This is a genomic window from Desulfobacterales bacterium (assembly GCA_034003325.1).
In the GTDB taxonomy this organism is placed as follows: Bacteria; Desulfobacterota; Desulfobacteria; order Desulfobacterales; family JAFDDL01; genus JAVEYW01.
In genome coordinates this window covers 288357-380797 of the sequence record JAVEYW010000002.1, presented here as the reverse complement: position 1 = coordinate 380797, position 92441 = coordinate 288357, and the positions used below count along the sequence as shown (strand labels likewise).

69 protein-coding genes and 4 tRNA genes are annotated in these 92441 nt (G+C 51.6%); 34 read left to right on the top strand and 39 right to left on the bottom strand.

Going from position 1 to position 92441, the window contains the following annotated elements:
• Positions 1-612 precede the first annotated feature (612 nt).
• The gene (locus RBT11_03675) at positions 613-2331 is read left to right on the top strand and encodes a L,D-transpeptidase family protein (protein MDX9785850.1); all 1719 of its coding nucleotides are present in this window, start codon (positions 613-615) and stop codon (positions 2329-2331) included.
• Between the two features lie 15 nt (positions 2332-2346).
• Here the strand turns inward: RBT11_03675 and RBT11_03670 are convergent, their stop codons facing one another.
• The 3 genes from RBT11_03670 to RBT11_03660 all read right to left on the bottom strand — a co-directional run bounded on the left by RBT11_03670 (position 2347) and on the right by RBT11_03660 (position 4704).
• The gene (locus RBT11_03670) at positions 2347-2868 is read right to left on the bottom strand and encodes a DUF882 domain-containing protein (protein ID MDX9785849.1); all 522 of its coding nucleotides are present in this window, start codon (positions 2866-2868) and stop codon (positions 2347-2349) included.
• 555 nt (positions 2869-3423) lie between these two features.
• Entirely contained in the window at positions 3424-4521 is a 1098-nt protein-coding gene (locus RBT11_03665) for an MBL fold metallo-hydrolase (protein ID MDX9785848.1), read from the bottom strand.
• Between the two features lie 106 nt (positions 4522-4627).
• A tRNA-Pro gene (locus RBT11_03660) sits at positions 4628-4704 on the bottom strand.
• 536 nt (positions 4705-5240) lie between these two features.
• Here RBT11_03660 and RBT11_03655 point away from each other — a divergent pair.
• The 8 genes from RBT11_03655 to RBT11_03620 all read left to right on the top strand — a co-directional run bounded on the left by RBT11_03655 (position 5241) and on the right by RBT11_03620 (position 12058).
• A tRNA-Leu gene (locus RBT11_03655) sits at positions 5241-5327 on the top strand.
• Between the two features lie 79 nt (positions 5328-5406).
• Positions 5407-6729 (top strand): trigger factor, encoded by a 1323-nt coding sequence (gene tig, locus RBT11_03650; protein MDX9785847.1) that lies wholly within the window; start codon positions 5407-5409, stop codon positions 6727-6729.
• 106 nt (positions 6730-6835) lie between these two features.
• The gene (clpP, locus tag RBT11_03645; protein ID MDX9785846.1) at positions 6836-7438 is read left to right on the top strand and encodes an ATP-dependent Clp endopeptidase proteolytic subunit ClpP; all 603 of its coding nucleotides are present in this window, start codon (positions 6836-6838) and stop codon (positions 7436-7438) included.
• Between the two features lie 138 nt (positions 7439-7576).
• Positions 7577-8821 (top strand): ATP-dependent Clp protease ATP-binding subunit ClpX, encoded by a 1245-nt coding sequence (clpX, locus tag RBT11_03640; protein MDX9785845.1) that lies wholly within the window; start codon positions 7577-7579, stop codon positions 8819-8821.
• Positions 8822-8839: 18 nt separating this feature from the next.
• The gene (lon, locus tag RBT11_03635) at positions 8840-11275 is read left to right on the top strand and encodes an endopeptidase La (protein ID MDX9785844.1); all 2436 of its coding nucleotides are present in this window, start codon (positions 8840-8842) and stop codon (positions 11273-11275) included.
• Positions 11276-11362: 87 nt separating this feature from the next.
• Positions 11363-11438: transfer RNA gene (locus RBT11_03630), tRNA-Val, on the top strand.
• 44 nt (positions 11439-11482) lie between these two features.
• Positions 11483-11560: transfer RNA gene (locus tag RBT11_03625), tRNA-Asp, on the top strand.
• Between the two features lie 291 nt (positions 11561-11851).
• Complete coding sequence (locus tag RBT11_03620; GenBank protein ID MDX9785843.1) at positions 11852-12058, top strand: TnpV protein; 207 nt, start codon at positions 11852-11854, stop codon at positions 12056-12058.
• A gap of 759 nt (positions 12059-12817) precedes the next feature.
• Here RBT11_03620 and RBT11_03615 read toward each other — a convergent pair.
• From RBT11_03615 to RBT11_03545, 15 genes are all read right to left on the bottom strand, one after another.
• Entirely contained in the window at positions 12818-13987 is a 1170-nt protein-coding gene (locus RBT11_03615; GenBank protein ID MDX9785842.1) for an NADH:flavin oxidoreductase/NADH oxidase, read from the bottom strand.
• 388 nt (positions 13988-14375) lie between these two features.
• Complete coding sequence (locus tag RBT11_03610; GenBank protein ID MDX9785841.1) at positions 14376-15077, bottom strand: NERD domain-containing protein; 702 nt, start codon at positions 15075-15077, stop codon at positions 14376-14378.
• Positions 15078-15130: 53 nt separating this feature from the next.
• Positions 15131-16789 (bottom strand): ADP-ribosylglycohydrolase family protein, encoded by a 1659-nt coding sequence (locus tag RBT11_03605; GenBank protein ID MDX9785840.1) that lies wholly within the window; start codon positions 16787-16789, stop codon positions 15131-15133.
• Positions 16790-16852: 63 nt separating this feature from the next.
• Positions 16853-18940, bottom strand: coding sequence for a BREX system Lon protease-like protein BrxL (brxL, locus tag RBT11_03600; protein ID MDX9785839.1), 2088 nt, complete (start codon positions 18938-18940; stop codon positions 16853-16855).
• Positions 18941-18954: 14 nt separating this feature from the next.
• A complete protein-coding gene (gene pglZ / locus RBT11_03595; GenBank protein MDX9785838.1) occupies positions 18955-21459 on the bottom strand; it encodes a BREX-1 system phosphatase PglZ type A in 2505 nt (834 codons plus the stop codon).
• A gap of 103 nt (positions 21460-21562) precedes the next feature.
• Positions 21563-22723, bottom strand: a complete 1161-nt coding sequence (locus RBT11_03590) for a PDDEXK nuclease domain-containing protein (GenBank protein MDX9785837.1) — start codon at positions 22721-22723, stop codon at positions 21563-21565.
• Positions 22724-22730: 7 nt separating this feature from the next.
• A complete protein-coding gene (pglX, locus tag RBT11_03585) occupies positions 22731-26246 on the bottom strand; it encodes a BREX-1 system adenine-specific DNA-methyltransferase PglX (GenBank protein MDX9785836.1) in 3516 nt (1171 codons plus the stop codon).
• Positions 26247-26511: 265 nt separating this feature from the next.
• Entirely contained in the window at positions 26512-28185 is a 1674-nt protein-coding gene (locus tag RBT11_03580) for a crosslink repair DNA glycosylase YcaQ family protein (GenBank protein MDX9785835.1), read from the bottom strand.
• An 84-nt stretch (positions 28186-28269) separates the two neighbouring features.
• On the bottom strand, positions 28270-31860 hold the full coding sequence (gene brxC, locus RBT11_03575) for a BREX system P-loop protein BrxC (GenBank protein MDX9785834.1): 3591 nt from the start codon (positions 31858-31860) through the stop codon (positions 28270-28272).
• A gap of 14 nt (positions 31861-31874) precedes the next feature.
• Complete coding sequence (locus RBT11_03570) at positions 31875-32459, bottom strand: DUF1788 domain-containing protein (GenBank protein MDX9785833.1); 585 nt, start codon at positions 32457-32459, stop codon at positions 31875-31877.
• A gap of 23 nt (positions 32460-32482) precedes the next feature.
• Positions 32483-33076, bottom strand: a complete 594-nt coding sequence (locus RBT11_03565) for a DUF1819 family protein (GenBank protein ID MDX9785832.1) — start codon at positions 33074-33076, stop codon at positions 32483-32485.
• Between the two features lie 17 nt (positions 33077-33093).
• Positions 33094-33297 carry a helix-turn-helix domain-containing protein gene (locus RBT11_03560; protein ID MDX9785831.1) on the bottom strand — a complete coding sequence of 68 codons (204 nt, stop codon included), beginning with the start codon at positions 33295-33297 and terminating at the stop codon, positions 33094-33096.
• 640 nt (positions 33298-33937) lie between these two features.
• Entirely contained in the window at positions 33938-34285 is a 348-nt protein-coding gene (locus RBT11_03555; GenBank protein ID MDX9785830.1) for a hypothetical protein, read from the bottom strand.
• A 490-nt stretch (positions 34286-34775) separates the two neighbouring features.
• Entirely contained in the window at positions 34776-35588 is an 813-nt protein-coding gene (locus RBT11_03550) for a DUF4065 domain-containing protein (GenBank protein ID MDX9785829.1), read from the bottom strand.
• Between the two features lie 335 nt (positions 35589-35923).
• Positions 35924-37159: an MFS transporter gene (locus RBT11_03545; GenBank protein ID MDX9785828.1), complete on the bottom strand. Its 1236-nt coding sequence runs from the start codon at positions 37157-37159 to the stop codon at positions 35924-35926.
• 195 nt (positions 37160-37354) lie between these two features.
• Between RBT11_03545 and RBT11_03540 the strand changes: the two genes are divergently transcribed.
• The 7 genes from RBT11_03540 (at position 37355) to RBT11_03510 (ending at position 48453) form a co-directional block, all read left to right on the top strand.
• The gene (locus RBT11_03540; protein MDX9785827.1) at positions 37355-38557 is read left to right on the top strand and encodes an efflux RND transporter periplasmic adaptor subunit; all 1203 of its coding nucleotides are present in this window, start codon (positions 37355-37357) and stop codon (positions 38555-38557) included.
• A gap of 4 nt (positions 38558-38561) precedes the next feature.
• On the top strand, positions 38562-40532 hold the full coding sequence (locus tag RBT11_03535; protein ID MDX9785826.1) for an ATP-binding cassette domain-containing protein: 1971 nt from the start codon (positions 38562-38564) through the stop codon (positions 40530-40532).
• Complete coding sequence (locus RBT11_03530; protein ID MDX9785825.1) at positions 40529-41662, top strand: ABC transporter permease; 1134 nt, start codon at positions 40529-40531, stop codon at positions 41660-41662. The genes RBT11_03535 and RBT11_03530 overlap by 4 nt, the downstream gene beginning before the upstream one ends.
• Positions 41663-41666: 4 nt before the next feature.
• The gene (locus RBT11_03525) at positions 41667-42794 is read left to right on the top strand and encodes an ABC transporter permease (protein MDX9785824.1); all 1128 of its coding nucleotides are present in this window, start codon (positions 41667-41669) and stop codon (positions 42792-42794) included.
• Between the two features lie 199 nt (positions 42795-42993).
• The gene (locus RBT11_03520; GenBank protein MDX9785823.1) at positions 42994-44130 is read left to right on the top strand and encodes an efflux RND transporter periplasmic adaptor subunit; all 1137 of its coding nucleotides are present in this window, start codon (positions 42994-42996) and stop codon (positions 44128-44130) included.
• Position 44131: 1 nt separating this feature from the next.
• A complete protein-coding gene (locus RBT11_03515) occupies positions 44132-47251 on the top strand; it encodes an efflux RND transporter permease subunit (protein ID MDX9785822.1) in 3120 nt (1039 codons plus the stop codon).
• 17 nt (positions 47252-47268) lie between these two features.
• Positions 47269-48453 (top strand): pyridoxal phosphate-dependent aminotransferase, encoded by a 1185-nt coding sequence (locus tag RBT11_03510; GenBank protein ID MDX9785821.1) that lies wholly within the window; start codon positions 47269-47271, stop codon positions 48451-48453.
• Between the two features lie 49 nt (positions 48454-48502).
• Here the strand turns inward: RBT11_03510 and RBT11_03505 are convergent, their stop codons facing one another.
• Both RBT11_03505 and RBT11_03500 read right to left on the bottom strand, forming a co-directional pair.
• Complete coding sequence (locus tag RBT11_03505; protein MDX9785820.1) at positions 48503-48826, bottom strand: hypothetical protein; 324 nt, start codon at positions 48824-48826, stop codon at positions 48503-48505.
• 163 nt (positions 48827-48989) lie between these two features.
• Positions 48990-49616, bottom strand: coding sequence for a YdcF family protein (locus RBT11_03500; GenBank protein MDX9785819.1), 627 nt, complete (start codon positions 49614-49616; stop codon positions 48990-48992).
• Positions 49617-49832: 216 nt separating this feature from the next.
• Between RBT11_03500 and RBT11_03495 the strand changes: the two genes are divergently transcribed.
• Entirely contained in the window at positions 49833-50069 is a 237-nt protein-coding gene (locus tag RBT11_03495) for a hypothetical protein (protein ID MDX9785818.1), read from the top strand.
• Here the strand turns inward: RBT11_03495 and RBT11_03490 are convergent, their stop codons facing one another.
• From RBT11_03490 to RBT11_03470, 5 genes are all read right to left on the bottom strand, one after another.
• A complete protein-coding gene (locus tag RBT11_03490; protein MDX9785817.1) occupies positions 50070-51860 on the bottom strand; it encodes a menaquinone biosynthesis decarboxylase in 1791 nt (596 codons plus the stop codon). It lies immediately after the preceding gene.
• A 51-nt stretch (positions 51861-51911) separates the two neighbouring features.
• Complete coding sequence (locus RBT11_03485) at positions 51912-52814, bottom strand: UbiA-like polyprenyltransferase (GenBank protein ID MDX9785816.1); 903 nt, start codon at positions 52812-52814, stop codon at positions 51912-51914.
• Complete coding sequence (locus RBT11_03480; protein MDX9785815.1) at positions 52811-53038, bottom strand: hypothetical protein; 228 nt, start codon at positions 53036-53038, stop codon at positions 52811-52813. The genes RBT11_03485 and RBT11_03480 overlap by 4 nt, the downstream gene beginning before the upstream one ends.
• 179 nt (positions 53039-53217) lie before the next feature.
• Positions 53218-54000, bottom strand: a complete 783-nt coding sequence (locus tag RBT11_03475; GenBank protein MDX9785814.1) for a class I SAM-dependent methyltransferase — start codon at positions 53998-54000, stop codon at positions 53218-53220.
• 73 nt (positions 54001-54073) lie between these two features.
• Positions 54074-54877, bottom strand: coding sequence for a TatD family hydrolase (locus RBT11_03470; protein MDX9785813.1), 804 nt, complete (start codon positions 54875-54877; stop codon positions 54074-54076).
• A gap of 384 nt (positions 54878-55261) precedes the next feature.
• Between RBT11_03470 and RBT11_03465 the strand changes: the two genes are divergently transcribed.
• The 3 genes from RBT11_03465 to thiF all read left to right on the top strand — a co-directional run bounded on the left by RBT11_03465 (position 55262) and on the right by thiF (position 58630).
• Positions 55262-56095, top strand: a complete 834-nt coding sequence (locus RBT11_03465; protein MDX9785812.1) for a sulfide/dihydroorotate dehydrogenase-like FAD/NAD-binding protein — start codon at positions 55262-55264, stop codon at positions 56093-56095.
• A 202-nt stretch (positions 56096-56297) separates the two neighbouring features.
• Entirely contained in the window at positions 56298-57710 is a 1413-nt protein-coding gene (gltA, locus tag RBT11_03460; protein MDX9785811.1) for an NADPH-dependent glutamate synthase, read from the top strand.
• A 98-nt stretch (positions 57711-57808) separates the two neighbouring features.
• Entirely contained in the window at positions 57809-58630 is an 822-nt protein-coding gene (thiF, locus tag RBT11_03455) for a sulfur carrier protein ThiS adenylyltransferase ThiF (protein ID MDX9785810.1), read from the top strand.
• A 153-nt stretch (positions 58631-58783) separates the two neighbouring features.
• Here thiF and RBT11_03450 read toward each other — a convergent pair whose 3' ends face one another.
• Entirely contained in the window at positions 58784-59056 is a 273-nt protein-coding gene (locus RBT11_03450; protein ID MDX9785809.1) for an HU family DNA-binding protein, read from the bottom strand.
• A gap of 448 nt (positions 59057-59504) precedes the next feature.
• Here RBT11_03450 and RBT11_03445 point away from each other — a divergent pair, with 448 nt between their 5' ends.
• The 3 genes from RBT11_03445 (at position 59505) to minE (ending at position 61349) form a co-directional block, all read left to right on the top strand.
• A complete protein-coding gene (locus RBT11_03445) occupies positions 59505-60197 on the top strand; it encodes a septum site-determining protein MinC (GenBank protein MDX9785808.1) in 693 nt (230 codons plus the stop codon).
• Between the two features lie 63 nt (positions 60198-60260).
• Positions 60261-61061, top strand: coding sequence for a septum site-determining protein MinD (minD, locus tag RBT11_03440; protein MDX9785807.1), 801 nt, complete (start codon positions 60261-60263; stop codon positions 61059-61061).
• 12 nt (positions 61062-61073) lie between these two features.
• Entirely contained in the window at positions 61074-61349 is a 276-nt protein-coding gene (minE, locus tag RBT11_03435; GenBank protein MDX9785806.1) for a cell division topological specificity factor MinE, read from the top strand.
• A gap of 6 nt (positions 61350-61355) precedes the next feature.
• Here the strand turns inward: minE and thiL are convergent, their stop codons facing one another.
• The 5 genes from thiL to RBT11_03410 form a co-directional block, all read right to left on the bottom strand.
• Positions 61356-62963 (bottom strand): thiamine-phosphate kinase, encoded by a 1608-nt coding sequence (thiL, locus tag RBT11_03430; GenBank protein MDX9785805.1) that lies wholly within the window; start codon positions 62961-62963, stop codon positions 61356-61358.
• A gap of 2 nt (positions 62964-62965) precedes the next feature.
• Positions 62966-63514 (bottom strand): HDIG domain-containing protein, encoded by a 549-nt coding sequence (locus RBT11_03425; GenBank protein ID MDX9785804.1) that lies wholly within the window; start codon positions 63512-63514, stop codon positions 62966-62968.
• A 1-nt stretch (position 63515) separates the two neighbouring features.
• Positions 63516-64620, bottom strand: a protein-coding gene (prfB, locus tag RBT11_03420) for a peptide chain release factor 2 (protein ID MDX9785803.1) whose coding sequence is annotated in 2 segments (ribosomal slippage) — positions 63516-64556 and positions 64558-64620 — 1104 coding nt in all. Because the reading frame shifts where the segments join, the coding sequence is not laid out codon by codon here.
• A 68-nt stretch (positions 64621-64688) separates the two neighbouring features.
• Positions 64689-66260 (bottom strand): apolipoprotein N-acyltransferase, encoded by a 1572-nt coding sequence (gene lnt / locus RBT11_03415; GenBank protein ID MDX9785802.1) that lies wholly within the window; start codon positions 66258-66260, stop codon positions 64689-64691.
• A gap of 304 nt (positions 66261-66564) precedes the next feature.
• Positions 66565-66948, bottom strand: a complete 384-nt coding sequence (locus RBT11_03410; GenBank protein ID MDX9785801.1) for a RidA family protein — start codon at positions 66946-66948, stop codon at positions 66565-66567.
• A 177-nt stretch (positions 66949-67125) separates the two neighbouring features.
• Between RBT11_03410 and RBT11_03405 the strand changes: the two genes are divergently transcribed.
• Positions 67126-67677: a class I SAM-dependent methyltransferase gene (locus tag RBT11_03405; protein ID MDX9785800.1), complete on the top strand. Its 552-nt coding sequence runs from the start codon at positions 67126-67128 to the stop codon at positions 67675-67677.
• Positions 67678-67800: 123 nt separating this feature from the next.
• On the opposite strand, the gene RBT11_03400 is transcribed toward RBT11_03405, so the two are convergent.
• Complete coding sequence (locus RBT11_03400) at positions 67801-68013, bottom strand: dodecin family protein (GenBank protein MDX9785799.1); 213 nt, start codon at positions 68011-68013, stop codon at positions 67801-67803.
• Between the two features lie 503 nt (positions 68014-68516).
• On the opposite strand from RBT11_03400, the gene cooS reads away from it, so the two are divergent.
• Positions 68517-70487: an anaerobic carbon-monoxide dehydrogenase catalytic subunit gene (gene cooS, locus RBT11_03395; protein ID MDX9785798.1), complete on the top strand. Its 1971-nt coding sequence runs from the start codon at positions 68517-68519 to the stop codon at positions 70485-70487.
• A gap of 111 nt (positions 70488-70598) precedes the next feature.
• Here the strand turns inward: cooS and RBT11_03390 are convergent, their stop codons facing one another.
• Positions 70599-71342 carry a biotin--[acetyl-CoA-carboxylase] ligase gene (locus RBT11_03390; GenBank protein MDX9785797.1) on the bottom strand — a complete coding sequence of 248 codons (744 nt, stop codon included), beginning with the start codon at positions 71340-71342 and terminating at the stop codon, positions 70599-70601.
• A 395-nt stretch (positions 71343-71737) separates the two neighbouring features.
• On the opposite strand from RBT11_03390, the gene RBT11_03385 reads away from it, so the two are divergent.
• The 9 genes from RBT11_03385 (at position 71738) to RBT11_03345 (ending at position 85737) form a co-directional block, all read left to right on the top strand.
• Positions 71738-72151, top strand: coding sequence for a response regulator (locus RBT11_03385; GenBank protein MDX9785796.1), 414 nt, complete (start codon positions 71738-71740; stop codon positions 72149-72151).
• The gene (locus RBT11_03380) at positions 72127-75561 is read left to right on the top strand and encodes an FAD-dependent oxidoreductase (protein MDX9785795.1); all 3435 of its coding nucleotides are present in this window, start codon (positions 72127-72129) and stop codon (positions 75559-75561) included. Before RBT11_03385 ends, RBT11_03380 begins: the two co-directional genes overlap by 25 nt.
• Positions 75562-75578: 17 nt before the next feature.
• A complete protein-coding gene (locus RBT11_03375) occupies positions 75579-76001 on the top strand; it encodes a hydrogenase iron-sulfur subunit (GenBank protein ID MDX9785794.1) in 423 nt (140 codons plus the stop codon).
• A gap of 38 nt (positions 76002-76039) precedes the next feature.
• Positions 76040-77188, top strand: coding sequence for a 4Fe-4S dicluster domain-containing protein (locus RBT11_03370; GenBank protein MDX9785793.1), 1149 nt, complete (start codon positions 76040-76042; stop codon positions 77186-77188).
• A 75-nt stretch (positions 77189-77263) separates the two neighbouring features.
• Entirely contained in the window at positions 77264-80698 is a 3435-nt protein-coding gene (locus tag RBT11_03365; GenBank protein MDX9785792.1) for an FAD-dependent oxidoreductase, read from the top strand.
• 97 nt (positions 80699-80795) lie between these two features.
• Positions 80796-81374, top strand: coding sequence for a 4Fe-4S dicluster domain-containing protein (locus RBT11_03360; protein ID MDX9785791.1), 579 nt, complete (start codon positions 80796-80798; stop codon positions 81372-81374).
• Positions 81371-82237, top strand: coding sequence for a CoB--CoM heterodisulfide reductase iron-sulfur subunit B family protein (locus tag RBT11_03355; GenBank protein MDX9785790.1), 867 nt, complete (start codon positions 81371-81373; stop codon positions 82235-82237). The genes RBT11_03360 and RBT11_03355 overlap by 4 nt, the downstream gene beginning before the upstream one ends.
• A 12-nt stretch (positions 82238-82249) precedes the next feature.
• On the top strand, positions 82250-84553 hold the full coding sequence (locus tag RBT11_03350) for a PAS domain S-box protein (protein MDX9785789.1): 2304 nt from the start codon (positions 82250-82252) through the stop codon (positions 84551-84553).
• Complete coding sequence (locus RBT11_03345) at positions 84550-85737, top strand: hybrid sensor histidine kinase/response regulator (GenBank protein MDX9785788.1); 1188 nt, start codon at positions 84550-84552, stop codon at positions 85735-85737. Before RBT11_03350 ends, RBT11_03345 begins: the two co-directional genes overlap by 4 nt.
• Before the next feature lie 111 nt (positions 85738-85848).
• On the opposite strand, the gene RBT11_03340 is transcribed toward RBT11_03345, so the two are convergent.
• From RBT11_03340 to RBT11_03315, 6 genes are all read right to left on the bottom strand, one after another.
• Positions 85849-86316 carry a CBS domain-containing protein gene (locus tag RBT11_03340; GenBank protein ID MDX9785787.1) on the bottom strand — a complete coding sequence of 156 codons (468 nt, stop codon included), beginning with the start codon at positions 86314-86316 and terminating at the stop codon, positions 85849-85851.
• A gap of 391 nt (positions 86317-86707) precedes the next feature.
• Complete coding sequence (locus tag RBT11_03335; protein MDX9785786.1) at positions 86708-87442, bottom strand: hypothetical protein; 735 nt, start codon at positions 87440-87442, stop codon at positions 86708-86710.
• Positions 87408-88607, bottom strand: a complete 1200-nt coding sequence (locus RBT11_03330) for a hemolysin family protein (GenBank protein MDX9785785.1) — start codon at positions 88605-88607, stop codon at positions 87408-87410. Before RBT11_03330 ends, RBT11_03335 begins: the two co-directional genes overlap by 35 nt.
• Positions 88608-89389: 782 nt before the next feature.
• Positions 89390-89956, bottom strand: a complete 567-nt coding sequence (locus RBT11_03325; protein ID MDX9785784.1) for a CBS domain-containing protein — start codon at positions 89954-89956, stop codon at positions 89390-89392.
• A 236-nt stretch (positions 89957-90192) separates the two neighbouring features.
• A complete protein-coding gene (locus RBT11_03320; protein MDX9785783.1) occupies positions 90193-90927 on the bottom strand; it encodes a ZIP family metal transporter in 735 nt (244 codons plus the stop codon).
• 371 nt (positions 90928-91298) lie between these two features.
• Entirely contained in the window at positions 91299-92255 is a 957-nt protein-coding gene (locus RBT11_03315; protein ID MDX9785782.1) for a universal stress protein, read from the bottom strand.
• Positions 92256-92441: the final 186 nt, after the last annotated feature.

Sequence of the window (92441 nt, the reverse complement as noted above, 5' to 3'; positions counted from 1 at the left end):
AGGATCAAACTCTCCAGTTAAACTATTCAAAGCATCAAAAGTCGCCTCGCGGCTCCCCTCAACGCCTCTTTGACGTTTTACCCGACTTGTTTCTTGAGTCACTATTTAGTTTTCAAAGATCAAGAGTTTCATATTGAGAACAGGGCACTTGCTTTTTTATCCCCTCCTCAGCCCGCAAACTCTAAGCTTTTGCGAGCACACTGTCTTCCGAACTCTGAAGACGAGAGCGGTTCTACAGATAACTTTAATGACTGTCAACAGGTATTTTTGAAAAAAAAATCAATAAAATGACTTTTACTGATATTCCAAAAGGATATGTATTATTTTTTTTAAGCCAATCGCCCCCGCAACCCAAGAAAACAGCCTTAGACGGCTCTCAGCGCTTCAAGGGGAACCGATTGGGTGAATGCAACAGCCTATTCATTTTCGCACCACAGACCAAAATGATCAGCAAGTGCGGCATTTGTTTAATAGTCAAACGGTTGTAATATGAAAACCCAAATGAACCGCGGTGAGAATCGGGCGCCAAAGCCGGGGGACGTTAAGTTGTCCTTGCCGATATAGACCGCCTTTCGTTATTTTGCTACAGTGGAGCGAATTAAAGGGGGCGCCATGGAAAAAAGCCGTGCAAAGCATAGAAACGCGAAGTGGAAGATGTTGGTGGGAATCATCTTTTGTACCGCCGGTCTGTTTTCAGGCGGAACTAGCTTTGCCCAACAGTTGACGAATCCATTGACCTTACAGATTCGGGAAAGATTCGCCCCTTCCGCAGATTCCCAACCGGTTATCTGCTCGGGGGAAACTTTTTATGGGTCACTCGTTCTGCCCTGCTTTTACAGCCTCAGAGACTTTGCACCCGCTTGGATATCCGACCAAGGCATCGGAAAAGACGCGGATCATCTTGTAGGGGCAATTCAGAAGGCCGGCTCTGACGGGCTTTCGCCTCAGGACTATCATTTGGAAAAAATCAAGGCATTGCTGACAGAAATCCGTAATGCGAAAACGGATGAATCCGAGATTCCGGTCGCCTCCCTAAGCGAACTGGATTTGCTCCTCTCCGATGCCTTTTTCCAGTTGGCCTCCCACCTGTCAAGCGGCCGAGTAAGTCCTAAGACGGCCGACCCTGAATGGGCCATCGATCCCCGAAAGGTTGATCTCATTCAACTCGCCAACCACGCCCTGAAACACCATGCGATTAAAGAAGTGTTAAATGAATTATCGCCTCAAGATGAGCAGTATTCGCGACTGAAAAAGGCTCTTGCAGATTACCGCCAAATAACTGAAAAGGGCGGGTGGCCCACCATATCCCACGGCCCTAACATTCAGAAGGGGGATCAGGGTGAAAGGGTGTCTGCGTTGCGCATCCGGTTGATCCAGTCCGGTGATCTGAACCCGACCGAAGAATCTGATTCCGAAATCTTCGGCGCCGCTATGGAACAGGCGGTTTTAAAATTTCAAAAAAGATATGGGCTGACCGCGGACGGCGTTGTGGGACCGGCTACTTTGTCAGCCTTGAATGTGTCGGCGGCGGATCGCGTCAAGCAGATTCTGGTCAATATGGAGCGCCTGCGGTGGGGGCCCCGTAACCTTGGCAACCGCCATATTCTGATCAATATCGCTCAGTTTCAGCTAAGGGTGATGGACAATGACACACAGGTTCTCAAAATGCGCGTGGTTGTGGGAAAGGATTATCGGCCCACGCCGGTATTCACGGAACAGCTGTCTTACATGGTGCTGAACCCTTTCTGGCGGATTCCCCACAAACTTGCCGTAGAGGATTTCCTGCCACAAATCAGGGCGGACAAAGACCTTTTTAACAAAAAGCGAATTCGTGTTTTCGAAAGCTGGAAAGACAATGCGCCGGAAATCAACCCGAATTCAGTCAACTGGCACCAGGTGAACGAAAAGAACTTTTCTTACAAACTGGTGCAGGAACCGGGGCCTTTCAATGCGCTGGGACGATTTAAATTCATGTTTCCAAACAAATTCAGTGTCTATCTTCATGATACGCCTTCGAGGCACCTGTTCAAAAGGGAGAAACGAAATTTCAGTTCAGGGTGTATTCGCATTGAAAATCCGGTTGACCTGGCGGTCTATCTCGTAAAGGACAATTCGAATTGGTCCCGCGAAAAGATACTGGAAACCATCAAGCGCATGGAAACAAAGGTAATTCCGATTCAGCAGCCCATTCCGGTTTATATATTGTATTTCACCGCCTGGGTTGATTCGGATGGAACAGCACAATTCAGGGACGATGTATATGGACGTGATCGCCGGTTGTATGCGGCGCTAAAAGAGCCCATCGCCCAACAGCGCCCTAAGCGGCTTTGAACATGGATGTTTCCTCTACCAAGAACGAACAGGTCCAATATCCACATGCACAAAATTACTTTCAGGATAGTACCCCACGCCACCAGCTTTCAAACCAATGGCAATGCGGCGCAACCTGGAAAGCCCGCAGTCCGGCAAGCAAAAGTCGATAGCCTGACCTTTCAGGTGGTAACTTTTTTTAACGACACCCCCACTTTGTCTTCGAAGAAGGGCATTGGTTTCGGGTGATCGATACCCTGAAATAATATGGATTGGTTTTTTGGATAAACTTTTGTTGCAAACATAATACAGAATATCCAATAATTGCGGACTAATAGGCTTTATTTCACCGGAACGGTGGTCGCGAAAAATACAGTTGATTTGTTCCAGTGCATCGGGCTGATATTGCCTATTGGCCCAATAGACCGTTTTAAGGTATTCGTCGGTATGCGTATTGTAAAATGCAAGGGATCTTTCGGGGAGGGCTTTATGGGCTGCTCCGGCAAAAAGGCTGACTGGTCTGAACAAGGCGCACGACGCGAAAAATCCGATTTTCAAGAAATGCCGACGGCTGTATTTGAAGTTATCTCCGAATCGCATAGTTCCTTTTATCCTTGAGGACGGCGGTATATGGCCCATGACTATACCTGTTACAAGCTCGGTAAGTAAAGACCAAATTGTTTGTAAGAGATAATGCAATAAAAATGCCACAAGTTGTCGAAAAAAAAGCTGCCGGTCAATGTCCCTGTGACGTGCGGGGGAAACGAGCAAGTTGAAGCAGCGTCAAAATTCCACTGCCATTGGCGCCAACAACTCATCAAGCGAGAGGTGGCGCATGGAACGCTCTGAAATCAACGATGCTTTGGCAAATTGAATCTTTAGGGGGTTGAAAAAATTCAGATCGAGAAGATCGCGAGGCTTCGCCGATTAACCACCACTAAAGGCGGGGTTGTGTTTTTCAGCAAGGTGAGCTGTGAGAATCTGTATGCCATTGTTGACGGACAGGTATTCTTGAAACGGTCTATCGACCTAAGCACCGGTAAAGATAGTGTCTCCTCTGAATAAGCGCGCTTTGTCGCAATGACCACAAACACACGGTGGGGGGACAATCGCCTAATCGACAAAAAATGTTTCACCGTGTTTTATATCAATCAGACGGTCCAGCAAGCCCTCTTTTTGGAGAGCCATTTTTATATCACGTGGCGGAAAATGTACCGGCTCATCTCCCAACTGGAAGGTTCCCCAATGCACAATCATCAAGCGCTTGGCCTTTAATTCGGTAAAGGCCTGCACCGTCTCCATCGGGTTGGTGTGGCTCTGGGCCATAAACCAGCGAGGCTCATAGGCCCCCAGATTGAAGATGGCAAGATCAATATCGAATTGATCGCCGATCTGCTCGAAACCGTCAAAATAGGCCGTATCGCCTGACACATAAATAGTGAATCCGCTTTGGGTTTCAAGCAGGAACGAGCCCCACAGGGACCGATTGGGGCCTTCCAGCGGATTGCGCATCGTCCAGTGATTGGAAGGTAATAATGTCACTCGCCGTTTGTCGCTTTCGATTGTTTCGTACCAATCCAACCGGCTGCGGTTTTTCATTCCCAGGTGGCGGAACACACCGTCGTATCCCAGGGGGCTGATCACATGCGTACCCGATTCAAAATGTCTTAAAGAACCGGTATCCAGATGATCAAAATGACCATGGGTGATCAAAATGTGGTTGGCCTCGGGAATCTGCCTCAAGCCAAACTGACGCGGAGTGAAATCTTTTAAAAAGAACCCGATATCATCAAATACCGGATCAATATAATAGGTTTGTTCACGGTCTTTTATTATCAGCCCGGCGTGTTTCAGGAAAGTGATGGAGAGACCCGAGTGATTTATGACAGGCAGCCAATTGATGTCGATCGGTTGGATCGGTTGTTCGTCGATAAACTTTTCAAACGCATTGCCACTGAATTTCCATCGGATTAATTCCCAGAACCGTCCTTTCAGTGGGACTCCGAAGGGGTTTAAAAAGCGGCCGTTGCCGTGATGCAGTTTTTTTAGCGCCAACTCTTTTAAACTGCGCCCGCTCAGCGGCGTATAATGCGCGGGTATCTCTGCCGCATCACGGGACGCACCTATCGACGTTAAAGGCGCCAGCAGCCGCATCATCACCAGAGACTGCATTCCCCGTACCATATGGTTAATAAACTTCCGGCGTGTCATAATTTCTATCATCCGAAGCCCGTCAACCAGGGAAAAATTGACTATTTCCCCAATCAGAAAACCAATAAAAAAGGCTTACGAATTAACCGCAAGCCATTGATTTTACTGGTCGGGGCGAGAGGATTTGAACCTCCGACTTCCTGCTCCCAAAGCAGGCGCGCTGCCAGACTGCGCCACGCCCCGACATATACGGGCCGGGTTGTTACCATGCTTTTATTATTGGCGCAAGTCTATTGACGAGATAATCGACCGGATCAAGGGCGCAATTCACCGCCGCCTCGCTTGAAAATATCCGCTTTGCGGGCACCTCATAATAAACGGCAGCAAAACAGGCAGTATGGTATATCGGATACCCAACGGCTGGTTATCTTTTTTACAATATCTTGACATAACAAGCGCTTTCTAAATTTTCTTGACACCAACCGGGTTTGATATTATTTTCCGAATGGCACTTTGTTGACTATTTATTATATTTTCCAATAAAGTCAAGGTGCTGGCGCCATTCTCTGTTCATCTTCGCGGCTTTGCGGCAATCCTCTCCTCGCGGAAGGGTTCCCTTGGGTAAAAAATGAAAGGATCCTTTTTCTCCCATCGGTTCACTGCAAACTCGATGAAAATCGGTACCCACGCAGTTATAGATACCGCCGAATGCAGAATGCCGCCTGTTAAAATATTATAGACTGTTTTTTGAAATTGACACAATAGCAGAACAACTCTTTGCGAGAGTGGCGGAATTGGTAGACGCACTGGACTTAGGATCCAGCTCTGGCAACAGAATGGGAGTTCAAGTCTCCCCTCTCGCACCAAACCATTTTTTTTCCAGAATGCCTGAGGACGATGCGCTTCAGGCATTTGGCTGTTAAAGGCCGCCAAGAAAGGATGATCATGCAAGTATCACTTGAGGACGTAAGCTCTGTTAAAAAGATTTTACATATTGAGCTTTCCGCCGATAAAATCAAACAAGAGCTGGATAGTGCCTATAATGATTTAAAAAAAACAGCTAAAGTCAAAGGCTTTCGCCCCGGCAAGGCGCCCCGCGGTGTTTTGGAAAGGCTTTATGGCAAGGACGTCCATTCCGATGTTTCCGCTAAACTTATTCAAACCTCTTTCATGGATGCTTTAAAGCAGAGCGACTTGAATATCATCGGCACGCCGGAAATCGACCCCCCGGAACTCGACCCATCCGGCCCGTATAAATATGATGCCGTGGTAGATGTTCATCCTGAAATCGCCGATATTGATTTCAAGGGCTTGACGCTGAAAAAAACGAACTATACCGTGGATGACGAATCGGTGGAACGGCAACTGAAGATGCTGCAGAAAAATATGGCACAGCTTAAACCCATCGAAACGGCTCGTCCCGCTCAAACCGGTGATTTTTTGCTAATTGATTATGAGGGGTTTCAGGACGGCAAGCCATTCAGCGAAACCCAAAAAACTGAAAATTTCACGATGGAGCTGGGAAAAAACATTATCGCCAAGGAAATTGACGATCAGATTCCCGGTATGAATGCGGGAGAAAGCAAAGAAATTCGGGTAACATTTCCCGATGATCATGCCAATGAAAAGCTCGCCGGTCAAACCGTTGATTTTCAAGTGACCCTCAATGAAATCAGGGAAGAACTCCTGCCCGCCATAGATGATGAATTGGCTAAAAAACTGGGGCCTTTTGAATCCTTGGAAAACCTTAAACAAACCATTCGCGACAACCTCAATCAAGGGTATGAAAAGCGCACGGAACAGGAACTCAACGAACAAATCTTTACAAGCCTGATTGAAAAATCCTCGTTTGAAGTACCCGCCCCGCTCATTGAGTATGAATTGGATCATATCATTTCGGATACGGAACGATCCTTTGCCCAACGCAATCTCACATTGGAAGAAGTTGGACTCTCAAGGGATATGATGGCCAAAACATACCATGATGTTGCCGAAAAACAGGCGCGCAGGCATATGATTCTATCCAAAATCGTTTCCCAGGAAAAGCTGACCGTCGCTGAGGATGAGACCGACAACGGCATTCGCGAGATGGCGGATGCCTATCAGCAACCGTTCGAGGAACTGAAGAAATTTTTTGTCTCGCAGCCAGACCGTTTATCGTTTTTTAAAGAAACCCTGCTTGAAAAAAAGGCCATACAACTTATAATTGATAATAATGAGGTTGAAACAGTTGCGCCGGATGAAACGGCTGAAACGGACACCCCATAATCAGGGGTTGGCGCAACGTTTTGTTGCTCCAACCCAAATAAAGCGATATGCTGGTTAAAATGTTATTGGCCTTTTCCTGAAGGCGTACTGATAAAAGGAGGACTTTGTGCCGTTAATACCCATGGTCATCGAACAGAGCAGTCGGGGCGAGCGCGCCTACGACATTTATTCCAGACTTCTCAAAGACAGAATTATTTTCCTGGGCACGGCCATCAATGATGAAGTCGCCAATCTCCTGATCGCCCAGTTGCTTTTCCTGGAGTCGGAAGATCCCGATAAAGATATTAATTTTTATATTAATTCTCCAGGTGGCGTGGTAACCGCCGGCATGGCGATCTATGACACGATGCAATACATCAAACCCGACATCGCGACCGTCTGCATCGGTCAAGCCGCCAGCATGGGAGCTGTGCTGCTTGCCGCTGGCAAGGCTGGCAAACGTTATTCCCTGCCCAATTCCAGAATTCTTATTCATCAACCCATGGGCGGCTTTCAGGGGCAGGCATCCGATATTGCCATACAGGCCAAAGAAATTCTGCGAATGAAAGAAACACTGAACCAGATTCTGGCGTCTCATACGGGCAAAGATATCACAGCGATTCAAACGGATACAGATCGTGATTTTTTCATGTCGGGCCTGGAAGCCAAGGAATATGGCCTTATTGATCATGTTATCACCAATCGGGATGATCTGGACAAAATAGCGTGACCGCCCTTCCATGCGGGCGGGCAGCCCTTGGGGCCGAAAACCGCCAAGGGGAAAGAGACGAACTGTCTCTAATTAATTAAGATTACAACCGTTTGCTCAGCGCGCGGTTGGTTCCAAAACAACCAACGGAGGTATAACATGGCCAAAAAAGGAGACGCTGGTGACAACCTTTTTTGCTCTTTTTGCGGAAAAAATCAGAAAGAAGTAAAAAAGCTCATTGCCGGCCCCGCGGTCTATATCTGCGATGAATGTATTCAGCTTTGTGGCGAAATTATTGATGAAGAAAGCGAGAAAGACGCCCAAAAGCTGGTACACTCCCTGTTGCCAAAAGATATTAAAGCGAAACTCGATGAATATGTCATCGAACAGGATGCCGCTAAAAAAGTTCTGGCAGTCGCCGTTCACAACCATTACAAGCGGCTTGACACCATGGTCAACACGGGCGATGTTGAACTCCAAAAAAGCAACATCCTTTTGATCGGCCCCACCGGATGTGGAAAAACGCTTCTGGCCCAAACCCTGGCACGTTTTTTAAACGTTCCGTTTACCATTGCCGATGCCACCAGCCTCACGGAAGCCGGTTATGTCGGCGAGGATGTTGAAAACATCATTTTATCCCTGCTTCAGAAAGCCGACTATGATGTTGAAAAAGCCAAACGCGGCATTGTCTACATTGATGAAATCGACAAAATTGCCAGCAAATCGGACAACCCGTCCATAACAAGGGATGTATCAGGCGAGGGTGTGCAACAGGCGCTGCTTAAAATCATCGAAGGCACCACGGCCAGCGTTCCACCCAAAGGTGGCCGAAAGCATCCCCAGCAGGATTTTGTGAAGGTGGATACCACCAACATTTTGTTTATCTGCGGAGGCACCTTCAACGGGCTCGATAAGATTATCGAACGCCGCCTTGGGGCTAAATCTCTAGGCTTCGGCGCCAAAATCGTTAAAAAAAGCGACCGCACCCCCGGTGAGACCCTGCAGATGGTTCAGTCCGAAGACCTGATCAAATATGGCCTCATTCCGGAATTTTTAGGACGACTGCCCGTTGTCGCCACCTTGGGAGAGCTAAATGAGCCGGCCCTCGTGCGAATCCTCACCGAACCCAAAAATGCCCTGATCAAACAATTCAAAAAGTTGTTTGAACTGGAAGGGGTCAATTTAAGGTTCACGGACAGTGCGTTAACAGCGGTGGCCTCCGAGGCGATCAAGCGCAAATCCGGCGCACGCGGGCTTCGCGCCATTATAGAAGAAAGCATGCTCGAAATCATGTATGAAATTCCTTCCATCGAAAATGTGAAAGAATGCGTCATCGGAGAAGATGTCATTCTGCACAAGGAACAGCCGATACTGCTTTATGAGCAAACCCAAAAACAGGCTTGAAGATTGCCGTAGGGGACAATGGTAACTATACCCAAATTTTTCAAACAGGATGACACCGTGCCGGCCAGGGAAATCCTTCCCCTGCTGCCGCTGAGAGATATTGTTGTCTTCCCTCACATGGTCGCTCCGCTTTTTGTCGGCCGCGATAAATCCGTAAAAGCACTTACGGATGCCATGAACCGGGACAAACACGTCTTTTTATCCACGCAAAGAAAGGCGGGCATCGATCAGCCGAAAGAGAAAGACATTAATACGATCGGCACCATCGGCTCGGTACTGCAGTTGCTTCGGCTTCCGGATGGAACCGTCAAAGCACTCGTAGAGGGCAAGCAACGCGCAATGATTCATCAGTTTATCCCCGGAAGCGACTTTTTTCGGGTTGAAGTCGAGCCCTTGCTCTCTCCCGATGAATCCAAGGTTGAAATTGAGGTCTTATGCCGGGCGACGTTAGAAAGCTTTGAAAATTACGCCAAACTCGATAAAAGCATCTCCAAAGACCTTATACGGAACATCAATGCCATTACCGATCCTTCGCGGCTATCAGATACGGTGGCAGCTCATTTTTCATTTAAAATTCCGGATAAGCAACGCTTGCTCGAAACCGTCTCGCCTGCTAGACGGCTGGAAATTCTGGTGGAGCTGATTAAACTTGAAACCGAGATTTTTCAGGTGGATCAGCGTATTAAAGGGCGCGTCAAAAAGCAGATGGAGAAGACCCAGAAGAATTATTATTTGAATGAGCAGATGCGGGCGATCAAAAAGGAGATGGGCTCCGATGATGATATGGCCGACGAGCTCAACGAGCTGGAAAAACGCATCAAACGAAAGAAGCTTTCCAAAGAAGCGGCCATGAAAGTCCGCCAGGAGTTTAAAAAACTCAAACTCATGACACCCATGTCCGCTGAAGCCACCGTGGTGCGCAATTACATCGACTGGTTGATCAGCCTGCCCTGGTTCGAAAAAAGCAGGGTTCAAAAAGATATAGACAAGGCTGAGGAAATTTTAAACGAAGACCATTACGGCCTTGAAAAGCCCAAAGAGCGCATACTGGAATATCTGGCGGTACAATCCCTGGTAAAGAAAATTCGGGGACCGATTTTATGTCTTGTCGGCCCGCCGGGCGTTGGAAAAACCTCTCTGGCAAAGTCCGTGGCCCGAGCCACGGGAAGGCAATTTGTTCGCCTATCCCTGGGGGGTGTCCGCGATGAAGCCGAAATTCGGGGGCATCGACGTACCTACATTGGCGCGCTGCCCGGAAAAATTATTCAATCCCTTAAAAAGATCGGCGTCAACAACCCGGTCTTTTGCCTCGATGAAGTGGATAAAATGAGTATGGATTTCAGGGGGGATCCGTCCGCGGCGCTGCTGGAAGTTCTCGATCCGGAACAAAACTACAATTTCAACGACCACTATCTTGATGTCGACTATGATCTTTCCGATATTCTGTTTATCACCACGGCCAATACCCTTCCGGATATTCCGCTGCCGCTTCAGGATCGAATGGAAGTTATTCGGCTACCGGGTTACACGGAATTGGAAAAATACAGCATCGCCGAACATTTTCTGATTCCCAAACAGATCAGCGCCAACGGGCTTGAAAACATTCAGCTTCAGTTCTCTAAAAATGCGGTCATGACCATCATTCGCGCCTACACCCGGGAAGCGGGAGTCAGAAACCTGGAACGTGAAATCGCGGCCATCTGCCGAAAGATAGCCCGCGAGGCGCTGAAACGCGGTGAAAAGAGTGTTTTTTCCGTCAACACCAACTCCATACAAAAGTACTTGGGGCCCGCACGTTTCAAGCATGGCCAGGTAGAGGAAACCGACCAGATCGGTATGGTGACCGGATTGGCCTGGACACAGGTGGGCGGTGAGCTGCTCTGCGTGGAAGCGTTGATTATGCCGGGAAAAGGCGATCTGATCATCACCGGCAAGCTCGGTGATGTCATGAAAGAATCGGCCCAGGCTGCCGTAAGCTATGTGCGCTCCCGCGCCGAGAATTTGAAGCTCGATAAGGCGTTTAATAAAAAGGTCGATATTCATATTCACATTCCGGAAGGCGCCATTCCCAAAGACGGTCCTTCTGCCGGTATCTCCATGTGTACCGCCATCACTTCGGCACTGACCAGAAGTCCCGTGCGCCATGAAATTGCCATGACCGGCGAAATCACCCTTCGGGGCCGGGTGCTGCCGATTGGCGGCTTAAAAGAAAAAGTGCTTGCCGCACACAGGGGGGGAATTAAAAAAGTCATCATTCCCAAAGAAAACGAAAAAGACCTCAAAGACATTCCGGGTAGCATTTCCAAACAGATAGAAATTCTACCAGTGGAACATATGGATGAGGTTCTCTCATATGCACTGATCACAAAAGAGGGCCAAATTGCATTTCAACAAGTTGATATCCCTATGGATATAGCTGGAAAAGAAGCGCCCAAAGAAACACCGCTGATTTAACATCGTAGCGCTTTTTTGCTTTTTTTGCTTGACATGCTTACTTATTACTGGTAGTCAGACGTTTCCTTCCCGAAGGAGAAGATTTGTGGGCGGGTAGCTCAGTTGGGAGAGCATCGGCCTTACAAGCCGAGGGTCACAGGTTCAAGCCCTGTTCCGCCTACCATATGAACGCGACAGGGCAACTTTCTGTTATCCCATTTTAAATAAGGGGGCGTAGCTCAGTTTGGTTAGAGCGCTGGCCTGTCAAGCCAGAGGTCACGAGTTCAAGTCTCGCCGTCCCCGCCACAAAAAAATCAAGGGGTTAAGATGAAAATCTTAGCCCCTTTTTCTTTGGGTGAAAATCCTTTTCCAACCAAATTTCCAACCTGCTGCAAAGAAACATCCTTTTCGGGTGGATTAACCGTGCGACATCACCCACGCCTAAAAAAACGCTTCAACCCCACTTTCTTCCGATCACTCTCCGGACCATGACCTGAACCCGTACCCACAACCTTCCCCAAACAATCCAGCTTGACACCCCGTGCCCAGGCCGGATAGCCTGATCAAGACCCCTGATTAAAAAAAGGAGGATAGCCCATGGACAGATTCGCCGAATTGAGGAAGGAATATCTGAAGAATCGAGACAAGAAATTTTACAAGGAACTGAAGGTTGCAAAGGACCTGGAACGCCATTGTCTGGAAAGGAGCAGACAGGCGCAGGAGCGGAAAAACCAGTTGATGGAAAGCGGCCTGAGGGATTACGAGGCGGACGAAATAGTAAGAGCGGAGATCTGCCAGGGATAACCGATTACCGGATTACCGGGAAGGATGCGCTCAGGGCAGGCAAGCCGGAATCAATCAGCGAGGCAAGGCCGCAAATCAGATCATCCTTTTATGATATTCATGCCGGCCACCTTTCCTTTGAAATGGCATGGGGCGGCAAATAGGTTGTCGGAAGGAAAGGTCTGGCTGAGAATACACACAGAGCACTTCATCTCACTTTCATTTCCGACATAGAAATAACAAAGGCCGCAATCGCGCATAATCTTACCGGCCTTAGTTTACCGGGGATAGATGCGAATCGCAGCCTTCTTGATTCAAAATTAACCGAATGGTAGGTGAAAGTCAATTAAGAGCAACCATCGTTAAGAGCACCATCATCAATTTTTTCAGAATTAACCGTTCCGGCGTATTTGATAATTTTATTTATCGGGCTGCCACTGGTTACCATTGCTAAAAATATGACACCACGGTCAGGACGAAAATCCGTTCATACCCAAATGCCCCTGATGGAAAGCCGGCCTATGTTTAATTTGCCGCCGCAAATCATCCAATACCCTCGTCAAATGTTTCTGCCGATCCGCCGGCCAATCCGGGCAGAGAGCGGATAACACCATTACTCCGGATTTTAAATTGTAGGCTTTCTTTTTGAAATTATTATCATATCAAAGGGCTGGAATGTAGCTGTGACCCATCAACCCTATCTCCATCTCCGTTTTTGGACTGAAAAGCCGTGAACCGGGCTTGCGGCATTGGGATTGGGCGTTTGAATTCGCCCCTGCTCTATTTCCTCTTGACTGCGTACCCGTAAGGAGGCGGCCAAATCGGCTCCTCCCCCAGTTCGTGTTGAGCCTTTAGAGCCCAGTAGGGCTCTCGCAACAACTCACGGCCGATGAACACCATGTCAGCATCTCCGCCAGTCAAGATCTCATCGGCATGATAAGCTTCGGTGATCAACCCAACACCGCCCGTCCTGATATTCGCCCCGTCGCGAATTCGGCGGGATAGCGGAATCTGATAACCCCTTGCCACCGGGACTTGCGCATTCGGGACCAATGCCCCGGAAGAGACATCGATCAGGTCAACCCCGAGGTTTTTCGCGTGACGAGCGAACACGACTGACTGCTCAATATCCCAGCCGCCGTCCACCCAGTCGGTCGCCGAGATACGCATGAACAGCGGCAGAGCATCGGGCATCACGTTGCGAAGGCGCTCGGCGACCCGCAAGGGCAGTCGCATTCGATTCTCCAGACTCCCACCATATCGATCTGCCCGATGGTTGCTCAGAGGGGACAAGAATTCATGTAACAGGTAACCGTGGGCTGCGTGAATCTCGATCACCCGGAACCCTGCATTGAGTGCTCTGCGAGCGGCTGTCTCAAAGGCGGCAACAATGCCGTCGATCCCTACCTCATCGAGTTCCACCGGGACCGGATAGCCATCGGCAAACGGAAGCGGGCTGGGGCCGATAACGGTCCAGCCGCCGCTTTCAGGCGTTTTGAGGCTGGCACCGCCCAAGAACGGCCGCTCGCAACTTGCCTTTCGCCCGGCATGAGCCAATTGAATGCCGGCGACGGCACCCTGGGAGTGGATAAAACGGGCAATCCGGGCCAGCGGCTCAACATGTTTGTCGTCCCAAATGCCCAGGTCACCGGGAGAGATGCGGCCATCGCGAGTTACGGCGGTCGCTTCCACCATCACTAGTGCGGCCCCACCGACCGCTCGGCTGCCGAGATGAACAAGGTGCCAGTCGTTTGCCAACCCCTCTTCGGCACTGTACTGGCACATGGGCGACATGACGATGCGATTACGAAAGGTGACAGCGCGGATACTCAGCGATCTGAATAGATGCGTCCCGGTCATTTCCCGGTCATATTCCGTTTCGTCCATGTCGCTGTGCGACGGGCCGGGAAGGCCCCGCGGTCGGTTTGCGTTTTGGTTTCTTCTTGTCATGAGTTTCTCCTGGAGCAGGAATTTGCGGGTGATCGCAATCCGCCGAATGGCAAAAATCAGCTGCGATTTTACAATTTGGCAGCATTTGTATTGTTAGAATTTTCAATCTATTTTTTCTTCCGCTTGTCACGAACATAAAGGGCCTTTGAGTTGGTGGTGCATATTTGCCGTACATTGAGATTATAACAAGAAAATCGGATAGGTGAAAAACCGGTTTTACTTTGCAATTGCCTGGAATTAGGACTGCCCGCAGAGCATTTCAATATATTGTGATCAATCAAAATGGATTGGCAAATGGAGTTTACAACATTCCAATATCACACCATATTATTCTCTTATCGCAGAGTTGGGTCAGGCTGTGATCTTCATCAGATACCAAAACTCGACTTCATCCGTTTGCAATTTTGGCGGCTTTTGTGAAATGGCACTGAGGAAATCCTGAACATCCGTAAAACTGACTTCCAATTTCGGGGCCTTTTCTAACGGTTCTCAAAACGAGACCACGGCCGCATTTAGGGCAAACGCCATCGTCTTGGTGTCTCTCCTTCAGTGATTGAAGGTGAGCCTTTTTTGTGTTCCAGGTCGCTGGGAGACGGCCGGTCATGATAGCTTCACCGATTTGGACGACTTCATCATCTGTGAACATTATCTTCGACTTGGATTTAACATACTTGGTCCAGCCGCGCATCATGACATTTTCCGGCATAGGTGTCTTGAATTCACACTCTCCCCAAAACATCACCACGGAATAAATCTTGGAGTGGTCTATACCAAGAAACGCAGATAACGCTTTTGTGTGTCTGAAATTCTGCCGCAATGGATTCTGGAACTGATATTTTTTCCCATTAAGGGCTTGTGTCCATTTTGCAGCTTTTTCATCCCCAAAAATCCAACCTTTTAAATTTTTAACCTCAATGACAAAAATCCCGAATTTGGAAACGATTATCTGATCAATTTGCGTGGTGCCACTGTTTGTATTAATGGTGACGTTGTTAAAATCTTTATAAATTTCACTATCGAGAAACAGTTTTTTGGACAACCACCCAGTTAACTCGCCATCGAAACCTTTTATAGAAGAAAAAATTGACATCAAGGCACCTTGATCAAATATGGCCGCTGAAATACAGGAGCCATATTTCCCCTTTAGTATCCAGGATATTTTTCCCAGATGTACTTGTTTAATTCCTCGTTATTTGAGTACTCGCCAATATTCCAGTTGCGAAAAACATACAGATCTTGGGCCAACTCGGTTATCACCGCCCTTAACTCAAGAGGCTCTAGCCATTCATGCGGAATGGCATTTGCGCCATAAACAGTGCCAAGAAGATCGCCAGTAATCGAACCCGTCGAGTCTGAATCACCATCGTGATTCACCGCCAGAATGATACCATCCCGAAAATCGCGGGCAACGAGAGCACAATAAATCGAGATGGCAAGCGCTTCTTCGGCGATCCATCCCAAGCCGATTTTAGAAATAGCAACTTCATGGGGCATGTCAGCCTTCGAATATTCTTCGGCAAGCTGTATGGCCAACAGCGTTTCTTCATGCTGGCGTTCCTGACGTAATAAGGTTTTAGCCAATGAAAGAGCGTCCGGTAGTGTCGCACCATCTGCCAGCGCTAAGATCAGAATAGCCAGCACCCCACCAGTAAGCGCTCCGGTAGGGTGACCGTGAGTTAGCGCTGCCAGTTCCTTTCCGAGTTGGAAGGTTTCCTGCGGTGAATGGTAGTTTTTCAGGCGCCAGTGAAACAATCCGGCCGGCGCCATCCGCATCACCCCGCCACATCCCTTGCTGTTATTACGGGCTGGTTTATCGGTTTTCGACATCTCCTTAAGAGCTGAAATGCAGGTGTTCCCCGGTGCCCGGCGGTTGTGCAAAGCCTGTTGCTGGATCAGCCATCCCGCTCCTTCACCGCTAATATCGATATATTTAGCAGACCGCTCCCCTTGAGTGTAAAGCCAGCGCTGGTAAGCGTTTTCGGTCATGCCTGTGTACGTCGTAATGCCCTTGTGGCGGCCTCGGACATCACCTCGAATTAAACCTTCTGCGGTAAAAAGCGTCATCTGGGTATCGTCGGTAATGGTGCCCAAGCCTCCGTAAGCCGGTGCGTAGCTGGTAATTCCATCCGGCCCAAAACGACGCAGGATATCCTCTCGTTTCATAAACTCAACAGGGGCGCCCAATGCGTCTCCGACGGCGCCACCCAACATGCACCCAATGGTCCGCGAAAGGTTTGTTGGTTGCCCATTATCTCTATCGAGCCAAGATTTAACATATTTTCGCTGGGCATCCGTTTCGGGGGAGATTCGGTGTTTCTTCGGATCGTCTTTTCGCAAATCGGCTATGGTTTGCAATACATCGCCGGAAGTAGCGAGCCCGTTTTTCAATAAAAAACAGCCTACTACTGTGCCTGTACGACCGATGCCGCCCCAACAATGAACGTAGACGGGTTTCCGGTTTTCGATGCTGATTGTGATAGCATCAAGAATTACCTTCATTTCAGATTCCCCTGGCACATTCTGATCGGCTATGGGAAACCTGAAACAGGACACGGTCACTTTTTTCTTTTCTGCTAACCTTAAGACACTATCTTCATATTCGTTAAAGGGATTTCCACTATGATCGGTTTCATCCGGCTGCATCAAACAAATGATGTGCTGAATTCCGCAATCAATCAGTTTGATAAGCTTATGGTCTGCCTCAATCTGGCTTTGCGCACCTGGAAATTCTCCGGCCATGAATACGCCAGGGATAACCCAGTACGATCTTGGAAATGGAACGGGTAATGTCTCTTTTCTCATATTCTATCCTTATTATCGAAGTGGAATTTCCGATTCAGCATTGGTGTCATTCAAAATGAATAATCATGATTTTGCCGCAGCAGTGCTATGTGAACAGATTTCATTTTTAATAAATGTAGCCTCGAAGGCCTTACAAGACCGATATTGCTGAAGGCGGTTGGCAAAAGTGAAGGCATCGTTCATCTCATAGTGCTGGAAGATATCCAGGCCTCGATCCAGAAGGATCTTCCATCCATGATCGGTCACGATGTGGCGAGCGTGAATAGTCCCGGTTGCGTCAAATTCCCAGGTAAAGTCAATACCAACGGCGCCGCAGGATTCCTTTATCTTCTCGAAATTTTCTTTCTGTTGTGCCCCTTTGAACTCGTCTTCTGTTGTTACCAGGTGAACAGTGACCTCTTCGTCCTTGGGCTTGTTTTTTGCGACTGTTTCAAGGAATTCCATGAAGTTACGCATTTGATAAAACAGGCGGATATAGGGGTCTGTCATGGTAATCCGGCTTGCGCCGCGCAGATATGGGCCAAGCAAGGTGTCAAAAGAGATGCCCCTCTGGTTTTCCTGGAAAGTCAGATGTTGTTCCTTGACGGCAGGTTGGGCATCGGAAGAATCTCCGTGTGGGGAATCTGGAATTTCTTGGGAATCGATGTCGGTATCAGTTGCTCCGGCTTCCTCTTCAGCAACGGTCTTGTGGTAGCAATGGGGATACTCCTCTTCTTCGAGTGTTTTCACCAGCCGGGTTTTTCCCGTGGTATCCAAATAGGCAAATTTCACCCTTGGGTAAGTGGTATCTATTCGCAGCAATTGATCTTTGATGCGCTTTCGGCCTTCAATGGCGAACTTCAGCAGTTCCTCGATCTCCTCCTTGGATGCGCCTCCATCCGGGAAAAGGATCTTCATCAGGCCTGAAAACGTTTTATGGATACCGTCCCGGTCGCGGGTCGAGATATCGGTGGAAAGCGAAAAGTGCTCTTTGTAACGGTCCGAATAATCGTGGTTGCGCAGAGACCGGAGGATCTCCGCAAGGTAATCCACCACAAAACCATAGCCATTGGAAAACATCTCGCCACGGATGATATCCACTTCCCAGCCGGGAATGTAAAAATGAATACGGTCAAGGAATGCGGAGTCATAGAACTTTTCGGGCAGCTCGTCGAACAGATCTGAATGCTTGAGCATGTAAGGCACGGTGTGCCGGGTATTCCCGACAAAAACCATGGATGCCTCCGCGCCGAGGGTTTCAACGCCCCTTGAGAAGGACTTATTGGCCATGTAATTTTTCAGGATATCCACAAGCGCCTTATCCACCTTCTTTTGTTTCCCAGCGAACTCATCGAAGGCGACTGCATCCCAGTAGCCGACAAGGCCGATCTTACCGGAGGCGTTATTTACAAATAGCTTGGGAACGGTTACCTCACCGCCGGAGAGCAGAATGCCGTGGGGTGAAAACTCCGAATAGATATGGGATTTCCCCGTCCCCTTGGGGCCGAGTTCGATCAGGTTGTAGTTGCGCTCGCAGAAGGGGATGAGCCGGATCAGTTGCAAAAGCTTGCTCCGCCGGCCAAACATCTCCGGGTTGAAACCGATGCTCTGGATCAAAAGATCGATCCACTCGTCGGTGTTAAATTGTTTCCTGGCTTCAACATAGCCATCAAAATCAAAGTGAGACAGCTGGATCGGTTTTAGCGTTGATAAAATCCAGGGGGTGGCATTTTTTTCCTCGGTGAACTCGTATTCGATATCGGCGATGCACCAGACGCCGCTGACCAAGAGCTTGGGGTGCGCTTTCACTGTCCCGGAATCTACCAGCACCTTTTTGATACCAAGATTGGAAAACTCCGCCTCGTAAGCATCCGTCTTGTCATTCAACACGACGCTAATCTTGTCAATGACCTTATAGCGCCCCTTTTCCTTAATATTGGAACGGACCAGGCCCGCTTCGTTTCGATGCACATAGTGCTTGCGCAGGATCTCCTTGACGGTCTCGATACCTGTCGCAATTGAAGCCTCGTCGCTGGTCGCGCAATATTGCCCCAGCAGATATTCAAGCACGTAGGAGGGAACAATGGCGTTGCCCTTGACGGTCTTGACGAGATCTTTTCGAACAACAAGGCCTTGAAAGTGTTTGTTTATTTTCTGGTCAAGTTCGTTCATCGCTCGATCATCCTTTAAAAGTCAAAATCGCTGGTAAATGAGCGCCGCATCATATACCGGAGCGACTTATACTCTTTGTAATGAGAGGTCCCGACATGTTTTTCCTCCAGTTTCAGGATCACCTCCTGGCCATTGGCCTCATCCGCCTTGCGGGTCAGGAGAAAACGCACCTGTTGCTCCCTTTCCCTCGGGTTGTTGGATGCCAGGTCAAACGTCAGCTCGTGGCTATCGGAAATCAGATTGCCCGCCTGGGTGAAGATACCCGCCCGGAGGATTCTCGGCTGCACCTTGTCGGTTACCGGTTGCGCCTGGTAGAGCGCGACAGCGAGCTGACCGGAGGTGATCACAGAGCTTGATCCTCGTAAAATATCAACTTCAACTGACGAAATATCGCTCTGCCGCTTTTTGTTGATCTTAAGGACCGGAACCACCACCTCCTGAAGCGATGCGCCCCCGTGGACGAATCGGCTTCCCGAACCCTTCAGTCGCAGCCGGTTAATTGATTTCGGGATCTGCACTTCCACATCGCCGACCAGTCCAAGCTGGGCGGATTGAAACTTGCGAAGGCCCGAAACCTCCTTCAACCCCTTGCCCAACACAAAACGCCGGTCACGGAACAGAATCAGGTCCCCAACGGCATCGCAACCGGAAAAATCGCTCTCCTCGATGGCCCGGTTCTGATAGATGAAACCATGGTCCGAGGTTATGAGCAGGTTGTTGGCGTTGGCTCCGGTGAGTTTTTTAATCAATCGAATCAGATCCTGCAGGGTCTCTTCCACGGCCTCGAATACGCGTTCTTCCGTTTCGCGTTTGCCGCCGATTGCATCAATGTGGTTATGATATACGTAGACCACATCGTGATCCCGAATTAACCCTCTGCAATCCTCTTTATTTAACCCCATTAATTCATCAGCCTTCACCGCGGTGGCCCGTTGGGAAATGGCCTGCGCCAGGATCTTGATGCGATTGGCCGTGCCTTGAGAGCTTTGGCCGTCCGCGAGAACAACTCCAGTTTCGTTGTCGGCCAGAGCCAATTCCCTATGGGGCAATAGCGCCGCTATGCCCAGCTGGGTATAGCTCGGTAACAGGGTCAAGGCGGGTTCCAGATGCGCCTCGAATCGATCCTCCCGGCGAATGAGGCTCAATAACTCGTCGCCGATCTCATAGCGTAAGGCGTCCGAAATGATGACACAGACCTTGTTGTCCTTCTTCAGAAAAGGCTGTACCCAGCGACTGAAAAAGTCCTTTTGCAGCGGGACGGGAGGGGCCTCCCATTTGCCCGTTTCGTCGACGAAAGACTGCCAGTGGTCATTGACCTTCAGCAGATAATTATTTGAATAGAGGTTCTCAATTCGCTCGGATAATGCCCCCATTAGAGAGGCCTGCCCCGACATGCGGACATGGTAAGTGAACTTTCGGTAGAGTTGATCCAATGGGAACCAGAAACGGCTGTAACGCTGAACGCCATCCGCCAGACTGACCATGGTTAATACCGCCTCATCCATGGTCTGCATGAACTGTGCGGCAAAATCAACGGCTTCGTAGAGGTGGCGATACTCTCCGAACCAGTGGCCCTGCCGGCGCGGACGAACCCAAAGCGCTACATCGCCGCTTGATACGGTCCGGGATGCCACGGCCTTAACCAGCTCGCTGATAATTTTCTGATCAATCAGGGGGAAGTAATCCAGCTCGATCAATTCACGGTAATCCCGCTTGGCCAGATCCTGTTCGATGCCGATCACATCGGCACACTCAGCGGAGAGCGTTTCAAAACTCGCTTCAAACGAACGGCTGTCTTTCCAGTGTTTGAGGAACACGAGGGCATCCCCGGTCAGGCGGATCTCGCCATCGGTCCCCATGGCATAGCAGGATTTAAAGAGTTCGATAACAAAATCGCGTATGCCCGGCTCATCGGACTTGTAACCGTAGCAGCGGGTCATCTGCTCCCAGAGAAAACCCTCCAGATTGCAACGGCCGATCAGTTTCATCTTATCGTCCCGCTCATCGGCCAGTTCCGCGAGCAGGTTTTCCACCACGGCATCCATGCGCGGGTCCGTTTTACATCCCGCGCACACCGCCAGCATCTTCAGGCGGATCATGCCGGGGGTATCATCGGGTTTAAGGATCTGCTTAAGTGCATCCTTTCGCTTAGCCGCCTGATAGAACTCCGCATGAGCCTGCACTACATCGGTAAACTCAAGTCCCAGCTCCAACTCGGAGAGCCAGATCGCGGCCTGATCGGTCCGGAATTCACCATGGGCCAACTGAACATCCAGCAGCCAGTTGTCCAAGTCGTCGGGCTGTGGGCCTTCGCGGTAGAGGAGAAACTTCTGCTCCGGTTGCTCCCGCAGAATCCGGTGTTTCACCCCGAACTCATTGTTGGTGAGCTCCACCTTCTCAATCCCGTCCAACGCCAGCGCCTCGAAATCAGCACGCAGTTCCTTTTTGGCGTCATACCAGAAGACGATGCGGTAACGCTCAAATAGCTTGGTCAGTGCCTGGACAATGCGATCATTCATATTCTATTGCCGCCTTCGGTTTCTATTTTCGGGATCTTTCATGGATATCTGTAAATTCAGGGTTAACCTCAACCTGTTAATTTTCATTTATAAGTCCCCTTTTTCACTCATCCACGCCCCCTGCTTCATGGAGCTTTTCAGCAAGAAACCGCTCGATTTCCTCCCGCTTGGGCAGCTCCATCTGGTACTTGGATACAAATAGCCGGTTATCCATACCTGCCAGCGCGAACTCGACCAGAGAGTGCTTCTTGTGGGTGCAAAGCAGGATGCCAATGGGCGGGTTATCGTCCTCAAGCATCATGTTTTTTCTGTACCAGCTTACGTAGGTATTGAGCTGGCCAATGTTTTCATGGCTGAACTCGGCCAGTTTCAACTCCACCAGCACATGGCACTTCAGGATGCGGTGATAGAAAACCAGATCAATAAAATAATGCTCGTCCCCGATCAGGATTCGTTTTTGCCGGGCTTCAAAGCAGAATCCGTGGCCCAGCTCCAAAAGGAATTCTTCAATCTTACTGATAAGCTGGTCTTCGAGATGTGATTCGCTCATCACCTCTCGAGGCGTCAGGCCCAGGAACTCGAATATATACGGGTCGCGCACCGGCAAGGCGGGTGACACCTGCTCCGCGCCTTGCCGGGCAAGTTCCGAAAGCTTCTTTTTATCTATCGAAAGGCCGCAACGTTCATAGTAGAGGCTGTGGATTTGTCGTCTCAATTCACGAACCGACCAGTTGCCCTGGATGCACTCCACCTCATAGAACGTGCGCTTGGTGGCATCTTCCAGGTTGAGCAATTCCACGATATGCGAAAACGATAGGCGCGAAATCAGGGTCTTACCATCGATTCTGAACTGTGGAGACGTCTCCACAATCGTTGGGGCAGCGGCATCGGATGAAGAATCGGCACCAGCCAAACATACCTGCCCTATCAGAGGCTGCAATTGTGGAGTCACTATCTCCACAATCTGCGGGTAAGTCAGATACAACTGGCGATAGCGGTAAATTTCCCGCCGATCACAACGCGATACGCCAAGCTGGGTCAGACTATCGGCGAGCATGTCCATCAACTTGTCGCCGTATTCGGTACGATCAACGCCCCGGCGCTCATACTCCTCAACGTGGAACCCAATCATCCAGTTGCGAAGGGTGAGGCTGGTATTGACAGCCCGGCTTACCTGGGCTGCCAACTTGTCATGGACTTGACGGATGACACCGACCAGTTGTCCGAAGTCCAATGCAGGTTGCGTGGTGTTCTTGTCACTCATATCCGGTTCACTCCTCACCTTTCGCATCCAGACCCGGAATCTTCTTTAAGGCCGCGCCGAATTTCTGGTAATTCACCTTCACCCCGTCGTCAAGCTCAATTGCCACTTGCTGGGTAGCAAGCGGATAGAGCACCTCGCGTTCATAGGCGCTCAGCTCGTTTATCATCTTTTTTAAGGTTTCGATCTCTTTTAGCGCCTTGGTTTTTTCTCCCAAGGAGGCACCGGCGCTGATACTCACCGCCTCAAGATGATCCTTTCGGGCGATCAGTTTAGCGCGGAACTCGCGCAGATAATCATTGAGCACCACGCTCACCGTATCCGGGCGATAGCGGTGCATGTAGATGAGAGCATTGAAACTGCCCTTTGGGCTTGAAAACAGCCAGTAAATGGGCCGCTTTTTGTACCGGCGAACATGGTCGTTATAAAAATCTTTAAGAAAATACTTGCGGATGTCTTTACCCAGGGCCTTTTCGAGGAACTTGAGGTTCTCCTCATAGTGCTCCTCGCCAAAAGTGACGCGCAGGAATTTGCGGAAGCGCTCGGCGATGTCGTCGGTGAACCAGTCGCCGTCGAGCATGGGGATGACGTTGTTGGCATCCGCCGGGAAGATCGGTTCGGGGATTTGCTTCAGATAATCCTCAATGGTTTCGCCCTGGTTGGCAAGAATTAGCCCCAGTTTATCCAGCGAATAGCGGCCGAACATGCAGCCCACGGCGTAGGAGATAAACTCCTTCATGGTGTCGGCCAGGAGCAAGGTTTCCAGCTCGTCTTCGCTCTTGTTGTTACCGTAGCGGTAGTGGGGATTGCAGGTCAGGGTGATTTCACTTAGAGGGACGTCGGGTGTTAGCTCATCTTGCAGGCCATAGGCCTCAATAAAGATGCGGTTGTTCTCTTTTTCGAGACGTTGCATTTCAAGTGCCATTTCCTGCCAGTGGGCGCGGAGCTTCTGGTAAGTGGTGTTCAAAGTTGGTTGCCAATAATCGGGTCGAAGTAGCGGCAGGTCATTAAAATCCCAAGAGGTTTCGTAGGAATCCCAATCCACTTGCCCAGAACGAACCAAAGCTATGGTGTTTGCATTAATTTTTGACAGACTGGACGAGTTGATAGAGAGCAACGGCAATCTGCCGAGATTAGTAATTCTGAAGTCAAGGGTTGGACTTATCGCAGCCAAGAGATGAGCAACAATTTTCCCATTCAAAAAAGCGAGCGTTTGATTTTTTCGGTCGGAACTTGTGAATACTGATGGCGCAGTTGAGTCATATGTTGAGCCCGCTTTATGGTAACGCAATGAAAATTTTCCTGAGCTAATACGACTCCAAGACAATGCCTCTCTAAAAAAATATGCTTTGCCACGAACTGGTGCGCCATTATAGTCAAGTGGCAACGCATGAAACACATGAATGTCTGTACCGTTATCCTTCCAATTAAGAAAATACTCCATATTCCCAGCCCATTTTCTATAGCCCCCCCCTTTTCTATGCGGAAACCATTTATAAGAACTGTTGCCTTGATCATATTCAAGTTGCGTATGAGATTGACCAACCTCATACCACAGTCTCAAGAAACGGTCATTGTCTCCAGTTGTTATACCTTCACGTATAGTTCCAGAATCTGAAAGGTATTCCTTTGCTTTAGTGAAGCTATTCAACAACTTTTCGCTCAGCCAATAAGAGATAGGACTGCCGGGTATTTTCTTGAAGTTGGTGCCGGAAGATCGGTAAAACCAGCCACAATTTTGATTATTAATGGCTTCGAGCGTTTTTGGGCCTTGGTATTCTGACCCACGAAAATCGGAAAGGCGTACATACCCTCCCTTAAAATCGGGATGATGTGTGTTCTCCACAGTGAAAGTGCAAATTGGCACCGTTGCTCCATCAAAGCCGGAGTATTCGAGCTGGACAAGTGAAGTGATCGTTTTCTGATTAATGAGGAAATTGCGTAGCCTTTCGAAAGATGAAATAAACATCCATACAAATGGCGACATGAAACCCAATTGGCCTTTCGGCAAAGCAAGCTCAGTATTTCGAACCATAAAGGCCGAAAACAAATCAGACTTCACATCTGGATAGTTATCTTTAAGCCAAGCACCCAGACGCCCATTCATCCCCTTGCCCCCCATATACGGCGGATTAGCAATCACCACATGATACTGGGGGCTGAAATAGTCGGCCTGCCGCAAGACCTTCAATACCTTCAGATGGGTCTTGCTCAGAAAAATTTGTCCAGAGACATTCTTCTCTTTCAGCGTTTTTAATATCCACGCCACATCGCTTACCTTAGGGCGAATCAGAGACCCGAAGTTATCCGCCTCTTCAAACTGCCGCAGGGTGGTTTGCAAAGGCGCGGTAAAAAGATCCCGCCCGACAAAATCCATGTAACTCTTTAGCTCGCCCTCATTGAACCGGATATTTTCCAGCACGCAGATATTGGGGACCACCTTCTTTCTGAAAAAGCGGCGATGTTTGGCGCGGGCCTTCATGGTCAGGGCAAAGGCAGCCAGTTCCCCGGCGCGTTCATCGATCTCGATGCCGTAGAGGTTGTGGGTGAGGATCTTTTCCGGGATCTCCGCAGGTTCATAGCCTTCTTCCTCATAAATGGCATGGAGCAGGTCGAAGGCATAAGTCAGCATGTGCCCGGAGCCGCAGGCCGGATCGCAGATCTTCAGTTCTTCCGGCTTGCTGATGCGCAGGAAATCGGTTTCCGCCTCTTCGGGCTTGATGTAGTAGTCCATCCGTTCAATCAATCTCGAATCGGGACGGTTCAGCATCCAGAGACGACCGAGGGAATTTTCAACCAGATACCGCACGATCCAGTGCGGGGTGAAGAGCTGTGTCGCTGCCGGAATATTTTCGGGGGTGATTTTCTTGTTTTTCTTCAGGCCGTCAAAGACCTCGTCCTTCTTCTCGCTGATATAAAACTGGTAGAGCCATCCGATGACCTCCACGTCCTGGCAGGCATTAGGCGTCATCGCCTCGCGGGTGTAGGCCAGGATAGAGTTTCCCGAAAGCAGATCATCGGGCATCAGCAGTTCGGTGTAATCGGCAATCCGCTCAAACAGATAGGGCATGGCATCGTGGTAGTCGTTACAAACGGCAACCACGAGGAGTCGGTAAGCCTCAGTCTGCGGATCATTACTGGGAACCTTGCCATCCAGCAATGCAAAAACCTTCTGCCGGGTTTTCTCGGGTACCATGCTCTCGTCGATATGGCCCATCTTGGCCTCGGCCAAAATCTCAGGCTGAAACTGCCCTTCTGCAGGCGACACCACACCAATCCGGGTATAACGGTTCACATCCATGAAACGCAGCGCGCAGAAACGATTAAACCAGGTATAGGCGACCTTTTCGATCACTTGGCTTTCGCCAGTTTCCCCGATCTGCTCTTCAAGCTTTTTAACGGCTGGGGCATTCTCGCGCCGGGCCGCGCTGTCCTCGGCCAATACCAGCTTCAGCTTGGCGGAAACCTGCTCTATTAAGTTTCGGCGCGCATACTGTGCAAATTTTTTCAGCTTCGAAGTTTCCATCCATCTTCCTTTGTCGCCGGTGATTTCCCCAACCTATTATTAAGCATTTTACTTTGTAGTTTCTATTTGTTACATTGATATTTGCCGCTTTGCTTACCAACTTGACCATTTTCCCGGCGCAGGAAGATGGTCACTCTATTCAGCGTCGTATTTATATTTGTCTCTCGAATTTTTTTTCATGGAAGCATTCGAGATATGAGCCTCCTATGAGCCTCCTATGAGCCTCCTATGAGCCGGCTCATAAGCTATGAGCCTGACGCATAACTTATGATTTGCGCACATAGTGAGTCCACCTGCGCTCGCCATGCTTTTCTATATTCCCTTTAAAAATAAGCCGTTTTAAAAGCTTCGCGGCCTGATCCTTGGTTAATCGACAAAGCTCAATCACATCCGCTCGTTTAATGGAACCATGCGCGTCAATGTAGTTCAAAACCATCTGTTCCTGCTGAATGGGATCAAACCCAGCCTGACGGACATATGCCGCTTTCTGCCCGGATTGCTGGTAAACCTTGACGCTCAGCGTGTATGTGCGGCCACGACCGACACCGTGGGCCTCAACCAGCCCCGCTTCCACCAGTTTTTCAAGGACCCGCCTGGTGGCTTGATCCGATTTTTGGATTTCCGGCGTGAGTTCTGCTATGGAAAGGCGGCGTTCATTCCGTAGACGGGAAAGCAGAATCAAGCTGTCAATAGGCAGGGCGGATCCTGTCCGGCTTTCCTGGTTCAGGATCATTTCCAAAAATTTGAAGTCAGGGTCTACATCGGACAGGGACAGCACTACAGAGGTGGCATCGGACATGCCATAGTCCGGCGCCGGGCGTCCGTATCGAAGCATTCCTTCATAAATACGGTCGATCCCGCGGCCTGTCCTTTCCGCCAAGCCGATGCGCTTTACAATATCCGCAAGTAGTGGATTTCGTGCACGTGGAGGAACAACCAGCAGGTTTTGCAAGGTGACACCTTCAACAAAGCCTCCGGGATTGGAAAGGGTGATGCCATCGTCATCCAAACGGACATGGACAGCGCCTAATCTGGAATAATCCCGATGAACTAGCGCGTTGACAAACGCTTCCCGGAAGGCGCGGCGATCAAAATTGGGAACCGCAACCCTGAAAAGCCCCATTTGAATCTCTTGCTCAGTAACACGTACCCTAAAAAGCTGCTCTACCGCCTCGAAAGTTTGTAACAGCGGTTTTCTGAAAAACTCATTGACCCTGACATCCGTACCCTCAAGGACTTGGAAGGCAACTTCATATGCCGGCAAGTATTGCCGCAGATGTTCTTCGCGCCCAAGCAGCAGCAACCCGGCCAAAGTCGGGCACAGTGATCCACCGGAAATCCTGGTCAACCCGAGAGCCCCATCCAACTCATTGTCCGCAAGCGGCAACAAGGATTGATCGCCCCCGAATTTTCGAATAGCTTCGCGTATTCGGTGCCTTTCCAGGGGGTTTAATTCATCGATGGGTAATTCCTGGATGGGCATCGCGGAAGGGTCGGTCAATCCCATTGAAGATTGTCTTTGAATAAATTCATGCGGGTAAAAAGGTACGGCTTCGGGGTTGCCGTTTGCCATTAATCGCCTTCGCTGAATCAATCCATCAGAGGTAGAAACCAGTTGTCTGGATTTGGGAACACGGAGGAGAACGACTGGTATATCTTGAACTTTAATTTGTTCTATCCCGACGGAAAGCGGTGGATTGGTGCGGTTCGCAATTAGGGCGGCCATCCCAAGCGTATCCCGGTGGGATGCATGAAGCCCTGTGATGGCCCCATCGTCTTCCACGCCCAAAATAAGGACGCCGCATTCCGTGTTTGTCAGAGCGACGATGGCAGCGACCAGGTCGCTGTCAGACAGCTTTTTCCGGTCACTTTTAAATTCAATGGTCAGGTTTTCACCTTGCCGAATCAGATCAAGGACTTCCTGTTCACTTACGTTCATGTGTAACTCCTAACCCCGGCGCCGGGATAAGTGCCTTATGGATTATTTTCTTTTTAAAATAACAAGAAAATAATCCATAAGGCACTAAATCTGTATCCGCTTCCCTTTCCGGATCTCAGCCAAAAGCGCCTCCCGCATGGCCTTGAGGTACCGGTCCACATCCGAATCATCAGCAAGCCAGGCTTTATCAAAGGAAAACCTGAGATTTCGGCCTGACACGTATTCAACAGGGGCTTCCGGTTCAATCGGTGTTACTGCCGTTTCCTTTCCTGAAGCTTGCGCCGGTTCGCTTCCCCCCGAAGGGGTTTGCTTTGGTGTGGGTTTTGCCCAGGAAGCCATTTGGGAAAGCAGCCGTTGGTAGTCGGATTCTTCAAAGCGCCGCAGGTTATCGCGAATCACGGCGATCAGTTTTTGTTGTTCAATCGACTGAGAAAACTCGATGAATGACCGAGTGATTTGCTCCTGCTGGCTTGGCTTTAGCGCGGCAAATTCGGCCATATCACAAAGACGGTCCTTGAGTGCCGCAACGGTATCTAAAGCTTTTTTGATCTCTGCCGCGATCCGTGCCGTCACCTTTTCTTGCAGCGTGTCCACCAGGGTTTTCACCTGCTGCATGCCATTACCCTTAAAACATTCGGGATCAGCCAAAGCCTGAAGCAAGGTATCAGGCGTAAAACCGTAGGGTGAGCCCTCTTTCACTTCGAGCTTCCCACTTCCCCTTTCTCTGATGTAGTCAAAATTCGGCTCCTGCTCCTGCACAAATTTACGGGCAGCGTCGAAAATACCCTTTTGCGGCCCGTTCATGAACTTTCGAACCGGGTCAATGACCTTTTCCTTCAGCGCAATCAGGGCATTATCCTCACACAGCAGCCCGGTCAGATACCAAGCGTAGGGTTTGCCGGCGAGTCCTTTCAGCTTCTCAAGAACCGGGGTCAGCACATTCAGGAAAGGATACTGCGCCGACTGCGCCGCCAGGGGGTTTAGGTCCTGTATCATGTCCTTCAAGGCAGCACCGGTCTCCTTGGCAAGTGCCTTTGCTTCAGTGGCACGGGGCGGGCTATCGAAAAAATCCTCATAGAACTCCTTGAGGCTGCGAACCTGGGATGGGGTAAAATCGACCTGTGGTTCCAGCACAACATTGCCATGGCTGTGCGTGTTGCGAAGCGCGCGTTCGAGGTCGTCTTCCTCAAGGATTGTTCCGTCAGTCCGAACCTCTACCTTGCCCCGGGCGCAAAGATGAGCAAGTGTGCAGAGAACGGCCGCATAAGGCCAGCCATAAGGCTTGCGCTCAAACTTTTCCAGCAGGCTCTTCAGGGTCGTGCGCACGCCGCCGCGGATGTTGCTCTGGATGAAAGCAAGCAATTCCTGCTCTGATTCGGCCAGTGATGTCACATCATTACCGAACAGCCCCTCCTTGGACTGTTTGAGGCATTTAACGACATCGTTTTCGGTGTAGGCAATTCCGCGCAGCATGCGCAGGTTCGGATAAGCGCGTATAATAAGTTGTTGAAACCCCTTGGTGATTCGGGCCTGGGGATCTTCTCCACCGATCTCGACCTCATTGCCCGCCACAAAAAGTTTGGCTTTGCCAAGAAGCATCTGGATAAGCTGCTTCAACTCCGCATAGCGATCCGCGTTCTGGAAGCCCTTATCGGTCAGGATACGTTTGACCCCTTCCTGCTGAGTGATGGAAATGTTCTGCTTGATGTATTTTTCAGTTCGCTTGTACATCAGAATATCGCGCACCAGTCGATCATTCGGCGGCATCACGACCAGCAGCTCTTCCCGGTTGAACGAGTGACTTCGCAAGGTTTGCTCATTTCCCGCAAATTCGTGAAAAGGGGTTATCGCATTGATCGAAAGCTCATATTCCCGACCGTGAAGGCGGTCATCGAGTTTCCTGGAATAGGGGTAGTCCTGCCCTTTCTCGTCGTAGCGAATCTTTCGGTTCTTGATGACATAATCAAAAATGATCTTTTCAAGCTCTGCGGCGATCTCGGTGGATTCAACTTCGGTGTTTTTGATCTCCTGCTCGACATCCTTTTCCTCGTCGGTGAGATACGCGTAGAGGTCTCCATGGCGTTGAATGTAGGTCTGAAGTTCCAGCAGGTTGAGCGCCTCTTCAACCTGCCGGCGCAGTTGGGGCAGATCCTGCTTGAAGTGATCCAGCATCAGCACGCACAGGTTGCGGACTGTCGGCTTAAATTCCTTGACGTACTTGACGAGAAAAAGCGTTTTCAGCAGCCGAATGGCAAATGGGTTGTCGAGCTGCTTTTCGGATTGCAGGATGGAGCGCTGAATATTGGATTTCAGAACCGTTCGAATCCCTTCAAACATCAGGTCAAAGGTTGCAAGCTGTCCGATTTGATGATCTCCGATTTGAATGGCCACCTGCTGGAATACGCCCAGCATGGAGCGCTCACCGACCGAGCTGTGTTTTCCTTCAAAGGCATTATGTTGGGATAAGTTCTGAATTGCGGACTGGAACAGCACGAACTGGTAAGGGATAAAGGGATAGCTGTGAATGAAATGGTCCCGGTCCTGGAAATTGCGGTAGATCGGCGAGCCGTCCGCAAAGTCAAAGAGGGTTTTGAAGTTGTTCACCTCCGCATGATAAACGTCTGACAGCAGTCGAACCCCCTCATCGTTTTTCAATAACAGGCGCCTTTGAATCACTTCGGCCACATCGGCGCTGGTAAGTTTCATCCGGTTGGCAAAACGGGCCTGAATCTTGGAAAAATCGTTACCCTGCTGGTTACTCATTTCACCGACAACCGAATTCATGTCCTCCTGAGCGGTCACCATGATCCAGGCTCGGCCCCGGCACTTGGTGGCAAGGCTTTCGGCGATGGTTTGAAGGTTCGTCATCAGCTTCACGTTTCCGGCGATGTACTGTCCGACCTCGTCAACAAAGAAGTTCAGCCGGAACTCGGGAGATTGCCGGTCCACATAGGCCTTTATTTGATCGGCGAAGTCCTCGATCGAGACCCGATACTGGCTTCTGTATTTATCGAGAATCCCCATTGCCGAGGTATCCTCGCCGCCGGTGGCCCGGGCATAGGCCTTGGCGATATTCTGTGACTCCAGCAATGCCTGTTCGCGCCCTTTTTCCCAGCTTTTCCCGGCAAGAGTTTGATAAGCCGATTTGAACGCCTCATAATGCCCCCGGCTGTCGAGATCGCGCTCAAATTGAGCAATATGACCCTGCTTGCCGTAGTAGCCACACATTTCGTCGAACACCTTGACGAATACGGCAAGGAGCGCATCGATCTGGGTTTTGCTGATAACATCCGCCTTCTGGTCGATGTTGAACAGGATACTTTTTGAGGGAATCGCAACGGCCCGCTTGAGATCCCCTCGGAGAATCTCGTTATCGCCGCACTTGGGAAGAAACAAATCGAGAGCGGAAACGCCGTCGATCCGCCGGTTCTCCAGAAGCAGTGCCAGCATCTTCAACAGATGAGATTTCCCGGACCCGAAGAAGCCGGAAACCCAAACCCCGTTGGCCCCCTCGTAGGTGTTGTAAGCATCCAGGAATGACTCCAAGCGCTTTTCCACCTCATTGGTCAGCACATACTCTTCGGTTTCAAGGAGAAGGCTTTCTTCATCGTCGGCTTTGATGACCCCTTCAATCGGTCGGTCAACAGGCTTATTAAAAATAGTTTTCAGCGTCATCGTGTTTCCTTCGTTTAGGCTTCGCAGTGAAAGATGTTGAACGCCCGGTAGTATTTATCGTCATGCAATCTTCCAAAAAGATCGAGCGATGCGCCCGATTCCAGGGAGTGGGTATAGGCCCCCGGAAAGAACATGACGGTCGGTTTTTCTTTTGCCGTGCTTTGCAGGTTGTTCAGCACATTGTGAGATCGGATATAGGGAAAAACCGCACCGACGCCGGCCAGAAACAGCACGTCAAATTCATTGTTCGCAAGCTTGGCGGCGATGGCGGGGACCAAATGGGCTTCGGGATCTAACACCCCTTGGAGTAACTCCCTGAGCTGTTCCTTGGACACCGAGTTTTCTATATCGAGGATTTGTTCCCAGAGGTCCCGTCCTTTAAGAATCTCGATGGAAAGATCATAGAGGTTAATTTCGAGCACGCGGACACCCGCATGCGAAAGACTGTTGACAAGCTGCCGTTGCAGCCGTTCCATCTCGACGCACTCTTCCGGTCTGAAAGGGCAAATGAAGAAAGGAACTTCGTTCCCGAGACCTTGCTTCTGAAGAAACCGTTTTCCGGAGATCACATCAAACAGATGCTGAAATCTTTCTTGCATGGATTTCTTCTCGATACCCGAAATCATCGCGCCCTCCCTATTAAATCGGACTCAAAAGCAGGAAAAAACAGAACAGCCTCACGACTATTGTGCGAAATGGCTTCCAAGAGCCGGGGGCTCAACATGGCGGCATTGATGGTATAATCGTTGGTCAGAAGTTCGGCTTCTCGCAGAATTTTGAACAACACCTGACGGAGCTTATTTCGAGTCGCCGGCTTAATTATATCAAGCTCGGGATGCCACTCTGATTTCCGGTTAAAGAAGGAATCAAAGTCTTCATAGTGAAGATCGGTCTTGAGACTGATGTAACGTTCCCGAATAATCTCTACGGCAAACTCGGCAATGAATTTGTAACGACGGCAAACCGCGATCCACAAAAGACAGCCTTGCTCCTGACCGCTACCGTGAACCAGTAAGTCAATCTCACGGGGGTCGAGTGTTTTTAGCCTGGAGATGATTTCCCGACAGAATCGTTTTGAGGTGCTCAGCGTTCTCGTTTGCAACAGGTTTTCGGAAAGAACCTTTTCTCTAATCGCATTCCAGTCACTTTGCTCAAGAAAGAGCGCCGCCAACTTTATCGACTCGCGGAGAAAAAGACCGCCCGTTGTAAGTGACATGATGTATCTTTCATTCTTCATTTCAGGCCTTGATTCCCTTTTCCGTGCATAGCCGCGCCGCCGGCCTTCACCCATTTGTCAACTTCGTCTTTTTTGAACTTCCAGAGACGGCCCATGCGGTGGGAAGGCATGCCATGCCTGTCAATCCACTTGTAAACGGTATCGTTGCTAACCCCGAGGTATTTGCATATCTCGCTAATCGATAACCAACGATCTTCCATCTCGGCCATTTTATAAGCTCCTCGTGGGCGATTGGGTTACGCCATACGCTTGTCAAAAACGAATTTGTTTAGGAAACAGGCAAGGGTTTCCCTGTGTGGGCCAACTCGAATGGGAAAGATAAATGAATTGGCAACCGCATGTCAAACGATCTTTGCCGATTTATGCCGATCTTTTATTAAGGGAGCTTACTATCACACGCCAGAGACGAGCTGTTTGCCTGTTTCAAACAAGCTACGCAGTAGCGCCACAGAGAAACAGCAGCGCCTTGGGCTATATAGCCGCTACCTTTTGCACCCAACGGTATATGCTGTACCCGCAGAGGGCAGAAGCCCTCCATTCGGTCGAGGGCAGGCGGTGGGTCGGTGATTGAAAATGGTCACGCTAGAAATCTTTTCAAACCCAAAGGATATTCCCACATCCTAAAACCTTGGATACGTCTGTAATATCCAATTGTTGAATAAATGTGGCATTAAGATTTTTTTGGACACTGCCCCTATATGCAGAGGGTCCGGTCCGGCAGGTTCCGGGTTCATTTTCTGAGGCGGTTTGCCTGCCGGGGAGTGGTTTTCTGGTAGGTGGTAAACAGCGCTGTTTATACCCTTCCTCGGGAAGGGGGGCACTGACCAAGCAGGGGTGATATTATTCCAGCGCCGCCAACGCTGCTTCATGCGATATCCGCAACGATCCATCAATATATTTTGCATCTCGCCATCGCGCCGGGTTCCGGTTCTTCAACCAAAAGATTTGGGCGGTAACGTCGGGTACCATTTGTTTTCGAACCAGCTTGGTAATAACCATTTTTCCGGTTTTGTCTGATTCCAGGGTGGTTTCCGTGAATTGGTAGCCATTTGCCCGTTTTAGTAACGCCTTTTCAACCACCTCGGAATCATATTTATCGCGGCCTCTTTTTATGGCGCTCAGAAATTCAGAATTTTCTCTTGCCCAAGTCTGGACGGCGGTTCTGCAAACCCCGAATAATCTCGCCAAATGCCTATCGGTCGCGCCCATCTCTTAACACGCGACATAGGCTTGGTTGATGTATTCAGGTTTGAATGTGTCATTCCGGCAAGCGTGCTTAACTTCGAAGGGCGAAATGGGGTGGGTAAAGAGCCATCCAACACCAGAAGGAGGATGGCCAATGGACGAATTAAAAAGTTCTTCAAAGGAGTGTTTAGGTTGTCGCTCCACTGTATCAAGATTTATGATTTTAGCTCCATTAATTGGGTGTCGTGGATGAAGATGTCCATCCCTAAAAAAACAGAAAAGCTCAAAGGGCTTGAGCCCCTCGTTTAATAATTCCCAGCAGGCTATCCATTTAGTATGGCTCTCTTCCGGTCGCGCTCCAGATAAAACAAGCTTATTTAAGGCATAGGGGTCTTTGGTATGATCTGTGGCATGGACTTGGACTATCCTCCGTTCGATAGCGCCCGCATGATGTGAGAGGGGCAAGGCCGGGCGGAAACCGGCTTTATAGACTTCATAATGCCCTTACACTCTCGGCATCCGTATAGAGCATAAGCTCGCCATCTCTTCTTGTTTTGTAAGCATCTTCGTTATGAGATGCATCATAAATGCTCTTATTGGTAGGGTATGCGGCGGCAATCCGGGAAATAATTCTGATTTCGTGATCAGTAAGAGGCTCCGCTTCGTCTTCATTAGCGGCTTTAATCATGGGAACCAAATCCCTATAATTATTCAATTGAGGGCCTTGGGGTAATCGGGCATAAGTGGCCCCGGTCATTCCCCGGCCGGTTTCCCGAAATGAAATTATGTCAGCAAGCCAAATGTATTTTGCCTCATAAAGAAGCACGTCCCCCGGATCATCTTTCAACATATCCCGGTCAAGTGTTTTGCTGAACTGGTGCAAAACCCGTTTTATTCTTTGAAGCGATAGGCTTCTGTTGCCGGCGTATGGGTTATTTCCCGATGGCTTCCCGGATAAAACCCGACGCAAGGTATCATCCATGGGCTTGGTCTGTATCTGGCCGGTTTCCCACCTTTTCACACTGGCAATACCAACGCTCATTGCCTCTGCAAGGCGGGCTTGGCTCCACTTAAGCTTTTTCCTTCCAATCACAATCTCTTGGCCAGTCAACAGGTTGACGGCCTTCCGGTAAGCATCGGATATTCTTTTTTGGTTTTCAGCCGCAAGCACCAAATCATCCACTTCAGTGCCGCAAACAGGGCAAACATAGTGCTCCGCATCATATTCAATTCGCTTGTCGCGAAAAGTCACCTCTTTTTTCATGGCCTTAATGACCATTTTCCCATGTTCATTCGGACAATCCATCGTTGCCCCCTTTCCCACCTATGGCTCTATTTTCATGTAACGAAACAATCCAGAGCCGGTCACCCCTGATGGAAAATTTAAAATACATTATGCATCCAAAGCTTTTGCTGAACCATCTGAAGGCAAACAATTCGGCGTTTAAAATGGCTCTTTCATCCGGCCGCCGCCTTGATTCGGTTTAACTGATGGTTCACATCAGTTCGCCGCCGGCCGCCGCGCCCGGGAAATACATATTCGCTACCCCGCGGATGGTTTTCAAGCAGTGCCCGCGCCGCATCATTCAGATGAAAATCTTAGCCCCTTTTTTCTTTGGTTGAGCAAATGGGCGCCCCCTATCATTTTTGTAGAAATGCCGTCAAGGCAACGGCACCGGCGGTCAACGCGGCGCATAGCCAGAAGGCGATGCTGAACGTGCCGGTGGTGTCTGCGAGATAACCGGCTACCGAAGGCCCGATAATCTGCCCGCCTCCGAAAAACAAGGTGATAACCCCAAAGGATTTGGTTGCCTGGGCCGGACCCATATAGTCGCCAACAGCCGCCGACATGATGGTGGGAATACTCCACACGGAAAGGCCGAAAATGGCGATGGAGGCATAGAGACACGCTATCGGCAGTTCCGCGGCTACCAATACATAGGAGAGGGTGAACAAGGTGAAGACGACCATCAAGCCCGCTTTTCGCCCGAAGCGGTCGGATACCCATCCGAACAGCGGTCCGGAGAAGATACTCAGGCCGCCGACGACCGCCCAGAAAGCGCCGGCCGTGCTTTCACCAAAGCCTCTTTCTTTCACCATTGCAGTGACGATAAAGGTGGCGTAAACCACATACGTGCTGCCGAAGAGCGAATAGATTCCGCCCAGGTGCACAATCGCCCGGCGATTCGAGGGATTGCTTTTCGGCGCACCGGCGGCGGGGACAACGGGGGGCACGTCCGGGTGTCCCATCGGCGCAAGGCCTTTTTCGCCGGGCGTATTGCGAAGAAGGATTGCCGCCAGGACGGCAACTGCCATACTCACGATGCTCATGGTAACCCAACCGGTACGCCACCCTTCCGCACCGAGTCCGGCATTGATATAGGGCACATAAAACCCGGCAAATACAATGGCGATACCATTTCCGGATATCATGGTGCCGGCCGCACGACCTCGCGTGCTTTTAAGAAACCAATGTGAAACCATTCCCATCAGGGGGACATTGGCAAGACCGCTGCCGGCGCCGGTTGCGATATAAAACGTCAGCACTTCCGCAAAGGTTACGGCGCAGCTGATCAAGCCCATGGATCCCCCCACCAGCAACAGGCCGATCGTGATCGTGGCCCGGGCGCCGATCCTTTCCGCGATGATTCCCGCCACCACCACCGAAACCATGTACCCGATGAAATTACCGGTGCTGATAAGGCCCATCTGGGAGTAGGTCAGACCGAGGGAAGTGCCCATAGCCGGCAGCAGCATGCCAAGCGAAAAGCGTCCGAGTCCGAGGCACGAGAAAAGAACCGCCATGCCGGTCCATACGATCACCCAACCGTAGTGCGGTGCGATGCTGTTTTTTGGCGAATGATGGGGAAAATTCATTAATCGCTGCTCCTTTTTTAGATATCCATATGTCATAACCCCCGACTTCGCAACCGCGCATGCGTTTTCTGGTTAGACCGCGCGTGTGGCGAACCTCTCATTGACAGGCATTCCATGAAGGCATTAGGATGGGGTTGCTTTTTTTGCCGTTACGGATAGCGCTAAGGTCTTAATCACCGTGCCCCTGGAGGTGTCATGAAGAAATGGTTGCGATTGATGATGGTGCTGGTTTTGATCCTTGCCGGCGGGCGGATCGGATTCAACTATCTAAAGGGACAAAACAAGGCAGGCCCACTTCGGGTTTCGGGAAATATCGAGGTGACCGATGCGCAGATGAGTTTCAGGATTCCCGGCCGGCTTGAAAAGCGCCTTGTCGACGAAGGGGATCGGGTGGCTAAAGGGCAGTTGATCGCAACCCTTGAAAAAACGGATCAGGAAATTGCCGTTGCGGCTGCCGCGGCAAATCTCGCCCATGCCCAAGCGGTTCTTTCGGAACTTGAGGCGGGCAGCCGGCCTGCCGAGATCGAACGCTCCTTTGCCAATATGCTGCAAGCAAAAGCCTTACTGGCCGAGCTGACCAACGGCAGCCGAAAGCAGGAAATTGAAAGCGCGAGGGCCGAGCGGGCCAGGGCCGCCGCCCTGGTAAAAACCGCCGAGGTTCAGCTTGATCAGGCAAAGGCGGATTATCATCGCTACAAGGACCTTTTCAAGGACGGCGGAGTCAGTCAGGAGCAATATGAGTTGGTTCGCACCCGGTATGAAAGCGCTAAAAATGCCGAAAACGAAGCACTGGCGGTGTTGAAAAGTGCTTCCGAAGGGCTTAGTCTGCGAGTGGAAGGCCCGCGGCAGGAGCAGATTGACAATGCCCGTGCCGCCCTGAAAGCGGCCGAGGCGCAGTATTCGTTGGTTAAGGAAGGCCCGAGAAAAGAGAAAATATCTCAGGCCGCGGCCGAAGCCAAGGCTGCAGAAGAACGCCTCAACCAGGCAAAACAGCAGCTGGCGTACACCGAGCTTTTCTCTCCCATGGCAGGACGTGTCCTCAGTAAGTCCGCCGAACCCGGGGAGTACTTGAATCCCGCCGCCCCCGTGGTCTTGATCGGAGATATTCACCATCCCTGGCTAAGAGCTTATATTAACGAAAAGGATATCGGAAGGATTCACCTGAATGATCCGGCCACCCTTACGACTGATTCGTTTCCGGGAAAAACCTATTCCGGACGTGTCAGTTTTATCGGCAGTCAGGCGGAATTTACGCCCAAGGCCGTCCAAACCTTTGAAGAGCGTGTGAAACTGATGTTTCGCATCAAGATCGAGGTGGAAAATTCAGCCGAAGACTTGAAGCCGGGAATGCCGGCCGATGCCGAGATATCACTAACCGCCTCCTCGGCAAGGGATTAGGGCCATGGCGGAAAACACGCCGGCGATTCGAGCGGAGCTTCTCACGAAACGCTTCGGTGACGTCACGGCGGTGAAGGATGTTAGTTTTCATGTGAATGCGGGGGAAATTTTCGGCCTGGTGGGGCCGGACGGCGCCGGAAAAACATCAACCCTTCGAATGCTTGCAAGCATTATGGCGCCGAGCACCGGAAAGGCGAGCATCGCCGGATTCGATGTCGCCACCGAGGCGTTCGCCGTAAAAGATTCTCTGGCTTACATGAGCCAGAAGTTCGGGCTTTACCCGGATTTGACCGTGATGGAAAATATCGGCTTTTATGCCGATCTTTACGGCGTGCCCCAAAAGGGCAGAGACACGCGCGTGGATGAACTGCTTGATTTCAGCCAAATGCGCCCCTTTAAAAAGCGACGGGCCGGGAATCTGTCCGGCGGAATGAAGCAAAAGCTTCAACTCGTTTGCGCGCTCATTCATATCCCGCGCGTGCTGCTTCTCGATGAGCCGACCAATGGGGTTGATCCGGTGAGCCGTCGGGATTTCTGGCGAATTCTTTACCAGTTGCTCAAGGAAAATGTTTCGATACTGGTAACGACGGCTTATCTGGACGAGGCCGAGCGTTGCGACAGGCTGGCGCTGATGGATCACGGAAAAATCATCGCCCTTGGCACGCCGGCCGAAATCAAACAGCTCATGCGCGGAAAAATTCTGGCAATTCGAAGCAGCCAGGCCAGAACCATTCATCGATTGCTTCAACATGCGCCTTTCGCGCTGAGCGTCAATGTGTTTGGCGATACGGTCCACCTGGTCTGCGCCGATGCGGAAAAAATGAAAGAAACGGCTCAAAAGATGATGGCAACGGCAGGGCTTGCCCATGATGAGATTCGGGAGGTGCTCCCGAGCCTGGAGGATGTGTTTGTCAGCGTGCTGGGGGATGGGGAGGCAACACCGCCTGAAACGGAGGCTGAAGTTGGTTCGAATTTGGCTTCCGCACGTCTTGCTGAGACTAAACCCGCGCCGCCGGCCGTAACGGTAGATCATCTGACCCGCCGCTTCGGGGACTTCACGGCGGTGAACGATGTGAGTTTCAAAGTACCCAAAGGCGAGATTTTCGGGTTTCTCGGTCCCAACGGCGCCGGGAAAAGCACTACCATTCGCATGCTGTGCGGATTGCTGAAGCCCTCTTCCGGCGGCGGAACAGTCGCCGGCTATGATGTCGGGCGCGAGGCGGAGCAGATCAAACGGCATATCGGGTATATGAGTCAGAAATTTTCCCTGTATGAAGATCTGACCGTGACGGAAAATATCGATTTTTATGGCGGCATATACGGGCTATCCCGCGCAGCCCTTTCGGCACGGAAAGAATGGGCGGTAAATATGGCGGGACTAAAGGCGCATCGCACCAGCCTGACCGCGGTTCTCAGCGGGGGATGGAAGCAGCGTCTGGCGCTGGCGTGTGCCATTCTTCACGAGCCGCCCATCCTCTTTCTCGATGAGCCCACCAGCGGCGTGGACCCCATCAGCAGACGGCGCTTTTGGGAGATGATTTATGACATGGCGGATCGGGGCATCACGATCTTTGTGACCACGCACTATATGGAAGAGGCGGAGTACTGCGACCGGATCGCGCTGATCTACGGCGGCAACATGATCGCCATGGGAACGCCCATGGAACTGAAAACCCGTTTCATGCGGGATCAGATTTTGGATCTTCGGTGTGCGGCACCGCAAGTGCTCATTGAGCCGCTTTCAGCTTTGCCCGAGGTTCGGGATGTGGCCCTCTTCGGTGCAGGGCTTCATCTTGTGACCGGAAACGCCGCGGCGGCAAAACGGGCGATCACGGAAAAGATGAAAGCGCTGGGAATTGAAACCACCTCCTTGGAAATCATACCGCCCGGCATGGAAGATGTTTTCGTCTCCCTGATCGAGCAGGTCAACCGGGCGGCCGCGGAAAAAGCGGGAAAAGGGAGGCTGGCAGAATGAACCCCATACGCCTGTTGGCCGTTGCCAGAAAAGAATTTATTCATGTCCTTCGAGACTGGCGAAGCCTGTTTCTTGCCGTCGCCATTCCGATTTTCCTGATTTTGCTCTATGGATATGCCTTGACGTTGGATCTGAGACACGTGCCCACGGTGATTTGGGATCAGTCCCGCACACCGGAAAGCCGGGAGTTGCTGAGTTTGTTTCAAGGCTCTCCCTATTTTGCCGTCACCGCGTACGGCGATAATTACCGGGATCTTCAGAGCGCGCTGGACCGGGGAAGCGCCATGCTCGCCATCATCGTGCCCGGTGATTTCGCGAACCGGGTGCATGCCGGAAAACCCGTCGGCATTCAGGTGATTGCTGACGGCAGTGATGCCAATACCTCCCGGCTTGCCATGAGCTATGCCGAAGGCGTGGGAATCATTTATTCAACCGATATCGCCATCAACCGCATACGACTATCCGGCATGGGCGATCGGGTCCAACCCGTAGAACTGATTCAGCGCGCCTGGTACAATCCGGATTTAAGAAGTCAGAATGTGCTGATTCCGGGGATCATCGCCCTGGTGATGATCGTTGTAGCGGCGATGCTGACCAGTGTCACCATCGCCCGCGAGTGGGAAACCGGCACCATGGAACAACTGATCAGCACCCCCTTGCGGGGCCCGGAGTTGATTTTCGGCAAGGTGATACCCTATTTTGTCATCGGCTTATCGGATGTCGCCCTTGCCGTTGCGATGGGCAAGTGGATCTTTGATGTGCCCGTTGTGGGAAACGCGGGCCTTCTATTTGCCCTATCGGCCCTATTTCTCACCGGCGCCCTTTTTTTCGGCATGACGCTGAGCATCATACTAAAATCCCAGGTAATGGCCAATCAGATCGCCATTGTGGCTGGGTTTTTGCCGACCCTGATTCTAAGCGGATTTGTGTTCGCCATTGACAATATGCCCGTTCCGATTCAATGCCTCACCTACATCGTTCCGGCCCGTTATTTTATCACTATTTTGCGCGGTATTTATCTGAAGGGCATCGGGCTGGAGATTCTCTGGCTCGATGCCTTACTCCTGGGCTTTTACACGGTGATCATGGTGGCGTTGGCCAACCGCAAATTCAACTTCAAGCTGGAGTAAGCCCTTGATTCAGCGCATCAAACGAATGCTCGTGAAGGAATTTTTGCAGATGCTCAGGGATCCGCGCATGCGGGTGGTGATTTTCGGGCTTCCAGTGGTGCAAATGATGGTCATGGCGTTTGCGCTGACAACGGATGTTATGAACATTCGCACGGCCGTGCTCGATATGGATAAAACGCCCGCATCCAGAGCACTGATCGCGGATTTTAGTGGGGGCGGTTATTTCCGGATCTCCCGGTATCTCGTATCGCAGCGGGAAATTGCGCCGCTGATGGATCGCGGGGAGGTCAGGGCCATCCTTCAAATTCCCTCAGGCTTTGAAACAGCGATCTCCTCCGGCCGCTCCGCCGCCGTGCAGATCATTACCGATGGAACGGACAGCAACAGCACCGGCATCGCCCTCGGGTACGCCAATTCGATCGTCGCCGCCCATTTCAACCAACTGCGCCTGGAACAGGTGGTGGCATCCGGCCTTCAAGCCGATCCCGTGCCGGTTGAAACCGTTGCCCGGGCCTGGTTCAATCCCAACCAGGAAAGTAAATATTACTATGTTCCGTCTTTGATCGCGGTGATGCTTTTTATCTTCAGCCTGCTGCTGACCAGTATCGGCATCGTGAAGGAAAAAGAAATCGGCACCATCGAACAGGTGATGGTGACGCCGATTCGCGGCATCGAGTTTATTCTGGGAAAGACCATCCCCTATATGATCACTGGCTACATCTCCATGACGATTATGCTCTTGGCTGCGATGATCGTGTTCGGCGTCCATGTAAAGGGCAGCTTTCTCCTTCTCTACCTTCTGGCGGGCATCTATTTATGCGGCAATATGGGCATTGCGTTGATCATCAGCGCTTCGGCATCGACCCAGCAGCAGGCGATGCTGACCAGCTTTCTGGTGATGATGCCCTGTGTCATGCTCAGCGGGTTCATGTTTCCGATTCATAACATGCCCGAATCGGTTCAATACGCCACCTTTTTAAACCCCATGCGATGGTTCCTTCAGGTGCTAAGGGGTATCGTTATGAAGGGCGTGGGCATTGAGATCCTCTGGCCCGAGATCATCGCCCAAAGCCTTTTGTCCTTGTCGTTTATTCTGATCGCCTCGGTGCGATTCAAGAAAACATTGTCGTAAATAAAATTGCCACGGAGGCTCACGCGATCCCGCAGAATGCAAGGGGAATGGCTCAATTTCCTTGAATGTGTTCAGCAAATCTTGTATTAAGAAAAACTTATTGAAAGGCCACAGACCGTTTTCGATTTTTTCGTTATCGTCCAAGTTGCATCAACGCTACAAACCGGAGGCCGGCATCAACAGGCCGGCAAACAAACTTATGTTCCTGTTTAAACGAATCGTGCTTGCCCTGCTGGGTTTGGCTGTCGTGGTCGGTGCCTTGGCCGGCGCCAAGTATTTCCAAATCAAGGGAATGATTGCTCAGGGGCAAAATTTTGTGCCGCCGCCGGGCGTCGTTACAACGGCCGGGGTGAAAGCCGATCGGTGGGAGTCTTTTTTAACCGCGGTCGGTTCGCTTGAAGCGGTGCAGGGGGTGGAGGTCACAGCGGAGCTTCCCGGAAAGGTGGTACGCATCGCCTTTGAGCCGGGAACAAAGGTTTCCGCCGGAGAGCTTCTGGTGCAACAAGACACCTCCGTTGAATTGGCGCAGCAGAGAGCGGCCGAGGCGGCTGTGGCGCTTGCCCGGTTGAACCTGGCGCGTGCCCGGGAATTGGTGGCGACCAAAACCATTTCCCAGTCGACTTTCGATAACGCAGACACGCAGTTCAAACAGGCCGAAGCGCAATTGGACAACATTAACGCGATCGTTGCCAAAAAAACCATTCGGGCGCCTTTTTCCGGGCGTCTGGGCATTCGGCAAGTGAATCTGGGCCAGAATCTCAAGGAAGGCGAGCCGATCGTGACCTTGCAAACCATGGATCCGATTTATGCCAATTTCCTGATGCCGCAACAACAACTTGCTCAGGTGAAAAAAGGGTTGCGCGTGCGGTTGGCCATGGATGCGCTTCCCGGGCAAATGGTTGAGGGAGTAATTACGACCATCAACCCCCTGGTGGACGATGCCACGCGTAATTTCCGCATTCAAGCCACAGTGGCCAATCCGGAAGAAAATCTGCGGCCCGGTATGTACGTCAATGTCACGCTGGTGTTGCCGGAAACGGTTGAGGTCCTTGCGGTACCGGCCACTGCGGTGTTGTATGCGCCGTACGGCGATTCCGTTTTCGTGGTGGAGGAGAAAAAAGCGGAAGGAGCGGCCTCATCGGGCCTGTTTTTGCGCCAGCAGTTTATTCGAACCGGCGAAAAGCGCGGTGATTTTGTTTCGGTAGTCTCGGGCCTGAAAGGCGGGGAGACGGTTGTCAGCACCGGCGTATTCAAGCTGAGAAACGGCCAGGCCGTTGTGGTGGACAATACGCTTTCGCCCGAATTCAAGAAATCACCGACACCGGCGGACGCATAACATGAACTTTACCGATCTTTTTGTTCGACGCCCCGTGCTCGCCCTGGTTATCAATTTGATGATTATCATTGCCGGCTTGCAGGCGATACGCTCCTTGAATGTGCGCCAGTACCCCCGAAACGAAAACTCCGTGGTGACGGTTACCACCATCTATGTGGGCGCCAGCGCCGATCTGGTGCGCGGCTTTATTACCACGCCTCTGGAGCGGGCCATCGCCGCAGCCGACGGCATCGAGTATATCGAATCTCAAAGCTCACTGGGCTTATCCACCATCAGTGTTCGCCTGAAACTCAATTACGATGCGATTCAAGCCCTGTCCGAGATCAGCGCCAAGGTGGATCAGGTGAGAAACGATCTGCCGCCTGAGGCGGAGGTTCCGACCATCAATGTGGAGTCGGCGGAAAGCCGGATTGCATCGGCATACCTCAGTTTTACGTCCGATGTGTTAATGCAGAACCAGATTACCGATTATCTGGTCCGGGTTGTGCAGCCCCGGCTTTCCGCGGTGGAAGGGGTGCAGCGCGCCGATATTCTGGGCGGCAGAACCTTTGCCATGCGGATTTGGTTGAAAGCCGATCGCATGGCGGCGTTTAACGTCAGCCCCGTGCAGGTGCGCCGGGCGCTTTCCGCCAACAACTATCTGGCCGCAGTGGGACACACCAAGGGGTCTCTCATTCAGGTGAATCTCACGGTCAATACGGACTTGCAATCGTTGGCGGAATTTAAGCGCCTGGTCATTCGGCAGCAAAACGGCGCCATCATTCGGTTGGAAGATATCGCCGATGTGGTGCTGGGAGCTGAAAATTATGACGCGGAAGTCAAGTTTAACGGACAAACGGCTGTTTTCATGGGAATCTGGCCCCTTCCGAATGCCAACTCGGTCGATGTGCTAAAACGCATTCACGTCGAGATGGATAATATTAAAAAATCGCTTCCCACCGGTATGGACGCCCGCATTGCCTATGACGGCACCAAATATATCACCGATGCGATTCAAGAGGTGACCAAAACGTTGGGGGAAACGCTGCTCATCGTCATCGTCATCATTTTTTTGTTTCTCGGGTCCATTCGTTCCGCATTGATTCCGGTGATCGCCATTCCGCTGTCTTTAATCGGCGCGGTGTTTTTAATGCAGGTCTTCGGCTTTACCATCAACCTTCTGACGTTGCTGGCCATCGTTCTTTCCGTGGGGCTTGTCGTGGATGATGCCATCGTGGTGGTGGAAAACGTCGAACGGCATTTAAGCGAAGGGCTTTCGCCCGTTGATGCCGCGTTATTGGGCGCCCGTGAACTGGTAGGACCGATCATTGCCATGACCATAACCCTGGCCGCGGTGTATTTGCCCATCGGATTACAGGGCGGGCTGACCGGGTCGCTGTTCAGGGAATTTGCCTTTACATTGGCGGGCGCGGTTACGATCTCCGGAATCGTTGCCCTGACGCTCTCCCCCATGATGTCTTCTAAAATACTGAAGCCCGGCATTTCCGAGCGGGGTTTCGCCGGAAAAATCTCGCGTGACTTCAACCGATTCAAGGGGGTATACGGACGGCTGTTGACTGCGACCTTGAATGCCAGGCCGGCCGTTTACCTGGTATGGCTGATGGTCAGCCTGCTGGCCGTCCCCATGTTCATCATGTCGCCGGTGGAGCTGGCGCCTTCCGAGGATCAGGGAGTTATTTTCGGCATCATCGATGCGGCGGCCAATGCCACGCTTGATCAAACCAGTCTATCCGCTGCTGCCGTCAACGAGGCCTATTTCAGCATTCCGGAGACGAATCACACCTTTCAGGTGACAAACCCCGCATCGGGCTTTGCCGGAATGGCCACGGTTCCCTGGAATGAGCGGAACCGCAATATTTTTCAAATCCTGCCGGAGGTGCAGCAAAAGCTCTCCGCGATACCCGGCGTTCGCATCTTTCCGGTTACGCCGCCCGCGCTTCCGGGTGGCGGCGATTTTCCCGTTGAATTTATCCTGGCCTCCACCGCCGACTCGGAACAGATTCTTGACTTTGCGCAACAAATACAGCTTAAGGCCATGCAAAGCGGCATGTTTGCCTTCCCGCCGCTGATCGATGTGAAAGTCGATCAGCCTCAGGCCGAGTTCATGATCGACCGGAACCGGGTAGCGGATCTGGGCCTCAGTCTCGAACAGGTGGGGGCGGACATTGCGTCCATGCTGAGCGGCAATTTTGTGAACCGCTTTAATATCGACGGCCGCAGCTATAAGGTGATTCCTCAGATCAAGCGGATGGATCGGCTCAACCCGGAACAGCTCAAGGATATTTATATCACCGGCCCGGACGGCAATCTTGTACCCTTTAGCACGGTAGCTTCCATTCAAAACACGACGGTACCGCGGTCCTTAAACCGGTTTCAACAGCTAAATGCTGTAAAGATCAGCGGGGTGGCCGTACGTCCTCTGGACGAGGCACTACGCTTTCTGGAAGATGAGGCGGCCAAAATTCTTCCCAAAGGGTATGTTCTCGACTACACGGGCGAATCCCGCCAGCTTCGCGCGGAAGGCAATAAGTTTCTGCCCGCCTTTGCACTGGCCGTGGTGCTCATTTTTCTGGTGCTGGCGGCCCAGTTCAACAGCTTTAAGGATCCCTTTGTTATTTTGGCCGGATCCGTACCGTTGGCAATGTTCGGTGCGTTGATCTTTACCTTCCTTAAAATGCCGGACCCCAATGTCCCGTTTTGGACACAGGGCTGGACCACAACCTTGAATATTTATTCCCAGGTGGGGCTGGTCACCCTGGTGGGGTTGGTCTCCAAAAACGGCATTCTCATCGTCGAATTTGCCAACAAGCTTCAGGCCAAGGGGCTTTCCAAACGCGAGGCGGTTTTTGAAGCGGCTCTGACTCGGCTTCGGCCCATTATGATGACCACCGGGGCTACGATTGCCGGTCACTTTCCCTTGACGCTCGTTACCGGCGCGGGCGCTGCCGCCAGAAACTCCATCGGCCTGGTGCTCGTGGGCGGCATGGCCATCGGCACCTTCTTTACCTTATTTGTGATTCCATCGATTTACATGTTGATCGCAAGAGATCATTCCAAAGAACCGCTCAAAAATACGCCGGCTTCGGAAGCAACAACGGAGACGGCCGTTGCTTCCCGCTGATGCAAGTAGCGCGGCGAATGTTTTCAGAACGATTCAACTGGGAGGATTCCCCCACCCTCTTTGGCAAGCTGCTTGCGGAAAAACGCGCCAGCGGCAAACCGATAATGGATCTGACCGAATCCAACCCCACACGGGTGGGATTTCACTTTGAGGCGGATGCCATTTTGTCCGCCCTATCCCGTCCCGAATCCTTGCGCTATGATTCCGATCCGCGAGGAACGCCCTGCGCCCGGCAGGCCGTGACGGAATATTATAAACCCTTGGGACAACGCATCGACCCGGATGCCGTCCTGTTGACGGCCGGCACCAGCGAAGCATACGGATTTTTGTTTAAGCTTCTTTCAAATCCCGGCGATGAGATTCTCGTCCCCGCACCGGGATACCCCCTGTTGTCTTATCTGGCCAGATTTGAGGGGCTCTACTGCCATTCCTATCCGCTTCGCTATGCGGATGACAGCGGGTGGTCAATCGATGTCGAGGTTCTCAGCGCACTCATCACGCCCCAAAGCCGCGCCATTATCATTGTCAATCCCAACAACCCGACCGGTTCCTACATAAAAACAGATGAACTGGCGCAAATCGATTCCCTTTGTCGCCGGCACAATATGGCTCTGATCGTGGATGAAGTGTTCTCGGATTTTGAGGCGGTTTCGGTGCCCGGCAGAGAAAAAACGGTGGTAACCAAAACCAACGCGCTCACCTTTGTGCTCAACGGCATTTCAAAGACACTGGGCCTGCCGCAGATGAAGCTGGCCTGGATCATTGTCGGCGGCGATCCACATTTGGCAAATCTTGCCATCGACCGCCTGGAGGCACTGCTTGATTTTTACCTCTCCGTGTCCACGCCGGTTCAACACGGGTTAAAGCGGCTACTGGCGGGCCGATTCGCGATTCAACAACAGATCAATGCCCGAATCATCGAAAACAGCCGGTTTCTGAAAAACCAAACCGATCAAACTCGAAACTGCCGAATGCTGATACGGGAGGGCGGATGGTATGGCATTATGGAGATTCGTGACGGCGTATTGGATGACGCCCGCGCCCTGTTGATGCTCGAAAAGGAGGATACGCTGATTCATCCCGGGTTTTTTTATGATTTTTCTCGGGACGGGATGGTGGTGCTGAGCCTGTTGCCGGAACCCGCGAATTTTTCTCAAGGTGTTGGCCGACTGCTGAATCGTTTTGCAATGTCAAAAGGGTAGCGCGGGCACAGCCGAATTTGATCCGGCTGTGCCGTCACAGCGGTGTTTTTTATCGTAAGGCTGAGCGCGGCGCCTTTCCGGCAAGCGGATTGTAAAGCTTCATAATGGCGAATTTCATCACGTCCAATGTTTTGGTATCAGCAATGATGTCAAGCAGCTTATCACTGGCCTCAGCCGGAAGTACACAAGCATTGTTCGCGTCGAATGCAAGATCTGTAAAGCCTTTAACCAGTTTTTTCTGTTCCTTGGCGTTCATTTCGACCGTTACCGCTTTTTTCCCGTCAATTTCAACCACCTTATCCGCAAGGCCGGCAGCAGTTATTTTTCCGAGTTTTTCATCATCCAGAAACACATTAATGTAAAAATCTGCCATGTTATTCTCTCTCCTTTGTTTAATCAGATCACGTATTAGGTTTCATATTGAAACGGGTAACGAAATTTAAAAGATGAATCATAGAATTTTGAACTATTAATGGAACTGAAAGGATAGATCAAGACCAATTGCACTGGTTTTTGAGGTTTAACACAGGCAACAATCATTTAAGGGGGTTTTTCCGGTCAAGAAGCAGATAGCGGCCGTAAAAATAGCTTTCCCGCGTCAAGAACCGCCATCTGCTTTCAAAGCCCTTGAATCGGCTTGTCGGTGTCGGTGACGGATAGGCTTCAATCCCAAGGTCGTGGGCAAAGGTGATCGCCCGCCGCATGTGCAGCGGGTCACTGACGATCAGAACCGTCTCAAGGCCGTTGGCCTGAAGAATCGGCTTTGCTTCCAGCAGGTTCTGAAGGGTCGAATGGGACCGGACCTCCAGCAGCATGTCGTTTTCCGGAACCCCTTGTTTCAGGCAGTAATTCCGCGCCGCTTCCGATTCAGCAAGCGTGTCGCCCGACCCGACGCCTCCCGTCAGTACCAGTTTTTTTACTTTTTTGTCATGATAGAGGTTGATTGCATGGCGAATGCGCTGCTCGAATACCGGCGTTGGCACTGATCTGGCCACCGCAGCGCCGAGAACGATCGCTGCATCGGCGTTGATGTCGGACACCCGATACGAATACAACGCAACGCTGCCCATAAGAAAGGCCGCCCAGCCGATTGGAAACGCACAAATGGCAAGGATAACATATAATAAGGTCTTTAAACGCTTTAGCTTGGATTGTGTGTCCATACGCGAACACCATATCTGATTTGAGCAGGGGATACAACCCTCGAAACCTTCACCTTTTGAGGCAATCGCGGTTCTCTTCGCAGGCAGTTACCCAGCCCGTGCGGGTTTGCAGCCCCCTGCTTGACAATCTTGCATTAAGACTGAAAGTTAAGGGTAATAGGTAGCTCCGGTTCCCCTTCATGGCAAAGGTCCTTCAACCAAAAGGAGGATAAGAAGATGAAATCAACACTCCAAAGCAAGTATAAAGTCATCATAGACCTGGCGAAACTAAACGAACTCAATTCGGAAGGCTGCGCTGCCTGCGGCCGAAAATTCGAATTGGGTGAAACGGCGGTGGTGGCCTGCGGAACCTGGGAAGGCGGCCCCAAATTTATTCATGAAAACGAAGCCGTATTGGACTCCCAGACCGGCGGCTATGTCGAGCGGCGATGCGTGGCAAAACCGATCGGTTAATTATTCATCAAAGGTGAGATCCTCCGGCCACGGGCGCACATGACCGTCGGCCGGTCCCTTTTTACACGCATTGATGATGACGCGGCTATCGTAAAACACCATATCCCGGCTCGGATCCACGTTGTTGAAAATCTTCCATAGCATCAGACTGCCGTCCGAAAGGTCGATATCCGCGTCGAAAAAGATTAGCACATTGAAAGGGGTAAGCGCTTGCGTCGTGGCCAATTTATCGCTGATCTCCCGGCCGCTTTGGGTTTCGCCTTTTTCCACCGACAGGGCCAACAGGCGATTAACGGTCCGGTTCGTCTCGGGTTTCTCTGAAAAAAGAAAACGGCAATTTCGCACCTCCGCAACCAACCGCTGAACGGCCGAAGCATTCAAGGGGGGTTGCGGCGGGGCCGGCAGGGGAAGGGGGTGCCGATCGGGCTCTCCCGGAAAGCGTGTCGTGAGGTCAATGCCGATTTTGGCGCCGAAATTGGCCGCGGATGCGCTATGATCCAGTACGTCCAGCACGCCCTTGGTTTGAATGATATCCGATGACAGATCCAGCCGGGTCAGCAAGAGATCGATCAACGTGCTGCGATCCCGCGGGGATACATCCCGATCCACGACGGTAATGGTTTTACAGAAACTCATCTGCCCCTGGCCCCAAAGTCCGCTGACCAGTTTATGCGCATGGCCGGCATATTCCTTGTCGAGAGATACTACCACACTGTTATGAAAGACCCCTTCCCAGGGAAGCCAATAGTCTTCGACCTCCGGCATGACGGTTTGAAGCAGCGGCAGGCACAACCGTTCGGTGGCTTCCGCCAGATAGCAGTCTTCCATGGGCGGGCGGCCCACCAGCGTGGCATTGTAGATCGGATTGTTGCGATGGGTGATCGCCGTGACATGAAACACGGGGTAATGATCCGCCAGAGAATAATAGCCGGTATGATCGCCGAAAGGACCCTCCCATCGCAATTCGTTCGGATCCACATACCCTTCCAGTATAAATTCAGCTTCCGCCGGCACGTTAAGGTCGTTGGTGAGGCATCGGGTCATGATCACCGGCTTTTGACGAATAAAGCCGGCCAGCAGGATTTCATCAATGCCTCTGGGCATGGGTGCCGTGGCTGCGTATATGGTCGCGGGGTCCGCGCCAATGGCGACAGATACGGGCATTCTTTTTCCGGCGCGCCGATATTCGTTGAAATAATGAGAGCCGTCCTTGTGAATGTGCCAGTGCATGCCGGTGGTGGTTTTGTCGAACACCTGCATGCGGTACATGCCCAGGTTCTGCCGGCCGGTTTCCAGGCTGCGGGTAAACACCAGAGGCAGGGTGATAAAGGGACCGGCATCTTTTGGCCAGCAGTGAAGCACGGGCAATTTGGACAAATCAATCTGCTCGCCGGTTAAGACCACTTCCCGGCACGGCGGGGTTTTTCCTTTAAAGGTGCGGGGGAAAAACCGGGTCAAACCAATCGCCAGGGGCAGCATGCCCAGCGCCGCTTTAAGGGTCTTTGGCGGATTCATGTTAATATAGGCGCGAACCCGTTCCGCAAGGTCATCCAGATGCTCGACCCCCAAGGCCATGCAAATGCGTTTGGGACTGCCGAAGATGTTCGTAGCAACCGGAAAGGCCGAGTTTTGAACATTTTCAAATAATAGGGCCGCGCCGCCATGCGGGCTTTTGGATTCCCGGTCCGTCAATTTGCTGATCTCAAGATATGAAGAGACCACCTGTCGAATGTGCTTCAGCTCGCCGGCACGTTCAAGCCGGTTGAGAAATTCCCTTAAGTTTTTATACAAGAGGCGTATGTCTCCCTATCAAAGATTTAAAAAAAGGCGGCGACGCGGCAGTTATTTAATGAGCTCATCCAGCAACACCCCGATAAACAGGGTAACGGAAATCACGGCGTTCATATGGAAAAAGGCGATGTTGACCCGGCTAAGATCATGGGGTTTCACCATTCGATGCTCCGCGATCATCAACCCGCCGATGATGCCAACGGCCCCGAGATAAACGCCTCCCATGTCAAACGCGAAATAAACGAAAAGGAAAAACACAAATGAAACCACATGCAGGCATCCGGCAATGGCAAGCGCGCTTGGCACGTTGAACCGGGCCGGAATGGAATGGAGACCCGTCTGTCGATCGAAATCTACGTCCTGACAGGCGTATAAAATATCAAATCCGGCAATATAGGCCATCAAGGCCACCGAGAGAAGCGTGATGGCGGGGGAAAACGCGCCGGTAAGGGCGATCCAGGCACCCAGCGGCGCCAGCGCGATAACCGCGCCTAAGTAGAGATGGCACAAAAAGGTGAATCGCTTGGCATAGGAATATAAGAACATCAACAATAAAATCGGAACCGAAAGATAAAAACACAGAGGGCCGAGCATGGCTGCGGATAAAATAAAAAGCCCCGAAGACAGCATCACAAACCCCATCGCGGCATGTCGGGTCAGGCGGCCGGAAGGGATTTCTCTGGCGGCGGTTCTCGGGTTTTTGGCATCCAAATGGGCATCGGCGATGCGGTTAAATCCCATAGCGGCTGAGCGCGCGCCGACCATGGCGCCCAGAAGCCAAAGCATCTGCCAAAGGGTGAGCGGGTGCGTTCGTTGCGCCAGGACCACGGCGCAGAGCGCAAAGGGAAGGGCAAAGACGGTGTGTGAAAACTTGATCATTCGACCGTAGGTAAGCACCCGTGTCCACGCAGTTTCACATGAATGTAAGCTATTGATCTCTGTACCGGACTTCATTTTTCTCCTTCGGCGCCGCTCATATCGAGCCCTGAAATCACAAATCCGCACGCCGGGCATTTGCCGTTTTGAATTCGATTCTTTCGAACCACAAAGCCGACCCGGTCGATCAGGTTTTTGCCGCACGCGGGGCAGGCCGTGTTGTCTCCGCCCTCTGTGGGCGCGTTTCCCATATAGACATATTTAAGTCCCGCTTCAAGCCCGATTTTTCGAGCCCGTTTCACAGACCCGTCAGAATGCCGTCGCGATTTTCTCGACCCCGCAGAGGCCCCTTTGTCCGGGTTTTATTCGGCAGCGGTGATGAGCAGAGATTGCATTTAACACGCGAGGCCTCTATGCGGCGCTCATAAAGGTAGGCTTCTATACCCGATTCTCCTCTTTTTTGAAACGGACCGCGTCGGTGCTAGATGATGGCACTTTCGGGACCCTGGTTTGCAGTGCAGGGAACACTTAACGGACGGGTTCTAAACCGGGGGGTGGGCGTGATGACCATGCCGGTAAAATTGCCGAAGGGGCAGTGATGCAACCAAAAGGATTCTTCAAGGCATCGGGCGATATTTTCGGAGCCGATGGGAATGTTGCACAGTGATCGCCAGGCGACCGGTACTTTTCCCAGTATTTCGTGCACGGTTTCTTTCAGCTCGCGAAGGCTGACAGGGTTCGCCTTGTCCATAAAGGATTCTTCGTGCGCCTTTTTCAATTGTCGTTGGGTTTTTTTGATGGCGTGCCGGCTCATGATACCTATAAACACACGGTCCTTGGCCACCCGGCATGCCTCTGCGATGGCCATTTTTGGATAATCAACAAATTCAAGCGATTTTACAATCAAGACATAATGAAAGGCGTTATCTTCAAACGGAAGATCTTCCGCTACGCCGCGATGCAGATCAACGCGGTTACCCAGCACGGCCTTCGCCGCATCCAGCATATACGGGGATGGATCGATACCGGTTAGAGACAGGCCCGAATCCCTTAACCCGAGAAGACTGCCGCCTGCGCCGCAACCGATATCCAGCAAGCGTCTACCCGGCAAAGGCTTGAGAAGTCCCATCATCAGCCGGGTTTCCCGTTGAAGGGCCGCTTGATTGACCGGAAAATCCGCCCATGTTTTGTAAACCTTGACATCATTGAAAGTGAATATATGCCCCATAAAAGGCAATTTATATAAATAAAGCGGGTTTTTCAAGGGTAAACCCGCTGAAACGACACGTATCCAATCGGTCTGAGGCCGCCTGACTGGAATGCGGCCTTTTCCCCCTTCAGTCCTGAGCCGTTTTTCCCGTCAGTTTAATTTTAAATAACCGGCAGGCGTTTTCATGAAGCGTATTCGCCATGGCCTCGGGAGCTTCCCCTCGTACCTCAGCGAGTTTAAGCACCACGGATCGCACAAAGGCGGGTTCGTTGCGATGGTGGTGATTTCTCTCAGGCGTCGGTGTTAACCAGGGCGCATCGGTTTCGGCCAGCAGGCGCGTCGCCGGAATGAGCGGAACCAGCTTTCTGAGCTCGGCGCCGCGTTTTGCCATGGTGACAATACCGGTTACACCAATGGAGAGACCCAATTCCAGATAGGCTTCCAGTTCCGCACGATTGCCGCTGAAGCAGTGAATGACCCCCTTGAGATCGGGGGAAGCGTGTTGTTTTAAAAGCGCCAGCAAGCGGCCCTTTGTGTCTCTTTCGTGGAAAATGACGGGCAGAGCAGAATCTGCGGCCGCCTTAAGTTGCTGAATGAACCCGGTCTCCTGATCCGGAATCGAAGAATACATGCGGTTGAAATCAAGGCCGATTTCCCCCCATGCACGTACTTTGGAATGGCTGGCGAGCCGTTGAAGCGAGGCAAGCGCTTTTTCCGTGCATTGGCTCGCATGGTGCGGATGAATACCGACGGCGGCAAAACAAATGGCGAATTTTTCGCACAGAGCGATTGCCTGTCGGCATGTGTTTTCGTCCACCCCGGCAATCATCAAGCCTGTGCCGCCCGAGGCTCTAAATCGATCTATCACCACGTCTAAGTCCTTTTTAAAAACGGGATCATCCAGATGGCAGTGGCTGTCAAAAATCTTCATAAAAAAAGGCGTTCCTTTTTGATGCAGTTAACTTAAGTGATTTTCAGTAAATCGGTATGCGGAAACAATTGTGGGTGATCCGTCCGAAATCACCGCATCACGATTCTTACCCGGAACCAAGCGGGCAAGTTGCGGTTTTTCGCTTGAATTAGCATATCGGAACATATAATACTATCATCTTAAAGAAAAAAGGTTTGATAGCGGCACGAGGCGAGTCATTATCTGTTTTATCGGTTAGTTATCAATCGTCGGCCGCATGTGTTTGCCATTGGTGTTTAACCGAATGAAACCTGCATTGCGCCAGCCGGTGGCCGCGGATAACGGTGTGCTTGCTATCACAAGCGGGATTGCTCTACTTTGAACATTTAATGAGGGGGCTATGTTATGTTTACAATCGTAAAACGGGAAGAAATGGCCGGCGGGACGGTGATTCTCAATGAAATCGCCGCACCTTTAATTGCGAAAAAAGCCAAACCCGGCCAGTTCGTCATTCTAAAAGCCCATGAAACCGGCGAGCGAATTCCGTTGACCATGGCGGATACAAATCCGGAAAACGGCACCATCACCGTTATTTATATGGTGGTAGGAAAAGGCACCAGTGTTTTTAGAGACCTAAAAGAAGGCGATGCCTATCAGGACGTGATCGGTCCGTTGGGCAAAGCCACCCACCTTGAAAAAGTAGGAACGGTGGTCTGTGTCGGTGGCGGCACCGGCGTGGCAGTCATGCATCCGATTACCCGGGCATTAAAGCAGGTCGGCAATCATGTGATCGGCATCATCGGTGCCCGCACCAAGGACTTGCTGATACTGGAAGATCGCATGCGGGCGGCTTCTACCGAATTGCACATATGCACCGATGATGGATCATACGGGCACCACGGCTTTGTAACAGAGGTGTTGAAAAAAGTCCTTGAAAAGGAGGACGTGAAACTGGTGGTGGCCATCGGTCCGGTTCCCATGATGAAGTTCGTTTCCAAAATGACCAAGGAGTTCGGCGTCAAAACGATCGTAAGCCTTAATCCCATCATGGTGGATGGTACGGGCATGTGCGGCGGCTGCCGGGTATCCGTGGGAGGCGAAATGAAATTTGCATGCGTGGACGGGCCGGAGTTTGATGGGCATGCGGTTGATTTCGATGAATTGATGCTTCGGCTGCAGGCATACTGTGATGAGGAAAAGCAATGCTATAATGATTACTGCCGCTTGACCGGCGTGTGATTTGTCATGTGTGGATCTATTCTAAAGCCTTTTAAGCGCGTATCATTTAAAGAAGGGCATTGACTGCCAAGCAGTCCAGCCGCCCCGCTTCCGGTTTTGCCGGGTTAGGCGGGTACAACTTTTCGCTTTTCACAGTTGCAAGCGTTGGTTGGGTCGATAACGCCTCTTAGCTGTTTTCATCGGGACTTTTCAGGAGGAAATTATGTCGGAAGAATCGAAAAAAAAGGACAAGAAACCGCGTCAGGCCATGCCCGAACAGGCGCCTGAAATAAGGCGGCGTAATTTTGAAGAAGTGCCGTTGGGGTATACTCCGGAGTTGGCGATCACGGAAGCCGATCGCTGTTTGCAGTGCAAAAACCCGGGGTGCGTTAAAGGATGTCCGGTCGGAGTAGATATTCCCGGCTTTATCAAGCTCATTTGTGAAAAGAAATACACGGAAGCCATTCGGCATATATGGACACAGAATGCGCTTCCCGCCGTTTGCGGGCGAGTCTGCCCCCAGGAAATTCAGTGCGAGGGAGAATGTATTCTGGCGAAAAAGGGAGCGCCGGTCGCCATCGGGAACCTGGAACGCTTTGCCGCCGATTATGAACGCCTCCATGGGACGGGCGCCTTACCGCCGGTCCAGGCGCCCACCGGCAAGAAAGTGGCGGTTGTCGGTTCAGGTCCCTCCGGTTTGACGGTTGCCGGGGATTTGATTCAAAAAGGCCACGCCGTGACGGTTCTGGAAGCGTTTCACAAACCGGGTGGCGTACTTGTGTACGGAATTCCGGAATTTCGCTTGCCCAAGGCGATCGTGGCTCAGGAAGTTAACTTTCTTGAAAGATTGGGCGTTAAGGTGGAATGCAACGCTGTGGTTGGCCGGACTGTGAGTTTGGACGAGTTGTTTGACGAGGGGTATGACGCGATTTACATCGGAGTGGGTGCGGGGTTGCCGCGATTCATGAATATTCCCGGCGAGAACCTGGTGGGAATACTGTCTGCCAACGAATACCTGACCCGTGCGAATCTGATGAAGGCTTATCGGTTTCCAGAATATGATACCCCGATTCCCCGGGGCAAAGATGTGGTCGTCCTCGGCGCCGGAAACGTGGCCATGGATTCAGCTCGAACAGCGATGCGTTTAGGGGCGAACCGCGTACGGATTGTTTATCGCCGGTCCCGGGACGAAATGCCGGCGCGGACCGCTGAAATTCACCATGCGGAGGAAGAAGGCATTGAATTTTTCTTGTTGACCAACCCAGTGCGCTATATCGGTAACGAAAAGGGACGGCTGACCGGAATGGAATGTATTCAAATGGAATTGGGCGAGCCGGATGATTCGGGCCGACGGCGCCCCATTCCCAAAAAAGGCTCCGAGTTTAAAATGGAATGCGATCTGGTCATCGTGGCGGTCGGTTCCGGTGCGAATCCGCTACTGACAACGTCCACGCCGGAGCTGGGATTGAATAAACGGGGATATATTATTGCAGATCCTGAAACCGGTAAAACCACCAAAAAAGGCGTTTGGGCCGGTGGAGACATTGTTACCGGCGCCGCAACGGTTATCCTTGCCATGGGGGCAGGCAGGAAGGCCGCCAACTCGATTCATAAATACCTCACCATGGGGTGGTAACCGCGGCCGCTTATCGTTGAGAAGACATCAAGAGAAAGCCGGCCGGCCGCTTGGGTTGCGCCGGCTTTTTTTGAGCACAAACCCGAAAGGGACGGCCGATGGAAAAAATAAGCGTTTTTGTCAATGAGCTATGCATGGAGATCCCTTGCGGGCAAAGCGCAGGCGCGCTGCGTAATTCCGTGAAGCCCATGGCGGACGTACTGATTCTTAACGGAGCGCCCTGCGCACCGGAAACCATACTCCAGGCAGGTGATCACGTCGTATTGATTCAGCGGGGAGAAATTCCGTCGCGGGAGGACCTTGAATCCCTGATGGTGGCGCGGCATACGCCCGGGGTTCACGACGTGATGAAAAGGGCGGTCGTCGGCATCGCGGGCCTTGGCGGACTCGGCTCTCATGTAGCTGTCAGCCTTGCCCGCATGGGGGTGGGGACCCTGATCATGGCTGATTTTGATGTGGTCGAGCCGAGCAATCTCAATCGCCAGCAGTATTTCGTCGAACATATCGGTTGCTATAAAACCGATGCCATGGTGACGATACTGGAAAAGATAAACCCCTATCTAAAGGTAATCCCGCATCGGGTGCTTCTGAATAGGGAAAATATCCCCGTTATTTTTCAATCCGCCCGTATCGTAATCGAGTGCTTTGACCGGGCGGAGCAAAAAGTATTGCTCATTGAGACCGTATCGGAACGCTTGCCCGATGCGTTGATTATTACCGCCTCCGGGCTTGCCGGCTATGGGGACAATAACAGTATTCAAACGAGAAAACTTGCCGATTCGGTTTATGTGGTGGGCGATCTCGTCAGCGCAGCCGCGCCCGGCAGGGGTTTGATGGCGCCGCGGGTCAGTATTACCGCCGGGCAACAAGCGAACCTGGCTGTCAGCCTGCTGATGGACGTGGAGAAAGCCGTGCTATGATTTTCTGTCGCCCATTTGAGAAAGAGCGGCAGCCCAAATTCCGGGGGTGTATTCGCTCGCTGATTGGCGACACCGGGGCACAACAAAAGGGAGGGCGGTTTTACCTTCACTACGGAAAACCGCCCCCGGCGTCAATCTTGTCAAGGCTGTGCCTTAAACTGCTTCTTTCAACTTTTTACCCGGTTTGAATTTGATAACATTGGCAGCCTTGATCTTGATTTCTTCACCGGTTTGAGGATTGCGGCCGACTCGCGCTTTGCGGCGGACTTTGAGGAAGGTGCCGAATCCCACTAGCGTAACCTTGCCGTCTTTTTTCTTCAATGCCTTGGTGACATTGCCGACAAACGAATCTAGCGCCGCCGCAGCCGCCACTTTAGAGATACCAGCGTCTTCTGCCATCTTTTCGACTAATTCCGCTTTGGTCATTTACCCCTCCTACGCTTAAGGTTTGTGTTGAAAAAAGATCCACTCACCTCTTTTTGGTCTGATTACAAGAAGATATGTGCATTGTCAATAATTAAATGTCGAAATGGTAAGGCTTTACGCTAATATCAATTCAGGAATCCTGATATCCCGGCTGTTTCCAAAAAGAATAATTTTAAATATAGCGTGATCTGTAGGGTTATAATTTTTTTTTTATATTTTGCAAGTCTTTTTTAAAGAAGGGGTTAAATTTTAAAGGTTTTTAATAAATAATGAAAGTATGGCACAATATGTTGTTGTTTTTTCCATCTTGACACACAAGCCAAGTTCATCTATATCCCCATAACAGAATCATCAACAAATGGGAATGGGGGTTTTCCCGAACCTTACGATCAGGTTGCGCCCTCTTTTGGGTGCCATATCACAAGAACATTATTTTTTTATGGGGCTAATGGAATCTTCGGGTCAGGAACAAATTCCCGCACGGCTCAAAGGCGTTGGGGATAGCTTGTGGGTAACCTTTGACCCCACGCAATCCCGGGACCGGCTGAAGGATGAGCTGAAGCGAATTTTTGAACGGTTGCGCCATCTGGCGGTTAATGCCAGGGTGATTCTCGATCCCGGAGAAGAGAACGGTCATGACGTATTGATAGGGGATCTGGCTGCGTATTTAAAAGAAAGTTTTGATGTAGGGATGGTGACGGCGCCGCCGAAGAAGCGAACTATTCAGGCCGAAAGCCATCGGAAAAAAGAGATGGATGATGCATGGCGCTACCGCCGCAGCGACGTGCTGATGATCTCCGGACGGGTCCGCTCGGGCCAGAAAATAGAGGCGAGAAAGCATCTGGTGCTGCTCGGCGATGTGAATCCCGGTGGGCAGGTGACAGCCGGCGGCGATATACTGATTATGGGACGCCTTTGTGGGAACGCGATAGCGGGTTATCCGGATAATGAAACCGCGATCGTCATGGCGCTTGATTTTCGACCGACCCAGGTTCAGATCGGCGGTTTTGTCGCAGCCGGTCTTCCGCCCAGATCGGAAAAAGGTGCGGAATTTGCCCATGTGGAAGAAGGCAGCATTCTGGTGGAAGATTACCTTAAGGTGGATCCCTACAGCAAATTGCCTTGGCCGGAGCTTCGATAGTGTCCATTCGGAAACGGTATGTATTATCTACAAAAATTACCCTATAAAACCGTGAGGTGAAAATTGGTCGGAAAAACTATTGTGATCACGTCAGGCAAAGGCGGCGTGGGAAAATCCACGGCTACGGCGAATATCGGCGCTGCCCTCGCAATGGATGGCAAGCGGGTTGCGGTTGTGGATATGGACATCGGGCTTCGAAATCTGGATGTCATTCTCGGGCTTGAGAACCGGATTGTCTTTACAGTAGTCGATGCCGTCAAGGGCCGATGCCAGATTAAACAGGCGGCCATCAAGGATCGAAGAATTGACAATCTTTTTCTGATTCCCGCCTCTCAAAGCGACAACAAGGATGTACTGAAGCCTGAGGAAATGGTTACATTTTGCAACCGAATGCGAAAGGAATTTGATTTTATTCTGATGGATTGCCCGGCCGGAATTGAAAGAGGGTTCGAGAATGCCGTTGCCGGCGCGGATGAGGCGGTGGTTGTCTGCACGCCGGAAGTCTCTTCCATTCGGGATGCAGATCGGGTGATCGGTTTGCTGTATGCCAGGCAAATCACGCCCAAACTCGTTATTAATCGGATTGTTCCGGAAATGGTGCAAAGAGGTGACATGCTCAGCCATGAAGATGTAATGGATGTGTTATCCATCGAATTACTGGGATTGATACCGATGGATGAGCAGGTCGTCATATCCACCAACACCGGGCAGCCGCTGGTTGCCAGAAGCGGGTGCAAGGCGGGGGAGGCCATGTGGCGTATTGCCATGCGACTCAACGGCCAGGCGGATCTTCCTATCGAAGTGCCCAGATACCGAAAGGGCTTCTGGGGAAGGTTCGGCCTGAAAATCGCGAGTAGGAATTAAGGAGGCGCTCCCATGCTCAATGGTTTTTTTGAAAAGATACTTGGCAAAAATAAAAGTAAGGATGTCGCCAAAAAGCGCCTCCAATTCGCACTTATCTATGACCAGATGGAAGTATCGGAGGACATATTGGACAGCCTTCAGCGGGACGTGGTTGCCGTTATTTCCCGTTATTTCGTGATTGACGAAGACGCGATCAAGCTGGATATTCAAAGAGAAAAGAACGTCTCGGCACTGATCGTGAACACACCGATCATTCGGGCCATGCGAAAGCAGCCCGGCTCGGCCTGATGTGGCCTATCGCAGGCCATGCTGAAAAGATGAAATATTCGCCGCGTTCCCAACAAGGTGTTGCCCCTGAAAGCCTGTTATTTTTCCGACCTGAAAGGCGCAAGGCAACGCCTTGTTGATTAGGTCAAAGGTTTCAGGCGGGCAGGCGAACAGCAGCTCATAGTCTTCTCCTCCCGCAATCATCATGGTTTGGGGAGACAACTCGTATTTTCGGCAAAAGGCCGTCATTTCATCTTCCACTCGAATATCCTTTACTTCGATTTCGATGCTGACGCCGGAAGCCGCCGCCAAGTGACGGGCATCTCCGGCAAGCCCGTCGCTGATGTCCATTACGCACATTACGCCATGATCCGCCAGCACGGCGGCCGCGTCAAACCGGGCGCGCGGCGCCTTGAACCGTTTAACCAGTTCGGGAAACCCGGCATCTTTGCGTTGCAATGCTTCCAGGCCGGCCCTGGCCAGTCCCAGCGCGCCAGTGATGTAGAGGCCGAATCCGGGGCGGGCCGTTGATCGAGTGGGGAAGATATCCTCGCGGCCTTCCCCGACGGCAAAGAGATCAAGGGCAAAGGCGTCGCCCCTTGAGATGTTGCCACCCCCCAGAGCACAATCGTATGCGCTGACCGCCCTGGCAATCCCGCGATAAACACCGACCACGGTTTCTTCCGATAAGCCTTCCGGCAAGCTCAGGTTGATAAAGAGTGCCGCCGGCTTCGCATAGGAAGCCGCCAAATCGCTCAAGGTTACGCTGACGGCTTTTTCGCCGACTTCCTCCGGTGTTTGCCAGTCGAAACGGAAATGAACACCCTCGCGGTGCGTGTCCGTCGTAACGACCGGATGCCGCAATGTATCAAGCAGGCAGGCATCATCTCCGGGCGGCACACGCACAGCCGTATGATGCCGATTCAAGCCGATTTCACTGCCGGTCAATCGGGCGATCAACCCAAATTCGTCCCGCCATGGCAGCGCAAGCACCGGTCTCGGGACACAAGTCAACCCCTGCCCCATTTTTAGGATAAGGGCCTCATGGGTTGGGGGTTTCGGCAAGGAGGGCAAATACAACGTAACACCGGCGGCTCCGTTTTCGATATATAGACAGGCCTCGCAGGCGTCCGGTCCGGTTACCACCGATAGGGGAAGCGGAATGCCGGATGCGCAGATCTTCAGTTGGGATAGGATGGCGGCCGTATCCTTTTTTCCCTTTCGCGATATTACCGGAGTGCTCACTGACAGAAAATCAAGGCTGTGCAGAATACTGCTATCCGGCAAGTGATGCAACGGTGCACTCATACCGAGAAGGGCGTGCTCACCGATGATTATTCTTACCGTTTCGATCGTTTCCGTCGATTCCGCCAAATGGACGCCGTCGGCATCGATGGCTCTGGCGAGAACCGGATCATTGTCAACGAGAAGCAAAACGCCGTTGGCGAGGCAGAGATTGCGAATCGTCAGCAGTTCCTTAAAATGGGAGAGTGAAAAGGCGCCAGTTGCAACACGAAGCATGGTGGCGCCGGCGCGCAACGCGGCTTTTGCTTGTGCTTCGGCACATAGCCCGGCATGCCCAAACCCGATGATGCAGCAAAATCGCAGCCCTTTTGTCAGCATGGTCGGCAACACGATCAGCCTCCGAACCGGTTCACCCAGGAAAGAAAGGTAGTCACTTTTCCCTTCCCGTAAGGCGTGAGTGTCCTTACGATTTCTTCCACGGATTTTTTGTTGGCCGTCTCATTTGCGGATTTGGAAAAAAATTTATCCGCATAGCAGATGATCTCTTCTTCCAGGGAAACCGGCCGCATATCCCGCTCCGGCAGTGGAAGCTGATGCCAGCGAATTTCCTCGGCGCTGATGCCCACCCCCACATGCCGTTCGCAAACCCGTGCGTGCTCAAAAAGCCCTATTTTTTCCAACAACTGTCTTCCGAAATAGCCGTGGCAGATATAGGGATGATTCCCAAAGCAGCCGATATCCGGTGCTCGGGTCATAAAGATGCCGATATCGTGCAGCAAGGCGGCCTCTTCTATCAACGTGCGGTTCAGAGCGACCCCCGAGAGTCGATTCGCAACGCTCAGGGCTTTTGCCGCAACGCTTTGACCGTGGGCAAGGAGAATGCCAAAACTTTTGGATTCGGGCGGATAATACGCTTTAATAATCTCAATGGGGTCCACCATGCTACCCCCGGCTCTTACCGGAGAGAAGCACGCCTTCAATAAACGGGTCTATATCCCCATCCAATACGGCGCTCACATTACCGATATCCAATCCGATGCGATGATCCTTGGCCATCTGGTACGGGTGCAGGACATAGGAACGAATTTGACTTCCCCATGCAATGTCGTCTTTACTGTCATGAAGCGCCTGAAGTTTATCGTCCTGCTTTTGTTTTTCGTGCTGGTAGAGCCTTGCCTTCAGCACCTTCATGGCAAGATCGCGGTTGCGGTGTTGGGATTTTTCCTGCTGGCATTGAACAACGATTCCCGTCGGCAGATGCGTAATGCGAACCGCACTGCTTGTTTTATTCACATGCTGCCCGCCGGCTCCGGAGGCGCGAAACACATCAATGCGCAGATCCTTTTCGTTGACATCTATTTCGATTTCATTGTCCAACTCGGGAAATACGAAAACCGATGCAAAGGAGGTATGGCGTTTGCCGTTGGCATTATAAGGGGAAATGCGGACCAGCCGGTGAACCCCGATTTCACTTTTTAAGTAGCCATACGCATAATCACCGCCGGCTGTAAACGTGGCGCTTTTAATGCCGGCCTCGTCTCCGGGTTGCAGATCAATTAATTCGGTTTTATATCCTTTTCGCTCCGCCCATCTTAGATACATTCGAAACAGCATCTCCGCCCAGTCCTGGGCTTCGGTGCCGCCGGCCCCGGCGTTGATGGAAATAATGGCATTATTAAAATCCGTCTCACCGGTGAGCATCAGGCTCAGTGAAAACTTTTTTACGCTTTGTTCCAGTTCAAGGAGTTGCTGAGTCACTTCGGCAAGGGTATCGTCATCCGATTCCTCGACAGCCATTTCATGAAGCAACCGGCAGTCTTCCAGATTGTTTTTCAGCTTGTAAAAAGCGCCCACCTTATTGGTAAGCACGGTTCTTTCCTTTAATATGGATTTACTCTGCTCGGGGCTGTCCCAGAAACCGTCACGGGATATCAGGTGCTCGATTTCTTTTAAGCGGTTTTCTTTGCCCGGCAGGTCAAAGATAACCTCGAATCTGTTGAATGGCCGCTTCAAGTTCCTTGATCGTCTGTTTGGTTTCGTATGACATAAAAAGCCTCCTTTTTCTGATGATTCGTCTGTTAGGTTCGTTGAATCAGGGCGATCGGTTCGGCGCCGTTAATGATGCGCTCGCTTTTTTGGGGGTACCATCCCACTGAAAACGAGTATGATCGTTGTTGCCAAGCATATCAAGGCGAAACTATCCCCCCATCGGGTATAGGGACTTGTTTTGGTCAGCATGGGAACGGGCTGCGTCATGGCGGCATCTTTAAATAAGCCCGTGGTGCCGAGAATGCGACCAACCGGGTCAATAAAACCGCTGATTCCCGTGTTGGCGGCGCGAATAACGGTGCGCCGGTTTTCAACGGCGCGAAAAACCGCCATAGAAAAGAGCTGATAGGGGGCGCTTGAGGTGCCATACCAGGCGTCATTGGTGATATTGACGATGCAATTCGCGCCGTTTTGTACCAATTTTCTGGAAAGACCTGGAAAGATCATCTCATAGCAAATCTGAATACCCAGCCGGTAATCCTTCGTTTGAAGTGTTTTACCTTTGACCCCGGGCTCAAAATCACCCACGGCCTCAACAATTTTACCGATAAACGGCATCCACCTTTTTAAAGGAACATATTCCCCGAACGGCACCAGTTGCGCTTTATCATAATGGTCCGCGATGTCACCGTCCGAAGTCACCAGATATGCCCGGTTTCGATAACTGACCACACCCCCATTGTTTTCAAAAGCGGGGCTGCCGATAAGATGATCACAGCCCATTGCACGAATAGCTTGAATCAACCCCGGCGAATAATCGCTTTCCGCCATAAAATAGAAGGGAGTGGCGGTTTCAGGCCAGATGATTAGTACCGGGTTCCTTTGCGCGGTGAATCTGGAAAGCGAAATGTATTTTTCAAGCGTATGCAGCCGGAAAGCCGGATCCCATTTGCTTGCCTGATCGATGTTTCCCTGAATTACAGCGAATTCCGGAGCCGGGGCGGCACTAATCCGTTGATCCACATCTGCAATCCTTTTTTCGCCGTATCCCCAGGACAGAAAAAGCAAGATGAAAAAAAAGACACCGACCCATGCGGCATGCTTGAATTGAATGCGTTTCCCCTGCCAATGACCGCTGCGTGCAGCCTGATAGACTAGAAACAGGGCGGTGTTTCCAACGGCCACCAGAAACGATACCCCGTACACGCCAAACATATCGGAGATCTGAATAATAGGCAACACCTGATACTGGGAGTATCCGAGCATCTCCCAGGGAAATCCGGAGAGAAAAACCGCTCTGATATATTCAAACCCGACCCAGCCCACCGGACCGAAAACGCCGAGGATAACCGGGTGCCTGCAACCCCTGCTGATGAATACGGCAAACCCGGCCGTATATAATGCCAGATAAAAGGCAAATAAAAAAAGAACGGGCAGGCAAACCAACCAGTGCAGTTGCCCAAAGGTTCTCATCGTATCGGCCAGCCAGTAAACAAGTGTGAGATAATGGGTACAGCCTGCGATCAAGCCAAGGCCGAAACTTTGTCGGGCGGACTTATCCTTAACGGCGGCCAAAAGCGGCACCAACGCCCCCCATGCCAGCCAGGATACTCCGGCTTTTGGAAAAGCGGCTGTCAGCGCAAGTCCACTAACAACAGCCCAGAAGATGGCATGGTTTTCAAATCGAATAAATTTCAATGTGTTAATTGGTTCTCCAGGATTTCAGCGCGCCTATCCATCCCGCTGACAGGAAATCACTTTGAGTTTTTTAAATTCAAACAGCAGGGTAGCCTTAGCACGTTCTGAAAATATGTCAACCGGATTTTTTTATTCAACTTCTTGGTATTATAAAGGATTCTTTTCTGGCAAGGTCGTGGGGCGGGTGTAAAAACAACTCAACCAAAAACAGGGCAGGCCTGCAAGTAAAAACGATACCCTTGCAAAAGGCCCTCACAATGGGTAAATTTTCATTCAAGCACTTGCCGTAACGGCCTTTTTCCGGTTATCCCTTGAACAAAATGGCCTTTATTTCAACACAACTGCCCTTGGGCAGATTGCCAACTTCGACAGCGGCTCGAGCCGGGTAGGGCGCCGTAAAAAATTCGGAATAGATTTCATTGAACTTGGAAAAATTCCCCAGGTTGCTTAAAAAAACGTCTACAGAGACAAGCTGGTTCATTTGGCATCCGGCAGCCAAAACTATCTGCCGAAGGTTTTCAAGCGTTTGTTTGGCTTGCAGCTCAAAGTCCGGGCTGATCAGTTTGCCGGTAGCCGGGTCGAGACCGATCTGGCCGCTTATAAATACGAAATCACCCGCGGCGATAGCCTGTGAATAGGGTCCGATGGCCGCCGGGGCTTTGCTTGTGCTGATTGCTTCCCGTTTCATGAATATGTCCTCCTCCTGTTCCGCAACGACGGGGGTCACCATAATCAGGCCAAATCCAAGCTTGGTTCAGCGCTGTATCTCTATTGACACAAAGGCGGGAAGAAAACAAAGGGTTTCGAAAAAAACTACCATTTTGGATAATCAGAACCCGAATAGCCCGAAAGGAGGCGGTGTCGTTTGGAACAAGACCGAAAAAAATGGAATGAAAAATATGCGGTGGGCCAATATCCGAGCGCCCCGTCCGCCATTGTCAAGGACTTTTATTCAACGGGCCCCGTGGGCCGCGCCCTGGATATTGCCGCCGGCAAGGGCCGCAACAGCCTGTTTTTGGCTGAGCGGGGATTTCAGGTGGAGGCGTTGGATATTTCAGAGCGGGCATTGCTCGGCCTTGAAACATACCGGAATGTGACGCCACGCCGTGTTGATTTTGATGATTTTGATATTCCGGAGAACCAATACAGCCTTGTTTTAAATGTCCGTTTTCTGCATCGCCGGCTATTCCCCCAGATTATGGAAAGCCTTGTCCCGGGCGGCGTTCTGATTTTTGAAACATATTTGATGGACGAGGATGCCGCTCGCGACCACGAACACCGCAGGGAGCACATGCTTCGCCCGAATGAATTGCTGCGGGCGTTTTTGCCGCTGAGGATTATTTACTACCGGGAAACCCTTTCCGGGAATGGGGAAGAAGATCGCGCTATCGCATCCCTTGTTGCGATAAAAAAATAACCCCGAAAATCCCGCAGGAAGCCGAGATAAAGCGATTGCGGGAAAAAAAACCGGGAAGCACCCCAACGGGGAATCCTTCCCGGCATTCTTGGTTGGTAAGACCAACCGTTTTGATGCATGACATCAATCCGCGCCGTATTTGAAGGAGACGCTTACCCGCGCGCGATAGGCAACAACCTTTCCGGCCTCGATTTTTAAGTCCAGTTTGGAAATTTCGGCGATTCTCAACTCTCGAAGAGATTTTCCAGCGGTTTCCACGGCATTTTTAGCGGCATCTTCCCATGATGTGGCGCTGGTGCCAACCAATTCAATGACTTTATAGACGCTGCTGCTCATAAGTCCCTCCTTAAATTAATAAATGTTGGTGGTTATGCCCTATGTCCTTTTGAATAAGGCGGCTGATATGGCATAATGGGCCTTGTTCCCCTTGTAACAAGCAACAAGACGCCTTATTGCCGAAGTTATACCGGACAATGATTCATTTAGAATAAGCGCTTCAGATTTATTAAGTCAAGGTTCAATGGTCTAAACGCCCGGCGCTGTTGATTCCGCTTTGTTTTTTGAAAATTGGTCTTGACTTTTAATCATAATTTAATTATTTTTAATGGTAATTATTATCAAAAGTGTATAACTTATTGAAAAACTAAAATTTCTTAAGCACCATCCTAACCAATAGGCTTCTTTAATACGGGTTTTTCTGATATGACACCTATCAAATCGCAGTTATGAAAACTGCTGGTGGCGCAGGAACTAGGCCCCCCCCCGATGATAATGGGCAACGACTGCGCCTTTTGGTGCTGAAACGCCGGTATAAAGCCTCTCCAAGAAGGGAAAAAAACATGGAAAAAGAAAAGGACGCAGGGAAAAAACAGTTCGACATTAAAGATGTCACCATTTGCAGCGCAACGGGTCAGATGCTGGAAAAAGCGCGCCGTGACGGGGTTGAAACCGCCTTTGACCGAGCCGCAAGTATGAAAGCCTGTCCTATTGGTGCGGATTCCGCATGTTGCAAGCACTGTTTTATGGGGCCTTGTCGCCTGAATTCCAAGGACCCTTACAGCAAGGTGGGCATTTGCGGTGCGGACATTGATACGATCGGGGCTCGAAATTTTGCACGCATGGTGGCCTCCGGCGCCGCCGCCCATACAGACCACGGCATGTCCATGCTGGATCTGTTCCGGGAAGTGGTAAACGGCAATATCAAGGATTACAAAATCAAGGATATCGGCAAACTCGAATCGGTGGCCCAGTCCATCGGGATTGAGACGGAAGGGAAAAGCGTTCAGCAAATCGCCGAGGAATTGTACAAAGAGTTGGAGCGGACCTATACCCAGGTGGAAGGAGAGATTCCCTTTGCCAAGCGGGTGCCCGCAAAAACCCTCGAAACGTGGCGCAAACTCGGAATCGTTCCCAGGGGGGCCATGCGCGAAATTATGGAGATCATGCACCGGACCCATATGGGGGTGGACCAGGACTATAAAAATATCGTGAAGCAGTGCAGCCGAACGGCTTTATCCGACGGATGGGGTGGCTCAATGGTAGCCACCGAGATTTCCGATATTCTTTTCGGAACCCCCTCACCGGTCGCGGTTGAAGTCAATATGGGCGTTCTCAAGGAAGACCAGGTGAATATCATTATTCACGGCCATGAGCCCAACCTGTTTGAATCGGTTCTGGAATCGGTCCATGAACCCACTCTCGTGAAAGCAGCAAAAGATGCCGGCGCCAAAGGCATCAATCTCGTGGGGATGTGCTGTAGTGGTGCTGAAATGCTGGTCCGGCACGGTATTCCCCATGCGGGCAACTTCATGTCAACCGAAGCGGTGCTGATTACGGGCGCGGTGGACGCCATGGCCGTGGACGTTCAATGTATCAAGCAAGGGCTGGCCAAGGTGGCCGACTGTTACGGAACCAAGCTTTTCACCACCAACCCGCGATGTCACATTACGGGCGTTGAGCATATCGAATTTCATGAGCATGATCCCAAGGGCTGCACGGATGAGATTGTTATCCGCGCCATTACGCGGTTCAAGAATCGGACAGCCCCGATTGAAATCCCCAAGATTATCAACACCGGGGTTCACGGATTTTCCCACGAATATATCAATTACATGTTGGGCGGCTCCTTCCGCGCCTCCTACCGACCGCTGAACGACAACATCATCAATGGCCGAATCCGGGGGGTTGCCGGTGTCGTCGGTTGCACGAATCCACGCGTAAAACAGGATTGGGTCCATGTGGAGCTGGTCAAGGAACTTATCAAGAATGATGTTCTGGTGGTACAAACCGGTTGTTCACAGGTTGCTTTGGCCAAAGCCGGGCTTACCAGTCCTGAAGCATCCTGCCTGGCCGGACCTGGACTCCGCGAAGTCTGTGAAACCGTGGGAATGCCGCCGGTGCTGGGCCTCGGATCTTGTGTGGATAACAGCCGCATTCTCATTGCTTGTACCGAGATGGTGAACGAGGGCGGCTTGGGCAATTCCATTGCCGATTTGCCGGTGGCAGGGGCTGCGCCCGAGTACATGAGTGAAAAAGCGATTTCCATTGGTCACTATTTTGTGGCTTCCGGCGTATACACGGTATTTGGCGTGACGTTTCCGACCGTTGAGGGTACCAAGTTCCATAACCATCTGTTTGAAGATCTTGAGGGGATGGGGTGCGGTAAGTGGGGCTTTGCCATTGATCCCTATGAAATGGCTCAAATGATGATCGCTCATATCGATAAAAAACGAAAAGCGCTCGGCATTGATAAGGCCCGCGAGCGCGTGCTGATGGATATGGCCGACCGGCGTCAGATGGAAGTGTCCTGAGTCGGACGCTGCCGTTAACAACATAGCCGTGATAACCGGCAACTAATTAAGAGGGGTCCGTCAGGGCCCCTCTCATATTCAAGCGGTAAAAAATGTCGGGGGCAGGCGATTTCATGACGGATTGATGAAACAATCGCCATAAATAATTTTTTGGGTGGTGCCGGCCGTTGTCTTCAGAATCAGGGCGCCCGTGTCGTCCACATTCATCGCCGTGCCTTCCACAATCTCACGGGTCGTCACCACGCGGACCGGCCGACCTAACGTGACGGTGAGGTTCCGCCAAGCGGCAAGGGTCTGTTCCCAGGTCATTTGGACCATGGCTTCTTCCAGCAAATTCAGAAACCGGCCAAGCAGTGTTGTTCGTCGAACCCTTTCGCCGAGGAGCATTTTCATGGTGGTGGCGTTCGGTTCAACCCGGCAGGGGTCGTTATTGACATTCAGGCCGATCCCGATGTTGAGGTATTGAACCCTGTGCCCGTCTGTAGCCATTTCCGAGAGCATGCCGGCTATTTTTTTTCCGTCGACCAAAATATCATTGGGCCATTTAACCCCGGCATCGATATGATACTCCTTCCGCAACAGGTTCGCCAGTACGACCGAAACAAGAAAATTAACCCGGCCGCAGTCAGCGGGGTTGATATCCGGGCGCAGCACGAGCGTAAAATAAAGTCCGCCCTTGGTGGAAACCCACTGTCGGTCCATTCGGCCGCGACCTTTTCTCTGCTGCTCGGCCACCACAACCGTAAACGCCGGGCATCCTTTTTGCGCCATGTTCCGTGCTTCATCCATGGTGGATTCAATTTCCGGAAAATAGTGAATCGCATTCTCCCTGCCCGGTATTCTATAGAGCGCCATCTTTCTGTTTACTCCTACCCGCTGTCACGGCATCGGAATGGTGTTAAACGGTTTAAGTTATCATGAAGGGTTCATGTTAAGCGGGGACCCTGAAAAAAGCAACAGCATCGGTACAGCATCGATACAGGGTTGTTTCAGAATTGTATCGTTTCATACTGTTTCAGACCTAACAAACCGTTTTAATAATATATTATGATAATATTGGCTGGAAACATGTTTCATACTTTGAAACGTTCGTAGGTTTTGCACCTTCCCGACATTCCCCTTGTTGGCAACTAACCCACTGTAAAACAATGCGATGCCATCATGTCCCCATTTTTGGCACAATTCATGCTATTTCTTTTTCCACAGGATGATGGCAACCATCTGAAGCCATGGCGGGGGAAAAAGAACCGGTGCCGAAACAATCGCCTAAAATTTTGATCGTGTGCGACGAGCTGGAGACGAGGCTTTTTCTTTCCAATTTGCTTCAGCGGAAAGGTTTTTCCACACTGGACGCCGAGGATGAAGCCGGTGGTATTCATCTGGCCGGAAGCGAGTCTCCGGCGCTGATCATTCTCGACATGATGATGCGTGGGGATGGAAGCATTCATATCTACCGGTTTTTAAAACAGCATGGGCAGCTCAGGAAGGTGCCGGTGCTGATGCTTTCCGCCATTGATCCGGCCCGGTTGTTGACCTATCTGCAACTTCAGGGAAAGGCATGGGGCTGGACTGTACCGCAACCGGAGGCCTTTCTGGAAAAACCCATCGAAACGGACAAGTTGCTCGGGCAGGTGTGTAAATGGACGAAAAGGAGGCCAAAATGACCATCGCCATCGGGTGCTATATCTGCCACTGCGGCATCAACATCGCCCACCGGGTCCGGGTGGCGGAGGTGACCGCGTTTGCCCGCCAACTGATGAACGTGGTCGTGGCCCGGGATTATAAATTCATGTGCTCCGATCCAGGCCAGGAGATGATTGAAAAAGATATTTTGGCATATGGACTGAATCGGGTGGTGGTGGCTTCCTGTTCCCCGAGGCTTCATGAAAAGACCTTTCAGGGGGTCTGTCGCCGGGCGGGATTGAACCCCTATCTATTTCAAATGGCATCCATTCGGGAGCAGGTCTCCTGGGTCACATCCGATGACGCCGTTGCCACCGATAAAGCCAAAACCCTTGTGGCAGGGGCGGTTAACCGAATCAATTTTCATGAGAAACTCTCCTCGCGGGAAGTCCGCGTGCATCCGGATATTATGGTGGTGGGCGCCGGGATTGCGGGCATGCAGGCGGCGCTGGATATCGGCGCTTCTGGCCACAAAGTCTATCTGGTGGAAAAAAGCCCCACCATCGGCGGTCACATGCTGCAGTTCGACAAAACCTTTCCGACGCTGGATTGCGCGGCCTGTATCGGCACCCCCAAAATGGTGTCGGTGGCGCAGGAACCCAATATCGAACTATTATCCTATTCGGAGGTGACATCGGTTTCAGGCTTTATCGGCAACTTTACGGTGCAGGTGCATAAAAAGCCCCGTTATATCAAAGAGGGCGTCTGCACGGGATGCGGGGAATGCGCACAGGTGTGTCCGGTTTCCCTGCCGAGCGAATGGGACGAAGGGTTGAACCGGCGAAAAGCCATTTACAAACCCTTTCCCCAGGCCGTGCCCATTACCTTTTGTATCGACAAAAAGGATCGCGCGCCCTGCATTGCGGCGTGTCCCGGCGGCGTCAACATTCAGGGCTATGTTCAGTTGATCGGCCAGGGAAAATACGCCGAAGCGGTGCAACTGATTCTGGAGCGCCTGCCCCTGCCGGGCGTGCTGGGCCGCGTGTGCCCGCACCCGTGTGAAGCCGCGTGCCGCCGGGCAGAGGTGGATGCCGCGGTGTCCATTCGAAATCTGAAGCGGTTTGCCGCCGATGCGGTGGATTTGGCCGCCCTGCCCCGGCCATCCATTGAAGAGCGGTCCGAGAAGGTGGCGGTGATAGGGGGCGGGCCCGCCGGCCTGACCGCGGCCTACTACCTGCGCTTAAAGGGGTATCAAATTACGATCTTTGACGCCCTTGACCGGCTGGGTGGTATGCTGCGGGTGGGCATTCCGGATTACCGGCTTCCCCAGAACGTACTGGACCGTGAAATCGATCACATTCTCGGCCTTGGCATCGATACCCGTCTCGATATCCGGTTTGGTGAGGATGTAACCCTTGCGGATCTTGAAGCGGAGGGGTTTGCCGCCGTCTTTTTGGGAATCGGCGCTCACGGTGCGCTTCGGCTCGGTATTCCCGGAGAGGATTTGACCCGGGGCGTGATCGATGCCCTGACCTTTCTCAGGGAGGTTAACTTGGGCCGTCGGAAGGTGCCGGGCCGACAAGTGGCGGTCATCGGTGGCGGGAATGTGGCGATTGACGCGGCCCGTGTGGCCCGTCGCCTGGGATCGGAGTCGGTGACCGTGGTCTACCGGCGAAGCGAAAGCGAGATGCCGGCCTATGCGGAAGAGATTGCGGGGGCCCTGGCCGAAGGGATCGCATTTTCCTATTTGACGGTGCCGGTTGGAATCGTTTCAGACGAAAACGGCATCATCGGCCTAAAATGCATTCGGACGGAACTGGGGCCGCCGGATGAGAGTGGCCGCCGCCGGCCCGTTCCGGTAGAAGGTTCTCACTTCATCATGGACTGCGATGCGCTCATTCCGGCCATCGGCCAGAAAATCGAGACCGGCTGGGCAACGGAAATAACGGGTCTGCAATGGACATCCCGCGGTGCCTTAGTTGCGGATACCGCCACGCAACGGACCCCTCTTCCGCATGTATTTGCCGCCGGGGATTTGGTCAGCGGTCCGGCCACGGTTATCGAAGCCGTGGGAGCGGCACACAAGGCCGTGGATGCTATTCACCGGTTTCTCTCTGAAGAGGATTCCGGCGCATCGACCGTTGAAACCGTTAAAGCGGATAGTCAACCCGCCCCCCAATGGCGGGAGATTCCGGAAAACACCCCCCTTTCGCCTCGGGCCGAACCCCAACACCTGCCTTCGATTGAAAGCACCCGATCCTTTGCCGAGGCGGATTTGGGGTTTGACGCGGCATCGGCCCGGCAAGAGGCCCTGCGGTGCCTCAACTGCGGTATTTGCAGCGAATGCATGGCATGTGTTACGGCCTGCGAGGCCAAAGCCATCGATCACCGCATGACCGGGGAGGACCGGGACGTGAAAGTGGGGGCCATTATTCTGGCAACGGGCTTTGACCTGATGGATCCCACCCCCATGAAACAATTCGGCTATGGCAGATACCCGAATGTGTTTACGAGTCTTGAATTCGAGCGGCTCAGCAACGCCACCGGCCCCACGGGCGGAAAAATCCTGATACGGGATCAAAGCGGCGAGTTTACCCGAACCCCGCAAAGTGTGGCCATTCTTCATTGCATCGGCAGCCGGGATGTCCATTACCATGAATACTGCTCACGGGTCTGCTGCATGTACGCGCTTAAATATACCCACATTATCAAGGAAAAGGTGGGCCATAACACCGCCGTGTATGATTTTTATATTGACCAGCGGTGTTACGGCAAAGGCTACGAAGAATTTTTCAGGCGCTGCCAGGAGGAAGGCACGCAATTTATTCGCGGAAAAGCGGCGGAAATTACCGATCGGCCCTTGTGCCCGGAGGAAACGGGAAAGCTGATGGTGATCGCCGAAGATACGCTACTGGGCCGCCGGTTGCGCCTGCCCGTGGATATGGTGGTACTGTGCGCGGCCATGGAAGCACGCAAGAGTGCGGCCGAGGTGGGGCGACTCTTCGGCGTCAATCAGGGGGCCGACGGTTTTTTCCTGGAAGAACATCCCAAGCTGGGGCCACTGAATACGGCCACGGACGGCGTCTTTCTTGCCGGCACCTGCCAGGGGCCAAAGGACATTCCGGACACCGTAGCGCAGGCCTCGGGCGCTGCGGCCAAAGCCCTTTCCCTGGTGGTTCGGGGCCGGGTGGAGGTGCCCTCCACCATCTCTTCCATCGACCCGAATATCTGCGCTGGGTGCCAAATCTGTATCGGTTTGTGCCCCTATGGCGCCATTGAGTTTGATGCACGGCAAGGGGTTTCCGTTGTTAACCCGGCACTTTGCAAGGGATGCGGCAGTTGTTCGGGGTTTTGCCCGAGCGGAGCGGCCCAGGTGGCCCATTTCCGGAAAAAACAGATTTTTGCCGAATTTGACGGCATCATGAATGCCCTGACCGCTGTGGGAATGTAGAAAACGAAGGAGGAGGCATGGAAGACTTTGAACCGAAAATCGTGGCCTTTGTCTGCAACTGGTGCACTTACACCGCCGCCGACCTGGCGGGAACTTCGCGTCTGATCTATCCGCAAAACGTCCGGCTGATTCGGGTGATGTGCACCGGCATGGTCGATTCACAGTACGTGATCAAGGCCTTGCTGGAGGGAGCGGACGGCGTTCTTGTCAGCGGGTGCCATCCCGGTGACTGCCATTACATCAACGGCAACTTTAAAGCGAGACGACGAATCAAGCTGCTCAAAGAGATGTTGCCCCGGTTCGGGTTTGAACCGGAGCGGCTTCGGCTGACCTGGATCGGGGCCAGTGACGGCATTCAATTTGCCGAGATTATGCATTCCCTGGTGAATCAGATTCGGGCGTTGGGGCCCAATGATGCCGGCCGGAAGATGGCCATATAGCGTTATTCTTAATGGCGTTGCGCAAATGGAGGAAGCTCATGACAACCACGGCAACCATCCCGGTGAATCCCCAAGGGCTGACGTCCTCGCTTCAGGCCTTTTTCCGATCCGTTTTGGCGTTATCGGATATTCGCGCGCTTCTGGTGCCGCTGCGCCTGCCCGTCAACCATGCGGTGATGCCGACCCTGGTGACGGATGCGGCGGCGATGGCGCACGCCGCCCCCCTATCGCCGGTATTCCCCCTCAATGCCGCCCGAATGGCGGCCCGGCTCACCCGAAAACCCATGGGGGGGAAAATCGCGGCATTTCTGCGACCTTGCGAAATTCGGGCCTTTGTTGAGCTGGTGAAGTTGAAACAGGCTCGCACCGAGGAGCTGGTGCTCATCGGGATCGATTGCCCGGGTGCGTTTTCCAACCGGGAGTCCGCCCATATCGTTCAGCATCAAGTGCTCGAATCCGACGATGCGTTTTGCAGCACCCTGCTTTCAGGCACATCATTGCCGGAAGGCCTCGACCTATCACCGGCTTGCCGCGCATGCGAGCACCCCGTCCCGGCGCAAGCCGACCTGGCTATTTCGTTGCTGGGCGTGGAAACCCAAAACGGTCTTCCGGTAACGGCCCAATCCGAAGCCGGAGAGGCCGTTCTCTGCGCCATCGGGCTGCCCGCCGCACCACTCCCGGCGTCCCGCGCGGCGGCCGTTGAGGCCTTCATTGCCCGGCGGATCGATTTTCGGGACCGCATGTTCGCCGATACCGCCGCGGCCGTGAACACGGTGGAAAAACTGGAACGATATTTTGCCGCCTGCGTAAACTGTTACAACTGCCGGGTCGCCTGCCCGGTCTGCTATTGCAAGGAATGCGTGTTTGTGACGGGCGCCTTTGACCATGAGCCGTTTCAATATCTCAAATGGTCCGAGCGAAAAGGCGCGATCAAGATGCCCACGGACACACTCTTTTATCATATCACGCGGCTTGCTCACATGAGTACAGCCTGCGTGGGGTGCGGTCAGTGTTCCAACGCCTGCCCCAATGACATTGCGGTGATGGAGCTGTTTCGCCTGGTGGCACATGACACGCAACGGGCTTTTGACTATTCGGCGGGGAAATCCGTTGATGATCCCCCGCCCTTGTCCGGTTTTCGGGAGGATGAGTTTCAGGAGGTGGTGGGAATGGAACCGGTCCGTTGAAGCATTGCTTTCATCGCCGGAAAAGGCCGCTAACCCAAAGAAACTCGATGAACTTAAGGACCCCGGAGGAACGCTATGAATCCTTATCGTAAAGCCGGCACGGCCATGGTGGTGGGCGCGGGCATCAGCGGCATTCGGGCCGCTCTCGATCTGGCGGAATTTGGATACGGGGTGACCCTGATTGACCGGGCGGCGCATCTGGGAGGCATTCTTTCCCAGCTCGATTATCAGTTTCCCTCGAATCATTGCGGCATGTGCAAAATGCTTCCCCTGGTGAATCGGAATGCCGCCTCTCAGCATTGCCTGCGAAAAGGGCTTTCTCATGAAAATATTGAAATCCTGCTGTCCACCGAACTGGTTGCCGTGTCCGGAGAACCGGGAAATTTTCAGGTGACCCTGCGGGAAAAGGCACGCGGAATCGATCCGGCCAAATGTATGGGGTGTGGTCTTTGCACCGAGGTTTGCCCGGTGGCCGTGCCGGACACCTTCAATGCCGGTTTGACCTTGCGAAAAGCGGTTTTCCTGCCAGCCCCGCTGATCCTTCCCCATACCTACCAAATCGATGCGGCGGCCTGCACCGGTTGCGGCCAATGCGTGCCGGTCTGCCCCACTGGTGCCATTCAGCTTCAGGCGTTGGATCGGCAAAGGTTCAGAATTCTGGTGGTGGACGATGAATTGATCGTGCGCGAATCGCTTAAGGCGTGGCTGCAAGAAGAGGAGGGATTTTCTGTCATCAGCGTCGCCTCGGGCGCAGAGGCGCTGGCGTGTCTTGCCGAGGGGCCGCCGATACACCTGATGCTCACGGATATCAAAATGCCGGGCATGGATGGCGTGGAATTGCTGCAAAAGGCCCGGGAGCTCTTCCCGGAACTCACCGTGATCCTGATGACCGCCTATGCCACGGTGGAAACCGCAGTGGAAGCCATGAAAATAGGCGCTTCCGACTACCTGATCAAGCCCTTTGAACCGGACAAGCTGATTCCCATGGTCACAGGGGTTTACCATGAATTTGAGATGGCCCGGGCGCGGCGGGTCACTGTGGGCGCGGTGGTGCTGTGCGGCGGCACGGCGTTTTTTGATCCCTCGACCGGAATAAACACTTTCGGGTACGGGGTGTATCCCAATGTGGTGACCAGCTTGGCGTTTGAACGAATGTTGAGCGGCACGGGGCCTTCCCGGGGCTGCCCGGTGCGGCCATCGGATGGAAAGCCCGTTTCCAGGGCCGCCTGGATTCAGTGCGTGGGCTCCCGGGACCTTCAATTGGACGCGGATTTTTGTTCCGGCGTTTGCTGCATGCATGCCATCAAGGAGGCCGTGATGGCAAAGCAAAAAGCCGCCGGAAATTTCGAAGCCGCCATCTTTTATATGGACATGCGCACCGCCGGAAAATCCTTTCAACGGTATCGGGAAAGCGCCGAAGCGCTTTACGGTGTTCGCTTTGAACGGGTTCGTATTCATTCCGTGGCACCGGCCGCTAAGGGGAGCGGGGATCTATTGCTGCGATACGCGGATGAAAACGGCGCGCTTCACGAGACGCGCTGGGATATGGTGATTCTCTCCGTGGGGCAGCGGCCGGCGCCGGGTATCGAGGCCCTGGCCGAAATGACGGGAATCGGCCGCAACCGTTGGGGGTTTGCGGAAACAGAAGCCTTTTCCTTGAGCCGAACCGGCCGGGAAGGAATTTTCATCGGTGGCGCTTTTTCAGGGTTAACGGATATTCAGGATGCAGTCATTCAGGCGTCCGCCGCCGCCCTGGGTGCTTCCCGAATCCTTCACGGCGCCGGCGGTTCCCTGGCGTTGGAAGCTCCGGCCGGCCCGGAAGAAAGGGATGTCGCCAAAGAGCCGCCCCGAATCCTGGCCGTCCTTTGCACCTGTGGCGGAAAATGCTTGTCCAAAGCGGATGTGGCCGCCATCGCCCCCCGCCTGTTGTTGGATCCGGCCGTGCAGCAAGTCGAAGGGATCGAGCAACTCTGTGGCCAGGATGGCGGCGGGCAGGTGGCGCGTCTGCTGAAAGACGCCGGCGCCAACCGGCTGCTGATCGGCGCCTGTACGCCCTACGCCCATCATGCCGGGCTGCGCGAATTGGCCCGGGAAACGGGGCTATCCGCTGATTTGATGACCGTGGCGGATTTCCGCCCCCCTTTTCTGATGTCCGAAACCACGCAGCCGGCGGTGAGCATAGCCGCCCTATTGCATACGATGGAAACCGGAATCGCAGCGCTCAAGCGGGTTACTCCCGGACCGGTTGCCGGTGGGGACATTGAACAATCCGCGCTGGTGGTGGGGGGCGGCATTGCCGGCATGCACGCGGCGATCGGACTGGCAGATCACGGGTTTCAGGTGGCTCTGGTGGAAAAAAGCGATTCTCTGGGCGGCAACATGAAATGGCTGCATCATACGTTGGACGGGCATGCCGTTGCGCCGCTGTTGCAGGAAACGCTGGCAAGGGTGCAAGCCCATCCTCACATCACGGTGCAGACCGGCACCCGCGTCATGGGCGCCTTCGGCCAGGTGGGACAATTTGTTACCACACTGGAAGGGCCTGAAGGCGTGGTGCAAACCCAGCATCACGGGGTCACGATTCTGGCCACCGGCGGCACCGAGGCCGCCACCACCGCCTATGGATATGGCACCAGCGCGTTCATCCTTACCCAAAAAGAGCTGGAAACAGCGCTTCGCACGCAGCAACTGGATCCTGCGCAATTGCGGTCAGTTGTCATGATTCAATGTGTCGATTCCAGGGAAGAACCGAGAAATTATTGCAGCCGCATATGCTGCCCCACCGCGTTAAAGCATGCCCTGCGGCTTAAGGAGATGCAACCGGACATCGTTGTCACCATCTTATACCGGGATATTATGACGCCCGGATTCACCGAAACCTATTATACACAAGCTCGAAAAACCGGTATTCTGTTTATTCGATACGATGGGGATCATAAACCCCGGGTTGAACCTCTGGCGGACGGGGTTCAAATCACCGTGAGAGAACCGATCCTCGAGCGGGATGTGCAGATAATGGCGGACCGCTTGATTCTTGCGACGGGAATTGTGCCGACCCTTTCACCGGAACTGGCGCAGGCCTTTGGCATTGACCGCGATCAGGACGGCTTTTTTCAGGAAGCGGAACCCAAATGGCGGCCCGTGGACGCACTCAAGGAAGGGGTTTTTGCCTGTGGGCTGGCTCTTTCTCCGCGGAACATTACCGAATCCATTGCGTCCGCGGAAGCCGCCGCGCAGCGGGCGCTCAGACTTCTGGCCCGCAAGCACTTGCCGGCCGGCAAAGTTACCTCGATGGTTCGTCACAGCCTTTGCTCGCTGTGCGAGCGGTGTATCGAAGCCTGTCCCTATGGCGCCAGAACCCTCGACGAAGATCCGGCGCAGGTGCAGGTTAATCCCCTTATGTGCCAGGGATGTGGCGCTTGCGTCAGTGCGTGCCCCAACGGGGCTTCGGTTTTAGAAGGGTTCTTTAAGACACAGATGCTGGAGATTATTGATTCGGCTTGCTGGTAAAGGGTAGGCGGCTCTAAGGCTGGGAAGCTGGGAGGCTTACCAGCAAAAAGAAAAAAAGCCGAATGGATGGGAATGCTTCGTGAGAAAGGAAATAGCGATGAAGGTTACGGCAGTAAATTGCGCTGAGCAAAAGGATTCGGGGCAACCAGTTCCAAATCCGCTGGCACCGATTCGGGAGATGGTGAGTGCCTGCATTCAGTGCGGCACCTGTACGGGCTCCTGTCCCAACGCCTTTGCCATGGATTATACCCCCAGGGCCATGTGGCGCATGGTATTGTCGGGGGAAACCGAAGCGATTTTTGAAAGTCAAACCTTCATGGTCTGTTCCGCCTGCTATTACTGCACGCTTCGATGCCCGAGGGGATTGCCCTTAACCGATGCCATGGCCGCCCTCAAGCGAATTGCGGCCCAGCAGGACCTTGCCAATCACCGGCGAAGTGTCCGGTTTTATCAAGCCTTCATGGAAAGTATTCGCAAACACGGCCGGGTTCACGAAACGGAGTTTATGGCCCGCTATCTTATTTCCATGAAAAATCCAGTCCTTGCGCTGCAATTTACGCCGCTGGGAATGAAGTTGATGGCCAAGGGCAAGCTTAATATTGGCTCCCCCGCCAAGGGCACCTTCCGGCTGGAAGCCATCTTTCGCAAAGCAAGAGAACTGGAGGAACCAAAATGAACTACATCTATTATCCCGGTTGCTCCCTGGAAGGAACGGCGCGGGAGTATGATCTATCCGTCCGGGCCATCATGACGGCCGCTGATGTCGAATTGCATACGCTGGCAGACTGGACCTGCTGCGGCGCCAGCGCGGCCCACGCCACCAGCCATCTTCTTTCGCTGGCCCTTCCCGCACGGAACCTGGCCTTGGCCGAAGGGATGGACGCGGCAGAAGATATTCTCGTGCCGTGCAGTGCTTGTTATCTTAACCTTCAAACGGCTGCTTGCCTGAAAGACCATAATACACGCCGGCACATCAACTCAGTGATAGGCGAAGAGGGGCTTCATTGGAACGGTACCGGCCGGGTCCGGCATCTCCTGGATGTGCTTTCAACTGATGTCGGGCCGGAATGCTTTCGGGATCGAGTCGAAAAGCCCCTTTCGAATCTGGTGATCGCCCCTTATTACGGGTGCCAGTGCCTTCGCCCCTTTGCCGTTTTTGATGATCCGGAAACGCCCCGGTCCATGGAACCCTTGATCGAAGCGCTGGGCGCCACCGTTTTTCACTGGGATATGGGGGGAAAATGCTGTGGAGCAGCCAACATGAACACCAAAACCGACGTGGGGATTGCGCTGGTGGGAGCAATCTTAAACGCGGCGACCGGCGCGGACGCGATTCTTACGGTCTGCCCCATGTGCCAGATGAATCTTGAGGCCTATCAAAATAAGATTTCAAGATATTATGATAAGCCGCTTCAAATCACAATACTGTATCTGTCGCAATTGATCGGACTGGCTCTGGGGATCACGGAGAAAGATCTGGGGCTTCATTTAAACCTGGCCGTCACGGAAAGCTTTCGCGAAAAGCTTAAAAGCGCATGAAAAACAGGTGAAATGATGCAACCGGTTATTCAATATATTCGGCGTCGGCTCGCCGCCAAGCTCATCCTTATGGTGGGAGGAACGCTGTTTGTCATCATTTTCGCCTGGTCCCATTTCAACATTCAATACCAGAGAGAAAAATTAATGGAAAACGTTTTGCACACAGCCGACTGGTTGACCGACACCATCAAGCTTGGCGCACATTCGGCCATGATGCAAAACTCCCGCGACGATATTAATCAGATGATCAACAACATCGCCAGGCAGCAAGAATTTGAAAGTATTCGTATCTATAATAAGGGCGGCCAGATAAAATTTTCCAATGTGGCCGAGGAGGTGGACCGCACCACCAATATCAAGGATGAGGCATGTTACATCTGCCACCGCACGGAACCGCCCTTAACGGTGGTTAATCTGGCCGGACGAACACGAATTTTCTCATCGCCCAAAGGGTACCGGGTTCTGGGCATCATCAGCCCCATTGACAACGAACCCGAATGCGCCACCAGCGCCTGTCATGTGCATCCCGGGGACAAGAAAATTCTAGGTGCCCTGGATGTGGTCATCTCTCTTGATCAAACGGACATTGAAATCGCGCATGCTGAGAACTGGGCAAAGGGGTTGGCGCTTATCGTGTTCCTCGTCACGGGAGCTATTATCTTTCTTTTTTTGATGCGATTCGTCAATCAACCCGCCAAAAAACTGATCGACGGCACTCGGCGAATTGCCGAGGGCCGATATGCCGTCGGCATCGACATTCACCAGGATGACGAGATGGGGCAATTGGGCCATGCCATCAATCACATGGGCAATGAAATCGCCAAACACCAAGCCAAGTTAAATAAACAACGGGATGAATATCAAAAGCTCTTTGAAATGGTTCCCTGCCTAATCACCGTTCAGGACCGTCAGTATCGGCTTTTAAACTATAACAAGGCCTTCGGCCTGAAGTTCGCACCGAAACCGGGGGATTACTGTTATCGGGCCTATAAAGGGCGGCAGGAAAAATGCGTTCCCTGCGCGGTTGAGCAGACCTTTTTGACCGGAATTTCCCAATCCGCCACGGAAACCGGCGTCGACAAGGATGGCACTGCAAAGCATTGGATTACCCGGACTACCCCCATTACCGACGATAACGGCAAAATTGTCGCCGCCATGGAAATTTCTCTGGATATCTCGGACCAAAAACAATTGGAAATGGCGCTGGATAAATCCGAAAAAAAATATCATGCCATTTTTAACAACATTCCCAATCCGGTGTTCGTTCTGAGTATGGATTCACTGAAAATTATCGACTGCAATAAAAGCGTTGAAGCCGTATACGGGTACACGGAAAAAGAAATACTCGGGGTATCGTTTTTAACGCTATTTCCGGCAGCGGATCGCGAAGCGATCTCCCTGCGTATTTACGCTTCTGAAGCTATTGACCGGGTGAAAAACATTCACAAAGCCGGTACCCCCCTGATCGTCAATATTCGCATTTCTCCTTCCGAATATTCCGGCCAAAAAGTCTTCCTAGTCACCAGCAGCGATATCACCAAGCGGCTCGAGGTGGAACAGCAACTGATTCAAGCCGGAAAAATGGCCACCTTGGGAGAGATGGCCACCGGTATCGCGCATGAGCTGAACCAGCCCCTGTCGGTCATTAAAACCGTCAGCAGTTTCTGTATGGACAAACTCGAAAAACAAGAGACCATTGCCCCCGAAATTCTTGCCACTATGTTGACCAAAACCGATAAAAATGTGGATCGAGCCACTCGAATTATCACCCATATGCGTCAGTTTGCCAGAAAATCCGAGATGAAAATGGAAAAGGTGCAAATCAACGAGGTAATTCGAAACGCGGTCGACATCTTCAGCCAGCAATTGAAGGTCAAGGGAATTAAGCTTGTTTGTGATACTGAAAAGGTTGTGCCTAAAATTCTTGCTGATCCGGACCGCCTGGAACAGGTGTTCATCAACCTGCTGGTCAATGCCAGGGATGCCATAGAGGAGAAATGGGCGCTTCAGGGCCGTCCGCCCGAAGAAGAAAGCCAGATCACCATATTCACACGGGTTGCCAACGGCAAAGTGACCGTGGACGTCCGCGATACTGGAATGGGTATTCCGCCGCCGATTCTGGAAAAAATCTTCGAGCCCTTTTTTACCACCAAGGAAGTGGGAAAGGGAACAGGCCTGGGGCTTTCCATCAGTTATGGCATCGTCAAGGAGTGCGGTGGCAGTATAACCGCCTACTCTGGCCCCGAGGGAGGGGCACGGTTTACGCTTGCCTTCCCCTTTGCCATGCAGCGCAAAAAAGAAAGGGGGCCGGCATGACAACACCTCCCAACGAAAAATGGCAACTGCTGCTTGTCGACGATGAAGAAGATATTCGGGATGTTTTAACCATTGTGTTGTCGGATTGCGGCTACACGGTTCTTAGCGCGAAAAACGGGCGTGAAGCACTTGCGCTGTATAAGAAAAAAATGCCGCCTATGGTTCTAACGGATATCAAAATGCCGGGAATGGACGGCATTGAGCTGCTCAAATCGGTGAAACATGAAAATCCGGACGCGGAAGTGATCATGATCACAGGGCATGGGGATATGGATCTGGCCATTGAGAGCCTCAAACATGAAGCTGCGGATTTCGTCACAAAACCGGTCAATACAGAAGCGTTAAAAATAGCCCTGAAACGCGTTCAAGACAAGATTCTGATCAAACGAACCTTAACACAATACACCGAGAGCCTTGAAGCTCTGGTGCGGGAGAAGATTGAACTTCAGGACCGGCTCTCATCACTCGGACTAATGATCGGTTCCATTTCACACGGGGTGAAGGGGCTTTTGACCAATATGGATGCCGGCCTTTACATGCTCGATTCGGGCTTGACCAAAGCGAGGCCCGAACAGAGCAAAGAGGGCCTGAATATCGTTAAATCAACGGCGGCACATATTAAAAAATTAATGTTGGACATTTTATTTTACGTCAAGGACAGGGAGTTAAAATCCACGATTGTGGACATTCCCCTTTTTATTGAGGATGTGGCTGACGGAATTGTGCCCAAAATTAAAGGGAAAAATATTTCCTTGATTCGGGAGTTTGAAGGCGCGCCCGACACCTTTCCGCTTGATCCGGATTTTTTGCGAACGGCGCTTATCAATATTTTCGATAATGCCGTGGATGCCTGCGTATCGGATACATCCAAACCCTTCCACCAAATCATTTTCCGGGTGAAGGAGCAACATGCAACTCTGATTATGGAAATTCAGGATACCGGTATCGGCATGACTAGCGAAACCCGTGAAAAAATCTTTGATCTTTTCTTTTCATCCAAGGGAAGCAAGGGTACCGGCTTTGGCTTGTTTATCACCAGCAACATCATTACTCAGCATGGCGGCACCATCACCGTCATTTCGTCAAAGGGACGAGGTGCCACATTTCGCATTCGAATTCCAAAGGCGGGAACTACGGCGATTCAAAAAGTCTTATCCACGCCGGACCGGGTTCCATCCGCTTAGGCCCCTGATCGGACGGAAACATGCACGCTTCTGCGTGTATATTCGCCGAAGGTGAGAGATGGTTTTTATGCATCCCAGCATTCCAGCATTCCAGCATCCGGCTTTGCCGGATTAGGCATTTTTAAACAAATGATGATAGATATCGGAAATGTAGACCACGCCAACGGGCTTTCGGTTCTCCAACACCGGCAGTCGCCTGTATTTGTTTTTCACCATGCGGTCAATGACAACCATCAAATGTTCCTCCGGCGTGGCGCCGATGACGTTGTCGCTCATAACCTGGTTGACTCTTTTCTCTTTGAGCTTTGAAACAAGAAGCTGGATTTGGCCTTTCCAATCCAAATCAGCGCCATCTATGCCGAAATTCAAAAAGTCGGGACGAAAATGGTATAGAATATCAAACATGGTAATGACACCCACCATCTGCTGAAGATCATTCACCACTATAAGGCTCACAGTTTTATGCCCGGTATAACGGACTTTGCCGTTCAAAACCATTCGGATGGCTTGTTCAACGGGAACACGCTCATGAATGGTGTCAAACTGCCGAACCATGATATCTTTCACTAAAACAGTCATTTCACACTCCAAGAAACAAGTTGTTATTAACTGCCTAATCCGGCAAAGCCGGATGCTGGAAGGCTTGGATGCTGGGAGGCATAAAAACTATCTTTCACCTTCAGTGAACATACACGCAAAAACGTGTATGTTTCTGATAGAGATTCTAATAACCCTCAGGTGTTCCGGTCGAAGGCCTGTTTATCCATTCACAACCCCATAGTCAATGGGAAAAGCGTAAAATTGCATTTTCAACTCTTCGACAATGACGACTTTTCACGGTATCTTCAATTGGCACGGCGGTATTTCGAGCGGCTTCCGCAGCGGCGTGCAGGGCTGGAAGATTGGTTTGGCTACGCATGTTATGCGTACGATGTGAAACGAAAGAATTTTATATTCGAATCAGATGGTGTTATGGAGCGCTTTGGAAGGTATTCCAGCCCATTTCAATTGCCAACCATTGCGGAAGAAGCATGACGGAATGAGAGAACTCCCGACCCGCGTTTTCAATATGCTCCCTTATGGCTGTCGCAAAAGGACTTGCCGCCGTCACAATGGAAGCGATCACCACCGGAGAAGCTTCTGTCGAGTCCGGATTATTTGCTAAGGCGCAGTAGCGTGGCTGTGAGCAGACAAAATGCGTCCGGCACACAAGAGGTCTAACGGGATACGCGCTGCAGGCAGCGTTCACCAGCAGCGGGCAGCAAGGGTTGTATCCGAGAAGATCAACCGGGTGGGCGATATTGGCCGCCGGATACCTTCCCGGCCTAGAATTGTCCCATTCATGCCATTGCCGTGTTCGCATTCGAAGGTCGCTTATCTGCTCGGCTGAAAATTTTTGTTTAATATATTGTGCCAACGTGCGGGCCTCTGCAATGTTTGTAAGAATAAGATACTGGCAACAGTGGCAACAGCCCAATTGACAAGAGGGAATAACGCCTTCTTCGTAACGCAGCCGTTCCAGTTCGCAGGCTGTTGCTGCATCAACCGACAAATATACGTTGTTGACAAAACACTCCGACGGCGCAATTGGCATCTCCGCGCTGCATTTCTCAGAAACTGTCCCGAAATCGCCTTTCTTTATCAAGTTCATAAGCCTTCCAGCTATCCAATTAGGGGTTTTTGAAATGCGAGAAATCAGCTTCAAGGCCCATCGCCCTGGCACGTTCCCCCCATTGCTTCCGCGCCAATGTTCGCATGTCTTCAACATCGTCGGTTTCATCCATAATTTCCATGCCCATAAGCGTCTCAATTAAATCTTCGAGTGTTACCAGGCCCTCTGTTCCGCCATGCTCATTGGTGACGATAGCAATATGCTGGCGATCTTTAAGAAATCGTTCCAATAACGCTGTCAACGATACCGATTCCGGAACGGCAAGTATGCTGCGTTTCAGGGTTTTTAGTGTTTCATCCCCTCGCTTCTGTGCGGAAAAAATCAGAACATCGTCTTTAAGAACAAAGCCGGTTATATTGTCAATACGCGTTCTGTAGAGCGGCAGGCGGGAGAAAGGGGTTTGTATTACTTGCTTCAATGAATCCCTTATTTTCATATCCTCGGCAAACGCTGAGATGACGGTACGCGGTGTCATGATGTCGGCTACTTTTAGCGACCCGAATCGGAGCAGGTTTCGAATAATCATAGACTCCTTAATGAGAATCTGACCGGAGGCCACACCAACCGATGTCATGGCGATAAACTCTTCCCGACTGAAAATATGCATCGTCTTGCCACTCGAAATAAATTGTGTCAGCCGTTCCGAGATCCACACGATGGGATAAAGCGCCACGATCAGGGTACTAACAAAAACCGCAGTGGGTCCAACAAGCTTCGACCAGTAAACGGCACCAATGGTCTTAGGAACGATTTCGGAAAGAAAAAGGATCATAAGTGTCATTGCGGCCGAGAAAAGGCCAAACCAGGCGCTTCCGAATACAACGGTTGCTTCGGCGCCGGCGCCGATCGCACCAGCTGTATGGGCAATCGTGTTTAGTGTCAAAATGGCCGCAAGCGATCGATCCACATTCTCTTGTTTTAGTCGTTTCAAAAGCGCCGCACGTTTAGGTCGTTTTTCTTTCTGTCCCTCGATATAGGAGGGTGTAATGCTTAATAGGACCGCTTCCGCCACTGAACAGAGAAATGAAAAGAACAAGGCCAGCAGCACATAGGTGATCAGCAACACAACCGCAGCGCTGGTACCTTCAACACCTTTTTCATGTGGGCCTTCTATACCAAAGGCACGAGCCGAAACAGCCAGCAACAGCAACACTGCTGTTGCCGAAATTTTATTTGACGTCTTTAAAAATAATTTCATAGGAATTGATATGTCTCCATATTGCATGGCGAACACGCTCTTCAGCGGGCGTCGTTTTTGGTGTTCCGGCGGCATTACCGGACCAGCTTTCTAATCACGATGAACTCATAATGAAAGCCGATCGTACGAAGACTAATTGAATCTGCCGGTAAATTCAATGAAACATCCAACGCCTAAGGTGTTTTTGACTTCAATGGTGGCCTACGGATGAAACTTGGTCAGAATGATGAAATCGGACACCCTGATCGTATCCCTTGATACGGTCAACTGACTTTGTCTTGCGGTATTGCATAATGGTTCAATATAATTGAATCTATAAATATCATATAATAACAAATAGTTAACAAAAATTGCGGGCTTGTCGTGATTCGGTTCAAAATTTTGAACTATTGCTTAAAATTCCACAACATTTTGTATTTATATGCAATAAATGTTTTTATGAATAATAGGCGTTCAAAATATTGAAAATTAAGAACACCAAATGACAGGGGTGACGGATGTCCACCGCAATGTATCAATCTCGATATCTGACTGATATATGCTAATATACAGGTGGTTATGCGGTTATTAAAAAACAATAGGCGCTGTTTATCCGTTTTTGGCACTTTTATTGCTTTATAAAGAATCAACCAGATAAAAAATCATCTGTTCTCCTCCTTAATCAGTGGGTTGTTTGGGCGCAATCCACTGATTTTCTCCTCCTAACGGCCGTTCCGACGTATCGGAGCGGCCGTTTCATTTTCATGTGAATTGCACAAGATTACATTAAGTTTTGTCCTGCTCTAACGCGGCATTGCTTCAATACCGCATTCTCTCATGATCGCGGAAGCCTTCCTGTACAAATCTGAGAACCTCAACAGCCCGACAATCTCATCACGGTCAAAAACGAACAGCGCGTCATGTCGATTCATAACGAACAGATGAAAGCATTTGGACAGGGAGTCATCCACGTTGACGGATTGTCCTTTGGCCGGCGCCTTGATAAAGTCCTTTACTTGAACCTCTCCGGCTTTGCGGCACAGATCCTTGAATGGATTTTCCCACAGATTATAGTCTTCCTGCATGGATTTCCAGACATAATGAAGCCCGAAGCGGTCGAGGACCTTCTCGGCGTTCACCCTGTTATAGTTCGTTTCCAGCCCGCGAATCAGGTCAATGGGAGAAAGTTTTCCCATGACCTTTCCTTCTTTATCCACAATCAGAAGAATTCTTTGTTCAATTTCTCCTGAGAGGTATTTTTTCTGGGCATCTTCCAAAGCGGCAAGCGCTTCGTAAAAGGTGACTTGGCAAGATATCTTCGGAAAGCTGTCTGCCGAAACCATGAGATCTCGCACTTTCATTTTTTCCATGTATCCATCCTCCTGTTGAAAAAAATACGATGATACCAACATCCGCCGATATCTTCGTGTCCTGAAAGAAATGGAACCCACAACGATTGCGTTTGGGTTTCGGTTTGAATTTAATCGCTTAGCTTGTGTAACAAGGGTTACGATCACCCTGGCCAAAACCGGTGAGTTCACATCTTTTGAAGGCATCTCACGCGTCAGCTGCCCGATGCGGTTTTTTCATCCCCCCAATCGTGCCATCAAGTTTTCGACATCACGATGATCAAGGCAACCAGCATGCCACCCGCCAGGGCAACCAAGCTGAATTTCTTATGCTCCTGCTCCGCTCGAGGCAAAAGGTGGGTGGCGCCAACATAAACCAGCGCGCCGGCTGAAAGGGAAAGCAAGGCACCCAATGAGTGCGGAGTTATCTTGCTGATAACGGGATAGGAAACCAGCATGCCCAATGGGGTGGTCACGGCAGCAGCCAGAAAAGCCACCAACATCGCCTTTCGTTCCGCGAATCCGCCGCGCACCAGCAGCAAATAGGTAATGATGCCTTCGGGAAACTCATGCAGGACCATGCCGATGGTTGCCAAATATCCCGTAAAAATGCTGACCGTAAAGGTAATGGAATAGATGAACCCGTCAATTAAGGAATGAAAGCCGATGCCGATCATGGGAACGATGCCGATCACGTAGTCCTTTTTGTTCGGATCCCTTTCGCAGACAAATGCCGTTATAAAGCGATTGAACAGGTGCAACCCGAAAAACCCGACCAGCAACCACACCGGTGCTTGAGGGGCTATTTCGAAGGCTTTTGGAATAATGTGCAGAAAGGAAGCGGAGATGAGCACCCCTGCCGCAAAGCACATGAAATAGGTCGTATTGCGTTCGCCCCAGGCGGTAAATCGTCTAATCGTGTAGATGCCCATGGATGTGACGAGCGCCGCCAATATACTGGTAACCAACGCCGTCCAGAAGGTATTTGCCATGTTCTATGCCCTCCTTTCCTCCCGACGAAGACAGTTTGCGTGTTTGCCAGGCAGAAAGCTACCGTAATATATATCGGTTATTCTCTTACAGCATAGGGTCGCGGAAATAATAAATTATCCCAAATTGAGCCGGATTCGTATTCAAGGCGTGCCAACCGGTGCGCATTGAAATATTCACCGGTTGGCGCAACGCAGAAAACGGACCCAGAGACAAGTAAGTTGGAATAATGTATTCTTTCCGTGGCCCTTAACCTGGGTTCCCCTGTTTCGGGGTAGAATCAATGCTGCTATTTCTTAGAGCATCCGCTAACTCGGATGGTATTTCTAGTGGTGCCCCTTGAATGGATATGAGTTTAAATTGTTCAAGGGCATCAGCTGACGATACATGTGATAAAGGTTTGCGCCGCAGGGAGCAGCTTGTTTACCTTGCTTCCAAGCCCGAATTCTTGGATGTTTCCCGCACCCTTACGACCTATCACGAGAATGCCGTGATTGCCGTCATTTAATTCCTTGAGAATATCCCTGGCAACGCCCTTTTCCTGAGGTACGAGTTTCAGGGTGATATTTTGTTCGGGAACCCCGCATTCGATAAGCTGACTTATAGCTTCCTCTGCGAATCGAGTTACTTTTGCTTTCTCTTCCGCCAGCCATTGGCCCATTTTTTCCTTTAGCGCCTCAAATCCATCTTGGCCTGGAATACAATCGTAGTCCCGGCACTGATGGGGAAACATCGGAATCACATGGAAGAAGGTAAACCGACTTTCCTTGAGATGACCGAAATACCGAACGGTGTAATCAACAATCCTTTGGCCGACGGGCGCGCCAATCAGTGTCACCAGCACATGTTTAGAGACGACACGCGGGTCAACCACCCAAATAATTGGGGCGACGGCAGCACTGGTCAACCGGTAGGTGATGGTTCCTAAAATCTGACGTGATACCGTCGTCGCCCCCCATCTGCCCACCGCAATCGTTTCAAAGCCTCTGGAATCCGCCAGCTTTATCATGGTTTCGGATGGGTCGGTTATGTCCTGTTCGAAAATAGTTGAGATTCTCCTTGGGTCAAATCCGGATGCCACCAATGTCTCTTCCGCTTTTTTCAGGATGTTCTTTCCTTCAACAATCAATAGCTGCTGAATCTTTTCAGTTTCATCAGGGGATAGCCCCAGCATCTTAACTTTGGAACCATAGCCCGGGCCACCCAATCCATGAAATATCGTAATCGCCAACTCGGAATTCCTCTTTTCCAAATCCCCTGTTGCCGCCAACGCTTGCCGTGCAAAATCAGATTCGTCCACGCCGAATAATATTTTTTTGTTTGCTTCCATCGATATATCTCTCCGCCGAATTATGGTTTTTGCCGCAACAACGCAAGGGGCGATTCGCATATACGATAAGGTTTTTTTAACAATAACTGTTCTGTTAAAACTTAGCAATTCGTATTCCAAAACGAGGGCGGATTATTCAGTTGAATCAGTAAACTAAAATAACACTTGCCCCATCGATAACTGTTA

Bases quoted from the DNA above. Each gene is read 5' to 3' on its own strand.
- cooS (MDX9785798.1), top strand. From the start codon at position 68,517: ATGGAAAAAGAAAAGGACGCAGGGAAAAAACAGTTCGACATTAAAGAT.
- RBT11_03315 (MDX9785782.1), bottom strand. From the start codon at position 92,255: ATGGAAGCAAACAAAAAAATATTATTCGGCGTGGACGAATCTGATTTT.
- RBT11_03515 (MDX9785822.1), top strand. From the start codon at position 44,132: ATGAACTTTACCGATCTTTTTGTTCGACGCCCCGTGCTCGCCCTGGTT.
- RBT11_03505 (MDX9785820.1), bottom strand. From the start codon at position 48,826: ATGGCAGATTTTTACATTAATGTGTTTCTGGATGATGAAAAACTCGGA.
- clpX (MDX9785845.1), top strand. From the start codon at position 7,577: ATGGCCAAAAAAGGAGACGCTGGTGACAACCTTTTTTGCTCTTTTTGC.
- RBT11_03445 (MDX9785808.1), top strand. From the start codon at position 59,505: ATGGAATCTTCGGGTCAGGAACAAATTCCCGCACGGCTCAAAGGCGTT.
- brxL (MDX9785839.1), bottom strand. From the start codon at position 18,940: ATGAACGAACTTGACCAGAAAATAAACAAACACTTTCAAGGCCTTGTT.
- RBT11_03535 (MDX9785826.1), top strand. From the start codon at position 38,562: ATGGCGGAAAACACGCCGGCGATTCGAGCGGAGCTTCTCACGAAACGC.
- RBT11_03380 (MDX9785795.1), top strand. From the start codon at position 72,127: ATGGACGAAAAGGAGGCCAAAATGACCATCGCCATCGGGTGCTATATC.
- brxC (MDX9785834.1), bottom strand. From the start codon at position 31,860: ATGACGCTGAAAACTATTTTTAATAAGCCTGTTGACCGACCGATTGAA.
- RBT11_03565 (MDX9785832.1), bottom strand. From the start codon at position 33,076: ATGTCACTTACAACGGGCGGTCTTTTTCTCCGCGAGTCGATAAAGTTG.
- RBT11_03665 (MDX9785848.1), bottom strand. From the start codon at position 4,521: ATGACACGCCGGAAGTTTATTAACCATATGGTACGGGGAATGCAGTCT.
- RBT11_03365 (MDX9785792.1), top strand. From the start codon at position 77,264: ATGAATCCTTATCGTAAAGCCGGCACGGCCATGGTGGTGGGCGCGGGC.
- RBT11_03675 (MDX9785850.1), top strand. From the start codon at position 613: ATGGAAAAAAGCCGTGCAAAGCATAGAAACGCGAAGTGGAAGATGTTG.
- RBT11_03400 (MDX9785799.1), bottom strand. From the start codon at position 68,013: ATGAGCAGCAGCGTCTATAAAGTCATTGAATTGGTTGGCACCAGCGCC.
- RBT11_03470 (MDX9785813.1), bottom strand. From the start codon at position 54,877: ATGAAGATTTTTGACAGCCACTGCCATCTGGATGATCCCGTTTTTAAA.
- RBT11_03355 (MDX9785790.1), top strand. From the start codon at position 81,371: ATGAACTACATCTATTATCCCGGTTGCTCCCTGGAAGGAACGGCGCGG.
- RBT11_03320 (MDX9785783.1), bottom strand. From the start codon at position 90,927: ATGGCAAATACCTTCTGGACGGCGTTGGTTACCAGTATATTGGCGGCG.
- RBT11_03580 (MDX9785835.1), bottom strand. From the start codon at position 28,185: ATGAACGTAAGTGAACAGGAAGTCCTTGATCTGATTCGGCAAGGTGAA.
- RBT11_03615 (MDX9785842.1), bottom strand. From the start codon at position 13,987: ATGACAAGAAGAAACCAAAACGCAAACCGACCGCGGGGCCTTCCCGGC.
- RBT11_03425 (MDX9785804.1), bottom strand. From the start codon at position 63,514: ATGGTGGACCCCATTGAGATTATTAAAGCGTATTATCCGCCCGAATCC.
- RBT11_03605 (MDX9785840.1), bottom strand. From the start codon at position 16,789: ATGAGAAAAGAGACATTACCCGTTCCATTTCCAAGATCGTACTGGGTT.
- RBT11_03520 (MDX9785823.1), top strand. From the start codon at position 42,994: ATGTTCCTGTTTAAACGAATCGTGCTTGCCCTGCTGGGTTTGGCTGTC.
- RBT11_03550 (MDX9785829.1), bottom strand. From the start codon at position 35,588: ATGGATTGTCCGAATGAACATGGGAAAATGGTCATTAAGGCCATGAAA.
- RBT11_03560 (MDX9785831.1), bottom strand. From the start codon at position 33,297: ATGGAAGATCGTTGGTTATCGATTAGCGAGATATGCAAATACCTCGGG.
- RBT11_03510 (MDX9785821.1), top strand. From the start codon at position 47,269: ATGTTTTCAGAACGATTCAACTGGGAGGATTCCCCCACCCTCTTTGGC.
- RBT11_03370 (MDX9785793.1), top strand. From the start codon at position 76,040: ATGACAACCACGGCAACCATCCCGGTGAATCCCCAAGGGCTGACGTCC.
- RBT11_03345 (MDX9785788.1), top strand. From the start codon at position 84,550: ATGACAACACCTCCCAACGAAAAATGGCAACTGCTGCTTGTCGACGAT.
- pglX (MDX9785836.1), bottom strand. From the start codon at position 26,246: ATGGAAACTTCGAAGCTGAAAAAATTTGCACAGTATGCGCGCCGAAAC.
- RBT11_03545 (MDX9785828.1), bottom strand. From the start codon at position 37,159: ATGAATTTTCCCCATCATTCGCCAAAAAACAGCATCGCACCGCACTAC.
- RBT11_03450 (MDX9785809.1), bottom strand. From the start codon at position 59,056: ATGACCAAAGCGGAATTAGTCGAAAAGATGGCAGAAGACGCTGGTATC.
- RBT11_03340 (MDX9785787.1), bottom strand. From the start codon at position 86,316: ATGACTGTTTTAGTGAAAGATATCATGGTTCGGCAGTTTGACACCATT.
- RBT11_03375 (MDX9785794.1), top strand. From the start codon at position 75,579: ATGGAAGACTTTGAACCGAAAATCGTGGCCTTTGTCTGCAACTGGTGC.
- RBT11_03530 (MDX9785825.1), top strand. From the start codon at position 40,529: ATGAACCCCATACGCCTGTTGGCCGTTGCCAGAAAAGAATTTATTCAT.
- RBT11_03500 (MDX9785819.1), bottom strand. From the start codon at position 49,616: ATGGACACACAATCCAAGCTAAAGCGTTTAAAGACCTTATTATATGTT.
- lon (MDX9785844.1), top strand. From the start codon at position 8,840: ATGGTAACTATACCCAAATTTTTCAAACAGGATGACACCGTGCCGGCC.
- RBT11_03485 (MDX9785816.1), bottom strand. From the start codon at position 52,814: ATGAAGTCCGGTACAGAGATCAATAGCTTACATTCATGTGAAACTGCG.
- RBT11_03330 (MDX9785785.1), bottom strand. From the start codon at position 88,607: ATGAAATTATTTTTAAAGACGTCAAATAAAATTTCGGCAACAGCAGTG.
- RBT11_03350 (MDX9785789.1), top strand. From the start codon at position 82,250: ATGATGCAACCGGTTATTCAATATATTCGGCGTCGGCTCGCCGCCAAG.
- tig (MDX9785847.1), top strand. From the start codon at position 5,407: ATGCAAGTATCACTTGAGGACGTAAGCTCTGTTAAAAAGATTTTACAT.
- RBT11_03610 (MDX9785841.1), bottom strand. From the start codon at position 15,077: ATGTCAATTTTTTCTTCTATAAAAGGTTTCGATGGCGAGTTAACTGGG.
- gltA (MDX9785811.1), top strand. From the start codon at position 56,298: ATGTCGGAAGAATCGAAAAAAAAGGACAAGAAACCGCGTCAGGCCATG.
- RBT11_03360 (MDX9785791.1), top strand. From the start codon at position 80,796: ATGAAGGTTACGGCAGTAAATTGCGCTGAGCAAAAGGATTCGGGGCAA.
- RBT11_03540 (MDX9785827.1), top strand. From the start codon at position 37,355: ATGAAGAAATGGTTGCGATTGATGATGGTGCTGGTTTTGATCCTTGCC.
- RBT11_03390 (MDX9785797.1), bottom strand. From the start codon at position 71,342: ATGGCGCTCTATAGAATACCGGGCAGGGAGAATGCGATTCACTATTTT.
- RBT11_03465 (MDX9785812.1), top strand. From the start codon at position 55,262: ATGTTTACAATCGTAAAACGGGAAGAAATGGCCGGCGGGACGGTGATT.
- thiF (MDX9785810.1), top strand. From the start codon at position 57,809: ATGGAAAAAATAAGCGTTTTTGTCAATGAGCTATGCATGGAGATCCCT.
- RBT11_03495 (MDX9785818.1), top strand. From the start codon at position 49,833: ATGAAATCAACACTCCAAAGCAAGTATAAAGTCATCATAGACCTGGCG.
- minE (MDX9785806.1), top strand. From the start codon at position 61,074: ATGCTCAATGGTTTTTTTGAAAAGATACTTGGCAAAAATAAAAGTAAG.
- RBT11_03570 (MDX9785833.1), bottom strand. From the start codon at position 32,459: ATGCAAGAAAGATTTCAGCATCTGTTTGATGTGATCTCCGGAAAACGG.
- pglZ (MDX9785838.1), bottom strand. From the start codon at position 21,459: ATGAATGATCGCATTGTCCAGGCACTGACCAAGCTATTTGAGCGTTAC.
- RBT11_03590 (MDX9785837.1), bottom strand. From the start codon at position 22,723: ATGAGTGACAAGAACACCACGCAACCTGCATTGGACTTCGGACAACTG.
- RBT11_03620 (MDX9785843.1), top strand. From the start codon at position 11,852: ATGGACAGATTCGCCGAATTGAGGAAGGAATATCTGAAGAATCGAGAC.
- RBT11_03410 (MDX9785801.1), bottom strand. From the start codon at position 66,948: ATGAAACGGGAAGCAATCAGCACAAGCAAAGCCCCGGCGGCCATCGGA.
- RBT11_03325 (MDX9785784.1), bottom strand. From the start codon at position 89,956: ATGGAAAAAATGAAAGTGCGAGATCTCATGGTTTCGGCAGACAGCTTT.